The sequence below is a fragment of the Ramlibacter paludis genome (genome assembly GCF_022012305.1).
Taxonomy (GTDB): domain Bacteria; phylum Pseudomonadota; class Gammaproteobacteria; order Burkholderiales; family Burkholderiaceae_C; genus Ramlibacter; species Ramlibacter paludis.
On record NZ_JAKLTM010000008.1, the window covers coordinates 1 to 113,163 of the forward strand.

The 113,163-nt window shown below is 69.0% G+C and carries 105 protein-coding genes and 2 tRNA genes (1 of these 107 only partly in view); 67 read left to right on the top strand and 40 right to left on the bottom strand.

The features are described from left to right. Window positions 1-73: 73 nt before the first annotated feature. From LZ009_RS21760 to LZ009_RS21855, 20 genes are all read left to right on the top strand, one after another. A tRNA-Trp gene (locus LZ009_RS21760) sits at window positions 74-149 on the top strand. 59 nt (window positions 150-208) lie between these two features. Further along, on the top strand, window positions 209-592 hold the full coding sequence (gene secE, locus LZ009_RS21765; RefSeq protein ID WP_275700088.1) for a preprotein translocase subunit SecE: 384 nt from the start codon (window positions 209-211) through the stop codon (window positions 590-592). After that, the gene (gene nusG, locus LZ009_RS21770) at window positions 592-1,188 is read left to right on the top strand and encodes a transcription termination/antitermination protein NusG (protein WP_275700089.1); all 597 of its coding nucleotides are present in this window, start codon (window positions 592-594) and stop codon (window positions 1,186-1,188) included. Before secE ends, nusG begins: the two co-directional genes overlap by 1 nt. An 85-nt stretch (window positions 1,189-1,273) precedes the next feature. After that, entirely contained in the window at window positions 1,274-1,705 is a 432-nt protein-coding gene (gene rplK / locus LZ009_RS21775) for a 50S ribosomal protein L11 (protein ID WP_275700090.1), read from the top strand. Next, complete coding sequence (gene rplA / locus LZ009_RS21780) at window positions 1,706-2,419, top strand: 50S ribosomal protein L1 (RefSeq protein WP_275700091.1); 714 nt, start codon at window positions 1,706-1,708, stop codon at window positions 2,417-2,419. A gap of 218 nt (window positions 2,420-2,637) precedes the next feature. Then, window positions 2,638-3,138: a 50S ribosomal protein L10 gene (gene rplJ / locus LZ009_RS21785; protein ID WP_275700092.1), complete on the top strand. Its 501-nt coding sequence runs from the start codon at window positions 2,638-2,640 to the stop codon at window positions 3,136-3,138. A gap of 41 nt (window positions 3,139-3,179) precedes the next feature. Then, window positions 3,180-3,560 carry a 50S ribosomal protein L7/L12 gene (rplL, locus tag LZ009_RS21790; RefSeq protein WP_275700093.1) on the top strand — a complete coding sequence of 127 codons (381 nt, stop codon included), beginning with the start codon at window positions 3,180-3,182 and terminating at the stop codon, window positions 3,558-3,560. A 245-nt stretch (window positions 3,561-3,805) separates the two neighbouring features. After that, on the top strand, window positions 3,806-7,918 hold the full coding sequence (gene rpoB, locus LZ009_RS21795; protein ID WP_275700094.1) for a DNA-directed RNA polymerase subunit beta: 4,113 nt from the start codon (window positions 3,806-3,808) through the stop codon (window positions 7,916-7,918). A gap of 18 nt (window positions 7,919-7,936) precedes the next feature. After that, on the top strand, window positions 7,937-12,166 hold the full coding sequence (gene rpoC / locus LZ009_RS21800; protein ID WP_275700095.1) for a DNA-directed RNA polymerase subunit beta': 4,230 nt from the start codon (window positions 7,937-7,939) through the stop codon (window positions 12,164-12,166). Between the two features lie 203 nt (window positions 12,167-12,369). Continuing rightward, complete coding sequence (locus LZ009_RS21805) at window positions 12,370-13,974, top strand: DUF2135 domain-containing protein (protein WP_275700096.1); 1,605 nt, start codon at window positions 12,370-12,372, stop codon at window positions 13,972-13,974. 70 nt (window positions 13,975-14,044) lie between these two features. Further along, on the top strand, window positions 14,045-14,605 hold the full coding sequence (locus tag LZ009_RS21810) for a LemA family protein (protein WP_275700097.1): 561 nt from the start codon (window positions 14,045-14,047) through the stop codon (window positions 14,603-14,605). A gap of 17 nt (window positions 14,606-14,622) precedes the next feature. Continuing rightward, window positions 14,623-14,937 (top strand): c-type cytochrome, encoded by a 315-nt coding sequence (locus LZ009_RS21815; protein WP_275700098.1) that lies wholly within the window; start codon window positions 14,623-14,625, stop codon window positions 14,935-14,937. A 2-nt stretch (window positions 14,938-14,939) separates the two neighbouring features. Further along, a complete protein-coding gene (locus LZ009_RS21820) occupies window positions 14,940-16,214 on the top strand; it encodes an NAD(P)/FAD-dependent oxidoreductase (protein WP_275700099.1) in 1,275 nt (424 codons plus the stop codon). Window positions 16,215-16,271: 57 nt separating this feature from the next. Continuing rightward, on the top strand, window positions 16,272-17,618 hold the full coding sequence (gene rsmB / locus LZ009_RS21825; RefSeq protein ID WP_275700290.1) for a 16S rRNA (cytosine(967)-C(5))-methyltransferase RsmB: 1,347 nt from the start codon (window positions 16,272-16,274) through the stop codon (window positions 17,616-17,618). After that, the gene (locus tag LZ009_RS21830; RefSeq protein WP_275700100.1) at window positions 17,611-18,210 is read left to right on the top strand and encodes a DUF4390 domain-containing protein; all 600 of its coding nucleotides are present in this window, start codon (window positions 17,611-17,613) and stop codon (window positions 18,208-18,210) included. Before rsmB ends, LZ009_RS21830 begins: the two co-directional genes overlap by 8 nt. 2 nt (window positions 18,211-18,212) lie before the next feature. Beyond that, entirely contained in the window at window positions 18,213-20,489 is a 2,277-nt protein-coding gene (locus LZ009_RS21835) for a sensor histidine kinase (protein ID WP_283254429.1), read from the top strand. Between the two features lie 21 nt (window positions 20,490-20,510). Next, a complete protein-coding gene (locus LZ009_RS21840) occupies window positions 20,511-21,230 on the top strand; it encodes a response regulator (protein WP_275700102.1) in 720 nt (239 codons plus the stop codon). A gap of 46 nt (window positions 21,231-21,276) precedes the next feature. After that, window positions 21,277-21,352: transfer RNA gene (locus LZ009_RS21845), tRNA-Phe, on the top strand. Window positions 21,353-21,416: 64 nt separating this feature from the next. Then, window positions 21,417-21,641, top strand: coding sequence for a hypothetical protein (locus LZ009_RS21850; RefSeq protein ID WP_275700103.1), 225 nt, complete (start codon window positions 21,417-21,419; stop codon window positions 21,639-21,641). 10 nt (window positions 21,642-21,651) lie between these two features. Beyond that, the gene (locus LZ009_RS21855; protein ID WP_275700104.1) at window positions 21,652-21,969 is read left to right on the top strand and encodes a hypothetical protein; all 318 of its coding nucleotides are present in this window, start codon (window positions 21,652-21,654) and stop codon (window positions 21,967-21,969) included. On the opposite strand, the gene LZ009_RS21860 is transcribed toward LZ009_RS21855, so the two are convergent. The 9 genes from LZ009_RS21860 to LZ009_RS21900 all read right to left on the bottom strand — a co-directional run bounded on the left by LZ009_RS21860 (window position 21,966) and on the right by LZ009_RS21900 (window position 36,642). Then, window positions 21,966-23,180, bottom strand: a complete 1,215-nt coding sequence (locus LZ009_RS21860) for a hypothetical protein (RefSeq protein ID WP_275700105.1) — start codon at window positions 23,178-23,180, stop codon at window positions 21,966-21,968. The two genes, LZ009_RS21855 and LZ009_RS21860, sit on opposite strands and share 4 nt — an antisense overlap. A gap of 83 nt (window positions 23,181-23,263) precedes the next feature. Further along, a complete protein-coding gene (locus LZ009_RS21865; protein ID WP_275700106.1) occupies window positions 23,264-25,114 on the bottom strand; it encodes a patatin-like phospholipase domain-containing protein in 1,851 nt (616 codons plus the stop codon). Further along, window positions 25,111-26,526: a Dyp-type peroxidase gene (locus tag LZ009_RS21870; RefSeq protein ID WP_275700107.1), complete on the bottom strand. Its 1,416-nt coding sequence runs from the start codon at window positions 26,524-26,526 to the stop codon at window positions 25,111-25,113. Before LZ009_RS21870 ends, LZ009_RS21865 begins: the two co-directional genes overlap by 4 nt. Then, on the bottom strand, window positions 26,523-28,256 hold the full coding sequence (locus LZ009_RS21875) for a cytochrome P450 family protein (protein WP_275700108.1): 1,734 nt from the start codon (window positions 28,254-28,256) through the stop codon (window positions 26,523-26,525). The genes LZ009_RS21870 and LZ009_RS21875 overlap by 4 nt, the downstream gene beginning before the upstream one ends. Window positions 28,257-28,276: 20 nt before the next feature. Next, window positions 28,277-32,377, bottom strand: coding sequence for an AAA family ATPase (locus LZ009_RS21880; RefSeq protein WP_275700109.1), 4,101 nt, complete (start codon window positions 32,375-32,377; stop codon window positions 28,277-28,279). Between the two features lie 221 nt (window positions 32,378-32,598). Then, a complete protein-coding gene (locus LZ009_RS21885; protein ID WP_275700110.1) occupies window positions 32,599-33,129 on the bottom strand; it encodes a spore coat protein U domain-containing protein in 531 nt (176 codons plus the stop codon). Beyond that, window positions 33,120-35,438 carry a fimbria/pilus outer membrane usher protein gene (locus LZ009_RS21890; protein ID WP_275700111.1) on the bottom strand — a complete coding sequence of 773 codons (2,319 nt, stop codon included), beginning with the start codon at window positions 35,436-35,438 and terminating at the stop codon, window positions 33,120-33,122. The genes LZ009_RS21885 and LZ009_RS21890 overlap by 10 nt, the downstream gene beginning before the upstream one ends. A 6-nt stretch (window positions 35,439-35,444) precedes the next feature. Next, entirely contained in the window at window positions 35,445-36,137 is a 693-nt protein-coding gene (locus LZ009_RS21895; protein ID WP_275700112.1) for a fimbrial biogenesis chaperone, read from the bottom strand. Window positions 36,138-36,147: 10 nt separating this feature from the next. Beyond that, complete coding sequence (locus LZ009_RS21900) at window positions 36,148-36,642, bottom strand: Csu type fimbrial protein (RefSeq protein ID WP_275700113.1); 495 nt, start codon at window positions 36,640-36,642, stop codon at window positions 36,148-36,150. A 41-nt stretch (window positions 36,643-36,683) separates the two neighbouring features. Here LZ009_RS21900 and LZ009_RS21905 point away from each other — a divergent pair, with 41 nt between their 5' ends. Continuing rightward, window positions 36,684-37,205 (top strand): Csu type fimbrial protein, encoded by a 522-nt coding sequence (locus LZ009_RS21905; protein ID WP_275700114.1) that lies wholly within the window; start codon window positions 36,684-36,686, stop codon window positions 37,203-37,205. A gap of 18 nt (window positions 37,206-37,223) precedes the next feature. Here LZ009_RS21905 and LZ009_RS21910 read toward each other — a convergent pair whose 3' ends face one another. Beyond that, on the bottom strand, window positions 37,224-37,697 hold the full coding sequence (locus LZ009_RS21910; RefSeq protein ID WP_275700115.1) for a hypothetical protein: 474 nt from the start codon (window positions 37,695-37,697) through the stop codon (window positions 37,224-37,226). A 133-nt stretch (window positions 37,698-37,830) separates the two neighbouring features. Here LZ009_RS21910 and cyoA point away from each other — a divergent pair, with 133 nt between their 5' ends. From cyoA to LZ009_RS21940, 6 genes are all read left to right on the top strand, one after another. Next, on the top strand, window positions 37,831-38,817 hold the full coding sequence (cyoA, locus tag LZ009_RS21915; protein WP_275700116.1) for a ubiquinol oxidase subunit II: 987 nt from the start codon (window positions 37,831-37,833) through the stop codon (window positions 38,815-38,817). Window positions 38,818-38,822: 5 nt separating this feature from the next. Next, window positions 38,823-40,826, top strand: coding sequence for a cytochrome o ubiquinol oxidase subunit I (cyoB, locus tag LZ009_RS21920; RefSeq protein WP_275700117.1), 2,004 nt, complete (start codon window positions 38,823-38,825; stop codon window positions 40,824-40,826). Next, a complete protein-coding gene (gene cyoC, locus LZ009_RS21925; RefSeq protein WP_275700118.1) occupies window positions 40,819-41,430 on the top strand; it encodes a cytochrome o ubiquinol oxidase subunit III in 612 nt (203 codons plus the stop codon). The genes cyoB and cyoC overlap by 8 nt, the downstream gene beginning before the upstream one ends. Then, window positions 41,427-41,813, top strand: coding sequence for a cytochrome o ubiquinol oxidase subunit IV (gene cyoD, locus LZ009_RS21930; protein WP_275700119.1), 387 nt, complete (start codon window positions 41,427-41,429; stop codon window positions 41,811-41,813). Before cyoC ends, cyoD begins: the two co-directional genes overlap by 4 nt. A gap of 10 nt (window positions 41,814-41,823) precedes the next feature. Then, the gene (locus LZ009_RS21935; RefSeq protein WP_275700120.1) at window positions 41,824-43,140 is read left to right on the top strand and encodes an MFS transporter; all 1,317 of its coding nucleotides are present in this window, start codon (window positions 41,824-41,826) and stop codon (window positions 43,138-43,140) included. Between the two features lie 93 nt (window positions 43,141-43,233). Further along, complete coding sequence (locus LZ009_RS21940; protein WP_275700121.1) at window positions 43,234-44,781, top strand: phospholipase D family protein; 1,548 nt, start codon at window positions 43,234-43,236, stop codon at window positions 44,779-44,781. 12 nt (window positions 44,782-44,793) lie between these two features. Here LZ009_RS21940 and LZ009_RS21945 read toward each other — a convergent pair whose 3' ends face one another. Together LZ009_RS21945 and LZ009_RS21950 are read right to left on the bottom strand one after the other, a co-directional pair. After that, the gene (locus LZ009_RS21945) at window positions 44,794-45,183 is read right to left on the bottom strand and encodes a response regulator transcription factor (RefSeq protein WP_275700122.1); all 390 of its coding nucleotides are present in this window, start codon (window positions 45,181-45,183) and stop codon (window positions 44,794-44,796) included. A 69-nt stretch (window positions 45,184-45,252) separates the two neighbouring features. Then, window positions 45,253-45,921: a response regulator transcription factor gene (locus tag LZ009_RS21950; protein WP_275700123.1), complete on the bottom strand. Its 669-nt coding sequence runs from the start codon at window positions 45,919-45,921 to the stop codon at window positions 45,253-45,255. A gap of 137 nt (window positions 45,922-46,058) precedes the next feature. Between LZ009_RS21950 and LZ009_RS21955 the strand changes: the two genes are divergently transcribed. Beyond that, window positions 46,059-48,125: an MASE1 domain-containing protein gene (locus tag LZ009_RS21955; RefSeq protein WP_275700124.1), complete on the top strand. Its 2,067-nt coding sequence runs from the start codon at window positions 46,059-46,061 to the stop codon at window positions 48,123-48,125. On the opposite strand, the gene LZ009_RS21960 is transcribed toward LZ009_RS21955, so the two are convergent. From LZ009_RS21960 to LZ009_RS21975, 4 genes are all read right to left on the bottom strand, one after another. Then, window positions 48,083-48,616 (bottom strand): hypothetical protein, encoded by a 534-nt coding sequence (locus LZ009_RS21960; protein WP_275700125.1) that lies wholly within the window; start codon window positions 48,614-48,616, stop codon window positions 48,083-48,085. The two genes, LZ009_RS21955 and LZ009_RS21960, sit on opposite strands and share 43 nt — an antisense overlap. Window positions 48,617-48,683: 67 nt before the next feature. After that, complete coding sequence (locus LZ009_RS21965) at window positions 48,684-49,082, bottom strand: response regulator transcription factor (RefSeq protein ID WP_275700126.1); 399 nt, start codon at window positions 49,080-49,082, stop codon at window positions 48,684-48,686. Window positions 49,083-49,131: 49 nt separating this feature from the next. After that, entirely contained in the window at window positions 49,132-49,773 is a 642-nt protein-coding gene (locus LZ009_RS21970; protein ID WP_275700127.1) for a response regulator transcription factor, read from the bottom strand. Between the two features lie 8 nt (window positions 49,774-49,781). Further along, window positions 49,782-51,593, bottom strand: a complete 1,812-nt coding sequence (locus LZ009_RS21975) for a sensor histidine kinase (RefSeq protein WP_275700128.1) — start codon at window positions 51,591-51,593, stop codon at window positions 49,782-49,784. A gap of 228 nt (window positions 51,594-51,821) precedes the next feature. On the opposite strand from LZ009_RS21975, the gene LZ009_RS21980 reads away from it, so the two are divergent. From LZ009_RS21980 to LZ009_RS21990, 3 genes are read left to right on the top strand one after another with little or no spacing between them, the layout of a single operon-like run. Then, window positions 51,822-52,244 (top strand): hypothetical protein, encoded by a 423-nt coding sequence (locus LZ009_RS21980; protein ID WP_275700129.1) that lies wholly within the window; start codon window positions 51,822-51,824, stop codon window positions 52,242-52,244. Then, window positions 52,241-53,035, top strand: a complete 795-nt coding sequence (locus LZ009_RS21985) for a hypothetical protein (protein WP_275700130.1) — start codon at window positions 52,241-52,243, stop codon at window positions 53,033-53,035. The genes LZ009_RS21980 and LZ009_RS21985 overlap by 4 nt, the downstream gene beginning before the upstream one ends. A 9-nt stretch (window positions 53,036-53,044) precedes the next feature. Beyond that, complete coding sequence (locus LZ009_RS21990; RefSeq protein WP_275700131.1) at window positions 53,045-53,635, top strand: hypothetical protein; 591 nt, start codon at window positions 53,045-53,047, stop codon at window positions 53,633-53,635. Here the strand turns inward: LZ009_RS21990 and LZ009_RS21995 are convergent. From LZ009_RS21995 to LZ009_RS22005, 3 genes are read right to left on the bottom strand one after another with little or no spacing between them, the layout of a single operon-like run. After that, a complete protein-coding gene (locus tag LZ009_RS21995) occupies window positions 53,583-54,617 on the bottom strand; it encodes a DUF2955 domain-containing protein (protein WP_275700132.1) in 1,035 nt (344 codons plus the stop codon). The genes LZ009_RS21990 and LZ009_RS21995 overlap by 53 nt on opposite strands. Before the next feature lie 5 nt (window positions 54,618-54,622). After that, window positions 54,623-55,825 (bottom strand): HlyD family secretion protein, encoded by a 1,203-nt coding sequence (locus tag LZ009_RS22000; RefSeq protein WP_275700133.1) that lies wholly within the window; start codon window positions 55,823-55,825, stop codon window positions 54,623-54,625. Further along, window positions 55,822-57,354: an efflux transporter outer membrane subunit gene (locus LZ009_RS22005; RefSeq protein ID WP_275700134.1), complete on the bottom strand. Its 1,533-nt coding sequence runs from the start codon at window positions 57,352-57,354 to the stop codon at window positions 55,822-55,824. Before LZ009_RS22005 ends, LZ009_RS22000 begins: the two co-directional genes overlap by 4 nt. Window positions 57,355-57,489: 135 nt before the next feature. Between LZ009_RS22005 and LZ009_RS22010 the strand changes: the two genes are divergently transcribed. The 4 genes from LZ009_RS22010 to LZ009_RS22025 are packed head-to-tail and all read left to right on the top strand — an operon-like array spanning window position 57,490 to window position 62,029. Beyond that, the gene (locus tag LZ009_RS22010; RefSeq protein WP_275700135.1) at window positions 57,490-58,761 is read left to right on the top strand and encodes a DUF3300 domain-containing protein; all 1,272 of its coding nucleotides are present in this window, start codon (window positions 57,490-57,492) and stop codon (window positions 58,759-58,761) included. A 2-nt stretch (window positions 58,762-58,763) separates the two neighbouring features. Further along, window positions 58,764-59,669, top strand: a complete 906-nt coding sequence (locus tag LZ009_RS22015; protein WP_275700136.1) for a DUF2950 domain-containing protein — start codon at window positions 58,764-58,766, stop codon at window positions 59,667-59,669. Beyond that, a complete protein-coding gene (locus LZ009_RS22020; RefSeq protein WP_275700137.1) occupies window positions 59,648-60,676 on the top strand; it encodes an amino acid ABC transporter substrate-binding protein in 1,029 nt (342 codons plus the stop codon). The genes LZ009_RS22015 and LZ009_RS22020 overlap by 22 nt, the downstream gene beginning before the upstream one ends. 9 nt (window positions 60,677-60,685) lie before the next feature. Beyond that, a complete protein-coding gene (locus LZ009_RS22025; RefSeq protein WP_275700138.1) occupies window positions 60,686-62,029 on the top strand; it encodes an ArsB/NhaD family transporter in 1,344 nt (447 codons plus the stop codon). Here the strand turns inward: LZ009_RS22025 and ydiK are convergent. After that, window positions 61,955-63,160: an AI-2E family transporter YdiK gene (gene ydiK, locus LZ009_RS22030; RefSeq protein WP_275700139.1), complete on the bottom strand. Its 1,206-nt coding sequence runs from the start codon at window positions 63,158-63,160 to the stop codon at window positions 61,955-61,957. The two genes, LZ009_RS22025 and ydiK, sit on opposite strands and share 75 nt — an antisense overlap. Then, entirely contained in the window at window positions 63,157-63,903 is a 747-nt protein-coding gene (locus LZ009_RS22035; protein WP_275700140.1) for a carbonic anhydrase, read from the bottom strand. The genes ydiK and LZ009_RS22035 overlap by 4 nt, the downstream gene beginning before the upstream one ends. Before the next feature lie 198 nt (window positions 63,904-64,101). On the opposite strand from LZ009_RS22035, the gene LZ009_RS22040 reads away from it, so the two are divergent. From LZ009_RS22040 to LZ009_RS22050, 3 genes are all read left to right on the top strand, one after another. Further along, on the top strand, window positions 64,102-64,467 hold the full coding sequence (locus LZ009_RS22040; RefSeq protein ID WP_275700141.1) for a response regulator: 366 nt from the start codon (window positions 64,102-64,104) through the stop codon (window positions 64,465-64,467). Between the two features lie 509 nt (window positions 64,468-64,976). Then, window positions 64,977-65,144, top strand: coding sequence for a hypothetical protein (locus tag LZ009_RS22045; RefSeq protein WP_275700142.1), 168 nt, complete (start codon window positions 64,977-64,979; stop codon window positions 65,142-65,144). A gap of 12 nt (window positions 65,145-65,156) precedes the next feature. Next, window positions 65,157-65,354, top strand: coding sequence for a hypothetical protein (locus LZ009_RS22050; RefSeq protein ID WP_275700143.1), 198 nt, complete (start codon window positions 65,157-65,159; stop codon window positions 65,352-65,354). Here the strand turns inward: LZ009_RS22050 and gspE are convergent. The 10 genes from gspE to gspG are packed head-to-tail and all read right to left on the bottom strand — an operon-like array spanning window position 65,351 to window position 74,332. Next, window positions 65,351-66,754 (bottom strand): type II secretion system ATPase GspE, encoded by a 1,404-nt coding sequence (gspE, locus tag LZ009_RS22055; RefSeq protein ID WP_275700144.1) that lies wholly within the window; start codon window positions 66,752-66,754, stop codon window positions 65,351-65,353. The genes LZ009_RS22050 and gspE overlap by 4 nt on opposite strands. A 4-nt stretch (window positions 66,755-66,758) precedes the next feature. Then, window positions 66,759-68,915 (bottom strand): type II secretion system secretin GspD, encoded by a 2,157-nt coding sequence (gene gspD, locus LZ009_RS22060; RefSeq protein ID WP_430300410.1) that lies wholly within the window; start codon window positions 68,913-68,915, stop codon window positions 66,759-66,761. Between the two features lie 7 nt (window positions 68,916-68,922). Continuing rightward, window positions 68,923-69,684 carry a type II secretion system protein N gene (gene gspN, locus LZ009_RS22065; protein WP_275700145.1) on the bottom strand — a complete coding sequence of 254 codons (762 nt, stop codon included), beginning with the start codon at window positions 69,682-69,684 and terminating at the stop codon, window positions 68,923-68,925. A 35-nt stretch (window positions 69,685-69,719) separates the two neighbouring features. Next, complete coding sequence (locus LZ009_RS22070; RefSeq protein ID WP_275700146.1) at window positions 69,720-70,211, bottom strand: type II secretion system protein M; 492 nt, start codon at window positions 70,209-70,211, stop codon at window positions 69,720-69,722. After that, window positions 70,208-71,416 carry a type II secretion system protein GspL gene (gene gspL, locus LZ009_RS22075; RefSeq protein WP_275700147.1) on the bottom strand — a complete coding sequence of 403 codons (1,209 nt, stop codon included), beginning with the start codon at window positions 71,414-71,416 and terminating at the stop codon, window positions 70,208-70,210. Before gspL ends, LZ009_RS22070 begins: the two co-directional genes overlap by 4 nt. 32 nt (window positions 71,417-71,448) lie before the next feature. Next, window positions 71,449-72,420: a type II secretion system minor pseudopilin GspK gene (gene gspK / locus LZ009_RS22080; RefSeq protein WP_275700148.1), complete on the bottom strand. Its 972-nt coding sequence runs from the start codon at window positions 72,418-72,420 to the stop codon at window positions 71,449-71,451. Beyond that, entirely contained in the window at window positions 72,417-73,076 is a 660-nt protein-coding gene (locus tag LZ009_RS22085) for a PulJ/GspJ family protein (protein ID WP_275700149.1), read from the bottom strand. The genes gspK and LZ009_RS22085 overlap by 4 nt, the downstream gene beginning before the upstream one ends. Further along, window positions 73,076-73,432, bottom strand: coding sequence for a type II secretion system minor pseudopilin GspI (gene gspI / locus LZ009_RS22090; RefSeq protein ID WP_275700150.1), 357 nt, complete (start codon window positions 73,430-73,432; stop codon window positions 73,076-73,078). Before gspI ends, LZ009_RS22085 begins: the two co-directional genes overlap by 1 nt. Next, window positions 73,429-73,905, bottom strand: coding sequence for a prepilin-type N-terminal cleavage/methylation domain-containing protein (locus tag LZ009_RS22095; RefSeq protein ID WP_275700151.1), 477 nt, complete (start codon window positions 73,903-73,905; stop codon window positions 73,429-73,431). Before LZ009_RS22095 ends, gspI begins: the two co-directional genes overlap by 4 nt. Then, window positions 73,871-74,332: a type II secretion system major pseudopilin GspG gene (gspG, locus tag LZ009_RS22100; protein ID WP_275700152.1), complete on the bottom strand. Its 462-nt coding sequence runs from the start codon at window positions 74,330-74,332 to the stop codon at window positions 73,871-73,873. The genes LZ009_RS22095 and gspG overlap by 35 nt, the downstream gene beginning before the upstream one ends. Before the next feature lie 21 nt (window positions 74,333-74,353). Between gspG and LZ009_RS22105 the strand changes: the two genes are divergently transcribed. Beyond that, window positions 74,354-74,812 carry a type II secretion system protein N gene (locus tag LZ009_RS22105; RefSeq protein ID WP_275700153.1) on the top strand — a complete coding sequence of 153 codons (459 nt, stop codon included), beginning with the start codon at window positions 74,354-74,356 and terminating at the stop codon, window positions 74,810-74,812. Between the two features lie 13 nt (window positions 74,813-74,825). Here LZ009_RS22105 and LZ009_RS22110 read toward each other — a convergent pair whose 3' ends face one another. Together LZ009_RS22110 and ilvA are read right to left on the bottom strand one after the other, a co-directional pair. Then, the gene (locus tag LZ009_RS22110) at window positions 74,826-75,569 is read right to left on the bottom strand and encodes an adenosylcobinamide-GDP ribazoletransferase (RefSeq protein ID WP_275700154.1); all 744 of its coding nucleotides are present in this window, start codon (window positions 75,567-75,569) and stop codon (window positions 74,826-74,828) included. After that, on the bottom strand, window positions 75,566-77,113 hold the full coding sequence (gene ilvA / locus LZ009_RS22115) for a threonine ammonia-lyase, biosynthetic (protein ID WP_275700155.1): 1,548 nt from the start codon (window positions 77,111-77,113) through the stop codon (window positions 75,566-75,568). The genes LZ009_RS22110 and ilvA overlap by 4 nt, the downstream gene beginning before the upstream one ends. Window positions 77,114-77,330: 217 nt before the next feature. On the opposite strand from ilvA, the gene LZ009_RS22120 reads away from it, so the two are divergent. Continuing rightward, on the top strand, window positions 77,331-77,780 hold the full coding sequence (locus tag LZ009_RS22120; protein ID WP_275700156.1) for an OsmC family protein: 450 nt from the start codon (window positions 77,331-77,333) through the stop codon (window positions 77,778-77,780). Here LZ009_RS22120 and coq7 read toward each other — a convergent pair. Continuing rightward, on the bottom strand, window positions 77,777-78,394 hold the full coding sequence (gene coq7, locus LZ009_RS22125; RefSeq protein ID WP_275700157.1) for a 2-polyprenyl-3-methyl-6-methoxy-1,4-benzoquinone monooxygenase: 618 nt from the start codon (window positions 78,392-78,394) through the stop codon (window positions 77,777-77,779). The genes LZ009_RS22120 and coq7 overlap by 4 nt on opposite strands. A gap of 295 nt (window positions 78,395-78,689) precedes the next feature. Here coq7 and LZ009_RS22130 point away from each other — a divergent pair, with 295 nt between their 5' ends. The 8 genes from LZ009_RS22130 (at window position 78,690) to LZ009_RS22165 (ending at window position 87,472) form a co-directional block, all read left to right on the top strand. Beyond that, complete coding sequence (locus LZ009_RS22130) at window positions 78,690-79,853, top strand: porin (protein ID WP_275700158.1); 1,164 nt, start codon at window positions 78,690-78,692, stop codon at window positions 79,851-79,853. 80 nt (window positions 79,854-79,933) lie between these two features. Beyond that, window positions 79,934-80,641: a DUF3047 domain-containing protein gene (locus tag LZ009_RS22135; protein ID WP_275700159.1), complete on the top strand. Its 708-nt coding sequence runs from the start codon at window positions 79,934-79,936 to the stop codon at window positions 80,639-80,641. A gap of 94 nt (window positions 80,642-80,735) precedes the next feature. After that, window positions 80,736-81,716, top strand: a complete 981-nt coding sequence (locus LZ009_RS22140; protein WP_275700160.1) for an ABC transporter permease — start codon at window positions 80,736-80,738, stop codon at window positions 81,714-81,716. Next, the gene (locus tag LZ009_RS22145; protein WP_275700161.1) at window positions 81,716-82,945 is read left to right on the top strand and encodes a M20 aminoacylase family protein; all 1,230 of its coding nucleotides are present in this window, start codon (window positions 81,716-81,718) and stop codon (window positions 82,943-82,945) included. Before LZ009_RS22140 ends, LZ009_RS22145 begins: the two co-directional genes overlap by 1 nt. A gap of 55 nt (window positions 82,946-83,000) precedes the next feature. After that, complete coding sequence (locus LZ009_RS22150) at window positions 83,001-84,575, top strand: ABC transporter substrate-binding protein (protein ID WP_275700162.1); 1,575 nt, start codon at window positions 83,001-83,003, stop codon at window positions 84,573-84,575. A gap of 5 nt (window positions 84,576-84,580) precedes the next feature. After that, a complete protein-coding gene (locus LZ009_RS22155; protein WP_275700163.1) occupies window positions 84,581-85,492 on the top strand; it encodes an ABC transporter permease in 912 nt (303 codons plus the stop codon). 7 nt (window positions 85,493-85,499) lie between these two features. After that, window positions 85,500-86,477, top strand: a complete 978-nt coding sequence (locus LZ009_RS22160) for an ABC transporter ATP-binding protein (RefSeq protein WP_275700164.1) — start codon at window positions 85,500-85,502, stop codon at window positions 86,475-86,477. Next, window positions 86,474-87,472, top strand: coding sequence for an ABC transporter ATP-binding protein (locus LZ009_RS22165; RefSeq protein WP_275700165.1), 999 nt, complete (start codon window positions 86,474-86,476; stop codon window positions 87,470-87,472). The genes LZ009_RS22160 and LZ009_RS22165 overlap by 4 nt, the downstream gene beginning before the upstream one ends. On the opposite strand, the gene LZ009_RS22170 is transcribed toward LZ009_RS22165, so the two are convergent. From LZ009_RS22170 to zwf, 5 genes are all read right to left on the bottom strand, one after another. Continuing rightward, window positions 87,469-88,698, bottom strand: coding sequence for an alpha/beta hydrolase (locus LZ009_RS22170; protein WP_275700166.1), 1,230 nt, complete (start codon window positions 88,696-88,698; stop codon window positions 87,469-87,471). The two genes, LZ009_RS22165 and LZ009_RS22170, sit on opposite strands and share 4 nt — an antisense overlap. Window positions 88,699-88,759: 61 nt before the next feature. Continuing rightward, on the bottom strand, window positions 88,760-90,412 hold the full coding sequence (locus LZ009_RS22175; RefSeq protein WP_275700167.1) for a tetratricopeptide repeat-containing glycosyltransferase family protein: 1,653 nt from the start codon (window positions 90,410-90,412) through the stop codon (window positions 88,760-88,762). After that, window positions 90,409-90,804 (bottom strand): DUF6165 family protein, encoded by a 396-nt coding sequence (locus tag LZ009_RS22180; RefSeq protein ID WP_275700168.1) that lies wholly within the window; start codon window positions 90,802-90,804, stop codon window positions 90,409-90,411. The genes LZ009_RS22175 and LZ009_RS22180 overlap by 4 nt, the downstream gene beginning before the upstream one ends. 9 nt (window positions 90,805-90,813) lie before the next feature. Continuing rightward, window positions 90,814-91,662, bottom strand: a complete 849-nt coding sequence (locus LZ009_RS22185) for a MurR/RpiR family transcriptional regulator (protein ID WP_275700169.1) — start codon at window positions 91,660-91,662, stop codon at window positions 90,814-90,816. Window positions 91,663-91,741: 79 nt separating this feature from the next. Then, on the bottom strand, window positions 91,742-93,196 hold the full coding sequence (gene zwf / locus LZ009_RS22190; protein WP_275700170.1) for a glucose-6-phosphate dehydrogenase: 1,455 nt from the start codon (window positions 93,194-93,196) through the stop codon (window positions 91,742-91,744). A gap of 110 nt (window positions 93,197-93,306) precedes the next feature. On the opposite strand from zwf, the gene LZ009_RS22195 reads away from it, so the two are divergent. From LZ009_RS22195 to LZ009_RS22235, 9 genes are all read left to right on the top strand, one after another. Beyond that, entirely contained in the window at window positions 93,307-94,320 is a 1,014-nt protein-coding gene (locus LZ009_RS22195; RefSeq protein ID WP_275700171.1) for an ABC transporter substrate-binding protein, read from the top strand. Window positions 94,321-94,375: 55 nt separating this feature from the next. Further along, window positions 94,376-96,592, top strand: a complete 2,217-nt coding sequence (locus tag LZ009_RS22200) for an ABC transporter permease (protein WP_275700292.1) — start codon at window positions 94,376-94,378, stop codon at window positions 96,590-96,592. Between the two features lies 1 nt (window position 96,593). Next, window positions 96,594-97,634, top strand: coding sequence for an ABC transporter ATP-binding protein (locus LZ009_RS22205; RefSeq protein WP_275700172.1), 1,041 nt, complete (start codon window positions 96,594-96,596; stop codon window positions 97,632-97,634). 44 nt (window positions 97,635-97,678) lie between these two features. Further along, window positions 97,679-98,626 carry a transaldolase gene (gene tal / locus LZ009_RS22210; protein WP_275700173.1) on the top strand — a complete coding sequence of 316 codons (948 nt, stop codon included), beginning with the start codon at window positions 97,679-97,681 and terminating at the stop codon, window positions 98,624-98,626. After that, window positions 98,626-100,170: a glucose-6-phosphate isomerase gene (gene pgi / locus LZ009_RS22215; protein WP_275700174.1), complete on the top strand. Its 1,545-nt coding sequence runs from the start codon at window positions 98,626-98,628 to the stop codon at window positions 100,168-100,170. Before tal ends, pgi begins: the two co-directional genes overlap by 1 nt. Window positions 100,171-100,248: 78 nt before the next feature. Then, window positions 100,249-100,635 carry a DUF805 domain-containing protein gene (locus LZ009_RS22220; RefSeq protein WP_275700175.1) on the top strand — a complete coding sequence of 129 codons (387 nt, stop codon included), beginning with the start codon at window positions 100,249-100,251 and terminating at the stop codon, window positions 100,633-100,635. Window position 100,636: 1 nt separating this feature from the next. Further along, complete coding sequence (gene tcuA, locus LZ009_RS22225) at window positions 100,637-102,040, top strand: FAD-dependent tricarballylate dehydrogenase TcuA (RefSeq protein ID WP_275700176.1); 1,404 nt, start codon at window positions 100,637-100,639, stop codon at window positions 102,038-102,040. Further along, complete coding sequence (gene tcuB / locus LZ009_RS22230; RefSeq protein ID WP_275700177.1) at window positions 102,027-103,172, top strand: tricarballylate utilization 4Fe-4S protein TcuB; 1,146 nt, start codon at window positions 102,027-102,029, stop codon at window positions 103,170-103,172. Before tcuA ends, tcuB begins: the two co-directional genes overlap by 14 nt. Window positions 103,173-103,233: 61 nt before the next feature. Beyond that, the gene (locus tag LZ009_RS22235; protein ID WP_275700178.1) at window positions 103,234-104,811 is read left to right on the top strand and encodes a mechanosensitive ion channel family protein; all 1,578 of its coding nucleotides are present in this window, start codon (window positions 103,234-103,236) and stop codon (window positions 104,809-104,811) included. Here LZ009_RS22235 and LZ009_RS22240 read toward each other — a convergent pair. After that, a complete protein-coding gene (locus LZ009_RS22240) occupies window positions 104,808-105,251 on the bottom strand; it encodes a universal stress protein (RefSeq protein ID WP_275700179.1) in 444 nt (147 codons plus the stop codon). The genes LZ009_RS22235 and LZ009_RS22240 overlap by 4 nt on opposite strands. Window positions 105,252-105,353: 102 nt before the next feature. Between LZ009_RS22240 and LZ009_RS22245 the strand changes: the two genes are divergently transcribed. From LZ009_RS22245 to hemN, 10 genes are all read left to right on the top strand, one after another. Continuing rightward, on the top strand, window positions 105,354-107,531 hold the full coding sequence (locus tag LZ009_RS22245; RefSeq protein ID WP_275700180.1) for a heavy metal translocating P-type ATPase: 2,178 nt from the start codon (window positions 105,354-105,356) through the stop codon (window positions 107,529-107,531). Beyond that, window positions 107,531-107,668 (top strand): cbb3-type cytochrome oxidase assembly protein CcoS, encoded by a 138-nt coding sequence (ccoS, locus tag LZ009_RS22250; RefSeq protein WP_275700181.1) that lies wholly within the window; start codon window positions 107,531-107,533, stop codon window positions 107,666-107,668. The genes LZ009_RS22245 and ccoS overlap by 1 nt, the downstream gene beginning before the upstream one ends. Before the next feature lie 44 nt (window positions 107,669-107,712). Further along, window positions 107,713-109,140, top strand: coding sequence for a cytochrome-c oxidase, cbb3-type subunit I (ccoN, locus tag LZ009_RS22255; RefSeq protein WP_275700182.1), 1,428 nt, complete (start codon window positions 107,713-107,715; stop codon window positions 109,138-109,140). A gap of 16 nt (window positions 109,141-109,156) precedes the next feature. After that, window positions 109,157-109,786 (top strand): cytochrome-c oxidase, cbb3-type subunit II, encoded by a 630-nt coding sequence (gene ccoO, locus LZ009_RS22260; protein WP_275700183.1) that lies wholly within the window; start codon window positions 109,157-109,159, stop codon window positions 109,784-109,786. Between the two features lie 9 nt (window positions 109,787-109,795). After that, window positions 109,796-109,933 carry a cbb3-type cytochrome oxidase subunit 3 gene (locus LZ009_RS22265; protein WP_275700184.1) on the top strand — a complete coding sequence of 46 codons (138 nt, stop codon included), beginning with the start codon at window positions 109,796-109,798 and terminating at the stop codon, window positions 109,931-109,933. A 4-nt stretch (window positions 109,934-109,937) separates the two neighbouring features. Beyond that, entirely contained in the window at window positions 109,938-110,849 is a 912-nt protein-coding gene (gene ccoP, locus LZ009_RS22270) for a cytochrome-c oxidase, cbb3-type subunit III (protein ID WP_275700185.1), read from the top strand. A 62-nt stretch (window positions 110,850-110,911) separates the two neighbouring features. Continuing rightward, window positions 110,912-112,330, top strand: coding sequence for a cytochrome c oxidase accessory protein CcoG (gene ccoG, locus LZ009_RS22275; RefSeq protein WP_275700186.1), 1,419 nt, complete (start codon window positions 110,912-110,914; stop codon window positions 112,328-112,330). A 16-nt stretch (window positions 112,331-112,346) separates the two neighbouring features. Beyond that, window positions 112,347-112,607: a FixH family protein gene (locus tag LZ009_RS22280; protein WP_275700187.1), complete on the top strand. Its 261-nt coding sequence runs from the start codon at window positions 112,347-112,349 to the stop codon at window positions 112,605-112,607. A gap of 10 nt (window positions 112,608-112,617) precedes the next feature. Beyond that, window positions 112,618-112,866 carry a hypothetical protein gene (locus LZ009_RS22285; RefSeq protein ID WP_275700188.1) on the top strand — a complete coding sequence of 83 codons (249 nt, stop codon included), beginning with the start codon at window positions 112,618-112,620 and terminating at the stop codon, window positions 112,864-112,866. Beyond that, window positions 112,863-113,163: the 5' end (the start) of an oxygen-independent coproporphyrinogen III oxidase gene (gene hemN / locus LZ009_RS22290; protein WP_275700189.1), read on the top strand. 1,076 nt of this gene lie beyond the right edge of the window; the window shows 301 of its 1,377 coding nt (coding positions 1-301); its start codon is at window positions 112,863-112,865; its stop codon lies beyond the right edge, outside the window. Before LZ009_RS22285 ends, hemN begins: the two co-directional genes overlap by 4 nt.

Genomic DNA, 113,163 nt, shown 5'->3' on the forward strand with positions numbered 1-113,163 from the left:
GGTCGTTGCCAAGATCATGGAGTAAGGTTTTTCGGGATCCGGCATAATGCCGGGTTCCCCGAAAAGTCGCCGGAGGGGTATAGCTCAATTGGCAGAGCGTCGGTCTCCAAAACCGAAGGTTGTAGGTTCGATTCCTACTGCCCCTGCCACCTGAGTGGCGCCTGAAAACCAAGCCCGACCCGCGTGTCGGGCTTCACTGTCTTGAGAAATGGCAACCACGCAAGTTGAAACCGTCACCACCGGCGCCGACAAGGCCAAGGTGGCAGCAGCGATCGCGCTGGTGATCGCCGCGCTGGTCGGCTTCTACCTCCTGGGCAAGCAGGGCCAGGTCGCCCAGTGGGGCGCCCTGGTCGTCGGCCTCGTTGCCGCCGCCGGCGTGTTCTTCACGTCCGAGCCGGGCAAGGAACTGATCGCCTTCGGCCGCGACTCCGCCAAGGAAGTGAAGAAGGTCGTGTGGCCCACCCGCAAGGAGGCCATCCAGATGACCGCCTACGTGTTCGGCTTCGTGGTGATCATGGCCATCTTCCTCTGGCTGACCGACAAGACCCTCGAGTGGGTGTTCTACGACCTGATCCTGGGGTGGAAGAAGTAATGAGCGAAATCGAAAGCGCGGCCGCCGACGGCCAGCCCGAGACCCCCGCCAAGCCGGTCAACCCCGACCTGCGCTGGTACGTGGTGCATGCCTATTCCGGCATGGAAAAGGCGGTGGAGCGCAACATCCGCGAGCGCATCAACCGCGCCGGCATGCAGGACATGTTCGGCGAAGTGCTGGTGCCCACCGAGGAAGTGGTCGAGATCAAGAACGGCCAGAAGCGCACCTCCGAGCGCCGCTTCTACCCCGGCTACGTTCTGGTGCAGATGGTGATGAACGACGAGTCGTGGCACCTGGTGAAGCACACCAACAAGGTGACCGGCTTCGTGGGCGGCGCCAAGAACCGCCCGGCCCCGATCAGCGACGAGGAAGTGCGCAAGATCCTGGGCCAGATGGAAGAGGGCACCGAGAAGCCCCGCCACAAGGTCGAATTCGTGGTGGGCGAGTACGTGCGCGTCAAGGACGGCCCGTTCACCGACTTCAACGGCACGGTCGAAGAAGTCAACTACGAGAAGAGCAAGGTCCGCGTGTCGGTGACGATCTTCGGTCGCGCCACCCCGGTGGAGCTCGAGTTTTCCCAGGTTGAAAAGACCTGACGCGTTTTTCCAGCTCGACGCGTTTCAATAACGAGCTGAAACCCCGGGGAGCCGCAAGGCGTTAGCACCCGCAAGGAAGATAGACATGGCAAAGAAGATTGTCGGCTTCGTGAAGCTGCAAGTCCCGGCCGGAAAGGCGAACCCTTCGCCCCCGATCGGTCCCGCCCTGGGCCAGCGCGGCCTGAACATCATGGAGTTCTGCAAGGCGTTCAACGCCCAGACCCAAGGCGTCGAGCCGGGCCTGCCGCTGCCGGTGGTGATCACCGCGTTCGCGGACAAGAGCTTCACCTTCATCATCAAGACGCCGCCCGCGACCGTCCTGATCAAGAAGGCCGTCAAGATCGACAAGGGCTCGAAGGTCCCGAACAAGGACAAGGTCGGCAAGATCACCCGCGCCCAGCTGGAAGAGATCGCCAAGACCAAGCTGAAGGACATGAACGCAGCGAACATCGACGCCGCGATCAAGACCCTGGCTGGTTCCGCCCGTTCCATGGGCATCACGGTGGAGGGCGTCTAAATGGCCAAGCTCACGAAAAAGCAGAAAGCCCTCGAGGGCAAGGTCGACAGCACCAAGCTGTACCCGCTGGGCGACGCCCTGGGCATGGTGAAGGAAGCCGCCACCGCCAAGTTCGATGAGTCCATCGACGTGGCCGTGCAGCTGGGCATCGACCCGAAGAAGTCGGACCAGGTCGTTCGCGGCGCGGTCGTGATGCCCAACGGCACCGGCAAGACCAAGCGCGTCGCCGTGTTCGCCCAAGGCGCCAAGGCCGAAGAAGCCAAGGCCGCCGGCGCCGACGTGGTCGGCATGGACGACCTGGCTGCCCGCGTGAAGGCCGGCGACATGCCGTTCGACGTGGTGATCGCCGCTCCCGACGCGATGCGCGTCGTGGGTACGCTGGGCCAGATCCTGGGCCCGCGCGGCCTGATGCCGAACCCGAAGGTCGGCACCGTCACGCCCGACGTCGCCACCGCGGTGAAGAACGCCAAGGCCGGCCAGGTGCAGTTCCGTGCCGACAAGGCCGGCATCATCCACGCCACCCTGGGCCGCCGCTCGTTCGACCAGGACAAGCTGCAAGGCAACCTGGTGGCGCTGATCGAAGCGCTGAACAAGGCCAAGCCGGCTTCGAGCAAGGGCGTGTACCTGCGCAAGGTCGCCGTCTCGTCGACGATGGGCCTCGGTGTCCGCGTGGACCTGCAGACGCTGAACGCGCAAGGCCAGGCGCAAGCCTGATGAATTGGCCGGCGAAAGCCGGCCGGTGTGGTGGGCTGCCGGGCAACCGGCAGGCCATCCAAGACCGTTGGTGAGCCGCGAGGCTCTTAATCGTGAAAGCCAACGCAGATGGCGATCCCGCTGACAGAAGATTTCGAGAGATTTCCGAAGACAGTTGGTCGCTGCAAGAAGGGCGCGCGGAAGGCAAGCAGCCGGAAGCGCTTTTTAAGGAGTAGACCTTGAGTCTGAATCGCAGTGAGAAGCAAGCGGTCGTCGAAGAAGTGACCGCCCTCGCCGCTAAAGCTCAAACGCTGGTGATTGCGGAATACCGCGGCATCACGGTCGCCGACATGACGAAGCTGCGCGTTGCCGCGCGCGGCGCTGGCGTGGACCTGAGTGTTCTGAAGAACACCCTGGCCCGCCGCGCCGTGAAGGGCAGCCAGTTCGAGTCCGTCGCCGACCAGATGACCGGTCCGCTGATCTACGGCTTCTCCGTGGACGCTGTGGCCGCCGCCAAGGTGGTGGCCGACTTCGCGAAGACCAACGACAAGCTGGTCATTCGCGGCGGCGCGTTCGCGGGCAAGACCCTGGACGTCAACGGCGTGAAGCAGCTGGCGAACATTCCCTCCAAGGAAGTTCTGCTGGCGCAGCTTTGCGGCCTGCTGAAGTCGCCCATCTCGCGCACCGCCGTGGTGCTGGGCGCTCTGGCGAAGAAAAAGGAAGAGGCGGTGGCTGCCTGAGGTAGCCCCACTGTTCACCAACTTATTCAGGAAACATCAAAATGGCATTCGATAAAGACGCATTTCTGACGGCGCTGGACAGCATGTCCGTCATGGAACTCAATGACCTGGTCAAGGCCATTGAAGAGAAGTTCGGCGTGTCCGCCGCCGCGATGGCCGCTCCGGCCGCCGGTGGTGGTGGTGGCGCCGCCGCCGCCGCTGCGGAAGAGAAGACCGAGTTCACCGTGCAGCTGATGGAAGCCGGCGCCCAGAAGGTGTCCGTCATCAAGGCCGTGCGCGAAATCACCGGCCTGGGCCTCAAGGAAGCCAAGGACCTGGTCGACGGCGCTCCGAAGCCCGTCAAGGAAGGCATGAACAAGGCCGACGCCGAAGCCGCCAAGAAGAAGCTGGAAGAAGCCGGCGCCAAGGTCGAACTGAAGTAATTCGACCCCCGCGCCGAGGCTGGAGTGTCCGAAAGGGCCTCCAGCCTTTGCCGCTTGTAGAGAGCAGCACAAAGCAAGCCCTTCAGGGGGAATGTTTTGTAGTGTTCTTTGATCCGACTGCAAAGAACTGCTTGGTTCGGGCCGCGTGCAATGCGCGGCCGTCCGCCAAGGTTGGTAGTGGCCAACCCGCCAAGAGAGCGCCCCGCCCGGCGCGCGCCAGTTGCGAGACCTAGCCCGGAGATCTCATGGCCTATTCCTATACCGAACGCAAACGCATCCGCAAGAGCTTCGGCAAGCGCGACAGCGTGCTCGACGTGCCGTACCTGCTGCAGATGCAGAAGGACGCGTACACCGCCTTCCTCCAAGCCGATATGGCGCCCCAGAAGCGCACCATCGAGGGCCTGCAGGCCGCGTTCGATTCCGCGTTCCCGATCGTCTCCCACAACGGTTTCGTGGAGATGAAGTTCATCGAATACAACCTGGCGAAGCCGGCGTTCGATGTGCGCGAGTGCCAGACCCGCGGTCTCACCTTCGCCTCGGCCGTGCGCGCCAAGGTGCAGCTGATCATCTATGACCGCGAGTCCTCGACTCCGCAGTCCAAGGTCGTCAAGGAAGTGAAGGAGCAGGAGGTCTACATGGGCGAAGTGCCGCTCATGACCGACAAGGGCTCGTTCATCATCAACGGCACCGAGCGCGTGATCGTCTCGCAGCTGCACCGCAGCCCGGGCGTCTTCTTCGAACACGACAAGGGCAAGACGCACAGCTCGGGCAAGCTGCTGTTCTCCGCCCGGATCATCCCGTACCGCGGCTCCTGGCTCGACTTCGAGTTCGACCCGAAGGACGTGCTGTACTTCCGCGTCGACCGCCGCCGCAAGATGCCGGTCACCATCCTGCTGAAGGCCATCGGCCTGACGCCGGAAACGATCCTGGCGAACTTCTTCGTCAACGACAACTTCCGCCTGATGGACAGCGGCGCCCAGCTGGAGTTCGTCTCCGAGCGCCTGCGCGGTGAAGTCGCCCGCTTCGACATCACCGACAAGAGCGGCAAGGTCGTCGTCGCCAAGGACAAGCGCGTCACCGCCCGCCACACCCGCGAGCTGGAGACCACCGGCACCACGCACATCAGCGTGCCGGAAGACTTCCTGGTCGGCCGCGTGGTCGCCCGCAACATCATCGACCCGGACACGGGCGAGATCATCGCCAAGGCCAACGACGAACTGACCGAAGCGCTGCTGAAGAAGCTGCGCACGGCCGGCATCCAGGACATCCAGGCGATCTACACCAACGAACTCGACCAGGGTCCGTACATCAGCCAGACGCTGCGCATCGACGAGACGGTGGACGAGTTCGCCGCCCGCGTTGCCATCTACCGCATGATGCGCCCCGGCGAGCCGCCGACCGAGGACGCGGTGCAGGCCCTGTTCCAGCGCCTGTTCTACAACCCGGACACGTACGACCTGTCGCGCGTGGGCCGCATGAAGTTCAACGCCAAGGTCGGCCGCGACGAGAGCACCGGCCCGATGGTTCTGACCAACGACGACATCCTCGCCGTGGTCAAGATCCTGGTGGACCTGCGCAACGGCCGCGGTGAAGTCGACGACATCGACCACCTGGGCAACCGCCGCGTGCGCTGCGTCGGCGAACTGGCCGAGAACCAGTACCGCACCGGCCTGGCCCGCATCGAGAAGGCCGTGAAGGAACGCCTCGGCCAGGCCGAGCAAGAGCCGCTGATGCCGCACGACCTGATCAACTCCAAGCCGATTTCCGCGGCGCTCAAGGAGTTCTTCGGCGCCTCGCAGCTGTCGCAGTTCATGGACCAGACCAACCCGCTGTCCGAGATCACGCACAAGCGCCGCGTCTCGGCCCTGGGCCCGGGTGGCCTGACCCGCGAACGCGCCGGCTTCGAAGTGCGCGACGTGCACGTCACCCACTACGGCCGCGTGTGCCCGATCGAAACGCCGGAAGGCCCGAACATCGGCCTGATCAACTCGCTGGCCCTGTACGCGCGCCTGAACGAATACGGCTTCATCGAGACGCCGTACCGCCGCGTGCATGACGGCAAGGTCACGATGGAGATCGACTACCTGTCGGCCATCGAGGAAGGCAAGTACGTCATCGCCCAGGCCAACGCGCTGCTGGACGCCGAAGGCCGCCTGACCGGCGACCTGGTGTCGGCCCGCGAAAAGGGTGAATCGATCCTGGTCGGCGCCGACCGCATCCAGTACATGGACGTGTCGCCCGCGCAGATCGTGTCGGTCGCGGCATCCCTGGTGCCGTTCCTGGAGCACGACGACGCCAACCGCGCGCTGATGGGCGCCAACATGCAGCGCCAGGCCGTGCCGGTGCTGCGTCCCGAGAAGGCCTTCGTCGGCACCGGCATCGAGCGCGTCTCCGCGGTCGACTCCGGCACCGTCGTCACCGCCACCCGCGGCGGCGTGGTCGACTACGTCGACGCCACGCGCATCGTGGTGCGCGTGAACGATGCCGAAGCGCAGGCCGGTGAAGTCGGCGTGGACATCTACAACCTGATCAAGTACCAGCGTTCCAACCAGAACACCAACATCCACCAGCGTCCCATCGTCCAGCGCGGCGACAAGATCGCCAAGGGTGACGTGGTGGCGGACGGCGCATCGACCGACCTCGGCGAACTGGCCCTCGGCCAGAACATGCTGGTGGCGTTCATGCCCTGGAACGGCTACAACTTCGAGGACTCGATCCTGATCAGCGAGCGCGTCGTCGCCGACGACCGCTACACCTCGATCCACATCGAGGAACTGGTGGTGATGGCCCGCGACACCAAGCTGGGCCCGGAAGAAATCACCCGCGACATCCCGAACCTGTCCGAACAGCAGCTGAACCGCCTGGACGAGTCCGGCATCATCTACGTCGGCGCCGAAGTCCAGCCGGGCGACGTGCTGGTCGGCAAGGTCACGCCCAAGGGCGAGACCACGCTGACGCCGGAAGAGAAGCTGCTGCGCGCGATCTTCGGCGAGAAGGCCAGCGACGTGAAGGACACCTCGCTGCGGGTCGACCAGGGCTCGCAAGGCACCGTGATCGACGTGCAGGTCTTCACCCGGGAAGGCATCCAGCGCGACAAGCGCGCCCAGCAGATCATCGACGACGAGCTGAAGCGCTTCCGCCTCGACCTGAACGACCAGCTGCGCATCGTGGAAGCCGACGCCTTCGACCGCATCGGCAAGCTGCTGAACGGCCGCACGGCCAACGGCGGCCCGCAAAAGCTGGCCAAGGGCGCCAAGATCGACAAGGAATACCTCGACTCCGTCGAGAAGTTCCACTGGTTCGACATCCGTCCCGCGGAAGACGAGATCGCCTCGCAGCTCGAGTCGATCAAGAACTCGCTGGAGCAGACGCGCCACAGCTTCGACCTCGCGTTCGAAGAGAAGCGCAAGAAGCTCACGCAGGGCGACGAGCTGCCGGCGGGCGTGCTGAAGATGGTCAAGGTCTACCTGGCCGTCAAGCGCCGCCTGCAACCCGGCGACAAGATGGCCGGCCGCCACGGCAACAAGGGTGTCGTGTCCAAGATCGTCCCGGTCGAAGACATGCCCTACATGGCCGACGGCACGCCGTGCGACATCGTGCTGAACCCGCTGGGCGTGCCTTCGCGCATGAACGTGGGCCAGGTGCTGGAAGTGCACCTGGGCTGGGCCGGCAAGGGCATCGGCCAGCGCATCGGCAACATGCTGCAGCAGGAATCGGCGATCGCCGAGCTGCGCCAGTTCCTCGACCAGCTGTACAACAAGTCCGGCAAGAAGGAAGCGCTGAACGAGCTGTCCGACACGGAAGTGAAGGAAATGGCCGGCCAGCTGGCCAAGGGCGTGCCGTTCGCGACGCCGGTGTTCGACGGCGCGTCCGAGCAGGAAATCCGCAACATGCTGCAGATGGCCTTCCCGGAAGACATCGCCAAGGTCAAGGGCCTGACGGCGACGCGCACGCAGGCGTGGCTGTGCGACGGCCGCACCGGCGACCAGTTCGAGCGTCCGGTCACCGTCGGCTACATGCACGTGCTGAAGCTGCACCACCTGGTGGACGACAAGATGCACGCCCGCTCGACCGGCCCGTACTCGCTGGTCACGCAGCAGCCGCTGGGCGGCAAGGCGCAGTTCGGCGGCCAGCGTTTCGGCGAGATGGAAGTGTGGGCGCTGGAAGCCTACGGCGCTTCCTACACGCTGCAGGAAATGCTGACCGTGAAGTCCGACGACGTGCAGGGCCGCACCAAGGTGTACGAGTCCATCGTCAAGGGCGAGCACGCGATCGATGCCGGCATGCCGGAGTCGTTCAACGTGCTGGTGAAGGAAATCCGCTCGCTCGGTATCGATATCGAACTCGAGCGCAGCTAAAAGGAAGGACAGAGTTACATGAAATCTCTACTCGACCTGTTCAAGCAGTTCACGCCGGACGAGCATTTCGATGCCATCCGCATCGGCATCGCTTCGCCCGAGAAGATCCGCTCGTGGTCTTTCGGCGAAGTGAAGAAGCCGGAGACCATCAACTACCGGACCTTCAAGCCGGAACGCGACGGCCTGTTCTGCGCCAAGATCTTCGGCCCGATCAAGGACTACGAGTGCCTGTGCGGCAAGTACAAGCGCCTGAAGCACCGCGGCGTGATCTGCGAGAAGTGCGGCGTTGAAGTCACCCAGACCAAGGTGCGCCGCGAGCGCATGGGCCACATCGACCTGGCCGCGCCCTGCGCGCACATCTGGTTCCTGAAGTCGCTGCCTTCGCGTCTCGGCCTGGTGCTGGACATGACGCTGCGCGACATCGAACGCGTGCTGTACTTCGAAGCCTACGTCATCACCGACCCCGGCATGACCCCGCTGAAGAAGTTCGGCATCATGTCCGAGGACGACTACGACGCGAAGCGCAAGGAATACGGTGACGAGTTCGTCGCCAAGATGGGCGCCGAGGGCATCAAGGACCTGCTGGAAGGCATCGACCTCGACATCGAGATCGAGAAGCTGCGCGGCGACCTGACCGGCTCCGAAGTCAAGGTCAAGAAGAACGCCAAGCGCCTGAAGGTCCTCGAGGCTTTCAAGAAGTCCGGCATGAAGCCGAACTGGATGGTGATGGAAGTGCTGCCCGTGCTGCCGCCGGACCTGCGTCCGCTGGTGCCGCTGGACGGCGGCCGCTTCGCGACCTCCGACCTGAACGACCTGTACCGCCGCGTCATCAACCGCAACAGCCGCCTCAAGCGCCTGCTGGAGCTGAAGGCGCCGGAAATCATCGCCCGCAACGAAAAGCGGATGCTGCAGGAAGCCGTCGACTCGCTGCTGGACAACGGCCGCCGTGGCAAGGCCATGACGGGCGCCAACAAGCGCGCGCTGAAGTCGCTGGCCGACATGATCAAGGGCAAGAGCGGCCGCTTCCGCCAGAACCTGCTGGGCAAACGCGTCGACTACTCGGGCCGTTCGGTCATCACCGTGGGCCCGACGCTCAAGCTGCACCAGTGCGGCCTGCCGAAGCTGATGGCGCTGGAACTGTTCAAGCCCTTCATCTTCTCGCGCCTGGAAGCCATGGGCATCGCCACCACGATCAAGGCGGCGAAGAAGGAAGTCGAAGCCGGCACTCCGGTGGTGTGGGACATCCTGGAAGAGGTCATCAAGGAGCACCCGGTCATGCTGAACCGGGCGCCCACGCTGCACCGCCTGGGCATCCAGGCCTTCGAGCCGATCCTGATCGAAGGCAAGGCGATCCAGCTGCACCCGCTCGTCTGCGCGGCGTTCAACGCCGACTTCGACGGCGACCAGATGGCCGTCCACGTGCCGCTGTCGGTGGAAGCGCAGATGGAAGCCCGCACGCTGATGCTGGCCTCCAACAACGTGCTGTTCCCCGCCAACGGCGAGCCGTCCATCGTCCCGTCGCAGGACGTGGTGCTGGGCCTGTACTACACGACGCGTGAGCGCACCAACGGCAAGGGCGAGGGCATGGTCTTCGCCGACGTGTCGGAGATGCTGCGCGCGCTGGAAGCCGGCGTCGTGGAAATCACGGCCAAGGTCGCCGTGCGCCTGACCGAGTGGAACAAGGACAAGGACACCGGCGAGTTCGTGCCGTCGACCAAGCTGTTCGACACCACGGTCGGCCGTGCGCTGCTGTCCGAGATCCTGCCCAAGGGCCTGCCGTTCAGCGTGCTGAACCGCCCGCTGAAGAAGAAGGAAATCAGCAAGCTGATCAACACCTCCTTCCGCAAGTGCGGCCTGAAGGAAACGGTCGTCTTCGCCGACAAGCTGCTGCAGAACGGCTTCCGCCTGGCCACCAAGGCCGGCATTTCCATCGCGGTGGACGACATGCTGGTGCCGCCGCAGAAGGCGGAGATCATCGAGCGCTCCGAGAAGGAAGTGAAGGAGATCGAACAGCAGTACGTCTCCGGCCTCGTGACCGCCGGCGAGCGCTACAACAAGGTCGTGGACATCTGGGGCAAGGCCGGCGACGAAGTGTCGAAGGTCATGATGGCCCAGCTGGCCAAGGAAAAGGTGACCGACCGCCACGGCAAGCAGGTGGACCAGGAGTCGTTCAACTCCATCTACATGATGGCCGACTCCGGCGCCCGCGGTTCCGCCGCGCAGATCCGCCAGCTGGCGGGCATGCGGGGCCTGATGGCCAAGCCGGACGGCTCGATCATCGAGACGCCCATCACGGCCAACTTCCGCGAAGGCCTGAACGTGCTGCAGTACTTCATCTCCACCCACGGCGCCCGGAAGGGCCTCGCGGACACGGCGCTGAAGACGGCCAACTCGGGTTACCTGACGCGTCGCCTGGTCGACGTGACGCAGGACCTGGTGGTGACCGAGGACGATTGCGGCACCGCCGACGGCTCGCTGATGCGCGCCATCGTCGAGGGCGGCGAAGTCATCGAGTCGCTGCGTGACCGCATCCTCGGCCGCGTGGCTGCCGAAGACGTGCTGCACCCCGAGACCCGCGCGGTGGTCGTCAAGGCCGGCGTCATGCTGGACGAAGACACCATCGACGCGCTCGAGGCCGACGGCGTCGACGAGGTCAAGGTCCGCACCGCGCTGAACTGCGCGACGCGCTTCGGCCTGTGCGCCAAGTGCTACGGCCGCGACCTGGGCCGCGGCGGCATGGTCAACGTCGGCGAAGCGGTCGGCGTGATCGCCGCGCAGTCGATCGGCGAGCCGGGCACGCAGCTGACGATGCGTACCTTCCACATCGGCGGCGCCGCTTCGCGCGCTGCCGTGGCCTCCAGCGTGGAAGCCAAGTCCGCGGGCATCGTGGGCTTCAACACCACGATGCGCTACGTGACCAACAGCAAGGGCGAACTGGTCGTCATCTCGCGTTCGGGCGAAATCGTGATCCACGACGAGCACGGCCGCGAGCGCGAGCGCCACAAGGTGCCGTACGGCGCGGTGCTGGCGGTCAAGGCCGACCAGTCGATCAAGGCCGGAACGATCCTGGCCAACTGGGACCCGCTGACGCGACCCATCATCACGGAATTCGCCGGCAAGATCAAATTCGAGAACGTCGAGGAAGGCCTCACGGTCGCCAAGCAGGTCGACGAAGTCACCGGCCTGTCGACGCTGGTCGTGATCGACCCGAAGCGCCGCGGCTCCGCCAAGGTGGTGCGTCCGCAGGTGAAGCTGGTCGACCCGGCGGGCAACGAGGTGAAGATCCCCGGCACCGACCACTCGGTGACGATCGCCTTCCAGGTCGGCTCGCTGGTGCAGGTGCGCGACGGCCAGGACGTGGGTCCCGGCGAAGTGCTGGCCCGCATCCCGGTCGAAGGCCAGAAGACGCGCGACATCACCGGCGGCCTGCCGCGTGTGGCCGAGCTCTTCGAAGCCCGTTCGCCCAAGGACAAGGGCGTGCTGGCCGAGATGACCGGCACGGTGTCGTTCGGCAAGGAGACCAAGGGCAAGATCCGCCTGCAGATCACCGATCCGGACGGCGGCGTGCACGAGGAACTGGTGCCCAAGGAAAAGAACATCCTGGTGCACGAAGGCCAGGTGGTCAACAAGGGCGAATCCGTGGTCGACGGCCCGGCCGACCCGCAGGACATCCTGCGCCTGCTGGGTGCCGAGGAACTCGCGCGCTACATCGTCGATGAAGTGCAGGACGTCTACCGCCTCCAGGGCGTGAAGATCAACGACAAGCACATCGAGGTGATCGTGCGCCAGATGCTGCGCCGCGTGATCGTCGAGAACGTGGGCGAGTCGGACTACATCGCCGGCGAGCAGGTCGAGCGCTCGGAGATCCTGGACACCAACGACAGGCTGCGCGGCGAGGGCAAGATCCCCCCGACCTACAGCAACCTGCTGCTCGGTATCACCAAGGCCTCGCTGTCGACCGACTCGTTCATCTCCGCCGCTTCCTTCCAGGAAACGACGCGGGTGCTGACCGAAGCGGCGATCATGGGCAAGCGCGACGAGCTGCGCGGCCTGAAGGAAAACGTGATCGTCGGCCGCCTGATCCCGGCCGGCACCGGCATGGCCTACCACGTGGCCCGCAAGGCGAAGGACCAGATGGACGAGGCCGAGCGCCGCGCCATCGCCGACGCCGAAGCGGCCGACCTGGCTGCCGTGACGGAAGGCGCCAACGGCGCCGACACGAACGAAGGCACGGGCACCGCCGAGTAATCAGCGGCCGGTCCTGCAACGGAGCGCCACCCGCGAGGGTGGCGCTCTTTTTTTTTTCCTCCATTCTGGCGATGACCGTTCCAGGAACCGGAACAAATGCACGCCCTCTCCGTCTCCCGGAGGAGGCGCCCCACGCGCCGCTGGACGATATTCCGCCGCACTCGCGCAATCAGCGCGAGGCAAAGCAACGAGGAGTAGTCCAGATGAAGAAACAGTTCCTGAGCGCGTTGTTCGCGACGACGTTCGCATTGGCAGTGAGCGGTTGCGGCGGTGGCAGCGGTGGAGACATCGCAGCAGCGCCGGCGCCCGCACCCGCACCCGCGCCGGCCCCGGCGCCCGCCCCGGCCCCTGCGCCAGCGCCTGCCCCGGCTCCCGCACCTGCGCAGCAAAGCAACGTCGATGGCCAGGTGATCAACGCCTCCACCGGCGCCGGCGTCGCCGGCGCGATCGTCAGCAGCGGCGCCCTCAGCACCACGACCGATGCCAACGGCCGCTATTCCATCTACGTCGATCCCGCCACGCGCCTGCCCCTGACGGTCAACGTCAACGGTTACGCCGAGGGCCTCGCCATCGCCAACGGCCCGGCCAGCGGCACGGACAGCCCGGTTACCCGCCTGCTGCCGGTGGGCACCACGGCCACGATCAGCAATGCCGCCGGCGGCACGGTGAGCCTGCCGAACAGCACGGCCCAGGTCGTCCTGCCGCCGAACGCCTTTGCGGGCGCGAGCGGCAACGTGAACGTGGAACTCACCGCCATCAACCCGGCCTTGAATGCCAGCCAGATGCCCGGTGACTTCACCACCTCCGACGGCCAGCTCATCGAAAGCGCAGGCGCCATCGTTGTGACGCCGCGCGACGCGGCCACCGGCAGCGTTCTGCAACTGGCGGCAGGCAAGACGGCCACCATCCGCATCCCGCTGTCCACGCGCGGCACCGTCAATGCAACGGCGCCGCTGTGGTACCTGAACAGCCAGACGGGCCGCTGGGTGCAGGAGGGCAGCGCTACGCTGGCCGGCACCGCGCCGAACCAGTTTTACGAAGGCACGGTGTCGCACTTCACGACCTGGAACGCCGACTTCCTCTACCAGTCGATCACCGTCAACGGCTGCGTGCAGAACGCGGCCGGCCAGCGCGTCTCCGGCGTCACGGTGACCAGCGACGGCATCGACTACTCGGGTACCGCCACCGGGCGCACCAATACCGACGGCAATTTCAGCGTCAAGATGAAGAAGGATGCGCGCGCCACCATCAGCGGCCGGGAAGGTCGCGGCCTGCAGACCAACACGGTCTCGGTCGGCCCGAGCGCCACCGACGTCACGCTGTCGCAATGCCTCGTGCTGGCCGACGTGTCCAACGCCGTGACGGTCCGCCTGACCTGGGGCCAGACCCCGCAGGACGTGGACTCCTGGCTGTTCGCCCCCAACGGGGAAAGCGTCAGCTACATCACGCAGGGCAGCCTGGGATCCCAGCCTTATGCCAACCTCGACGTCGACGACACCACCAGCTTCGGTCCCGAAGTGGTGACCATCCAGCGCCTGATGGTGGGCACCTATCGCTACGGCGTGCACAACTTCTCCGGCGAGAGCAGCCCCAACATGACCGCTTCGCCGGTTCGCGTGGAACTCGAGTTGGGCGGGCGCCTGCAAGTGTTCACCCTGCCGCCCGGCGAAGGGACCAACACCTTCGTGCGACTGTTCGACATCACGGTGGATGCGCGCTGCAACACGACGGTGACGACGGTCAACACCTGGCTGCCGGATGTCCCGCAAGCGCCGGCCATGAGCACGCCGACTTACTGCACGCCGTAAACGCGAGCGGCGGTTTGTCCTAAACTGGGGCGCCACCCGCAAGGGTTGGCGCCCCTTTTCTTGCTTGCCAATGGATACATCCGTCGTTCCCTGGATCGCCGCAGCCGTCACCCTGTTCTGGGGCGTGGGGGCGTACAACCGCCTGGTGCGCCTGCGCTCGGAGGCGAACGCCGCGTTTGCGGCGCTGGAGACCGAGCTGGCCAAGCAGGTGCAGCTGGTGCATGCCTGCCTGCCGCCCGAAGAGGAGCAGCAGGCCTCGCAGTTCTCCGGTGGCAGCGCCTTCTGGGGCGGCCTGCAGGGCGCGTCGGCGCAGTTGTCGGCGGCGCTGGCCACGGCGCGCGCCCGCCCGCTCGACCCGGATCGCATCGCCACGCTGGGCGCCGCGCAGGAAGTGCTTGCCATGGCGTGGGACCGCGCCGAGCGCGACGACGCGCACGACCTCGCCGGCCCGCGGCTGCCGCACACCTTGAGCAGCGAGCTCTCGCACATGGTGCACACGGCGCAGGCCGCCACCGAAAACTTCAACCAGGCCGTGAATCGCTACAACGAAGGCATCCAGCAATTCCCCGCGGTGCTGCTGGCGTGGCTGTTCGGCTTCCAGCCGGGGCGCGGGCTGCGCGCGCGGTCTTGATACCCAGAGAGGCTCGCATGAGAAAAAGCGTCGTGTGGTTCCTGTTGTTCTTCGCGCTCGCGGCTACCGCGCGCGCGCAATCGCCCGAGGCGCTGCAACTGCGCACGCTGGCGGCCAGCTGCGCGCAATGCCACGGCACCGACGGGCGCAGTGCCGCCGGCTCCGCGGTGCCTTCGATTGCCGGCATGCCGCGCGACCACATCGCCACGCAGCTGAAGGCCTTCAAGGCCGGAACGCGGCCCGCGACCGTGATGACGCAGCTGGCGAAGGGCTTCACCGACGCGCAGCTGGAGCAGCTGGCCGATTACTTCTCGCGGCAGAGGGGGCAATGACCATGCAGAGACGTTCCTTCCTCCAGTCCGCCGGCGCTCTGGCCTTGCTCGGCACCGCGGGCTGCGCAACGACCTCCATTCCCTCGAAGGCGCGCGTAGTCGTCATCGGCGGCGGCTACGGCGGCGCCACGGCGGCCAAGTACGTGCGGCTGCTGTCCGACCACAAGATCGACGTCGTGCTGATCGAGCCCAACGACGCCTTCGTGTCCTGCCCGCTGTCCAACCTAGTGCTGGGTGGCAGCAAGCAGCTGGCCGACCTCACCACCCCGTACACCGGCCTGGCGCGCAACCACGGCGTGACGCTGGTGAAGGACTGGGCCCGTTCCATCGACCCATCACGCAAGACGGTGACGCTCGCGGGCGGCGCGTCCATCGGCTACGACAAGCTGGTGGTCTCGCCGGGCGTCGAGCTGCAGATGGACAGCATCGAGGGCCTGCGCGCGGCGCATGCCAGCGGCCGCGTGCTGCAGGCCTGGCACGCCGGCGCCGAGACGGTGGCGCTGCGGCGCCAGCTGGAACAGATGCCCGACGGCGGCGTCTACGCGATCACCATTCCCGAGCAACCCTTCCGCTGCCCGCCGGGCCCGTACGAACGCGCCTGCCAGGTGGCGTGGTACTTCAAGAACGCCAAGCCGCGCAGCAAGGTGCTGGTGCTCGACGCGAACCCCGACGTCGTGTCGAAGGCAGCCTTGTTCAAGCGCGTGTGGGCCGAGCAGTACCGCGGCATCGTCGAATACCGGCCGCAGCACAAGACGCTGGCTGTGAACCCGGCCACCGGCATCATCGGCTTCGAGGTGCAGGAGGACGTGAAGGCGAACGTGATCAACGCGCTGCCGGCCATGCGCGCGGGAACGATCGCGGTGCAGGCCGGCCTGAACAACCTGGCCAACAACCGGTGGTGCGGCGTCGACTTCCTCACCTTCGAGTCCACCGCCGCCCGCGACGTGCACGTGCTGGGCGACTCCATCCAGATCGCGCCGGGCATGCCCAAGAGCGGCCACATGGCCAACAACCACGGCAAGGTGGCTGCGGCCGCCATCGTCGCGCAGCTCTCCGGCTGGCCGGTGAACCCGCAGCCTTTCCTCACCAACACCTGCTACAGCTACGTCGACGACCGCAACGTCGTGCACGTCGCCAGCGTGCACGAATACGTGGCTGCGGAACGCACGTACAAGACCGTGGCCGGCTCGGGCGGACTGAGTCCCGGACCGAACGAGCAGGAAGGCCTCTACGCCATGAGCTGGGCGCGTAACATCTGGGCCGATGCGCTGCAATGACGGAATGACGAAATGACGCGATGACCCGGTCATCCCGTCATTGAGCGAAGCGAGGTCATTCTGTCATTACCCACTCCCCTCTGGCGGCAGCTTCAGGCTGCCGCTTCCGTTTTGGCCGCGGTCCGCCGCGGCGAATCGGCGACGCCGGCGCTCGCCCGCGTGCCGTCCGAGCTGCGCCCGGCCGCGCAGGCCTTGTCTTTCCACGTCCTGCGCAACCTGGGTCGCGCCGAAGCCTTGCGCAAGCAACTGGCGAAACGGCCGCCGCCACCTGCGGCCGACGCGCTGCTGTGCACCGCGCTGGCGCTTGCCTGGCAGGAGGAGGGCGCACCGTATCCGCCGTTCACGCTGGTGGACCAGGCCGTGGAAGCCGCCAAGCGCGCGCCCGAGACCAAGGCGCAGCAGGCTTTCATCAACGCCTGCCTGCGCCGCTTCCTGCGCGAGCGCGAGGCGCTGGTCGCGGCGACCGACAAGGATCCGGTGGCGCGCTGGAACCATCCCAAGTGGTGGATCGAGCGGCTGAAGAAGGACCATCCGCGCGCCTGGGAGCAGATCCTGGAGGCGAACAATGCGGCGGCGCCGATGACCTTGCGGGTGAACACGCGGCGAGTCGCGGTGGCGGACATGCAGGCCAGGCTCGAAGCCGCGGGCATCGCGACCACGCCGGTGGGGCAGTTCGGGCTGATCCTGGAGCGGCCGCTGCCGGTGGGGGAGATTCCGGGGTTCGGCGAGGGATGGGTGTCGGTGCAGGATGCCGGTGCGCAGTTGGCAGCGGCCTTGGTGGTGGGGTCGGCTGCGCCGAACCCACCCTACGAAATACTGGATGCCTGCGCCGCGCCGGGCGGAAAGACCGCGCACATCGCGGAACTGGCGGATACCAGGCTGCTGGCCCTGGATGTCGATCCGGCCCGCTGCGAGCGCATCCACCAGAACCTGGAGCGGCTGGGACTGAAAGCGCAAGTGCAGGCTGCCGACGCCGGCGAGCCCGCAACGTGGTGGAACGGCCAGTCATTCGACGCCATCCTGCTCGATGCGCCGTGCACCGCATCCGGCATCGTCCGCCGCCACCCGGACGTCCGCTGGCTGCGCCGGGAAAGCGACGTCGCGCAGCTGGCGGCGCAGCAGGCGCGCCTGCTGGACGCCCTGTGGCCGCTGCTCAAGGCCGGGGGGCGGCTGGTGTACTGCACCTGTTCGGTCTTCAAGGCGGAAGGCGACGAGCGTATTGCGGCGTTTCTTGCACACAACATTGGGGCTGTTTTGCGCCCCGGGCCCGGCCATTTATTGCCCCGGAACGGCGCCAAGCCAGGGGGTGTCCCGGACAATGAGGCAGGTGACCACGACGGCTTCTATTACGCGGTGCTGGAAAAAGGTGCACTCGAAGCACCTGCGCGCCCGGCGGATGCTTGAGCGTGCGGCTTTCGCCTGCGCCTTCGTTTTCTTCCTGCTGGCCACGGCGCTGGCCCCGGCCCGGGCCGACGTGGGCGCCACCGAGATCACCCACATGCAGGTGGAACGGGGCGACGAGGGCATCCTGCTGTCGGCGACCGTCAAGTTCGACCTGCCCCCGGTGATCGAGGACGCGCTGGCCAAGGGCATCCCGATGTACTTCGTGGCCGAGGCCGCCATCTACCGCGACCGCTGGTACTGGTACGACAAGCGCGTGAGCTATGCGGCGCGCCACATGCGCCTGGCCTTCCAGCCGCTCACGCGGCGCTGGCGCCTGCAGGTGTCCCCCAACCCCATCGGCAATTCCGGCATGGTGCTGGGCCAGATGTTCGACACCCACCAGGAAGCCCTTGCCGCCATCCAGCGCACCTCGCGCTGGCGCATCGCCGACAACTCCACCATCGACCCGGACTCCACCCAGACCGTGGAATTCCGCTTCCGGCTCGACGTCTCGCAGCTGCCGCGGCCCTTCCAGATCGGGGCCGTCGGCCAGAGCGAATGGAACATCAACGCCGCCCGGGCGCAGCGCCTGGAGCTGGACGCGGCCCGGTGAACCTGCCGCGCCCACCCGAAGGCCCGCCGCGCAAGCTGGTGCAGGGAACGCGCGCCTGGCGCTGGGCGCTGGCGGTGGCGGTCACCGTGGTGGTGGCCATCGGCATCGTGCTGATGTTCCTGCTGACGCAGGCCACCAACAACCGCGAGCTGTACGAGCAGAACTACGGCCGCCTGTTCGCGCTGAACATGGTGGTGGCCGGCGCGCTGCTGGCGGTGATCCTGTGGGTGTTCGTCCGCCTGGCCAGCCGCCTGCGGCGCGGCAAGTTCGGCAGCCGCCTGCTGGTGAAGCTGGCCGCCATCTTCGCGCTGGTGGGGCTGGTGCCCGGCGTCCTGATCTACGTCGTGTCCTACCAGTTCGTCTCGCGCTCCATCGAGACCTGGTTCGACGTGAAGGTGGAAGGCGCGCTCGATTCGGGCCTGAACCTCGGGCGCGCCACGCTCGACACGCTGGCCAACGACTTCGGCAACAAGACGCGCGGCGCCGCCAACCAGCTTGCGGAGACGCCCGACGCGTCGGCCGGCCTGGTGCTGGAGAAGCTGCGCGACCAGCTGGGCGCCATCGACGTGGTGCTGTGGGGCGGCACCGGCCAGATGATCGCCAGCGCCGGTCAGTCGCGCTTCCAGCTGCGGCCGGAGCGGCCGAGCGCGCAGCAACTGCGCACGACCCGCGGCCAGCGCGGGCTGACCATCATCGAAGGCTTCGACGATCCGCAGTCTGCCATCAACAACGCGCGCATCAAAGCGCTGGCGATCGTGCCGCAGCCCAGCCTGGGCCTGCTGGCGGAGCCGCGCTACCTGCAGGCCACCATCGTCATCCCGCCGACGCTGGTGGCCAACCTGATCGCGGTACAGGAGGCAAACCGCGAGTACCAGGAGCGGGCCCTGGGCCGCGACGGCTTGCGCCGCATGTACATCGGCACGCTGACCTTGAGCCTGTTCCTCGCGGTGTTCGGCGCGGTGCTGCTGGCGATCCTCCTGGGCAACCAGCTGGCCCGGCCGCTGCTGCTGCTGGCCGCCGGCGTGAGCGAAGTGGCGGCGGGCGACCTGTCGCCGAAGCCGGCCTTGCAGGGCAAGGACGAACTCGGCGGCCTGACCCGCGCCTTCGCCGACATGACGCAGCAGCTGGCCGACGCCCGCGGCGCCGTCGAGAAGAGCATGGGCCAGGTCAATGCGGCGCGGCGCAACCTGCAGACCATCCTGGACAACCTGACCGCCGGCGTGGTGGTGCTCGATGCCAAGGGCCGCATCCAGACCTCCAACCCGGGCGCGGCGCGCATCCTGCGGGTGGCGCTGGAGGATTACCAGGCCAAGCCGCTGGCCAGCATCGTCGGCCTCGAAGCCTTCGGCACGGCGGTGCAGCAGCGCTTCGACGACTTCTTCAACGAGCGCGCGAAGGAAGGGGCGGAGCAGGGCGCCGACCACTGGCAGCAGTCCTTCGAGCTCAACACCGCCCACATCGGCGAGGCCCAGGCCAACATCGTGACGCTGGTGGCGCGCGGCGCCGAGATGCCCGGCGGCTCGCGCCTGTTGGTATTCGACGACATTTCCGAAATCGTTTCGGCGCAGCGGGCGCAGGCCTGGGGCGAGGTCGCGCGGCGGCTGGCGCACGAGATCAAGAACCCCCTGACGCCGATCCAGCTGTCGGCCGAGCGCATGGAAATGAAGCTGGCCGGCAAGCTGCAGGCCACCGAACAGGCGATCGTCACCAAGTCGGTCCACACCATCGTCGACCAGGTCGAATCGATGAAGCGGCTGGTCAACGAATTCCGCGACTACGCCCGTCTGCCGGCCGCCGAACTGAAGCCGGTCGACCTGAATGCCCTGGTGAGCGACGTGCTGGCGCTCTACGCGCGCGAGGGCGACGCCACCCGGGGCGCGGCCCAGGTGCCCGTGCGCATGGAGCTGGATCCGGCCGCGCCGCGCGTGCTGGGCGACGGCCAGCAGCTGCGCCAGGTGATCCACAACCTGCTCCAGAACGCCCAGGACGCCACCGAAGGGCGGGGCGGCGGCGAGGTGGTGGTGCGCACCCAGTGGAACGAGCCGGCCAAGCGGGTGCGGCTGATCGTCCAGGACAGCGGCCACGGTTTTCCGGAGCACATCCTCAAGCGCGCCTTCGAGCCCTACGTGACCACCAAGCCGAAAGGCACCGGGCTGGGGCTGGCGGTCGTGAAAAAAATCGCGGATGAGCATGGCGCCCGCATCGATCTAAAGAATCGGCTGGCTGAGGGTGTGATCCAAGGGGCCCAAGTGTCGTTATCATTTGGAGTTGCGAGTTAACAACGCCTTGATCGAGGACTGATGGCAAACATTCTTGTGGTGGACGACGAACTGGGAATCCGGGACCTGTTGTCCGAAATCCTCAACGACGAGGGCCACACCGTAGAACTCGCCGAGAACGCGGCGCAAGCCCGTGCCGCGCGCCAGCGCATGCGGCCCGACCTCGTGCTGCTGGACATCTGGATGCCCGACACCGACGGCGTCACGCTGCTGAAGGAGTGGGCGACCACCAGCCTGCTCACGATGCCGGTGGTCATGATGAGCGGCCACGCCACCATCGAGACCGCGGTGGAGGCCACCAAGATCGGCGCGCACTCCTTCCTGGAAAAGCCGATCACCATGCAGAAGCTGCTGAAGGCGGTGGAAGCCGGCCTCTCGCGCAACGCCCCCGGCAGCGCCGCGGCCGCGCCCCCGCGCAAGCCGGGCATGGCCGGCGTGGTGCCGATGATGCCGGTGGTGGAACTCACCGTCGAAGCCGCCATGACCGGCGGCCAGGCCATTCCCGCTGCCGTGGAAATGGGCCCGCAGGCGCGCCAGATGTTCGAGCTGGACAAGCCGCTGCGCGACGCCCGCGACGAATTCGAGAAGTGCTACTTCGAGTTCCATCTGGCCAAGGAAGGCGGCTCGATGACACGCGTGGCCGAGAAGACCGGCCTGGAGCGCACCCATCTTTACCGCAAGCTGAAGCAGCTGGGCGTGGACCTGTCGCGCGGCAAGCGCAGCAGCGCGTCGACGGCCTGAGGCCGCGGAGGGTGCTCCCGCGCCCTGCTATAATCTTCCCTCTCACGGCCCGGTAGCTCAGTTGGTAGAGCAGCGGATTGAAAATCCGCGTGTCGGTGGTTCGATTCCGCCCCAGGCCACCAAATTCAACGCCCCAGGACCCTTCCGGCCTGGGGCGTTTTTCATTCCGCCGACTGGCGTTGCACCATGAAGATCACTTATGCCGGCAAGGCCGGCGCCGGCCCGTCCTACGAAGTCGAGTCCGACCGGCACGGCAACTACACCATCCGCACCGGCGGCAAGGTGGTGAAGCGCGTGAGCGCCATCACCAGCTATGTCGGCAAGCCGCGCTGGGGCAGCAAGAAGCTGGAAGAGGACGCGCTCGAGGACGCGAAGGCGGCCATCGACGCGTTCAAGGATTCGGGCGTCTGAAGGCACCGGAATGCGCGCAGCATTCGCTCTCGTAGTTGCCTGCGTGGCGACGATGGCCCACGCCGAAGCGCCCAGCTTCGAAGTCGCCTATCGCGCCTGGGACCTCGTGACCGAGCTCGCGCGCACGCAGCGCAACCCCGCCATCAGCGGCGAATGCGGCAAGAGTTTTCGTCCCTTCGTGATTCCGGGCCTCAAGCGGCAATCGAAGGAGGATGAAGCCGTCGCAGCAAAGGCTTGCTACGACGCTGCCCGCGCAGCCTGTGCGAACCCCGCGTTCCAGCGCACTCCCGAGTTCGCCAGGAAGTGCGAAGAGTTCCGCCAGCCCTAGAACAGGATCCCCGCCAGCAGCTTGAGCAACTCCTCCAACGGCATGATCGTCAGCAGCAGCGGGGTCAGCGGCACCAGCAGCGCCGCCGCCAGTTGCAGCACCGCGGCACGGGTGATGGGCACCAGGCGCATCTCCTTCACCACCGTATAGCTCCCGTCGAGGTCGGCCAGTGACTGGATGTCGGCGGTACCCACCAGGGGTTCGTCGGCAGGTGCCGCACCGCGCAGCCACTTCGCGTCGAACGCGCGCACGTAGCGTTGCGCGAGCGAGCCGTACTCGCGCAGGCCGGTGCGCCGCGCCTCGGCCAATTGCGGAGCGACGGCCAGCAGCGGACCGAAGACCAGCAAGGCCATGAAAGCCGCCATCACCGCGAGCTCCGCCTTGAAATCCGTCAGCTTCGCCCCCGTGTACAGGATGCGGCTGGCCAGCTGGCCGGCGAGCACCGTCCCGTGGGCGACGACCACCAGGGAGAAGGCGTACACGGTCTGCGACAGGAAACCCAGGCCGCCCAGGCGGTCCGGATGGGTGGGCACCACGGCCAGCGGAATGCGCGTCACCTGCCACAGGAAGCGGGCCCAGATGAAGATGCGGAAGTACCAGCGCAGCAGCAGGAACTGGAACAAGGGCAGGCTGACGTAGCCGTACCAGGTGCCCGCCAGCGTGAGGTGCGAGCCCTCCGGCGAGACCAGCGCATACCAGCTGTCGGTCGGCAGGGCCACGAACTGCCGCCACACGAGCAGGACCCCGACGCCGTACACCAGGGCCACGAGCAGCAGTTCCGCAGGAATCGAATTGCGCAGCCGCGCCGCGGACTCGATGCTGGCCAGGAACTGCTTGCTGTGGCTCGCGGGAATCAGGTCGCGCTCCAGGAAGCTGCGCGCGATGCGCCCCATGCGGGTGTGCACCAGCAGCTCCGCCGCCACCAGCATCGGCAGTGCCAGCAGGAAGCGCACGTGCACCTCCACGTCCTGCAGGAAGGACACGTTCACCGTGCCCGGCAGCAGCCGGCCTTCGAGTCCGGCGAGCACCGCCAGCGGCAACCAGGCGAGCAGCGCGATCACGAGGATGCGCTTGCGCACATGGTGCAGCGTGTCGTCGCAGAGGTGGGCCCGCCGCAGCAGCTGGTAGAGCGGCCCGCCGAGCACCAGCGAGAAGTTGCCCGCGGGCAGGCCCGCGGCGTCGTGGGGATCGAGGGCGTGCACTTGCTCCATGACGGCCTTTCCTCGTCAAGGGCCCCCACTGTGCGCCAGGATGCATGTGCGCCCGATGGGACCAAGGTCCCATCCGGGCTCGCTCAGGTCGGATGTCGCATGCGCAGGCTCGCGCGGGGAATGGCCCGATAGGCTTCCTCCGCGCCCGTCGGCTCGAAGCCGTATTCCAGGATGCAGAGCGCAATCACGAGCTGTTGCAGCTCGTCCACCTGGGCTTGCGTGAGCTTCTGCTCCGACGGCCAGGTTCGATCCTGGCGCCTGCCGGGCCGGCGCAAGGGCGGCGCAAGGAGCGCATCCGAGATCTGGGTGCGCAGCGGCGTCGCATGGCGGTCCAGCGCAACGGCGCGGCGGAAGTTGCGCAGGCGATCCCGCATCGAGATCGCGAGGCAGTTGAAGCGGACCCAGCGGTGCTCCTCCCACCCCGCGCTGCCGGCGGCCGCGAACTTGCGGACGAAGGCCTGGCCGGCAGGCGCTCCGTAGGTCGTGCCCAGCAAGCGGATCTTGTCCGCGCGCATGCGGATGTTGACGCCGCCTTCCCCGTTGGCGAGGTAGATGCGCACCACCCGGTCGCGCACCCCCGGCATCCGCATCATCGTGCTGTCGTTCCAGCGCCAGGTGGTCTTCCACAGGCTCACGAGGAAGGCGCCCAGCTTCCAGAACGATTCGTCGGGCCCGAAGTCCCAGCTTTCGCCGCGGCCGCTGGTGTGGAACTGGGGCAGCACCACCCGCCGCGGATCGTCCGCGGAGCGTGTATTGAGCGAGATGCCGAACGTCGGCCACATCGGCAGGAAGCTGTCGAAGAGGTGGATGGGGAAGTTGGAGCACAGCCCGCCATCGGAGATCCAGCAGCGCTCCATGGTTTGCCGTTCGTGGTTGACCGCATACAGGGGAACCGCGGAGATCAGCAGGGGAAAGCTCATGGCGAAGCGCGCGGCAACGACGATCGGCAGATCCTCGACCGGCAGTTCCCGGTACACGCTCGGTATCCGCCACGCCGGCGGGTCGGCTTCGCTGCGCGCCTCGTACGGTTTGGAGAACGCTGCGACGTAATCGACGATGCCCTTGGGAAAGTAGTTCTCCAGTTCGTCGACGCGGAAGAACAGCCGGCCCATGTCTTCCGAGCCCTCGAGCGGAAAGCGGTAGGGGCGGCCGTGGGTCAGGTTGCTCGCATACACCTCGAGGTCGATCGAGCGTTCGCCACGCCGCTGCGGCAGGCCGAGCACCTGGCTGGGCGCGCCCGGCGCCTCCCAGAGATCGCGGAAGGTGAGCGGAGGATCGTCCTTGGGATCGCGGCCGGCGACCAGCTGGATCGAGCCATGCAGGTAGGCCGCGAGGTCCGTCGAATCGTTCTTTGCCTCCCGGTCCCAGCCGCGGCAAAGGCCGAAGCCGTTCGGCACCACGCCATGCCCGAAATCCCACGCGATGCCGACGGCCATGCCCAGGAAGACCGCGACCCCCAGCGCGAACACCGGCGCGACGATGAACAAGCCCGCGTTGATCCCCGCGAGCACCAGCACCGCGGCCAGGATGAACACCACGTACTGCCGCAGCGCTTCCAGCAGTCCGAACAGGAAGCAGGTCACCGGACCGCTGCGGTCCAGAGTCGCGAGGAAGACCTTGAACGGCCGCCGCGTCGCGGGCTGCGGCACGAAGCAACGTTCCAGCCGCGTGCGGCCGCCTTCTTCCTTGGCCAGCTCTTCGGGCAAGTTCTCCAGCTTCGTGAAGCCGTCGCCGTAGCCTTGGCGGCGCCGGTATTCGGCGGCGGCCGTCAGCGCCGCGGCGAAGGCGCCGATGGAGCTTCCGCCGATGCTCTTGAACCGGTAATGCCCCGCCATCTCGGCCACCGCCGACGCGTAGATGATGCCGCTGGTGATGCCGCCTTCCATCACGATGTCGCAGAAGCGGTCGCCCGGGGTGTCCATCGGGTCGTTCATGCGCGGCCCCAGTAATCGTCGGAAGCGATCGCCGCCAGGCCGCGCCGGCTCGGAAAGAGCGCGTAGAGCATGCCGCGCGTGCGAACGAAGGGCCGGAACCCCTTGAGCACGATGGGGTCGGCGTTCAGTTGAGGGATGTGGAACTCCGCTTTCGGGTCGTCGTGCTGGCTCGAGATCGGATCCTTCGACCAGCCGCGATTGGGCGGCCCCAGGGGGTTCTTCTCCAGCCATTCGGTGATGAGCTGCTCGAACTGGTCTTCGATGCGGCCGCAGAAGAACACCCCGAGCAGTCCCCGGTCGATGCTCTTTGCCTCCGCGGGATAGGCGGGGTAGGGCGGGCCGTAAGGGATGCCGCGCCGGAAGAGCGCCCGTTTGCGGTCGGGCAGCAGCTTGTCGGTTCGCGGATTGGCGCGCCGGATGTGCGCGCCGAAAGGGCACCCCAACCCGCGCAGGTCCGCGGCGAAATCGATTTTCTCGAGGGGGGCCGTGGCGGCCGGCTGCTTGGTCGCGAACGGCCGCACCGGCATGCCGTTCGGCCAGCGGCCGGACAGCTTGGCCTTCAGGTATTGCGGGCTGGCGAAGACGTGCCCGAGGTCGTTCAGGGCATCCGACTGTTTCTGCAGGTAGGTCTCGAAGCCCGCCACGTCCTGCCACATCTGCCTCAGAACGCCGAAGCTGCCGTTGCGAAGGAAAGCCGCGATGTGCGTTGGCGTGGGCTCCGCGGTCCAGAGATCGGCCTGCGCGTCGTTCGGGTAGCCGAGCAGCAGTTCACCGGGCTGGTGGCGAGGGTCCTCCGGAAGGCGAGGCGGGAGGATGCCCGGCTTGGTGATGTTGTCGCGGAGGCCGAAGTGCACGCGCCGCACTTCCGGAGGGTCTCCCTGGTCCCGCATGTGCACGCCCTCCGGAACCGCGCCTTCGCCAGCGGCCCAGCCGGCAAGGCCCGTGGCGCCGGGGAGGCTTTGCAAGCAGCCCACCGCCGCGTCGATGCTCTTTGGGTCGTCGGCGTGGATGGAGATCCATGCATGCGCGTTGCTGCGCTGGAACACCGCACCCCAGCGTTCAGGCGCACTGGGGCCGGCGTCGCCGAGGCGTGCCGCCCGCAGGATGGCGCCTTCGCCGAATGCGGGGGATTTGTCCTTCAGCACCTGGAGGAGGTCCGCCGGCGCGCCCAGCGCCTGCAGGCCCTCATAGGTGAAGCCGATGTTGATCTTGCAGGCCAGGCCCTTGGCCACGCGCTCGGTCGTGCCGAAGCCGACGAGCTCCTGTTGCAGCAGGCTGCGGACGAATTTCCGGGCGGCGTCCCGCTCCTGCACCCGCAGCACCAGGCTGCGCATCATCGGGTTGCTGTAGCCCGTGAGCGCCAGCCCCTGGACTTCCTCTTCGAGGTCCTCGGCTGTCGGTTCCTTGCTCATGGCCTCTCCAGCCCGGCGTTGAGGATGTCGGCCACGCCGACACGCGGATACGCGCTGTAGAAGAAATCGGCGAGAGGCGCATGGTTGTGCCTGCGGATCATGTCGACGAACTCCTTCGGGTGATCCTTGACCGGCGACGGCGGCGGATCCTTGAGGTACTTGAACTGCTCGTCGAACAGCGGCACCTTCAGCGCGAAGTGCTCCACATAGGCTTCGAAATCGCCGTCGTAGACCGTGTACATCGTCAGGTTCCGCTTGTCCTTGTCCAGCCCGAACCAGGCGAAGTGCACGTTGCGCGCATCGTCCAGCGCGCGCTGGACCAGCGGGGCGCCGGCGCGAGTCAGCGCTTCCAGCTTGAAGGCGTTCTCCGCCACCGGCTCCTTGATCGGCAGCACCAGGAACAGCGGCTGCTGGTTGGAGCGGCGATCCCGCTGGTAACGCAGCGGGAACTCCTCGCAGATGGCGCCCCAGCGCTTGACCAGCGGCTTGGGCTCGGCGGTTGCGGGATCGATGACGCGGCCCAGGCCCGGCAGCAGCAGGACCTGCCGCACGGTCTCGTCGATCAAGGGCCAGGCCAGGTGCTGGCCGATGCAACTGTGGCGATAGGCCGGGTCGTCCACCGCGCCGCCGAACATCAGGTTCATGTCCACCGGTGTGTCCGCACCCAGCGCCAGCACCAGGTTGGCGCCTTCAGGCACGGGACAAGGTTCGCCGCCCCAACCGGTGAGCACCGTGCCCTTCGCCGCCGCACGCGCCAGGAAGGGCGCAGGGGGACGGCACTGCATCGCCTGGCGAATCATGGCCTGCAGCTGCGGGACGTCGTAGCGCGCGGCGTCCTGCGCGGTGTCGATGAGCAATCCGTCCTGGTCGCTCGTCGCGAAGAAATGGGCGAAGACGTTGGCGACCGCCGAAGTGACGTTGCCGACCGTGCCGGCGATCAGCCCGAGCGACACGATCTTCGTGAGCTCGTTGCCGGCTCCGTACGCGTCGGCAAGGCAAGGGAGTGCACGCGGGTGCTGGAGGGCTTCGTCCCACCACTCGTCCTTGTCCGCTTTCGACGCGGCGCGGTACACCTGTTCTTCCAGCCGCGCCTTGAGGTCCACCGCCTTCTCGGCGTCCGGCGGCATCTGGCCATCGTCGGACACGAAATGCCGCCCGATGATCTGGAACGTCAGGCGGGTGTAGGTTGCGCGCATCGCCTTCTGCAGCAGCACCTGCGACTTGGCAGGCAGGCCGAAGACCAGCGTCATCAGGCGCAGCGCCGCCTGCTCGGCGACGTCCTTGACCAGGTCGAACTCGAAGGTCTTCTGCGGCAACACCATGGTGCGGATCAGGGCCTGTTCCACGCATTCCGCGACCTGGGAATCCTTGAGCCCCAGCGCCGATCGCGCGGTAGCCCGCTGCGCGGCATGCGGGCGCTTCTCGTCCATGCCGAGCATGAAGCGCCCACCGCTGTCCAGCCCGGCATAGGGCTTCACGCTGCCTTGCTGCAAGGCCGCCGCGATGTCCTTCCCGGACGTCACGAGATACGCGTCCTCGTGCCACCAGCGCAGCGGATTGCTTCCGTGGCGCAGCAGGCTCTTGAACCGCAGCGCCGGGAACGACCGGGCGCGGAGCTCCCCGTAGAGCGCCGCACGTTCTGCATCGTCCCGCAGCGCCGTGAACAGCAGGTGGTTCTGCCGCAGGGGATTGAGTTCGGTGCGGATGCTGCCGAGACGCGTCGTTGTCATGGTTCCTCCAGGTCGCGGTGCTAGCCGGCCGCCCGCAGGAACGCGAGCCTTTCCCGCGCGGCCACGAGGTCGCCCGTGCCCGCGCCGCCTTCGATCGCGGCACAGGCGGGTTCCAGCATCGCCAGCGCCTTGCTGCTGCGACCGTCCGCGTGCCAGAGGTCGGACAAGTCGGTCGCCGCGCGCAGGGCCAGCGACGCCAGCTTGCGCGCGCGGGCGTTCTCCAGCGCCTGCAGCATCCAGTCCTCGGCTTCGGCGCGGCGCTCGAGTCCGGCGCGTGCCGCGCTCTGCCACGTCAGGCGGCCGATCAGGCGGCGGATCTCGGCTTCGTAATAGCGCTCCCCGGTCCGCTCGACGATCGCCAGCGCCTGCTCCAGCAGGGCGAGACCGTCTTCGGGCCGGTGATCGAGCGCGAGGCCCTCGGCGCGCATCGTCAGGTAGAAAGGCGTGGTCACGACGGCGCCGGATGCGGCCCACATCTCGTAGCCTTGCCGCATCTCCTCCACGCCCGCCTTGACGTCTCCGAGGGCCGCCGCCGCCCGGCCGCGCATCACGCGGGCGTGCGCCAGCCACACGGCGAACCCGTTTTCCTCGCAAACCTTGATCGCCTGCTCCGCCGACTCCAGCGCCTCGCGGTCCTCGCCGCGGAAGTGCAGGACCGCCGCGCGGAAACCGTACGCCTCACCGATGCTGAAGGTGTGGCGGATCTGTTCGGCGTGCGCCACCACGGCCTGCACCCGCTGGCGCGCCTCGTCCGGAAACCCGAGCTCCCAGAGCGACCAGGCCGAATAGCAAAGGCACATCACTCCCGGGTCCTGCACGGCCTGCGGCTTGTGTTCCAGGAGCATGTACTCGGCACGGCAGGCGTCCATCTCCTGCACCGCCTGCATCATCTCGCCCTGGTGCATCTTGATGTTGGCAAGGGCCCACAGGGTCTGGACACGCTGGATCGCGCCCGCCGTGCTGCCTGCCCGGGCCGCTGCATCGAGCACGTACGAGCGCGCCTTCTCGAAGTCCGCCCGCATGAAGTGGTAGCCCTCCAGGCCGAGCAGTACCCGCATGACGGCGCTTTCATCCCCCAGCAACTGCGCCAGTTCCATGGCGCGTGCATAAGCCCGTTCGACCCGCTCCGCGCCGTAGCCGCGGGTGGCGATCAGCCGCGCCGCCAGCAGCAGTTGCAGGCGCAGCTCGAGCCGGCACTGGTCCTCCCCGCTCGGCATCCGCGCGAGGACGGCGAGCGCGCTGTTGACGTGCCCGATGGCTTCCGCGTGGGCCGAGCGCGAGGCGGCCTTGCGCACGGCCGCCTCCCAGCAGCGCAAGGCGTCCGCGTCCATGCCGGCTTCGGTGTAGTGGAAGGCCAGCAGTTCGGGCTGCCGGTTGACGAGGTCGCCGAAGCTCTCGCTGATGACGTTCGCGATCACCTGGTGCAGGCGCAGCCGGTCGCGTTCCAGCAGCGAGCCGTACGCCGCGTCGCGCATCAGCGCATGCCGGAAGGTGAAGCTCGCGCCGCCGCTGTCGCCGTCATCCTTGGCCAGCAGCATGCCCGCGCGCGCCAGCTCGGCCAGCGGCACGGCAAGCTCCTGCGCCCCGATGGGGGATCCCGGGTGCCGCAGAACGGACTGCAGCAGGGAAAGCGGGAACTCGCGGCCTATCGTCGCGCCGACCTGCGCGACCTGCTTGGCCGGTCCCAGCCGGTCGAGCCTCGCCGTGAGCAGGTCCAGCACGGTGGTGGGGACTCGCATCGCGCCTGAATCGGCGTGCTCGCCGTCCGCGCCCAGGTCGACCACCATGCGGGTGGACTCCTCGATGAAGAGCGGCACCCCGTCGGCGCGCGCCGCGATCATCTGCACCATTTCAACCGGCAGCCGCCTGTCCCCGCAAGCGCTCAGCACCATGGCTCTCGACAATTCGGGCGACAGGCCAAGCAGTTCCGCCTCGTACACCGCGAGGCGCGGGCGCCACCGGATTTCGTCGTCCGAGCGCACCGTGACCAGGATGAGGAGCGGCATCGCCCGCGCCGCGCCGGCCAGCCGGTCGAGGATTTCCGCGGTCGACGGATCCAGCCAGTGGATGTCTTCGACGATCCAGCATCCCGCCGCGGTGCGCAGGCGTTGCTGCGCCAGGGCCACCAGCAGGTCGACCGTGAGCTGGCGGCGCCGCTCCGCGCTCTGGTCCAGAACGGGGTGGCGCTGGGGCATGGGCAGCGAGAGCAGGTCGGCGAGCAGGGCGGCAGCGCCTTCGTCGAGCTTGCCGGCGGCCGACACCACCTTTTGCAGGCGGGCGAGGACGGCGTCGGCGCTTTCGCCCGCGCCCAGCCGCAACTCGTTGCGCAACGATTCGATCAGGGGGTGAAACGCGCTGTTGGCGTGCTCGGGCGCGCAGCGGCTCTCGAAGACCTCGTGGCCGCCGTCGACCAGGATCTGCTTGAACTCGCGGACCAGGCGCGACTTGCCGATGCCCGCCTCGCCGAGGAGCCGGACGATGCGCAGCGACCCCGCCTTCACTTCCGCCCAGTGCGCCAGCAGCGTCTGCAATTCTTCGCGGCGCCCGATGAAAGGCGTGACGGCCGGCACTTCGGGCGCGGCGGCGGAGTCCGGCGAACCGGGCAGGGCCGGCCCGAGCAGGCGGTGGCACGTCTGCTGTTCGTCGAAACCCTTCAGCAGCGTCCGCTGTTCCAGCTGCTGGAAGCGGAACCGGTCCCGGACGATGCGCCGCGTGCTTTCGCCGACCACCACGGTGCCCGGCGCGGCGATGGACTGCAACCGCGCAGCCAGGTGGATGGCCGATCCCACCGGCTGCCCGCCGCGCACCACGACCTGCCCGGTGCAAACGCCCATGCGCACGCCCAGCCCCAAGGCCTGCACGGCATCCAGCAGATCCAGGCTGGCGCGCAAGGCCTGGGCAGCGGCATCCTCCCGCGCCACCGGCGTGCCGAAGTAGCACATGGCACCGTCGTCGCCCTGGAAGTCGTCGGGCGCGCCGCCGTGCGCCTGGAGGATGTCGCGGCACAGCCGGTGGTACTGCGCCAGCAGGTCGCTGTAGGCTTCCGCGCCCAGCACGCCCATCAGCCGGGTCGAGCCCGCCAGGTCGATCGACAGGATCGTCACCTGGCGCAGGTTGTCTTCCACGGCGGCGCGGCGTTCGTTCAGCACCACCGCGCCGTCGCCATAGAGTTCGGGACGCAGCGCCGCCAGTGCGGCCATGCCCGCATTGCGCCGGAACGCGCTGCGCGCCGAGCGCACTGCTTCGGCGGTGGAGGCGCCCCGCACCAGCGCGGCATACAAGTCCAGCGCGAAGTCAGGGCCCGGCGCATCGGCCACGGGCCCGCAGGTGAGCACGTTCAAGCCGAACCTGCAGGCGCCCAGCGCGATGGCGCGATTCGCATTGCCGTTCGCGCCCGCGGCAAGCGAGAGGTCCTGCGAGACCAACAGTTGCGGCGCGGACGCCAGCAGGCCGATGGAGCTGATGTCCAGCGGCTCCCCTGCCCACCACCACAGCACCGAGCCGGTGGGCGCCGGCCGGCCGTCCACCGGCCCGACGAAGTGCAGCACGTCGTTGGCGCCGATCAGCCGCAGCAGTTCCTCCCGAGGCAGGGCGCCGGCCTGCACGACACTCACCGCGATGCCCGCCATGCTGCGCAGGCCGGCGTTGAGGCGCGCCAACGCCGGCGCTGCCGCCTCGCTGCCGGAGACGACCAGCACCTTCAGCGTCCCGCGGTTGGGCCCATGGCGCGCCGCCTGCACCGGCGCGGCATCGGCCACGATGCGCCGCACCAGCTGGAACTTCTCCCCGAGGGAGTCCTCGCCGACCGGCAGCAGTTCCCAGGGCGCCCACGCGAGGGTTGCATCGAGCTGGAGGGTGAACATGCCCGGCGGCGCATCGCGCAGGAAGGCAGCGATTCCTCCGGGCAGCAGGTGGGCCAGCAACTGCCGGGAGAATTCGCGAAGTCCGGCCGGCTCGCCGCTGGACAGGAGGCGCTCCGACTGCTGCCTCAGGTCGACCAGGGCTGCTTCCTCGGTGGCTACGGTTTCAAGCCGCGCCAGCAGGCGGAGGTCCGTCAGCGACGCAGCCAGCCCGCCTCGCTGCGGAAGCAAGGTGAGGTAGAGCGGTGAACCCTCGGTCATCACGGCCGGACTGCAAAGGATCGCAGGACCATGGGTTGCCCCCCTGTGATTTCGCTCGCCGAAAGCTCGTTGCGGCGGCCCTGGCCGGAACGCTGCATGCATTCCGAGACCGTCGTGGGCATTAGAGCGAAATCGTTTTGCCGCGTCAAACCCGCAAGCGTTGGTATCCGGGGCCTCCTACTCAGGATGAACGAAGCGGGGCGGCCGGGAGCTTCGGCCGGTCACTTGCACTGCCGGATGGTGTACTCCAGCCGGGCCGCGACGTACCCCAGCCAGTGCCCCGGCTCCGCCACTTGTTGCCCGTGCACGGTCCCATAGAGCTGGTGGGTGACCGTCACGGCGCGGTTGGCGTCGTTCAGCTCGATGCGGCCCTCGAACGCCTTCGTTCCCTTCTTGCCGTCGCCCCAATGCTGGCGCCGCCCGGCGTCGACGTACAGGTCATATTGCAGTTGCGACAACTCGCGGTCCCGCATCGAGCGGCCCGGGTCCGGCGGCTCCGCCTTCAACTCGTAGCGGATGTCGACGGTGAAGCCCTGGCCGTTCGCGCGCGTGCAGGTAACGGCCACGGTGCTCTCGGCCAGGACGGGTGGAGTCGCGCCCGTCATCTCATGGCGGCCGAAGTTGTAGACCGGCGTGGTCGCATGGCACTCGGCCGGCTTCGCCGGGCAAGGCGTGGGCGGCTTCGCAGCCAGTTGAGCGCCGGCCGCCAGTGGCAGCAGGGCGCCCCAGGCGATGAATCGGCCTAGCGGCACGGATAGCTCCCCAGCGTCGCGCCCGACGCGAAGTCGGCGGGCAGTTCGATCACCGCGGTGCAGCCACGCTCGCCGATGCGCACGCGCAGCGCATTCGGCTTGCCGCGCGCCAGACCGCTCACGTACACCTTGCCGCGCCTTGCCACGGGGAATGACTCGCTCGCCTCGCCCACATGCACCGACGCGCCGGCGGGCACCGGTTTTCCATCGCCTTCCACCAGGGTCAGCGTGGCGGAAATCCTGCGCACCACGCCCATGTCTACCAAGGCGCCCATCCGGCTCGCGATCTTGATGCGCTTCGTGTTGTCCGCGAAGGAGCCGTCCAGCGGAATGTCCTCCGGCTCGAAGGACACGGTGCTGGGCAGGAAGCCGGACAAGCGCGGAATCACGGCCACGCCGCTGCTGTCGGTCGCGCCCACCTGCTGGCCGTTGCCGTAGACGCGCACCCCCGGGAAATCCGCCACCTTCACGATCGCGAAGCTCTGGTCCAGGTAGCGCGAGATGCGCCATTCGCCGGCCGCCACCGCGAGGCCGCCGCGCGCGAATGCGCGGGCCGCCCGGCTTCCCGAGGCTTCGGCCACCTCGGCGCCGAACTGGCCGACGCCGGTCTGCACGTAGGCGCCCAGTTCCAGGCGGCGCGCGGCAGACTGCTGGCCGGCGAGCACGCGGTAGCCGAAGCTGTCCGTCTCCAGCAGGTTGCGCGTCACGTCCAGCAGCACGTCCATCTTCGGCGCGTCGCTGCGCCGCTCGACCGAGGCGGTCACGAAATCCCGTTCGCCGAGCGGCATCGCCAGCGTGAGCGAGAACACATGCGTCTTCGGCTGCGTACCCCAGAAGCGCGAGTAGCTGGCCGACAGGGTGGCCGAGCGCGTCAGCGAGAAGGTCCAGCCGGCCGTTGCGCTGTTGAATTCGCCCGAGGTGTCCTTGGTCCGCAGGCCCAGCAGGTTCAGCCAGTGCCGCTCGCCGACGTGCGCCGAAGCCGAGAACTGGCGCACGGCCAGCGTGCGCACCTGCCCCGGTTCGAAGCCGATGTCCACGTAGTCGGGGCTGCGCTGCTCGGCACCCCCTGCGACGCTCCATTCGCGCTCGTTGCGCTGGAAGAAGACCTTGCCGAGCGCGCCGGCGTGGCCGAACCCCCGGCTCGCCGCCGCGCCCGCGCCCACCAGCCCCAGGAGCGGCACCGTCGCCTGCACCAGGCCGCCCAGGTTGGCGCGATCCGCCATGGCTTCCGCGCGCCCCTCCAGCGTCAGGCGGTCGGTGACACCGTAGCGGTGCGTGGCCACCGCGGCCCAATCCCCATAGGCATTGCTGCGCACGCCGTAGTCGCGCCGCAGCAGGCCTGCTTCGTACGAGAAGTCATGCAGCCCCTGCCGCAGCATCGCGTCGTAGCGCACGTAGGGTACGACGGCGCTCGATTCCTGGCCGAACACGTCGCGCACGACCACCCGCACATTGCCCGCCCCCACGGGCACCGGCAGGCTGTTGACGGAGAAGGGCCCCGGGCGCACCGTCGTCGAATAAGCCTTCGCGTTGCCGACGTAGATGTCGACCGTCGACGGCACCACTGCCGTCCCCGCCACGTCCGCCGTCGGATAGGTGATCAGCAGCGGCGCGTTGGCGAAATTGCGCTGGTACTGGAGGCCGCCCATGCGCAGCGCCGCACCGTAGCTGCCGGGACGGGTGATGGTGTCGCCGAGCACCAGGCTCGTGATGCGCTCCGGGTCGTCACGGCGCAGCGCCGTGTCGAGCCGGGTGGTGCCGCGGCCGTTGTTGCCCGTGAAGAAGCTGGAAGTGGCCAGGCCCCAGCGCGAGAAGGCGCCGACTTCCCAGCTGGCGCCCAGGGCGCTCGTGCCGCCCCCATGGTCGAAGCGCAGGTCGTAGTTCAGGAAGCCGCCCGATGTGTAGCTCACGGGCAGGCGGTCCTCGGCGACGAACGATGCGTGCGTGCCCAGGTGCATGGCGGGCGGGAAGTCGAGCTTCAGCGTCAGCGTGGCCGGATCGAGTGCGTAGCGCAGACGGAGGCTTTCGACGCACAGCCAGCGCGTGGCGGCGATCGGGTGCCATTCGATCGAAGAAGTTGCGATGCCCCAGCGCTGGAGTTCCGCCTCGGCGATGTAGAGCGGTCCCGCCGGCGGCACGTAGCGCGCCGCGATCCCTTCGCGCTCCTCGCCATTGACCGTGGGTTGGAGGAGCAGCGGCGCCAGCGTGGATGCGCGCGCGACGCCGGCCTGGCACGGCGGCGCCTGCGCATGCGCCGCAAGCAGGGGGGCGGCGAGGACGGCCACCGCCAGCGCACGTGCCGGATACACACGGCTTCAGCGCTTGACGTCCGCCATGAAGGTGCCGTGGTCCGTGCGCACGCGTACCTTCAGCGGCCCGTCGGCCTGGATCTTCAGCGGGTAGTCGCCGCTGAGGGTGTTGCCCACCAGCAGGTAGGCCGCGGAGGGCACCTTGAGGAGGTCGCCGGCCTGGGCGGAACTCAGCACCCATTCCTTCAGCTTGATGTTGGCCTTGCCGGTGTTGCGCAGTTCGACCTTCAGCACGTCCTGCACCAGCGCCACCGAAAGCGCGGCCTCGCCCTTGGCCACGCGCCCCGCGGCCGGCGCCACGAAGACCGGCACCGCCATCGACACCACGGTCTTCAGCGTGTTGGCCTGGATCTCGCGGGCCGGCGGCACCTCGTCGATGAAGATGCGGTAAGGATGTTCGGTGGCGTCGAGCGGGCGATTGAGCTGCACGCGCACGACCTGCGCCGCGCCCTTTTCCAGGCGGAAGGTGGCGGGCGCCACCAGCAGGTCGTTGGTCGGCTCGTAGCTGTCCACGCGGTTTTGCTGCTTCCAGCTCACCACGCGCACCTCGAAGGTCTTGGCTTCGTCGGTATTGGTGACCGTGAGCGAGGACGCCCGGTTCGCACCCAGCTCCACGCGCAGCGGCACGATCGCGAAACCACCCGCGTGCGCGGCGCCGGCGGCGGCAAGCAGGGCCCACAGGCAAATGGCGCGCAGCATGGCTGGCCTCCTAGTAGTAGATGCGCACGGTGATGGTGTCGGCGTACTCCTCGGCCGGCACGACCTGCGCCGTGGGGATTGCGCCGAACACGGTGTGGTCCTGCGGCAGGCCGGTGCCGACGCCGGTCACCGTGTCGGTGCCGGGCGTGTTGCCCCAGATGCTGCTGCGCGCCGAGTCGGAATAGAGCTGGTAGTTGAGGACGCTCGTCGAGGCCGACACCATGCGGCGCTGGTTCACCGTCGCGCCCGGCGATGTGCCCTCGTTCAGCCCGATCTGGTAGCTGGAGTTCGGCGTGCAGGTCGCGCGCAGCAGCGTGGTCCCGAGCAGCGGGCTGCCGGCCTGCGCGTTGTAGACGCCGAAGCCGAGGTTGCTGGCCGTGATCTCGCAGACCGCATTGACGCGGGCCGAGACCCGGAACGTGGTGCTCGTGCTTTGCTGCGCCGGTGCCTGCGTCCAGGGCAGCACCGCCAGCATGACGAAGACTGCAAGTCGCCGCTCGTTCATCCGGGTCTCCAGGGCTCCCGCAGGAGCAGTAGCATCGCGAAATGGCAAGGGGCACCTCCACCTGGAACACGCGCTGGCTGCTGGCGGCAGCCAGCGCCCTGGCCTGCGGGCCGGCCCTGCCCATCGTCCAGACCTTCATCGCCACCACCGGCATGCAGGTGCGCCTGGAGCTCGCGGGCTCGTGCGAGATCAGTGCCTCCGACCTGAGTTTCGGCGCCTACAACGCGGCCTCGGCCGCACCGGCATTCGCGCAGTCGACCATCCAGTTGCTGTGCGCGCCTGGCATGGTGGCGGAGCTGGCGCTCGACGCCGGCACCGCGCCGGGCGCGAGCACCACGCTGCGCCAGATGCTCTCGGCCAGCGGCGCCGATCGCCTCGATTACGGCCTGTACCAAGACGCCGGGCGCAGCATCACCTGGGGCGACACGCCCGGGGTCGACACGCTCGAGGTGCCCACCAACGGCGCGCTGCAGACCGTGCCGGTCTTCGGCCGCATCCCGGCCGGCCAGCGCCCGCCGGCGGGAATCTATGGCGACGAAATCACGGTACGCGTGCTCTACTGACGGCATAGGCGCCCCGCTTCAGCTCCTGCGGCCCAGCGCGCGGTAGAGGCGGACCACGGCTTCCTCCGCCGCCAGCATGACCACGATGACGACGATCAGCGTGATCAGCCCGTGCCAGATGCCGTGGAACTGCAGGTCCTTCTCGAACAGGAAGGCCAGCGCTTCGAGGATCACGAACTTGGATCCGAACAGAACGAGCCAGGCGCAGAAGTACTTCAGGAATTTCGCGGCCGTCCCAACCCGGTCGCTGAAGTACTCCATCACCCGGTGCTCGACGGCGATCGTGCCCTGCAGCAGGAGCTGCAGCACCACGGCGGCGAACAGCGAGGTGGTGAAGGTGTCGACGAACACCTTGTCCGAATATTCGGCAAAGAGGTTCAGCACCACGAGGTCGATCAGGATCCCCGTGAAGTAGCGGACGAACAGGCGCTGCCGGTCCAGGGGCGCCTCGGCCACGGCCGGGACGAAGGCTTCTGCTGCGTGGGTGGTCATGGGATTTCCCTCTGGACGCCACTTTGCGGCATGATGTGCCCGGCCCGGATGGGACCAAGGTCCAATGGTCCCGCTGCGGGCGGTCCGCGCAGCCTCAGCGCGTTCGTTCAGGGGCCGACACGAGCTCATCCGGATGAAGAAACTGCTTGCGATTCCCTGCGCGGCGCTGCTGTCGGGCTGCAGCATGGTGGTGCTCGACCCGGCCGGCCATATCGCCGCCCAGGAGGCGCGGCTGCTGGTCATCTCCACGCTGCTGATGCTGCTGATCATCGTGCCGGTGATCGCCCTCACGCTGCTGTTCGCCTGGCGCTACCGCGCCTCCAACACCGACGCGCCCTACGAGCCCGACTGGGACCACTCGATCCAGCTGGAACTGGTCATCTGGTCGGCGCCGCTGCTCATCATCATCGCCCTGGGCGCCATCACCTGGATCGGCACGCACACGCTCAATCCTTACCGCCCGCTGGACGCCAAGGCCGCGGCCGCCCAGGTCGAGCCGATCGACGTGCAGGTGGTGGCCCTGGACTGGAAGTGGCTGTTCATCTACCCGAAGCTGGGCATTGCCACCGTCAACGAGCTGGCCGCGCCGGTCGACGTGCCGGTGCGCTTCAGCATCACGTCGGCCTCGGTGATGAACTCCTTCTACATCCCGGCGCTGGCCGGCCAGATCTACGCGATGCCGACCATGGAGACCAAGCTGCACGCCGTCATCAACCAGCCCGGCGTGTACCAGGGCATCTCCGCCAACTACAGCGGCGCCGGCTTCTCCGACATGCACTTCATGTTCCACGGCCTCGCCGCCGCCGATTTCGAGGCCTGGGTGCAGAAGGCGAGGGCGAGCGGACAGGCTCTCGCACGCGACACCTACCTGCAGCTCGAGCGCCCCAGCCAGCGCGAGCCGGCGCGCTTCTACGCATCCGTTGCACCGGGATTGTTCGACGCGGTCGTCAACCGCTGCGTGGCGCCGGGCACCCAGTGCCTGCACACGCAGATGGCGGCCGACGAGCGGCGCGCCGCGGTGGCGGCGAACTGGCGGCCGGGGACGCCGCCCGAGGGGCTGATCTGCACCGCGGCCGACGCCGCGACCGTCGCCTCCCTGCCCTGGCCCGAGCGGAAATGACGCCCATGTCCGAGAACACCGGCCTCGCCAAGCTTCTTTTCGGCCGCCTCAGCTGGGAGGCGCTGCCGCTGCACGAGCCGATCCTGATCGCGACCTTCATCGCCGTCGTGATCGGCGGCATCGCCGTCCTGGGCGCCATCACGAAGTTCAGGCTCTGGGGGCCGCTGTGGCGCGACTGGATCACCAGCATCGACCACAAGAAGATCGGGATCATGTACGTGATCCTGGGGCTGGTGATGCTGCTGCGCGGCTTCTCCGACGCCATCATGATGCGCGCGCAGCAGGCGATCGCGTTCGGCGAGCAGGCCGGCTACCTGCCGCCGCACCACTACGACCAGGTCTTCACGGCGCACGGCGTGATCATGATCTTCTTCGTCGCGATGCCGCTCGTGACGGGACTCATGAACTTCGCGATGCCGCTGCAGATCGGCGCGCGCGACGTCGCCTTCCCCTTCCTCAACAACTTCAGCTTCTGGATGACGGCCTCCGGCGCCGGCCTGGTCATGGCCTCGCTGTTCGTCGGCGAGTTCGCGCGCACCGGGTGGCTTGCCTATCCACCGCTCTCGGGGATCATCCACAGCCCCGACGTGGGGGTGGATTACTACATCTGGTCGCTGCAGGTGGCGGGCGTGGGCACCACGCTCTCGGGCATCAACCTGATCGCGACCATCGTCAAGATGCGCGCGCCCGGCATGGGCATGATGAAGATGCCGATCTTCACCTGGACCACGCTGTGCGCGAACATCCTCATCGTCGCCGCCTTCCCGGTGCTGACCGCCGCGCTCGCCCTGCTGTCCCTGGACCGCTACGTGGGAACGCACTTCTTCACCAGCGAGCTGGGCGGCAACGCGATGATGTACGTCAACCTGATCTGGATCTGGGGCCATCCGGAGGTGTACATCCTGATCCTGCCGGCCTTCGGCATCTTCTCCGAGGTGGTGTCCACCTTCAGCGGCAAGCGCCTGTTCGGCTATGCCTCCATGGTCTACGCCACGATGGTGATCACCATCCTGTCGTACCTCGTGTGGCTGCACCACTTCTTCACCATGGGCTCGGGCGCCAGCGTGAACTCGTTCTTCGGCATCACCACGATGATCATCTCGATCCCGACCGGCGCCAAGATCTTCAACTGGCTGTTCACCATGTACCGCGGCCGCATCCACTTCGAGGTGCCGATGATGTGGACGGTGAGCTTCATGGTCACCTTCGTGGTCGGCGGCATGACGGGCGTGCTGCTGGCGGTGCCGCCGGCGGACTTCGTGCTGCACAACAGCCTGTTCCTCGTCGCGCATTTCCACAACGTGATCATCGGCGGCGTGCTGTTCGGGCTGTTTGCCGGCATCACCTACTGGTTCCCCAAGGCCTTCGGCTACAAGCTCGATCCGTACTGGGGCAAGTGGTCGTTCTGGCTGTGGACGGTGGGCTTCTACGTGGCCTTCATGCCGCTGTACGTGCTGGGGCTCAAGGGCGTGACGCGCCGGCTGCAGCACATCGACGACGTGTCGCTGCGCCCCTGGTTCCTGCTGGCGGCGCTGGGTGCCGGCTTGATCGCGCTGGGCATAGGCGCCTTCCTGCTGCAGCTGTGGGTGAGCTTCCGCCGGCGCGAGCAGTTGCGCGACACCACGGGCGATCCCTGGAACGGCCGCACGCTGGAATGGTCCACGTCCTCGCCGCCGCCGCCGTACAACTTCGCCTTCACGCCGATCGTGCATGAGGGCGATGCCTGGTACGACATGAAGAAGCGCGGCTACGCGCGGCCGGTGGAAGGGTTCATCCCGATCCACATGCCGAAGAACACGAGCGCCGGCTTCATCCTGGCCATGCTGAGCGCGGCGCTCGGCTTCGCCCTGATCTGGCACATGTGGCTGCTGGCCGCGGCGGCGCTGGCCGCCCTGGTCGTCACCGCCATCGTCCACACCTTCAACTACGAACGCGATTTCCACCTGAGCGCCGACGACGTCGTGCGCGTGGAGAACGCGCGCACCGAGCTGCTGGCCCGCCATGGCTGACACCGCCACCGACACCCTGCGCTTCTACGACACCGGGACGCACCACCCGGAGCAGCCGACGCTGCTCGGCTTCTGGCTCTACCTGATGAGCGACTGCCTGCTGTTCGCCTGCCTGTTCGCCTGCTACGGCGTGCTGGGGCGCAACTATGCGGGCGGGCCCACCGGCGCCGAGATCTTCGAGCTGCCGCTGGTGGCGCTCAATACCTCGCTGCTGCTGCTGTCGTCGATCACCTACGGTTTCGCGGTCATCGCCATGCAGCGCAAGCAGCGCAACGCCACGCTGGCCTGGCTGGCGCTGACCGGCCTGCTCGGGGCGGGCTTCGTCGGCATCGAGCTGTACGAATTCAGCCACCTGCTGCACGAAGGCTACGGCCCGCAGCGCAGCGGCTTCCTCTCCGCCTTCTTCGCGCTGGTCGGCACGCACGGCCTGCACGTGAGCGTGGGCATCCTCTGGCTGGCCACGCTGATGGTGCAGGTGCGCAAGCACGGCCTGGTGGTGGCGAACCGGCGGCGCCTGATGTGCCTGTCGATGTTCTGGCACTTCCTGGACGTGGTCTGGATCGGCGTCTTCACCTTCGTCTACCTCATGGGGGTGCTGCGATGAGCGACCAGGCACTCGACCGGCAACACGAGCACGACGAGGAAGACCACGACACGCTGCACGTCACGGTGCGCGGCTACGTCACCGGCTTCGTGCTGTCGGTGATCCTGACGGCCATCCCCTTCTGGCTGGTGATGGGCAAGGTGCTGCCCAACCCCACCATGACCACCTTCGTGATCCTGGGCCTGGCCATGGTGCAGATCTACGTGCACATGGTGTTCTTCCTGCACATGACGTCCAAGGCCGAGGGCGGCTGGGCCTGGATGTCGCTGATCTTCACGCTGGTGCTGCTGGTCATCACCTTGAGCGGCTCGCTGTGGATCATGTACCACCTGAAGACCAACACCATGCCGGTCACGCCCGAGCAGGCGCGCCGGCTTCCCTGAGGCCAAGTCCATGTCCACCGCCGACTCCGGGGCCCTCGAAAGCGACGCACGCCAGGTGTCTTCGCATCCGGCCGAAGTGTCGCCCGGCGACATCGCCGTGGGCGTGGTGATCGGCCGCACCTCCGAGTATTTCGACTACTTCGTCTACGGCATCGCCTCGGTGCTGGTGTTCCCGGCGATCTTCTTCCCCTTCGAGACGCCCCTGCGCGGCACGCTCGCCTCCTTCGCCCTGTTCGCGCTGGCCTTCATCGCCCGACCCTTCGGCACGGTGCTGTTCATGGACATCCAGCGCCGCTGGGGCCGCTACACCAAGCTGACGCTGGCCCTGTTCCTGCTCGGGTCCTCCACGGCCGGCATTTCCTTCCTGCCCGGGCATGCCGTGCTTGGGCCGACCGCGATCTTCCTGCTGGCGGGTCTGCGCATCGGCCAGGGCATCGCGCTGGGCGGCGCCTGGGACGGCCTGCCCTCGCTGCTGGCGCTGAGCGCGCCGAAGCGCAAGCGGGGCTGGTACGCGATGCTCGGCCAGCTGGGGGCGCCGGTCGGCTTCATCATCGCCAGTGGCCTGTACCTGCTGCTGTACGGCACCCTGTCGCGCGAGGACTTCCTCGACTGGGGCTGGCGCTATCCCTTCTTCTGCGCCTTCGCCATCAACGTCGTGGCCTTGTTCGCGCGGCTGCGCCTCGTGGTCACCAACGAATACGCGGACCTGCTGGAGGAAAGGGAGCTCGATCCCTCGCCCGCCGGCGAGCTGCTGCGCTCGCAGGGCATCAACGTGGTACTCGGCGGCTTCGGGGCGCTGGCGAGCTACGCGCTGTTCCACGTGGTCACGGTGTACCCGCTGGCGATGATCGCGTTGTTCACGCAGGAGTCCATCGCCCAGTTCCTGGCCTTCCAGACCGTCGCCGCCTTCTTCGGCATCGGCGGCATCATTGCCTCGGGTTTGATCGCCGACCGGCTGGGACGCCGCAACACGGTGGCGGTGTTCGCCGCCGCCATCGCGGCTTTCAGCGGCTTCGTGCCGACGCTCTTGAACGGCGGCGACGTCGGCCACGCGGTCTTCATCGTGCTGGGGTTCACGCTGCTGGGCCTCTCCTATGGCCAGGTCGCCGGCGCGCTCGCGGCCAACTTCGAGCCGCGCTACCGCTACACCGGCGCCGCGCTCACATCGGACGTCGCCTGGCTCATTGGCGCGGGCTTCGCGCCCTTCGTGGCGCTCAGCCTCTCGGCCTACCTCGGCCTCGGCTACGTGAGCCTGTACCTGCTGTCCGGGGCGGTCGGCACGCTGGTCGCCCTCTGGATCAACCGCCGGCTGGAAGACAAGGACTGAGCGGCGCCGCCATGTGGGCCGTTGGTCCCATGTGCATGGCGGGCGGGCCGCCCTAGAGTGGCAGCTCCCTTCGACCGCACGGAAGGAGCTTCCTTGTCCGCCGCCCTCCGCATCGCCGCAGGAGGTCTGGTGCTGGCCCTCCTCACGGGCTGTGCCTCCTTGCCCGCTCCCGTCGAACGCATGCCCAGCCACGCCTTGCCCGACACCGCCGCCACCACCAGCCTGGGCCGTTCGCTCGCGCCGCTGGTGGCCGCGCATCCCGGCCTCACCGGCGCGCATCCGCTGCGCGATGGCCGCGACGCGTTTGCCGCGCGGGCGCTGCTCGCCGAGGCCGCGGAGCGCACGCTCGACGTGCAGTACTACATCTGGCGCAAGGACGTCAGCGGGCGCCTGATGGCGCACGCGGTGTGGCAGGCGGCGGAGCGCGGCGTGCGCGTGCGCATGCTGCTGGACGACGCCAACACCGGCGGCCTCGACACTTTCCTCGCCGAACTGGATGCGCACCCCAACATCGAGGTGCGCCTGTTCAATCCCTTCGCCAACCGCAGCTTCCGCGTCGGCGATTTCGCCGGCGACTTCGCGCGCGTCAACCGGCGCATGCACAACAAGATGTTCATCGCCGACAACCAGGCCGCGGTGCTGGGGGGCCGCAACATCGGCGACGAGTACCTGGGCGCCCAGGTCGACGTCGAGTTCGCGGACCTCGACGTCGTCGCCACCGGCGCCGTCGTGGCCGACGTCTCGGCCAGCTTCGACAGCTACTGGAACAGCACGGTCACTTATCCGCTGGCGTCGCTGGTCCCGGCCGTGCCCGCCGGTTCGGGGCGCGACGCCGCGACTGCGTGGGCCGCCTTGCAGGACAGTCCCGAAGCCAAGGCCTACGTCGAAGCGGTGCGCGGCAGCGTCTCGATTCCGCGCATGCTCGCCGGCGGGCAGCTGGAATGGGTCGCCGCCCGGCTGATCGCCGACGACCCGGCCAAGGTGCTGCATCCGCCGGGCGAACTGCAGATGCTGCCGCACCTGCAGGAAAGCCTGGGCACGCCAAGGCAGGAACTGCTGCTGGTCTCGCCCTACTTCGTGCCGACGCGCCAGGGCACCGACGCGCTCGTCGCCATCGCCGCGCGCGGCGTGCAGGTGAGCGTGCTGACCAACTCGCTGGCCTCGACCGACGTCACGCCCACCTACTCGGGCTATGCGCGCTACCGGCGCGATCTGCTGCGCGGCGGCGTGCGCCTGTTCGAGCTCAAGCCTTCGGCCGTGGAGCACGTCCGAGAGCCAGGGGAGCGCCGCAGGCTGGGGGGCAGTTCGGGAGCGAGCCTGCATGCGAAGACCTTCGCGGTGGATCGCCGCCGCATCTTCGTCGGCTCCTTCAACCTCGATCCGCGTTCGGCCCGGCTCAATACCGAATGCGGCCTGCTGCTCGAAAGTCCCGTGTTCGCGGCCCGCCTGAGCGAGGGGTTCAGGAACGAGATTCCATTGCGCGCGTACGAGGTGCGGCTCGATCCCGACACCCAGGAGATGGTCTGGATCGAGCGCACCCAAGCCGGCGAGGTGCGCCACGCCGGCGCGCCGCAGACCAGCGCCGTGCGCCGCGCGTGGGCCAGCTTCCTGGGCTGGCTGCCGATCGAGTGGCTGCTCTAGGCGGCGGGAGGGCTAGAAGCCCGGGGACGGCTGCGGACCGATGGCGTTCTGGATCGCGTCGAGCAGCATCGCCTCGTCCACCGGCTTGCGCAGGTAGGCCCGGGCGCCGCGGCCCAGGGTGAGTTCGCGGCTCTCCAGCGAGTCGTCGCCGGTGATGATGACCACCGGGACGTTGGCCTTCGCTTCCAGCAATGCGCCTTGCACGTCGAAGCCGGTCATGTGGGGCATGCGCAGGTCCAGCACCAGGCACTGCGGCGAGGAACGCGCCAGCGAGTGGATGAACTCCACGCCCGATGCGAAGGTCTGCACGTCGAAGCCGGCCGAGCGCAGCAAGCGTCCGAGTGCGCGGCGAACGGACTCTTCGTCATCCACGATGGCCACGAGGGAAGAAGCGGCTGGCATTCATGAGAAAGTAGGCGTTCGGCCTGCCTGAGCCAATGGGACCTTGGTCGTATCCCTTTGTACAGGCGACTAGACCAGCGGCACTTGCGCGCGTTCGATGAGGCGCACGAGCTCCGCGACCGAGCGCACGTGCATCTTTTCCATGCCGCGCGCGCGATGCACTTTCACCGTCTTTTCGGCGGTGCCGATGTCGGCGGCGATCTGCTTGTTCAGGCGGCCCGCCATCACGTGCGTGATCACCTCGCGCTCGCGCGGCGTGAGCGACGCGATGCGCTCCGCGGCGACGGCTTGCTGCGCTTGCAGGGCGCGGGTGCTGGCATCCTGCGCGAGCGCGCGAGCCACCGCTTCGAACAGCAGCGTCTCGTCGACGGGCTTGGTGAGGAAGTCGACGGCGCCGCGGCGCAGCGCGTCCGCGCACATCGGCACGTCGGCCTTCCCGGACAGGAAGACGATGGAGACGGGATGCGCGCCGCCGCGCAGCGCGTCCCGCAGGCCCATGCCATCGAGGCGGGGCAGGGCGACGTCCAGCACCAGGCAGGCATGCAGCTCGGGGTCGTAGGCGGCGAGGAAGTCCTCGGCGCAGTCGTGCGTCAGCACCCGGTAGCAGCCCAGCGAGCCGAGCAGGCGCGACAGGGCGGTGCGGACCATCGGGTCATCGTCGACGACGTGGACGGTGGGCAAGGCGGGCGGGGCGCGCCCCGCAGGAGGTGCGCGGTCGAACTGCATCATGGTGTGCATTTGAATTCCCCTCTGAGTTCGGAACGGAGTCGCCAGTGCCCGGATGAGTCTAGGGAGAGTGCGCGGTCGCGGCACTAGCCCTTTGGGGCAGTTGCCGCGGCCAGGGCGGGGCTTCAGTCTTGTTCCCCATGCATGTAATGGCCGGAAACCAAGCCGAGAGCCTGCGCTGGCAGTTCCCCGCCGCGGCAGCCGGGATCGCTGCGGCCTACTTCGCCGGCGCCAAGCTGGGCATGGCGCTGACGTTCAGTCCGCTGCCCATCTCCGTCCTGTGGCCGCCCAACGCGCTGCTGATGGCGGCGCTGATCCTGTTTCCGCGCCGCTGGTGGTGGGGCCTCGTCGCCGCGGCCTTCCCGGCCCACCTGCTGGTCCAGATCGAAGGGGGCGTGCCGACCGCCATGGTGCTGTGCTGGTTCGTCAGCAACGTGACCGAGGCCGTGATCGGCGCCACCCTCATGGCGCGCCTGGCCGGGCCGGTCCCCATGCTGCGCAGCGCGCAGTCGGTGATCGGCTTTCTCTGCACCGCCATCGCCGCGCCCTTCTTCAGCTCCTTCCTCGATGCCGCCTTCGTGCGCACCATCGGTTGGGGCGACGCGAGCTACGCCACCCTGTTCGAAGTGCGCTTCTTCTCCAACATGCTGGCCACCCTGATCTTCGTGCCGCCGCTGGTCGCCTGCCTGCAGGCGCCGCCCGGCGATTTTCCGCGGCTCGCGCGGGCACGCATGCCCGAGGCCGTGCTGCTGGCCGCCGGCCTGCTGGTGAGCAGCATCCTCGCCTTCAACATCAATGCCACCCAGCCGCTGGCCCTGAGCTTCCTCTACCTGCCCATGGTGTTCCTGGCCTGGGCCGCCTGGCGCTTCGGGCCGTCCTTCGCCAGCACCGCCTTTGCCGGCGTCGCCGTGCTGGTGATCGTCGGCGCCTCGCATGGCAAGGGCCCGTTCCTGTCGGCGGCGCTCGCGCATTCGGTGCTGCCCATCCAGCTGTTCCTGATCACGGTGGCGGTCGCCGTGCTGGTGCTGGCGGGGCTGGTGCAGGACCAGCACGACGTGCAGCAGCGGCTGCGCAATTCGCAGGAGCTGTTTTCCACCGCGTTTCGCTCGGGCCCCGACGCGCTGGCCATCAGCCGCCGGGAGGACGGGCAGGTGCTGGAAGCCAACGCGGGCTGGCTGCGCCTCATGGGCCACGAGGAGCCCGGCCGCGTGGCGCCGCTGGCGAGCCACCTCGATGCGCCCAGCCGGCGCAAGCTCCAGGCCCTGGCCTACGCGGGCAAGCCGGTGCGCAACACCGAGGTCTCGCTGCGCGACCGGCACGGGCAACCGCGGGTCGTGCTGCTCACGTCCGCGCCGGTCGACGTGGCCGGCGAAGCCTGCGAGATCAGCATGGCGCGCGACATCACCGCGCAGCGGCAGGCCGAGATCGAGGCGCAGGACCAGCGGCAGCAACTCACGCACCTCACGCGCGTCGCGTCCCTGACGGACTTTTCCGGGACGCTCGCGCACGAACTGAACCAGCCCCTGACGGCGATCCTGAGCAACGCGCAGGCGGCGCTGCGCATGCTGTCGAACGATCCGCCCAACATCGCCGAGGTGCGCAGCATCCTGCGCGACATCGCCGAGGCCGACAAGCGCGCCGGCGTGCTGATCCACCACCTGCGCCTGCTGATGAAGAACAGCGACGAGGAGTTCACCCAGATCGAGGCCAACCACGTCGTCCAGGAAGTGCTGGACCTGGCACAGGGCGAATTCCTGCTGCGCAAGGTCGAACTCAAGACCAGCTTCTGCCGCGACCTGCCCCTGCTGCAAGGCGACCAGGTGCAGCTGCAGCAACTGGTGCTGAACCTCGTGCTCAATGCCTGCGAGGCGATGCAGAACAGCGGCCGGCCCGAACGCGTGCTGAGCGTGGACACGCAGCATGGCGCCGACGGCACGGTGCAGATCCTGGTGAGCGACACCGGCCCCGGCATCAAGCCGGAGCTCCTCGGGCGCGTGTTCGAACCCTTCTACAGCACCAAGGCGAACGGGCTCGGGCTGGGCCTGTCGATCTGCCGCAAGATCGCCGCGCACCACGGCGGCACGCTGTCGGTACAGAACAACCACGGCGGCGGCGCCACCTTCCGCTGCGCCTTGCCGCCGGTGCGGCAGGCCGCGCGCGCGCCGGGCGCCGCTCAGCGCCTGGCCGGCGCGAGGTCCACGACCGCGAGTTCGTAGACGACGATCACGACCTCGTCGCCGTTGCGCACGCCGACCAGGTCCGCCTTGTCGGCCACGGGATATTCCTCGACGTGGCCCTGCGGCCCCTTCAGCTTGATGGTGGACCGCGCCTTGTCCACGCCGAGCACGCGCGTGACGATCGTGGTGTTGGGCCCGACCGGCTGGCCGCGCTTGGGCGCGACGGCGCCCTCGACCGGCGCATCCTTCGCCCGCCGCAAGGTGAGTCCCACCCGGGAGACGTAATCCACCCGCACGGCGTCGCCGGGCTTGAACGACTCCAGGTTCTTCACCTTGGGGTCGATGCGGTAGGTGGCCTGGCCGCGGGGCGTATCGACCGTGAGCGAGCGCGCGCCCGCGTCGATCGCGGAGATGGTGCCGCTGGTGGAGGCGCGGTTGCCGGTGATGCGTTGCTCGCCGAGGGTGATGGCGCCGGCGGCGAGGACACTCGAGGCGAGCAGGAAAGCTGCGATCGCGCGCTTGCTGGACATCGGCACTCCTTGGACTGGCCGGGCCAGTCTGCGCGGGCGCGGTGCGGCGCGAAATGGGACGTTGGTCCTATGGCAGCGCGGGCGCCGGTGCGGCGCCCTTGCCGGCCAGCCGGCGGATCTCGTCCAGCACGCGCTCGCCGGCGTCGGACTTGCGGAAGTAGGCCGCGCAGCCCGCGCGTTCGGCGCGCTGGCGCGTCTGGGCGTCGTCGTAGGCCGTGACATAGATGATGGGCGGGGCGCCGCCTTCCGCCGCCAGCCAGTGCCCGAGCTCGAGCCCGGACATGCCGCCCAGCTGCACGTCGAGCACGAGGCAGTCGAAGGGCGGCTGCGCGGTGTCGGCGAGGAAGGCCTCGGCCGATCCGTAGGTGACGGGCTCCATGCCGGCCGCGCGCAGCAGGCGGCCGAGGGAGCGGCACAGGCTGGGGTCGTCGTCGACGACAGCCACTTGGACGGGCGCGGGAATCATGGTGACGCGCGGCCAGTCTCGCCGGGGGCCGGGGGACTGTCCACTGCCCTTAAGTGCGGTCGGCGGCCAGCGGCGCCAGCAGGCCGGCTTCATACGCCAGCCGCGTGAGTTCGGCGACCGAGCGCACGCCCAGCTTGGACATCATCGCCATGCGATGCAGCTTCACGGTGCGCTCGTGGATGCCCAGGTCGCCGGCGATCTGCTTGTTCAGGCGGCCGCGCACCACGTGCTCCAGCACCTCGCGTTCGCGCGTGGTCAGCGACGAGAAGGGCGCCCGCAATGAGGCCTGCTTCGCGCGCGCCTGGCGCTGTTGCGCGTCGCGTGCCAGCGCGCGCTCCACGGCGGCAAGCAGCACTTCGGCGGGCGCGCGCTTCTCGACGAAATCTTCGGCGCCGCCGCGCATGGCCTGCACCGTCGAAGCGATGTCGCCGTGGCCGGTGAGGAAGAGGATGGGCAGGGGATGCGGCGCGCGCGCCAGGGCGTCCTGCAGCGCCAGGCCGCCGACTTCCGGCATCTCGAGGTCGGCGATGACGCAGCCGGGCGCGTCCTCGTCCCGGCATTGCGCGAGGAAGGTGTTGGCCGACGAATGCGTCCGCACGGCATAGCCGCTCGCGGAGAGCAGGCGCGCCGTGGCCCGCAGGCAGTATTCGTCGTCGTCGACGACGTGGACGGTTGGGTGGGGTTCGGTCATGGGTCCGGTCAGGCCGCGGGGACGGTGAACAGGAAGCGGGCGCCGCCGGATTCGGCGTTCTCCGCCCGCAAGGTGCCGCCGTGCGCTTCGACGATCGTGCGCGAGATGGCCAGCCCCATGCCCATTCCCTTGGCCTTGGTCGTGTAGAACGGTTCGAAGAGATGGCAGGCGCGGGCGGGCGGGATGCCCGCACCGCTGTCGCTCACCGCGATCTCCACCGCGCGCGGGCCTTCGCGGCGCGCGCTGACGACCACGCTGCGGCTGGGCGCCGCGGCTTCGTCGATGGCGTCCATGGCGTTGGCCACGAGATTGAGCAGCACCTGCTGCAGGTGCACGCGGTCGCCCGCCACTTGCGGCAGGTCCTGGCACAGGGCGATGTCGAGCTTCACGTGCCGGGCTTCCGCTTCGGGCCGCAGCAGCGTCCCGATGTCGGCGAACAGTTCGGCCACGGCCATCGGGCGCATCTCCACGGTCTGGCGGCGCAGCAGCGAGCGCATGCGGTCGATCACGGCGCCCGCGCGCTGGTCGTCCTTGCGGATGTCCTCGAGGATGGCGCCGATCTCGGCGAGGTCGGGCTTTTCGCGGCGCAGGAACAGCGTCGCCGCTTCGGCGTTGCGCAGGATCGCACCGAGCGGCTGGTTGATCTCGTGGGCCAGTGCCGCTGCCAGCTGTCCCACCACCGAGATGCGGCCCACGTGGGCGATCTCCTGCCGCAGCAGCCGCGTTTCTTCCTCGTTCTTCCTGCGCTCGGTGCAGTCCATCGAGGCGCCGCGCATGCGCAGCGGCCTGCCGCGCGCATCGAAGTCCGCCTGGCCCTGGGTTGCGATCCAGCGCACGCTGCCGTCCGGCAGCACGATGCGGAACTCCATCGTGTACACCCGGCGCGGCGGCCGCGGCGCGCCCAGCGCCTGCTGCACGCGCTGTCGGTCGTCGGGGTGGACCTTCTGCACCAGCCGGTCGAGGGTGACGGGTTCGGTGGACGTGAAGCCGAAGAGCTCGCGCCACTGGGTGCTGGCCCAGACGTCGCCGCGCACCAGGTCGCGGCTCCAGGTGCCCAGGCGGGCGGCGCCTGCCGCCAGCATCATCCTTTGCTCGCTCTCGCTCAATTGGGCCGCGAGCTGCCGGACGTCCAGCACGTGCCGGCTGGATGCATAGGCCATGACGGCGATGATGCCCAGGCAGAATACGCTGTTGGTGCTGGGGATGGCCACGCCGCCCCAGACAATCAGCAGGGCCTGCAGCGCGCTTGCACCCAGGAAGAAGGCGCTGGCCAGGCCCACGCCGAGCGCCTTGCCGCGCTCGCCGCGGCGCCAGGCACCATGGGCCGCGTCGACGATGAATGCCACGCACAGCCACACGCTCAGCTGGCCGATGGCCATCCAAGGGTTCGGGGCGCCGCGGCCCACGCTGACCTTGTCGCCGAGGAATTCGACCTGCCGCAGTTCCTGCACCGCGAGGAAGCTTATGTTGTCCCCGGCCAGGAAGTTGAGCATCAGGGAAAGCGCGCGCAGGCCGACGACGGTCCAGGCGAGCCAGAGCCGCCGGGACTGCAGGTACACGTAGACGAAGCCCACCAGGGCCGCGAGGATCAACAGCAGCGGCACGTGCAGCCAGCGCACCACCCGCGCGAATTCCTGCGGCGTGCGGGACTGCATCATGAGCACTTCGCACAGCGCCAGGAAGGCGGTGCCCACGCACATGAGGGCGAAGTACAGGCTGGTGAGGCTGGAGCGGTCGCGCAGCCAGACGAGCAGGTGGATGAGCGCGAACGTGAGGCAGGCCGAAGCGAGCATGGACCAGATGACGAGCGTCCAGCTCATGGTGATCCCATCCCTGGGGTCGGCATCCCGGATCTCCTGGTTGCGTTCCGATTGCTGGACCAAGTGTGCAACGGCACACACCGCCCTTTACATTCTGGAATATTCACCATGGCAGGACAAGGGCCTTAGGGGAATGTGTCCATTTGTTGCGAGTTGGCCCTAGGGCCAATAGACGCTGCGGCCGCGCCCATCGACAGTGGCCTTCCATTGCCACGAGATGACAAGCCCATGACACACAAGCTCCTGGCCCTCGCGCTCGCCGCCACGCTGGCGTCTTCCGCGTCCGCGCAATACGTCTACCCCGCCAAGGGCCAGTCGCCGCAGCAGCAGAAAAGCGACGAGGCGGCCTGCCATACGTGGGCCGTGCAGCAGACCGGGGTTGACCCCGCCAAGCCACCGCCGGCGCCGGCCACCACGGCCGCCGGCACCACGCCGGGCGCCGGCGCCCGGGGCGCCGCCAAGGGGGCGGTGATCGCGGGCGTGGCGGATGGCGACGCCGCCAAGGGCGCCGCGGTCGGCGCCGTGGCCGAACGGTCCCGCAGCCGCCGTGCCAATGCGGCGGCGGGCCAGCAGGCTGCGGCCTCGGGCCAGGGCGCCTATGCCAATGCCCGCGCCGCCTGCCTGCAAGGCCGCGGGTACACCGTCAAGTGAACAAGCTCCTCGCCGCGGGACTGCTGGCACTGGCGCCGGCGCTTGCATCGGCGCAGGCCGAGGGCGGCTGGCGCTACCGGGCGTCCATCTACGGCTACTTCCCCAGCTTCAGCGGCCACAGCAACGTGCCGGCGGACGGCGGCGGCACCAGCATCGACATCGATTCCGGCAAGGTCGTCGACAGCATCGACGGCTTCTTCATGGGCGCCTTCGAGGCCCACAACGGGCGCTGGGGCCTGTTCACCGACTACATGTACCTGAGCCTGGGCGGCAACCGGCAGAACTCGCGCGACTTCAGCATCAACGGCGGGCTCGACGCCAGCACCTCGGCGGACCTGGGCTTCGACCTCACGGGCACCATCTGGACGCTGGCCGGCGAATACCGGCTGCCGGCGGCGGCTCCGTTGACCGCGGACGTCCTGGCCGGCGCGCGCATGTTCCGCCTGAAACGTTCGGTGCGCTGGAACATCGCCGGCAGCATAGGCACGCTGGACCCGCTGCGCCGCTCCGGGTCCTTCGAAAGCAGCGACACGCTCTGGGATGCCGTGGTCGGCGTCAAGGGGCGCTACGCGTTCGGCTCCGCCCGGCAATGGGTCGTTCCCTTCTACCTCGACGCCGGCACCGGCGATTCGCGCCTCACCTGGCAGGCATCCACCGGCATCGGCTACGCCTTCTCCTGGGGCGAGGTCAGCCTGCTGTGGCGTTACCTCTCCTATGAGATGAAGTCCGGCAACGCGCTGCAGGAACTGAAACTCAATGGCCCCATGGTGGGCGCCACCTTCACCTTCTGAAAGCAAGCCATGAAGAAACTTCCCGCCCTCCTTGCCTGCTCGGCCCTGCTGGCGCCGCTGGCCACGCCCACCTTCGCCGAGGGCGACAAGCCGCAGGTGACCAAGTCGCCGGGCAAGGTCACCGCCGCGCGCGAACGCACCCTGGTGGCGACCGTCACCGAGATCGACGCGGCGAAGGGCACCGTCACCCTGAAGGGCCCGAAAGGCAACACGCTGCCGCTGCAGGCGGGGCCCGAGGTCCGCAACCTGGGGCAGGTGGCGGTGGGCGACCAGGTCACGGTCAAGTACGTCGAGGCCTTGTCGCTGGAGTTGAAGAAGAACGGCAAGGAGCTGCCCGGCGCGACGTCGACGGCGGCCGCGGGCCGCTCGCCCGCCGGCGCACGCCCTGCGGGCCTGGTGGCCGAGAAGGTCGAAGTCACCGCCGACGTGGTGGCCGTCGATGCCAAGAACAGCATCGTCACGCTCAAGGGGCCGCAGCAGGTGGTGGAGATGCGCGTGCCGGACCCGGAGCAGCTCAAGCTGATCAAGGTCGGCGACCAGATCCAGGCTACCTATGCGCAGGCCGTTGCCCTGAAGGTGGAACCGGCGAAGAAGAAGTAGCCGGCGCGAGCAGCCAGACCACGGCCCACGCATAGAGCGTGACGGCCATGAACAGGGCCACGCGCGCCAGCGACGCCGCATAGACGTCCTTCCCCGCAGAGGCGTCCTCGATGCCCGGGCCCAGCACGATGAACATCGTGACCAGCGCGTTGAGCCAGAACGAGGGCGCCTGCCCGCTCGCCTTGACGCGGAACAGTCGGCGTCCCATCCAGAAGGCGGCGGCCACGACCCACAGCATCAGCATCCACAGGTTGGGACGCAGCGTGAGGCCGCCCCACACCAGCGCCCCTGCCACGGCCCCGAGCAAGGTGGAGCCCACCAGTTCGCGGCCCGCACTGCGCGCCTTCAGGACGCTGGCCTGCTGGCCCAGCATCACCGTCTTCATGATCGCCGCCATGTAGAAGGCCGGGTTGCTCAGCGCGAGCAGGAAGACCGGCACGATCACCACGGTGGCCTGCAGCGCGATGCGCCGCGCACCGGCCGCGTCCGCGCCGGCGGGCGCCGGCAGCGCCCCGGCGCGCGGCGGGTCCGGGAACAAGGCATGCGACAGGCCGCTCACCAGCCCGCCGGTGGCCACTCCCGCGCCCAGCGACATGGCCAGTTCGGTGGCCAGCGCCTGCTCCAGGACGCCCGCCACCGGGATCACCGTGAACGCGATCACCAGGATCATCGTCAACGGACCGGCCTTGCGGGCGCCGGCGAAGAACAGGCCGTAGAGCACCACGGCCGTCAACGCGACGCCGGTGACGGGAAAGTGCTCCAGCAGGGGCACCATCACGATGCCGGCCACGAGCATGCCCGCCACCAGGAAACCGGCGACCAGTCCCTTAGCCAGACCCAGGGGTGGGCCCGGCTTGCAGAGGATCACCACCGCGAGCGCGCAGGACACGAAGGGCAGGCGCAGCGCCATGCCGTAGGCGACGAGCACGGCGACCCCGAGGCCGACCGCCAGCCGCAGCACCGCCTTGTCGCCGGGGTGCATGGCGTTCAGTACAGGTAGCTGAACCAGCTCATGACCGTGATGTAGATCCCGGCCAGCCAGTTCAGGAAAGGATGGTCGCCGGTGTAGACCAGCACGTCGGCCTGCCCGCCCACGCGCACGCCCTCCAGGCGCGCCCGCTCGCCGGGCTCGAATTCGATCGCCACCGGGAAGCGCTGCGCCTGCCGCAGCCAGTCGCGGCTGTTCTCCACCGTCGGCAGCGTGCCCGGCGATGCCTGCTTGCCCGAGAGGATGCCGGTGCCCACGCTGCGCACGCGGCCCTTGAGCACTTCGCCCGGCATGGCATCGAGCACGATGGCGGCCCGCGCGCCGGGCTTGACGTGGCCCAGGTTGTTCTCCGTCATGTCGGCATTGATCCACAGGTCGTGGACGGCGATCAGCGTCATGGCCGGCGCGCCGGTGGCCGCGAACTGGCCGACGTCGGTCCGCAAGTCGGTCACCGAGCCGCCGGAGGGCGCGAACACCCGCGTGCGCTTCAAATCCAGTTCGGCCTTCTCGACGGCCGCGCGCGCGCTCTGGATCTGCGCATTGCGCTCGCCCTCGGCGCCGGCGACCTCCAGGGCGCGGCGCAGGTCCGCTTCGGCGGCGCGCACCTGGCTTTGCGCCTTCAGGCGATTCGATTGCGCGCTCTGCACGCGGCGCAGCGACACCGCGCCGGGGTCCTGCGCGTAGATCTGCTCCATGCGCGCCGCATCCTGCTCCGCGTAGGTGTTGCCCGCCACGGCTGCCGCCAGGGCCGCGCGCGCGGCCGACACCGCGGCGCCCGAAGCGTTGACCGAGAGCCGCACCGATTCGTAATCGGAGCGGCTGCGCTGCAGCGCGATGCGGTACTGCGAAGGATCGATGTCGAACAGCGGCTGGCCCGGCTGCACCTCGTCGTTGTTCTTCACGTAGACCTTGAGCACCGTGCCGGCCACTTCCGCCGGGACCGGCACCACGAAGGCCTGCACACGTGCCTGCGAGGTGTAAGGCGTGAGGCGATCGGCGAACAGGTACCAGGTGAGGCTGGCCAGGATCAGCACCACCACCACGATGGCACCGCGCCGGCTGGCCTTGCCGGGCGCGGGCGGCGCGGGTTCGGGCGCGGGAGCGCTGGCCACCGGCATGGCGGGCGTCTCCTTGCGCGGCGCCTGCGCACTGGTGGCGGGCCGGGTCGTGATCGGCTTGGGGGTGTCCTGCACTTCCATCATGGCCTCGCTTCCGCCGGCGGCAGCGGGGCTGCCAGCAGGCCTTTCCAGTCGCTGCGCTTCTGCATCGCCTCGCGCGTGGCGTCATCCAGCACGGGGCGCGCGCGCGCGGGTTCCCATCCGCCACCCATGGCCTTGTAGAGGGCCACCAGGTTCTGCGTGAGGTTGCCCTGCGTGGTCACCAGCTGGTCCTGCTGCACGAACAGCGTGCGCTGGGTGTCGATGACGCGCTCGAAGTCGGCCAGTCCCTCCTTGTACTGGAGGGTGGCGATCTCGACCGAGCGCTGCGCCGCGCGCGTCGCGCCCGTGAGGAAGGTGATCTGTTCCCCGGTCTTGACGAAGCCGACGGCGGCGTCGTCGACTTCGCGCGCGGCGCGCAGCACCGCGTCCTGGTACTGCTCGTACAGCTGCTGGAAGCGCGCGTCCTGCACCAGCACCGCGTTGGCCAGCCGGCCGTGGTCGAACACGTTCCACACCAGGCTCGGGCCCAGGCCCCAGGTGAAGCTGTTCGCCGCACCGGAGAGCGAAGTCGCCGACACGCCCAGCACGCCCAGCAGCGAGATCGAGGGGTAGAGGTCCGCCGTGCTGACGCCGATCTGCGCGGACTGCGCCGCGAGCAGCGATTCCGCGGCGCGCACGTCGGGGCGCCGCCGCAGCATGTCGGCCGGCAGGTCGACCACGGCTTCCAGCGTGGCCTGCGGGATGCGCTCGCGGCCGGCGGCCATCTCCGGTAGCGGTCCGGGCGGCCGGGCCAGCAGGGTGCTCAATGCGTTCTGCGCCTGGCGCAGGCCGGTCTCCAGCACCGGGATGGTCGACAAGGTGGCGAGGTACTGCGCGCTGGCCTGCGCCACGTCCAGCTCCGAATCCGCACCGCCCTGGAACAGGCGCTGCGCGATGTCGAGGCTGCGCTTTTGCAGCGCCGCGTTCTGGTGGGCGATGGCCAGCCGCGCTTCCAGCGTGCGGATCGCGCAATAGAGGCTGGCCACCTGCGCCGCCATCAGCACCTGCAGGTCGTCGTACTGCGCGATGCTGGCGAAGTAGGCGGCGTCGGCGGACTCGATGCCGCGCCGGAACCTGCCCCAGAAGTCCAGCTCCCACCCGATCTTGAAGCTGGCGCTGGCGGTCGCCGCGCTGATGTCCTTGCCGCCGGCGCGGCGTTCGCCCGCCCACAGCACGTCGCCGCCGGCCTGCTGCACCTGCGGATAGAGCGTGCTGCCGGCGATCCCGAGTTGCGCCCGGGCTTCCATGATGCGCAGGCCCGCGGTGCGCACGTTCGGGTTGGCGCGCTGCGCTTCGGCGACGAGGGCATCGAGCACGGGGTCGCCGAAATTGCGCCACCACTCCGGCGCGTTGCCGCGCGCGCGCTGCGCCGCCGCTGGCACGGTCTGCAGCGAGCCGCCGGTCCAGGCATCGAGCCACGGCACGCGCGGCCGCTGGAAATCCGGGCCGACCGTGGTGCAGCCGGCCAGCAGGAGCGCGGCGGCGAACCCCGCTGCCCGCGGAGCCCGGCGAAGCAAGGGGGTGGAGCGCACCCGCCCTTTCTAGCCACGCGCCGGGGGAGCGCCTATCGGACCAAGGTCCCACGCGCTGGATGGGACCTTGGTCCACTGTGCATCGCGTCCGGCGCGTTCCAGTATCGGCGCCACAGTATCTTCAGGATGCGCGACATGAGCCGACCGAGTCATATCCTGCTTGCCGCCGTCGCCCTGGCCTGCATTTCGCTGGCGCTGCCGCCGCGGCCGGTCTTTGCCCAGGTGCCGGCGGCACCGACCGAGGCCGTAGCGGGCAAGGTCTATTCCGCCGCCGAACTGGAAAAGCTGGTCGGCCCCTTCGCCCTGTATCCCGACGACCTGGTGGCCATCATCATCCCGGCCTCCACCTTCCCGCTGCAGATCGTGCAGGCCGACCGCTTCCTCGAGAAGCGCAAAACGGACACCAAGCTGCAGATCGATGCCGCCTGGGACGATTCGGTGAAGTCGCTGGTCAACTATCCCGAGGTCGTGAAGAAGATGAGCAACGACCTGGATTGGACGGAGGACCTGGGCGAGGCGGTGGTGGCCGATACCGCTTCTGTGATGGAGGCGGTGCAGGCCTTCCGCCGCCGCGCGCAGACCGCGGGCAACCTCAAGACCGACAAGCAGCAGACCGTGGTCGTGGAGCAGGAGGTCATCAAGATCGAGCCCACCGATCCGCAGGTCGTCTACGTGCCGCAGTACGAGCCGAGCCAGGTGGTCGTGTACGGCGCCTCGCCGTATTACTACCCTTACTCGCCGCCTTATCCGGCGTACTGGTATCCCTACGCGCCCGGCGCGGCGCTGGCCGCGGGCGTGATCTGGGGCGCGGCCCTCGGCGCCGTTTGGGGCGGCGGCCACTACGTCTCGCATTACGGCGGCAATAACAACATCACCATCAACCGCGGCAACAACAACGTCAACACCGGCAACATCGGCAGCGGCAACCGCGGTGGCGGCAATCGCACCAACGCCGGCAACAGCACCTGGAAGTCGAACAAGCAGCCGGGCCAGGTGGCCGGCGGCGGCGGCAACCGGCAAGGCAACCGGGCCGGCGACGGCCGTGGCGGCACCGGAACCATGGGTGCGGGTCCGCGTGGTGGGGCCGGTGGTGGAGATCGTGCCGGTGCCGGGGCCGGGGCCGGCGGACGCGGCGGCGCGGGCGGTCCTTCCGCTTCGACGCGGCCTTCGGGCGGCGGCGGCGATGCCTTCGGCGGCATCAACTCGGGCTCCAGCGCCAATCGGGCAAGTTCGCGCGGCAACGAGAGCCGCGCATCGCACAGCGGCGCTTCGCGGTCTTCGGCCGGAGGCGGCGGGGCGAGGGCCAGCGGTGGCTTCAGCGGCGGCGGCGGCGCCCGCGCAGGTGGGGGCGGCGGCGGCGGACGGGGCGGCGGTGGTGGTGGCCGGGGCGGCGGAGGCAGGAGGTGATCATGAAGAACGCGAACCTTTCCATCCTCAAGCGCATCCTGATTGGCTGCGCACTGTGCGCGGCAGCCTGGCAGGCCCAGGCGCAGGCGCAACGCACTTTCCCATCGCCCGAGGACGCGGCCAAGGCGCTGGTCGCCGCGGCCGCGGCTGACGACGAAGCGGCCATGGCGCAGATCTTCGGGCCCCAGTACCGCACGGTCGTCGCCACCGACGACAAGGCGCAGGGCCGGGAAAACCGTGCCAAGTTCGCCAGCGCGGCCAAGGAATACCAGTTGCTGCGCAAGGAAAAAGACGGGCGCGTGACGCTGGTGGTCGGCACGCAGGCCTGGCCCTTGCCGGTGCCGCTGGTGCAAAGCGGCGGCGCATGGCGTTTCGACACCGCTGCGGGCGTCGAGGAATTGCAGGCGCGCCGCATCGGCGAGAACGAGCTCGGCGCCATCGAGGTGCTGCAGTTTTACGTCGGCGCGCAGCGCCAGTACGCCACGGTGCCGCGCGACGGTTCCAACGTGCGCGCCTTCGCGCAGCGCCTGACCAGCACGGCCGGCAAGAAGGACGGGCTGTACTGGGAGTCGGCGGCCGGCGAAGAGCAGAGCCCGATCGGACCGCTGGTGGGTGACGGCGACCACGTGGCCGGCGAGCCCTATCACGGCTACCACTACCGCATCCTCAAGGCGCAGGGCCCGGCCGCACCGGGCGGCCGCTACAGCTACGTGATCAACGGCCGCATGGTCGCCGGCTACGCGTTGATGGCCTGGCCGGCGCGGTATGGCAACACGGGGGTCAAGACCTTCATCGTCAACCACTATGGCCAGGTGTACGAGAAGGACCTCGGGCCGAACACCGCGCAACTGGCGGCCGGCATCAAGGAGTACAACCCGGACAAGACGTGGTCGCCCGTGGGCGACTGAGCGGCCGCCTCGCCTGCGCGCTGCTGCTCTGCCTGCTGGCCGCGGGGTCCGCATTCGCGGGCGAACGGCTGCAGGCCATCCAGGCCCGCGGCGTCCTGCGCTGCGGCGTGAGCGAAGGCATCGCCGGATTTTCCGCGCGTGACGCCGCCGGCCGCTGGAGCGGACTCGATGCCGACTTCTGCCGCGCCGTCGCGGCCGCCGCTCTGGGCAGCGCCGACAAGGTGCAGTTCCTGCCGCTGTCGGCCGCCAGCCGCTTCCCCGCCCTCCAGAGTGGCGCCATCGACCTGCTGGTGCGCCAGGCCACCTGGACGCTGGGCCGCGAGATCGGCCTGGGCGCGCGCTTCGCGGGCATCCTGCTGTACGACGGCCAGGGCTTCATGGTGCCCGCCGCGGGCGGCGCGAAGACGCTCGCTGCGCTTGCGGGCGCCACGATCTGCGTCGAGAAAGGCACCACGCACGCCGACAACCTCGCCGACCACTTCGCAACGCGCGGCTGGAAGGTGCAGCCGCTGGTGCTGGACTCACCCGCGGCGCTGGCCGCCGCCTTCTTCGCCGGCCGCTGCCAGGCCTGCAGTTCCGACGCGTCCCAGCTTGCCGCCCTGCGCGTCGCGGCGCCCGGAGGCGCAGCGGGCTATGTCATCCTCGACGAGCGCATTTCGAAGGAGCCGCTCGGGCCGGTCGTGGCGACGGGCGACGAGGCCTGGGTGACGCTGGTGCGCTGGGTGCTGTTCGTGCTGGTCGCGGCAGAGGAGCAGGGCGTGACGCAGGCGAATGCCGCAACGCGCTGGGGCGAACCGGCGCTGAAGCGCTCGCTGGGCGGCGCCGACGAATTCAGCAAGGCGCTGGGCGTCGCGCCGGGCTGGGCCTTGCGCGCGCTGCAGGCTGTCGGCAACTACGGCGAACTGTTCGAGCGCAACGTGGGCGCGGCCGGTCCCCTGAAGCTGGAGCGCGGGCTGAACCGGCCGTGGAACCAGGGCGGCCTGCTCTATGCGCCGCCACTGCGCTGAGGACGCGCCGTGAGCCAGCTGCAGATCACCATCACCCTGGTCGTGTTTGTGGTGGTGATCCTGGCCATCGCGTTCGACGTGGTCGACATGGCGCTGGCGTCCCTGCTCGGGGTGAGCGTCCTGGTCGCGTGCGGCATCCTCGGGGAGACCGAGATCATCGCGGCGACGCGCACCGCCGGCGGGCCGTTATTGCTGCTGTTCGGTGGCATGGTGGTCGCCCGCATCCTGTCGACCACCGGCGTCTTCGAGCGCGTCGGCAACCTCTACCTGCGGGCGACGCGCGGCAGCGGCCGGCGCTTCCTCCTGCTGCTGTTCCTGCTGGTCGCGCCGCTGTGCGCGCTGCTGCCCAATGCCACCACCGTGGTGCTGCTGGCGCCGATCGTGATCCGCGTGGCGCAGGCGCTGGAGATCGACATCGCGCCCGCGATGATCCTCACCGCCATCATCAGCAACTCCGCCGGCCTGCTCACGCTGGTCGGCGATCCGGCGACCTTCCTGGTCGGCAGCGCCATCGGCATGAGCTTCGGCGAGTACCTGCGCAAGGTGAGCCTGGGCGGCGTGGCGGCGGTGCTGGTGCCGTTGCTGCTGGCGCCGCTGCTGATGCGCGGAATCTGGCGCCTGCGCCGGCCGCTGCCGCAACCGCAGCCGGAGCCGCCGATCGAGCATCCGTGGTTTGCCGCCGGGGCGCTGCTGACGCTGGCCGCGATGGTGGTGCTGTTCGTGGTGGGCGAGGAGCTGCCCACCAAGATCGTGCCGCCGGCCGTGGCCGTCATCGGCGCTTCGCTGGCGCTGCTGACCGCCTACGCGGCGAAGATCGAACCGGTCGACCGCATCCTGCACGACATCGACTGGAAGACCCTGCTGTTCCTGGCCGGCATCTTCTGCCTGGTCGAGGCCTTCACCAAGACCGGCCTGCTGCAGCTCATGGCGCTGAAGCTGCACGGCTGGTTCGGCACCGAGCTGATGCTGGTGGCGATGGCCTTGATCGCCGGCGTGGGCGTGCTGTCCTCGCTGCTGGCCAACGTGCCGGTGGTGGCGGGCTCGCTGGTGATGATCAAGGGCTACCTGGTGGCCGCCAGCGTGGTGCCCGAGATGGCGCTGGCGCCCGGCTACTCGGACTGGCCGGCGCAGACCCTGCCCGTGTTCATCGCGATGATGTTCGGGGCCACGCTGGGCGGCAATGCCACGCTGATCGGCGCCTCGGCCAACGTGGTGGCCGCCGGCGCCTGCGCGAACCACGGCCGGCGCATCAGCTTTGCCGGCTTCCTGCGCTACGGCCTACCGATCATGGTGTGCCAGCTCGCCGTGGGCGCGCTGTACGTCCAGGGCCTGGCTCGCTTCACCGCGCGCTAGCGCGGCCTCGCCGCCCAGCGGCAGCATCTGCGGCGGTGGCGGACCGTCGGCGATCCAGGCGGACAGCTCGGTATAGGCGATGGCCAGCACGACCGGGCCCACGAACAGGCCGACCACGCCGAAGGCGATCAGCCCGCCGATCACGCCGGCAAAGATCAGGATCAGCGGGAGGTCGGCGCCACGCTTGATCAGCAGGGGACGCAGGATGTTGTCCAGGACGGAGACGAGGATCGCCCAGGGCAGGAAGATGGTGGCCGTGAGCGTGTTGCCGCTCCAGTACAGCCAGCCCACCGCGAGCACCATCACCGGCGTGGCGCCCACTTGCGCGACGCCCAGCATGAACATCAAGGCGGTGAGGAAACCGGCAAACGGGACGCCCGCGACGACCAGCCCGATGCCGCCGAGCAGTGACTGCACGACGGCCGTGACGATCACGCCCAGCGCCACCGCGCGGATCGCCTGCCCGCCCAGCGTCACCGATTGCTCCCCGCGCGCGCCTGCCAATCGGTAGGCGAACGCGCGCAAGCCGCCAGCGGCCGCTTCGCCGCTGGAATAGAGCAGCGTCGCGATGATGGCGGTGAGCAGCAGGTGGATGAGGAAGGCGGCCAGTCCGCCCGCGGTGTCCAGCAGCCAGGAGGCCGCGCGCTTGGCGTAGGGCGCGGCTTGCTCGACGAGCTGGTCGGCGGGCAGGTCCGCGACCGCCTGCCACTTGCCGGCGACGCGGGCGCCGACCACCGGCAGCTGCCCGACCCACGCCGGCGGCGGCGGCAGTCCAGCCTGCGCCACCGACTTGGCGCGCGCGGCGACGTCGTCGCTGTGGCTGGTCAGCGTCACCACGGCAAAGCCCAGCGGCAGGATCACCACCAGCAGCATCACGGTGGTCATCACCGTGACGGCCAGGCTGCGCTTGCCGCCCAGGCGTTGCTGGAGCCGCAACATCAACGGCCAGGTCGACACCACGATCAGCGTCGCCCAGATCAGTGCCGACAGGAAGGGCCGCAGGATCCAGAGGCTGGTGGCCAGCAACAGGACGATGAAGAGGATGGCCAGCAGGAAGCGGGGCAACTCGCGGAATGCGGGGGCGGTCGCGGCGGCCGTGGCGGCGGGTGGGGTGGTCGTGGTGGGAGTCATCGCGTTGCCTCGATCGAGCGGCCGTTGAGGGGCTGCGTGGGCCGGGCGTTCATCGGATAGCGTTTGCCGAAGGCTGCGAGCTGCGCGGGCGCGATCTTCACCGGTGTCTTCAGCACGAACCAGCGCACCTCCTCGCTGCACGGTGGCGTGGTGAGCGACCCCTGGAAGGTGTAGTAGCCCTTGTCGGCCGGCAGCAGGCTGCTGGCGTCGATGCTGGTGTCGACGGAGTTTTCCTGCTCCTTCTTCTTCGGCAGGTTTTTCCAGATGGTTGCGATCGCGGGATTGGTTGCCCCCTGGTCGAGCAGCACGGCCACCACCGCCAGCTTGCCGTCGGCGCCCTTGTGCACCAGGTGCGCCACCATGTCGTGGGCCTTGCCGGCGATCTTCTCTTCGCTCGGCTTGTGGAAGTGGAACTGCTGCAGCTCATAGCGCGTGTCGCCCACTTCGATGCTGCTGCCGGGGGCGTAGTTGACCTGGATCGTGTGGCCGTTGTCGACGACCTTCAGCGGCGCAGGCTTGTAGTCGAACCGGATGCCCGGCAGGTCGGCCGCCTGGGCGCCGGTGATGTCGATGGGCGCCTGCACCTTGCCGAGCTTGCAGGTGGCGTACTCCCGCGCCAGGTCCGCCCAGTGGCCGGGCGCGCCGTGGCCGACGTACGACCAGTGGCCGCCGGCCTGTGCGGCCGCAAGCCAGCAGGCGCCGGCTGGGATCAGCAGCGCACGAACCGTCGGGATGAATGGCATGGAGGCCTCCTGTCCGCATTCGACAGCCCCTGCCAGGGGGCGCCAATGGGACCTTGGTCCATGCGAACCGGGCCACCGAACTGTAGGACGTGGCCTACGCGCATCGCAGACGTATCTGACAGGTAAATCAGGCCGATTAACATTCAATGTGTGCTGGTGGCCGTTTCGCGGCCCTCGTGCCATGGAGACAGGTTGCCAGTGAGCGTTTTCGTCGTCGAGGATTCCAAGAACATGCAGTCGGCCCTGGTCGACCTGCTCGATGTGCTCGGAGGCTTTGAAGTGCTGGCGGCCGTCGGCACGGAAACCGAAGCCACCGACTGGCTCTATCGCAATCGCGGCAAGTGGCAACTCGCCACGCTGGACCTCCTGATCGACGAGGGCACCGGCTTCAACCTCATCCGGCGCTGCAAGGAGTCTCCCGACGCGGGCCGCGTGGTGGTGTTGAGCGACTACGTCACGCCGGTCGTGCGCAACAAGTGCCTCGAGATGGGTGCGGACGCCGTCTTCACGAAATCGGAGATCAAGGAGTTCTCCGAGTACGTGCTGACGCTGAAGATGCAGTGAAGCCGCATTGCGGCGCTGCAGCAAGCTCCGCGCCTTAAGCGGCTTCCCTAGGGGCCGCGCCGCTCATCTGGAGGGCGGCCCCGGCCATCCCTTCGCCTCACAGCGCATTGGCAAGTTCACCTACAACCGCGTCAACGGCGGTTGCCTAACTTATTGGTGAACACGTCGTTGGGAGAAAAAAAGTGAATCGGTGGTGGACCCATGAGGACGCCTTCATCGGATGCAACGAAGGGCGCACTTCGGAGTTGTCGCGCCGCGTGACGAGCATGCTGCTCTTCTCGCGCGAAGGCCGGCCCGGCATGTGGTTGATGCTGGTCGGCGCCTTGTGGGCCGTGGTTGCCGCCACGGCCTTCGGCACACCGGGCTGACGGGACAGAGAATAAATCGGGGTTGAATGCAGGCTGCCGCACCGACTGGTGCGGCTTTTTTTTGCCTACGCGCGCTGCCGCCGCGCACCGACACCCGCTCCCCGGCCACCGGTGGACCATGGTCGCAAAGGAGCCCAAACCATGCCCGACGATCCCACCCCGCACGGCCGCGAAGTCATGCACCAGCCGCCCGAGCGCGCGAAGATTCCCGAGCGCGAGCCCGAGCAGCCGCGCGCGGACGACAAGAAGCAGGAAGACCAGTCGCGCCAGGGCGGCGGCCACACCGATTTCGTGCAGACGCCGGACTGAAGGACGCAAGCCATGGTGATGTTCAAGGCGAAATTCGAGCCGCAGGCCGGCGACAAGCCGAGGGCCAGCGACAAGCCGCGTGAAGGCGAAAAGCGGCGCGCGCAACAGCAACAGCAGCCCCAGCCCAAGGTGCCGCCCATCGAGGAAGAGCGCGGCCCGCAGAACCCGGTGAAGCTGCCGGGGCAGCCGCACGAGCCCGAACGGGCCTAGTCGCGCGTCACGCGCAACACCTCTTCGCGCGAAGTCACCCCTTCGCGCACCAGCCGCTCGCCGTCATCCCGCATCAGGCGCATGCCGCTCGCCAGGGCGGTGGAGCGGAGTTCAGCCTCCGAGGCGCGGTTGTGCACCAGCGCGCGCATCTTCTCGTCGACTTCCATCAGCTCGAAGATCCCGGTGCGCCCGTGGTAGCCGGTGTAGCCGCAGTGCGCGCAGCCGCGCGCCACGCCTTCGACTTCCACGTTGCAGTACTCGCACAGCTTGCGCACCAGGCGCTGCGCCAGCACGCCGAGCAGCGAGGAACTGAGCAGGAAGGGCTCCACGCCCATGTCGATCAGCCGGTTGACCGCGCTCGCCGCGTCGTTGGTGTGCAGGGTCGCCAGCACCAGGTGGCCGGTGAGGGATGCCTGGATCGCGATCTGCGCCGTCTCGTAGTCGCGGATCTCGCCGATCATGATCACGTCGGGGTCCTGGCGCAGGATGGCGCGCAAGGCCTTGGCGAAATCGAGGTCGATCTTGGGGTTGACCTGCGTCTGCCCGATGCCGGGCAGCTCGTACTCGATCGGGTCCTCCACCGTCATGATGTTGCTGGTGCTCGCGTCCAGGCGCGAGAGCGCCGCATACAGCGTCGTCGTCTTGCCCGAACCGGTGGGGCCGGTGACCAGGATGATGCCGTGCGGCTGGCCGATCAACCCCGCCAGGCGCTCCAGCGTGTCGCCGGTCATGCCGACCGACTCCAGGCTGATGCGGCTTTCGCTCTTGTCCAGCAGGCGCAGCACGGCGCGCTCGCCGTGCGCGCTCGGCAGCGTGGAGACGCGGACGTCCACCGCGCGGGTGCCGATGCGCAGCGAAATGCGGCCGTCCTGCGGCAGGCGCTTCTCGGAGATGTCCAGCTCCGCCATGATCTTCAGGCGCGAGATCAGCGCGGCGTGCAGCGCGCGATTGGGCTGCACCACTTCGCGCAGCGTGCCGTCGACGCGGAAGCGCACGCTCGAATGCCGCTCGTAGGGTTCGATGTGGATGTCGCTGGCGCCATCGCGCGCGGCCTGCGTCAGCAGCGCGTTGAGCATGCGGATGATGGGCGCGTCGTCGCTGGCCTCCAGCAGGTCTTCCACCGCCGGCAGCTCCTGCATGATGCGCGAGAGGTCGGCGTCGTTCTGCACTTCGCTCACCACCGTGGCGGCGCTCGATTCGCCTTGCGCATAGGCCGCGCTGATGCGCTGCGCCAGCGCCGCCGCATCGAGCTGCTGCAGGTTGCGCACCGAATACTTGCGCAGCACCTCGCTCCAGGCCGGCGCCGGCGAGCCGGCGTGCCACAGCACGAGTTGCTCGCCGTCGTCCTCCAGCAGCAGCTGCTGGCTGCGCGCGAAGCCGTAGGGCAGCGGGTAGCGCATGGCGTCAGCGCACGCTCGGTGCGGTGGTGGCGGGCGCGGGCGGGTTGAACGGCGAGTTGACGTCCTTCACCGGCGGCCGCGGCGGGATCCCGGGCGCGACCGGGGCGCCATCCACGCCGTTCAGCACCGCGCTGGGCGCCGGCTGCAGGTTCTGCTGCTTGGTGCGCATCAGGTCGTACCGGTCCAGCGACAGCGTGTCGCCCTGCGCGGCATCGCGCAGCACCACCGGCCGCAGGAAGACCATCAGGTTGCTCTTGCTGCGCTGGCGGCTGTCGGAGCGGAACAGCGCTCCCACGCCGGGGACGTCGCCCAGGCCCGGCACCTTGTCCTGCTGCCCGGAGTAGGCGTCCTTCAGCAGGCCGCCGATCACGACGATCTGGCCGTCGTCCACCTGCACGTTGGTCTCGATGGTCTGCTTGGTCGTGGTCGGGCCGTTGGCCGCGTTCTGGGTGCTCGCCTTCACCGCCGAGTTTTCCTGGTAGATCGTCAGCCGCACCGTGCCGTTCTCGTTGATCTGCGGCTTGACGCGCAGCGTGAGGCCCACGTCCTTGCGTTCGATGGTCTGGAACGGGTTGACGGAGCCGCTCGAAGCGCCGGTGTTGGTGAACTGGCCGGTGAGGAAGGGCACGTTCTCGCCGATGACGATCTTCGCTTCCTCGTTGTCCAGCGTGAGCAGGTTGGGCGTCGACAGCACGTTGCCGTCGCCGGTGCTTTCGAAGAAGTTGGCGATGGCGCTCAGGATGTAGCGGCCGCCGAAGTTGCGGACGGCGCCCACGTTGAAGCCGGTGTTCGGCGGGGAGATGTTGCCGCTGCCGATGCCGGTCTGGGTGGCGAGGCTGATGATGTTGGTGGCGGCGCCCAGCGTGCTGAAGTTGCTGCCCACGAAGCCGATCACGCTGCTGGTGGCGCTGCCGATCACGTTCTGCCACTGGATGCCGAATTCGGCAACCTTGTCGGAGTTGACCTCGACGATCAGGCCTTCGACCAGCACCTGGGCGCGGCGCCCATCGAGCTGGTCGATGACTGCGCGCAGCTGGCGGTATTGCGGCTCGGGCGCCGTGATGATCAGCGAGTTGGTGGCCGGATCGGCCTGGATCTGGCCGCCGGTCGAAGGCTGGGCCGACGGCGTGATCGGCGCATTGGCGGCGCTGGTGCCGGTGCCGCTGCCGGCGCCGCTCAGGCCACTGGTCACGACGGGCGCCGCGGACACGCCGCCGCCGCCGGCCGCGCCGGTGCCGGTGGGGCTCATGCTGGCGAGCGCCGCCCGCAGCACGACAGCGAGCTTGGTGGCGTCGGCGTTCTTCAGGTAGACGACGTAGATGTTGCCGGAGGCCGTGCCCGAGGCCGGCACGTCGAGGCGCGCGATGACGGAGCGCACCAGGTTCATCCGCGCCGGGTTGGCGGCGCGGATCACCAGCGAGTTGCTGCGTGTCTCGGCAATCACGGTGGTACGGAAGGCGGTGTCGGTCTGGCCTTGCCCCGCGGTAGGGGCGGCGCCGCCGACGCCGCCGCCGGTGGAGTCCACCAGCCGCTGCACCACCGGCGCGAGGTCCGAAGCCAGCGCATGCCGCAGCGGCACGATCTCGACGTCGGTCGCGTTCGAGACGTCGAGCGCCGCGATGATGCGCGCCAGCCGCTGCAGGTTGTCGGCGTAGTCGGTGATCACCAGCGAGTTGTTGCCGGGGTTCACGTTGATCGTGTTGTTCGGGCTGATCAGCGGCCGCAGGATGGGCACCAGGTTGCCGGCGGTTTCGTAGTTGAGCCGGAAGATCTGGGTGACGATCTGGCTGCCGCCCGGGCCGCCGCCGTCCACCGTGACCGCGCCGCCCTGCAGCTTGGCCTCGGCCTCGGGCACCACCTTGAGCAGGCCGCCCGACTCCACCACGGTGTAGCCCGAGAGGCGCAGCGTGGCGACGAACTGGTTGAAGGCCGCGGCCGGCGGCACGGGCCGGTCGGTGGCCAGCGTGATGGTGCCCTTCACGCGCGGGTCGACGACGATGTTGCGGCCCGTGATCGCGGCCAGCGCGCGCGCCACCGCCTCGATCTCGGCGTTGACGAAGTTGAGGGTGATGCCTTCGCTGGCGCGCTGCGCATGCAGCACGGGGGCCGCGCCCAGCAGGAAGACGGCGGCAAGCATGGCGGCGCAAAGACGGTACTTCATGGAATCCTTAGCCGATCGAGATGATCGACCGCGCGCCACTGCGCCGGCCGATGATGTTCAGGAGGTTGGCCAGCGCGGCTTCGCGCTCCGGCGCGGCCGTCGCTTCGCCGCGGAAGCGCAGGCGGGAGCCGACCCACTGGCCGCTGCCGGTGAGTTGCAGGCTGCCGTCCAGGGTTTCCAGCCGCAGCGTGGCTTGCGGCCCCCCTTGCAAGGTGATGCGGTAGCTGCCCATGGGCCTCAGGGTGGACAGGCGCGACGCGATGCGCAGCGCCAACAACTCGGCCCGCCCGCTGACGACCGGGCGGCCTTCGACCCATTCTACTGAAAGGCCCTGCGTGGAAAGGCGCAGTTCGCCGTCGAATTGCAGGGTGTTCCAGGGGGTGCCGAGGCCGGCGGCCACGCTGGCGGGCCATTGCGAAACGCTGTCCGCGACGTCGACGTCCACGCCGCCCCAGCGCGCGCGGGCCCGCACGCCCAGCGGGCTGGCCATGCAGCAGTCGGCGCGCAGGCGCGCCAGCACGCCGTCCCAGCGCGGCGCCAGCGTCCAGTGCACGCGCCCGGGCAGGGCCGCCGAATCCGTGCTGCCGGCGCCGCCGGTGAGCACCAGCTGCGCGGAGCCGTCCCAGACGGTGCCGCGCGCGTCATCGAGCAGCACCTGGCCGGCGCTGGCGCGGGCCACGGCCCCGGCCAGCCAGCGGGCCGGCGCGAACAGGACGAAGGCCAGGACCAGGCCGCAGATGCCGCCGGCCAGCGCCCAGGTCCAGGGCACTTCGCGGGGAAGCCGGGGGGCGCGCGCCAAGGCGACTAGCGCGGGGGCAGCGTCAGCACCAGGCTGCCGTCCCAGCCGCCGGACGCGTTGCGCGTGAGCCGCGCTTCGCCGGGCAGGGCGCGCGCATTGCTGCGCACCTGGGTGAGCCACTGGGCCAGCGCGGGCGCCGGGGTGTTGCTGAGGGTGACGGTGACGCGGTCGCCGGCGATGCTGTAGCGCGCGCTCGTGCCCAGCTGCTGCCGGATCGCGCCTTCCAGCTGGCGCATCGCCTCGTCGTAGCCCTGGCGCGGCTGGGCCTGCATGGCCTTGGCCTGCTGCTGCAGGCGCTGCATGTTCTGCAACTGCGTGTCGAGCGCGCGGTGCTGTTCGCCGGCCTGGCGCAGCGTGGCCAGCGCCGGCGCGAGCGCGATCCACCAGAGCAGCGCGACCAGCACCAGAGCCCCGGCGCCGGCCACCATGGCCTGCTCGCGCGGCGCCAGGGTGGCCCAGCGCGCCTTGAGTTGCTGCAACGCGGGCGCCTGGCTCATCGCACGTCCTCCGTGACCACGGTCAGCTTCTGGCTGTCGCCAGTGGCCACGTAGCCCAGGGGCTTGAGCCGCGTGGCGACGTCGCGCACTTCATCGCTGCCGAGGGCGAGGCCGGTGGCGCGCAGTTCGCCGGCGCTGTATTCCAGGCCGGACGGCGTGCGGCCGGCGGGCAGCGCCGCGGCCAGCGCGGCCAGCAGCGCATCGAGGTCGCGCGGCGAGGCGGTGCCGGTCTGCTGGCGCAAGGCCTGTACCTCGCGTTCCATCTGCAGGGGCGCGTCGACGACCACCTTCACCTGCGGAAAGGTGTCGGTCAGCGTGCGCTTCACGGCCGCGCGCTTGCCTTCCAGGCTGGCCCGCTCCTTCCACGCATAGGCATTGAGGCCGACCAGGTTGGCGGCCAGCAGCACCACGGCGGCCCAGCGGGCCGGCCGCCAGGAGGCGCCGCGCAGTACTTCGCCCCAGCCCGTGGCCAGCTTCTTGAGGGCGCGGGCCTGGGCGGAACTGGCGAAGTCGAACTGCGCCAGGTCCCAGCGGGTGCGCGCCGATTGCAGCCAGCGTTGCGGCGCCTGCTGCAGCGCCAGCTTGCGCGCCAGCATCTGTTCGGCCAGCGCCGCCACGGCCGGCTCGGCCAGGCGCGGTGCTTCTTCGGGCAAGGCGGGCAGCAAGGCCAGCGTGCCGTGGTCCAGGGGCAGGGCCAGCACGCCGGCTTCGCTGGTCGCCACCGCCAGCGGTTCCTCGGGCTCGCCGATCACGACCAGCGCCGCTTCGCCTTCCGGCGCGAATTCCGGAACGATGCGGGTCACCGGACGGTTCGCCGCCTCGAGCAGCTGCAGCGTGCTGCGCAGCCAGTTGCGGTCGCAGGTCGCCACCCATGCCGGCTCGCCCGCGCGCGCGCCCGGCTGCAGCGCCAGGTGCAAGGCATCCGGCTCGTCCAGCAGTTGTTCTTCCAGCAGGCCCTCGAGCGCGGCGCGCAGGCGCGGCGAGCCCGGTGCGATGCCCTTGGGCAGGTCGACGCGGTGCCAGGCCAGCGCCTGCACCGGCACCACGGCCACCACTTCGGCGCCGGCACCGCGCGGCAGCGGCAGCAGCGCCGCCGGCGACTTGCCGTGGTCGCCCAGCGTGCGGCCGTCCGGCGTCAGCGCATACGACCATTCCGAGGCGCTGGACGCGGGCGTGAGGGGCAGGAAGACGATCAGCGAGCTCATGGGGTGCGGCGGATTGTAGGTGCGGCGTGTGTCTAGCGGCGCTGGGAGAGCTGCGCGAGCGCCGCCGGATCGAGCACGCCGCGTTCGCGCTGGATCGCCTTGACCTCGCCGCCCGGCGAGCGCTGCACGATGGAACGCTCTTCCACCAGCACCTCGTTCAGCCGGATCCGGCCGCGCACCTCGAAGAAGTTGGTGGCGTAGCCGACGTTCTCCTTACCCGTGGTGGAGGCGGGTAGCTGCTCCAGTGCGTCCTCCACCTTCCGGAAAGGCTGGCTGGCGCGCACGGCCACCAGCCGCTGGGCATCGGCCAGGCTGATGCCGCGCAGCGCCGCGTAGATGACTTCGGGCGGCGCAGTGTTCAGGTTCACCGTGGTCGATGCGGGCAGCAGCGTCACGTAAGGCTTGAGCGCCGCGACGGTGGCCGGCGACAGGCCCAGCCACACCAGCTGCTCGACCCGCCCGGGCACCAGCGGCGCCTTGCTCGCATTGCGGTTGTCGACGCTGATGTCGGAGGCGAAGCGGAAGTTCTCGGCCAGCCGGCCCAGCTCGCTTTGCGGCAGGCCCAGCACCTCGAACAGGCGCTGGAAGCTTTGCAGGCCCTGCGGATCGATGCTGCTCGCCTTGAACAGGTTCTGCACGTTCAGCAGCGACTGCAGGTCGGTGATGTCGCCGGAGAGGAAGACCGCGTCGGCGCCTTCGGTGTCGGCGTTGTTGCTGGTGTCGGCCGCGAGGAAGGTGCTCAGGCGCGCCTCCTGCAAGGGCACTGCCCAGGGCTCGCCCAGGTGGTCGACGCCGCTGGAGCGCCGGTCCTCGCGCAGGATCAGCCGCGACCAGTCCAGCGCGCCGGTAAGGATCCAGGCCGATTGCACGCGGGTGCGCTCGGCGGCCTCGATCTCCACCGCGCGCCACTGCTGCCACAGTGCGGCGGCGGCGAAGGTGGCGACCAGCGACACGGTCAGCATCGCCGCCAGCAGCGCGGCGCCCCGGTGTGCGCGCCGCTTCACGACTTGCCCCCACCCAGCGTCGGCCGCACCCAGTCGCGCACCAGCTGGCCGCCGATGGCGCGGCCCGCCGGCAGCTGCAGCACGAGGCGCACGCCGTCGGGCAACGCATTGACGACCGCGGCGCCCGAGGCCGGCGTGGCGGACTGCGTGGCGGCGCTCGATTGCGGATTGGTCCAGGCGTCGCTGCGGTAGTAGAAGATCTGCCACTCCTCCAGCGGCACCACGGCCACTTCCTGGCGCCGCGAGGACTCGCTGGCGTTCTGCGACCACTGGTCGGCCAGCACCCAGGCGGTGTCGAGGTCGCCGCGGCTGGCCACCGGTGGGGATTGCCAGCGGCGCCATTCGCCGTCGCGGCGCGTCCAGGCGACCACCAGCGCGCCGTCGGTGCCGTTGCCGCTGGCCTGGCGCGTGAGGCGCAGCACGCGGCCGTTCCAGTCCAGCGCGGACGTGCCGGGGAATTCCTCGATCGCATCGAGGTCGGCCGCCCATTGCGCGAGCCCGGTCTGCAGGGACAGCACTTCGTCGGCACGGGCCTCGGTGATCGCACGTGCGCGCATCATCCCGTCAAGCCCGCGCCAGCTCAGCGCCGCCAGCAGTGCCAGCGCGAACAGCGCCACCAGCAGTTCGACCAGGGTGAAGCCGCGCGCTTGCCGCATCAGTAGCGTCCCAGCACGGTGGAGATCTTCAGCACCGGCGACGCGCCTTCGAACACCTGGGCATCGATGCGGCGGAAGCTCGGATTCGGCGTGGGCGACACCTTCACGTGCACGTTGAAGGGCTGGCCGGCCTGGGTGCAGGCGTTGTCGCTCTCGCCCACGCCCGGGAACTGCTTGCCCAGGCGCAGCTTCACCAGTTCGTTTTCCGCGCACATCTGCGCCAGCAGCACGCTGGACTGGCGCTGCGCGTTGTTGGTCAGGGCGGCCGTCGCCTGCAGGCCGGCCACCAGGGCGATCGAGACGATGCCCAGCGCCACCAGCACCTCGATCAGCGTGAAGCCGCGCATGCGCTTCATGGCGTGTCGGGCGTCACGGCAAACGGGCGCAGGCCGTCGGTCGCGACGCGCAGGCTGCGCTCCGGATGCTCGGCGCTGGTCAGCACCACGCCCTGCGGGCCGATGATGGGTTCCGGGCCCAGCAGCAGCGGACCGCCGGCGCGCACGCGGGTGTCGGCGGCCAGCCATTTTTCCGGGAGGCTGTCGGGCGGCAGGCCGTCGAAGCGATAGGCGTCGGGCGTCGGGACCCAGCGCACGGCCTGCCCCGTGAGGCGGGACTTGGCGCGGGCCGATTCCAGCAAGGCGGCCAGGCGCTGGGCGTCGCGCTCCAGCGGCGCGCCGGTGGCGTCGCGCAGGGCGAAGCTCACCCCCGCGGAGGCGACCGCCACGATGGCGATCACGACCAGCAGCTCGATCAGCGTGAAACCCGCGGCCTGCAGCAGCGCGCGGGCGCCGCGCCTACTGCCAGGAGCCGACGTCGGCGTTCTTGCCATCGCCGCCGGCCTGGCCGTCGGCGCCGAAGGACATCACGTCGATCTCGCCTTTGACGCCGGGGTTGAGGTACTGGTAGGGCCGGCCCCAGGGGTCGTTGGGCAGCTTCTCCAGGTAGGGCTTCCAGTTGGGCGGCACCGGTGAAGCGGTGGGCTTGGCGATCAGCGCCTGCAGGCCCTGCTCGCCGGTGGGGTAGCGCTGGTTGTCCAGCTTGTACAGCTTGAGCGCCTGCATCAGGTTGTTGACGTCGGTGCGCGCGGCCGTGACGCGCGCATCGTCGGCGCGGTCCAGGACGTTGGGCACGATCAGGGCGGCCAGCACCCCGATGATGACCAGCACCACCATCAGCTCGATCAGGGTGAAGCCGGACTGGGCCAGCTTGCGCGCGCGCTGGGCCAGGCGGCCCGGGGAGGTGGGTGTCGAATGCATCGCTTCAATGATAATCCCCGCATGTTGACCCGGAGCCCCGCCACTTGGACCGTGCGTGGCGCGACTTTCGCGCTATGGCTGCTGGCTGCCGCCAGTGCCGCCTTCTGGGCCTTGCAGCTCGGGTCGTCGCCGCGCCATGGCGCGCCGGTGGCTCAGCAGGCACGCGGGCCGGCGGCCGTCGATCCGGTCGCCATCACGCGCCTGCTCGGCGGCGGGGTTCCCGCGCCGGGCATGGCCGCCATGCCGCAGCCGACGCTGGCCAGCCGCTTCACCCTGGTGGGCGTCGCGGCGGAAGCCCGCTCGGGGGGCGGCGCCGCGCTGATTGCAGTGGACGGCAAGCCCGCGCGGCCCTTCCGCGTCGGCAACTACGTCGACCAGGGCATCCTGCTGCAGTCGGTGCAAGGGCGGCGGGCCGTGCTGGCCGCCTTGCCCGACGGCCCTCCGCTGCTGGTCCTGGAGTTGCCCGCGCCGCCGAAGTGAGGCTGCTCCGAAATTACCGCGGCAGCCCGAACGCGGCGCCGAGGTAGATCGCCACCTCGCAAACCTGCTGGGCGAAGCCGACGTCGTCGAGCTCGACGCCGCCGCGGCGCTGGAAGCGATGGCGCAACACGGCGAACGCGATGGTGCCCAGCACCAGCGGCAGCAGGAGGAACTTCGCCCCGCCGGCCAGCAGCATCAGCACCAGCGGCGGCACGCACCAGAGGCAGGCCGCCAGCAGCGCACCGCGGTCGGCGCGCCGCAGCAAAGGGTGATCGGCCTGCGGGCGGCGCGGCGGCAGGCTCCAGGCGACCAGCAAGGCAAAGAGGCGCGACAGGGCGGCGGCGCCCAATAGAGCGGTCAGCAGCCCGACGCCCGAATGCAGTCCCAGCAGCGCCAGCAAGGCGAGCTTGGCCGCCAGCACCAGCATCAGTCCCGCGGGTCCCGTGCAATGGGCCAGGCTTTCTTCCGCCCGCACGCCGGCGACGAGCGCCATCGCCATGCTGGCGGCGACGGCCGCCACCAGCGGGCTCAGCGGCCCCGGCGGCAAGGGGAGGGACACCAGTGCGAAGACGACGCAGCCGGCCATGCCGGCGAGCAGGCCCACGCCGGGCCAGTGCCGCGCGCTGTCGGCCGTGTCGGCCGGCAACAGCTGAGCCCAGGCCGCGAGGCTGCCGGGAATGCGGATGCGCGAGAACGCCTGCGTCGCCGCCAGGCAGCGGCGCAGGAACAGCAGCGAGGAACGGCGCAGCGCGGTCACTGGCTGCGCAGGAAGAGGCGGTACACCGGGTTGGCGGTCTCTTCGACGTAGGGGTAGCCCAGTTCGTCCAGGAAGGCCTGGAAGGCGGCGCCATCTTCCGCCGGCACCTGCAGGCCCACCAGGATGCGGCCGTAGTCGGCGCCCTGGTTGCGGTAGTGGAACAGCGAGATGTTCCAGGTCGGGCGCATGTGCGACAGGAACTTCATCAGCGCCCCGGGCCGCTCGGGAAACACGAAGCGCAGCAGGCGCTCGTCGTGCGCCAGGGGCGAGTGGCCGCCGACCATGTGGCGCACGTGCTCCTTGGCCAGCTCGTCGTGCGTGAGGTCCAGCGTCTCGAAGTCGTGGCGCGCGAAGTTGGCCGCGATGCGCGTCGACTCGCCCTTGCCGTGCGTGGCGAGGCCGACGAAGACGTGAGCCTGGCTCGAATCGCTGATGCGGTAGTTGAACTCGGTGACGTTGCGCGGCCCGCCCGGCAGCGCGCCGATCACCTCGCAGAAGCGGCGGAAGCTGCCGCGTTCCTCGGGGATGGTGACGGCGAACAGCGCCTCGCGTTCCTCGCCGACTTCGGCGCGCTCGGCGACGAAGCGCAGGCGGTCGAAGTTCATGTTGGCGCCGCAGAGGATGGCGACGTAGGTCTCGCCGCGGGTCTTCTTCTCGGCGACGTACTGCTTGATCGCGGCCACCGCCAGCGCGCCGGCGGGCTCGACGATGCTGCGGGTGTCGACGAAAACGTCCTTGATGCCGGCGCACACCGAGTCGGTGTCGACCAGCATGTACTCGTCGACCAGCTCCCGGGTCAGGCGGAAGGTCTCCTCGCCCACCAGCTTGACCGCGGTGCCGTCGGAGAACAGGCCGACGTCGGCGAGCGTTACGCGCTCCTTCGCCGCCACCGAGCGCGCCATGGCGTCGGAGTCGTTCATCTGCACGCCGATCACCTTGATGCCCGGGCGCACCGCCTTGATGTAGCTCGCCACGCCCGAGATCAGGCCGCCGCCGCCGATGGCGACGAAGACGGCGTCGATCGGGCCCTGGTGCTGGCGCAGGATCTCCATCGCGATGGTGCCCTGGCCGGCGATGACTTCCGGGTCGTCGAAGGGATGCACGAAGGTCAGGCCCTGCTGCTCGCGCAGCTGCACGGCGTGGCCGTAGGCGTCGGAATAGCTGTCGCCGTGCAGCACCACCTCGCCGCCGAGTGCCTTCACCGCGTCGATCTTCACCTGCGGCGTGGTGACCGGCATCACGATCAGGGCGCGGGCGCCGAGCTTGTGCGCCGCCATCGCCACGCCCTGGGCGTGGTTGCCGGCGGAGGCGCAGATCACGCCGCGCTGCAGTTCCTCCGGCGTGAGGTGCGCCATCTTGTTGTAGGCGCCGCGCAGCTTGAAGCTGAAGACGGCCTGCTGGTCCTCGCGCTTGAGCAGCACCTTGTTGTGCAGCCGGCGGCTGAGGTTGCGGGCGGGCTCCAGGGCGCTTTCGACGGCAACGTCGTAGACGCGGGCGGTGAGGATCTTCTTGAGGTAGTCCTCTGGCTGCAGCGGTTGGGTCATGTGGTGCAGGATGATAGAAAAAAGCCCCTGGATCTTGCGATCCAGGGGCTAAATCCACCAAAGGAGGAGGTGGAGGAGACAACCGGTGCGTAGCGAATCGCTATGCTTGCGCCCAGTATAAACCCGTATTTGTTGCATTGCACAAGCCCCTGTGGCGGCGCGGCATCGCAATTCGCGGAAATTATTGGCGGAAAGCCTCAGCAACGAAGGAACGACGATGGAATGCACAGTGACATGGACCGGCGCCACGGGCGCGCGCTCGGGCATGGGCTTCCTGGCGGAGACCGGCACCGGCCACACCTTGATGATGGATGGCGCGCCCGACGAGGCGCGGCCGGAGAACGGCGGCCGCAACCTGGCGCCGCGGCCGATGGAGACGGTGCTGGCCGGCACCGGCGGCTGCACCGCCTACGACGTGGTGCTGATCCTCAAGCGCGGCCGCCACGACGTGCGCGGCTGCTCGGTCAAGCTCAGCGCGGAGCGCGCGCCGACCGACCCGAAAGTGTTCACGAAGATCCACATGCACTTCACGGTGCAGGGCCGCGGCCTGCAGGCGCAGGCCGTGGAACGCGCCATCGCCATGAGCCACGAGAAGTACTGCTCCGCGAGCGCGATGCTGGCGAAGACGGCGGAGATGACGACCAGCTTCGAGCTGGTTGAAGACTAGATGTAGTGCGCGGTGGTGGTCATCACCTTGGCCGCCGCGCGCATCGCAGCCCGCACCGGCGGCGGCAGTTCGATGCCGCCCGCGCGCTGCGCCGCCTCGGCGTGGGCGCGCTCGTCGTCCTTCATCTGCGCCACGATGGCGCGTGATGCATGGTCGCCGGCGGGCAGCCGTTCCAGGTGGCTTTCCAGGTGCGCTTCCACTTGGCGCTCGGTCTCGACCACGAAACCCTGGCTGACCGGATCGCCGAAGCGGCCGGCGACCAGGCCGAGGCCGAAGGCGCCGGCGTACCAGAGGGGATTGAGCAGCGAAGGGCGCGCCCCCAGTTCTTCGAGCCGCGACCGGGTCCAGGCGAGGTGGTCGGTCTCCTCGCGGGCCGCCTGCTCCAGGCGGGCACGGGTGACGGGGTCGGAAGCGGTCATCGCCTGCGCCGTGTAAAGCGCCTGGGCGCAGACCTCGCCGACGTGGTTCACGCGCATGAGGGCGCCCGCATGGGCCCTTTCCTGGGCGCCGAGGTGGGTGTCATCGGCCGGAACCACCGGGCAGGGGCGGGTGGCGCGGGGGGTGGCGAACAGCGTCCGCAGGGCGCCGTCGAGCGCGCCTATCAAGCGATCCATGGACAAAGTGTAATTCGCGCCATCCTGGGGCGATTTGTAGGACGGATGCCCGTCGTTTTGCGATACGAAATGGGTGTTGCGTGAGGTCCACTCAGCGGTTATGCGCTTGTTGTCGGTGTGCAACGAATGGACTCGGTTCCGGCTAAATCCTTTGCGAACGCGGGGGCCGTCTGGTGCAATAGCAACAACTTCCCAAAAGGAGGTTGGCCCGGGGATCCGGTGGGAGCACGAACGTGCCTGCATTCCGATCTCCCAATCGCACCGGAGCCCTATGTTTAACCTTGGAGAAACTTGCATGAAAAAGTCCCTCATTGCGCTGGCCGTGCTGGCTGCCGCTGGTGCGGCTTCCGCTCAGTCGTCGGTGACCCTGTTCGGTATCGTCGACGCCACGCTGGCCTGGGGTCGTGGTAACGGCGCCGGCTCTGTCGATCGCTTCCAACTGACCAACTCGGGCTACAACAGCTCGCGTCTGGGCTTCCGTGGTACGGAAGACCTGGGCGGCGGCATGTCCGCCTCCTTCTGGCTGGAAGCCGGTCTGAACAACGACGACGGCCGCGGCGCTGCCACCAACACCAACAACACGATCGCCGGCGGCGCTGCTGCTGGCCAAGCCGGCAGCCAAGGTCTGACGTTCAACCGTCGTTCCACGGTCAGCCTGGCTGGCAACTGGGGCGAACTGCGCCTGGGCCGTGACTACACCCCGTCCTTCTGGAACCTGACGGTCTTCGATCCGTTCGGCACCAACGGCGTGGGCACGAACCAGATGCTGAACGGCGTCGCCAGCGGCGTGAACCCCTTCACCGGCACCGCCGCCGCGTCGGCCAACCCGGGCGGCTTCTACCCGACCCAAGTTCGTGCTTCGAACTCCATCGGCTACTTCCTGCCCCGTAACCTGGGCGGCTTCTACGGCCAGGCCATGTACTACAGCGGCGAGAACCAGGCCACTGGCGCTCGTGACGGCAAGGGCTACAGCGGCCGCGTCGGCTACGCTGCTGGTCCGTTCAACGTCGCGCTGGGCTACAACCGCCAGCGCATGGTTGGCACCGCGACCACGGTCGCCGGCGTCCAGGGCGACATCCGCACCTGGAACATCGGTGGTCAGTGGGACTTCGGCGTCGCCAAGCTGATGGGCCAGTACGGCCGTGACGACGTCCAGCTGGGCGCTCCGGAAATCAACGGCCGCGGCTGGCTGATCGGTACCCTGGTGCCGGTCGGCGCTGGCGAAATTCGCGCTTCCTACAGCGAATACCGCGTCAGCTCCAACATCATCGCCAACGACCCGAAGAGCCAGAAGTTCGCGCTGGGCTACGTGCACAACCTGTCCAAGCGGACCGCCCTGTACACGACCTACGCCTACCTGAAGAACCGCGACGGCGCCAACAGCGCTGTCAACGGTGCCTCCACCGCCGTGAACGAGAACTCGTCCGGCCTGGACCTGGGCATCCGCCACAGCTTCTGATTTTCGAAGCGGCCGCAAGGCCGCTGCAGAAAACAAGAAACTTGAAAGCCGCCTTCGGGCGGCTTTTTTTATTGAACGCCATGAAGTCCCTCGCCCGCGCCGCCTCGGCCATCCTCCTGCTGCTGCTTGCCGCCTGCAGCTCCGTGCCGCCCGCGCCGCTGGCCGACCTGGCCGGGTCTTCCTGGCAGCCCTGGTCGCACCAATCGCTTCCGGGCAAGACGCCCACCCTGTTCAAGAACGTGCGCATGGACGGCCGCGACGCGATCGCCGTCGACGCCAAGTCCTCCGCGAGCATGCTGCGGCACAACCTGCGCGTCGAGCCTTCGGAGCTCGGGCGCCTGCGCTTCTCGTGGAAGGTGCCGGCGCTGATGGAAGACGCCGACCTCGCGACGCGCGAAAAGGACGATGCGCCGGTGCGGCTGGTGCTCGTGTTCGAAGGCGACCGCAGCCGTTTCTCCGCGCGCGACGCCGCGCTGTCGGAGCTGGCGCGCCTGCTGACCGGCGAGGAGCTGCCGTATGCGACGCTCATGTACGTGTGGTGCAACCGGCGCGAGGCCGGCACCGTGATCACCAGCCCGCGCACCGACCGCATCCGCAAGTTCGTGGTGGAGTCGGGTGCTGCGCACCTGAACGAATGGCGCGACTACGAGCGCGACATCCGCGCCGACTACCAGCGCGTGTTCGGCGAGGCGCCCGGCGCCCTGGTCGGCATGGCCATCATGACCGACAGCGACAACACCCATTCGCGCGCCCGCGCCTGGTACGGCCCGGTGAGCGTCGCCCATTGATAAGCCGGCGGAAATTCGTTTAGGCCTCAAGGAAAGCCCGGTGTCGGCACGCGGATTGCTCTGCTAGCATCGAAGTCCCCTCGCGCCCCATCGAATGCTCGCCTTCATCCTGCGCCGCGTGTTCCAGGCCCTCATCGTGATGGTGGTCGTGGCCTACATCGCTTTCCTGCTGTTCCAATATGTCGGCGATCCGGTGGTGTTCCTCCTGGGGCAGGACGCATCGCCGCAGCAGATCCGCCAGCTGCGCTCCGACCTCGGGCTCGACCAGCCCTTCTTCGTGCAGTTCTGGCACTTCCTGGTGAATGCGGCGCAGGGCGAATTCGGCCTGAGCCTCCGCCAGGGCGCCAAGGTCTCGCGCCTCATCGCCGAGCGCTTTCCCGCCACGCTGGAACTGGCGCTGGTGGCTGCCGGACTCGCCCTGATCCTCGGCATCCCGATGGGCGTCTATGCGGCCCTGCGCCGCGGCACCTTCCTGAGCCAGGCCTTCATGATGGTCTCGCTGCTGGGTGTGTCGCTGCCGACGTTCCTGATCGGCATCCTGCTGATCCTCGTCTTCGCTGTCATGCTCGGCTGGTTCCCCAGCTTCGGCCGCGGCGAGACGGTGCAGGTCGGCTGGTGGTCCAGCGGCCTGCTCACCCGCGACGGCTGGCACCACGTGGTGCTGCCCGCGATCACGCTGGCCGTGTTCCAGCTCACGCTGATCATGCGGCTCGTGCGCGCGGAAATGCTGGAAGTGCTGCGCACCGACTACATCAAGTTCGCGCGTGCCCGCGGCCTGTCGAACCGCACCATCCACTTCGGCCATGCGCTGAAGAACACCCTGGTGCCGGTGCTCACCATCACCGGCCTGCAGCTGGGTGGCCTGATCGCCTTCGCCATCATCACCGAGACCGTTTTCCAGTGGCCCGGCATGGGCCTGCTGTTCATCCAGGCCGTGACCTTCGCCGACATCCCGGTGATGGCGGCCTACCTGTGCCTGATCGCGCTGATCTTCGTCCTCATCAACCTGGTGGTGGACCTGCTGTACTTCGCCGTCGACCCGCGCCTGCGCGTCGGCAGCGCCGGAGGCCATTGATGCTCGCTCCCGTCGCCGCGCACGCGCGCGCCCTGGCCCATGGCCGGCCCTTCGCCCACATCTCGCAGTTCCATCCGGAGCTCACGGCATTCCGGCGCGACCTGCACGCCCATCCCGAGCTCGGCTTCGAGGAGGTCTACACCTCGGCGCGGGTGCAGGAGTCGCTGCGCCTTTGCCAGGTCGACGAGGTGCATGCCGGCATCGGCAAGACCGGCGTGGTCGGCATCATCCGCGGCAAGACCAACACCAGCGGCCGCATGATCGGCCTGCGCGCCGACATGGACGCGCTCACCATGACCGAGGCCAACGACTTCCCCTGGAAGTCGGGCAAGAGCGGGATGATGCACGGCTGCGGGCACGACGGCCACGTCGCCATGCTGGTCGGCGCCGCGCGCTACCTGGCCGAGACGCGCAACTTCGACGGCACCGCGGTGCTGGTCTTCCAGCCCGGCGAAGAAGGCTTCGCGGGCGCCAAGGCCATGATCGAGGACGGCCTGTTCCAGCGCTGGCCGGTGGAAGCGATCTACGCCATGCACAACTGGCCCGGCCTCAAGCCCGGCTGCTTCGGCATCCGCAACGAAGCGATGATGGCCGCCGCCGACCGCGTGACGATCGAGATCACCGGCAAGGGCGGCCACGGCGCGCATCCTTACCTCGCGGTCGACCCGGTGCTGGTCGCGGCGCACATCATCACCGCGGTGCAGAGCATCGTCTCGCGCAACGTGAAGGCGGTCGACGGCGCGGTGATCAGCCTGTGCGCGATGAACGCCGGCGACCTGCACGCGATGAGCGTGATTCCCGGCAAGGCCACGCTGGTCGGCACCGTGCGCACCTTCCGTCCCGAGGTACAGGCGATGGTGGAGCGGCGCCTGAACGAACTTTGCAGCGCCGTGGCGCTCGGCTTCGGCGCAACCGCCACGGTGCACTACGAGCGCATCTATCCGGCCACCATCAACACCGCGCGCGAAACCGAATTCGCCGGCAACGTCGCCGAGTCGCTGGTCGGCCCGGAGAACGTGGTGCGCGACATGGAGCCCAGCATGGGCGCGGAAGACTTCTCCTTCATGCTGCAGGTGAAGCCCGGCGCCTACCTGCGCATCGGCCAGGGCGGCGAGGGCAGCTGCATGCTGCACATGACGCGCTACGACTTCAACGACGAGATCCTGCCCCTGGGCGCGGCGCTGCATGCCGCCCTGGTGGAACAGGCCATGCCGGCGGCCGCGCCCTGAGCGCGGCGGCCCGACGATTTTCCCAGGCATCACTTCCAACAAAGGAGCCACGAGCATGCAACTGAAAAAACGAACCATCGCCGCCGCAGCCATCCTGGCGCTGGCCGCCGCCGCGCAGGCGCAGACGGTGCGCGTCGCCAACCAGGGCGACTCGCTGTCGATGGACCCGCACTCGCTCAACGAGTCGCTGCAGCTGTCCGTGACCGGCAACGTGTACGAGCCGCTGGTCGGCCGTGCCAAGGACCTGAGCCTGGCGCCCGCGCTGGCCACCTCGTGGAAGCAGACCTCGCCCACCGTGTGGCGCTTCGAGCTGCGCAAGGGCGTCCTGTTCCATGACGGCACGCCGTTCACCGCCGACGACGTGGTGTTCTCGTTCCAGCGCGCCGCCGGCGAAGGCTCGGACCTCAAGAGCAACATCAACGACGTGAAGGAAGTGCGCAAGGTCAACGACCACACGGTCGACATCGAGACCAAGACGCCGTTCCCGATCCTGCCGAACCAGCTGACCACGCTCTACATGCTGAGCAAGAAGTGGTGCGAGCAGAACCAAGCCACGCGCCCGGTGGACCGCCGCAAGGGCATCGAGAACGCGGCTTCCTTCCGCGCCAACGGCACGGGCCCGTACCGCCTGCGCGAGCGCCAGCCGAACGTGCGCACCACCTTCATCCGCAACGGCAACTACTGGGGCACCATCGACGGCAACGCCCAGGAAGTCATCTTCACCCCGATCGGCAACGACGCCACCCGCGTCGCCGCGCTGCTGTCGGGCGAGATCGACGTGATGGAGCCGGTGCCGGTGCAGGACATCGACCGCATCAACGCCTCCGCCGGCGCCAAGGTGCTGGCCGGCCCCGAGCTGCGCACCATCTTCCTGGGCATGGACCAGAAGCGCGACGAACTGCTGTACTCCAGCGTGAAGGGCAAGAACCCCTTCAAGGACAAGCGCGTGCGCCAGGCCTTCTACCAGGCCATCGACATCGACGGCATCCAGAAGACCGTGATGCGCGGCGCCTCCAAGCCCACCGGCCTGATGATCGGCCCCGGCGTGCACGGCTTCAGCGAGGCGGCCAACAAGCGCCTGCCCTACGACCCGGAAGCTTCCAAGAAGCTGCTGGCCGAAGCCGGCTATCCGAGCGGCTTCGAGGTGACCATGAACTGCCCGAACGACCGCTACGTCAACGACGCGCGCATCTGCCAGGCCGTGGCCGCCAACCTGTCGCGCGTGGGCGTGAAGATCAACCTGGCCGCCGAGACCAAGGGCACCTACTTCCCGAAGATCCTGCGCCGCGACACCAGCTTCTATCTCCTGGGCTGGACGCCGTCGACCTACGACGCGCACGACGCGCTGAATGCGCTGATGGCCTGCCCCGACGACGCCGGCGCCGGCCAGTTCAACCTGGGCGCCTACTGCAACCCGGCGCAGACCAAGCTGATCAAGCAGATCCAGGCCGAGACCGACAAGGGCAAGCGCGACGCCATGATCGCCGAGGCGATGAAGCTGCACTCCGACGACATCGGCCACCTGCCGCTGCACCAGCAGGCGCTGGCCTGGGGCACGAGCAAGAAGGTCGACATCGTGCAGCGGGCCGACAACTACATGCCCTTCAAGTGGATCAGCATCAAGAAGTGAAGTAGTTGAAAGCAGCCCTTGCGCGTTGGTTCGACAGCGACGTCGGCCACAGTTTCCGCACGTCGCCCGTGGCCATGGCCGCGGCGGCGGTCGCGTTCCTGTGCGTGTTCTGTGCGGTGTTCGCCCCCTGGGTGGCGCCGCACAATCCGTTCGACATCTCCACGCTGGTGCTCGGTGACGCGCAGCTGCCGCCGGCCTGGATAGAGCGGGGCAGCGCCAAGTACCTGCTGGGCACCGACGACCAGGGCCGGGACATCCTCTCGGTGCTGATGTTCGGCGCCCGCATCTCGCTGGTGGTGGGCATCGTCTCGGTGCTGCTGTCGATGCTGATCGGGGTCGCGCTCGGCCTGCTGGCGGGCTTCATGGGCGGCTGGGTCGACACTTTCCTGATGCGCCTGTGCGACGTGATGCTCAGCTTCCCCGCCATCCTGGTGGCGCTGATGATCGCCGGCGTCGGGCGGGCGCTCTTTCCCAATGCGGCCAACACCGTGGCCTTCGGCGTGCTGATCCTCGCCATCACGCTCACCGGCTGGGTGCAGTACGCGCGCACGGTGCGCGGCTCCACGCTGGTGGAGCGCAACAAGGAATACGTGCAGGCCGCGCGCGTCACCGGCGTCTCCAAGCGCCGCATCATGAGCGGCCACGTGCTGCCCAACGTGATGGGCCCGGTGCTGGTGCTGGCCACCATCCAGGTCGCCACCGCCATCATCACGGAAGCCACGCTGTCCTACCTGGGCGTCGGCGTGCCGATCACGCAGCCCTCGCTGGGCACGCTGATCCGCAACGGCAACGACTTCCTGATGTCGGGCGAATGGTGGATCGCGCTGTTCCCCGGCCTGATGCTGGTGCTGATCGCTCTGTCGGTGAACCTGCTGGGCGACTGGCTGCGCGACGCCATCAACCCGCGCTTGCGCTGAACCACGAATGTCGCTGCTGCAAGTCCAGAACCTGGTCGTCGAATTCCCCACGCGGCGCGGCACGCTGCGCGCGCTCGACGACATCTCCTTCGAGATCGCGCCGGGGGAAATCCTCGGCGTGGTCGGCGAGTCCGGCGCCGGCAAGTCGCTGACCGGCGCCGCCATCATCGGGCTGCTCGAGCCGCCGGGGCGCGTCGCCTCCGGGCAGATCCTGCTGGAAGGCGAGCGCATCGACAACCTGCCTTTCGAGCGCATGCGCCACATCCGCGGCCGCAAGATCGGCGCGATCTTCCAGGATCCGCTCACCTCGCTGAACCCGCTCTACACGATAGGGCGGCAGCTGGTGGAGACGATCCAGGCGCACCTGCCGGTGACGGCGCAGGAAGCGCGCCGGCGCGCCATCGGCCTGCTGGAAGACACCGGCATCCCCGCCGCGGCCGAACGCATCGACCACTTCCCGCACCAGTTCTCCGGCGGCATGCGCCAGCGCGTGGTGATCGCGCTGGCCCTGGCCGCCGAACCCAAGCTGATCGTCGCCGACGAGCCGACCACCGCGCTCGACGTCTCGATCCAGGCGCAGATCATCCAGTTGCTGAAGAAGGTCTGCCAGGAACGTGGCGCCGCCGTCATGCTGATCACGCACGACATGGGCGTGATTGCCGAGACCTGCGACCGCGTGGCGGTGATGTACGCCGGCCGCGTCGCCGAGATCGGCCCGGTGCACGAAGTGATCAATACGCCCGCCCACCCTTACACGCTGGGCCTGATGGCCGCCATACCGGACATCACCGTGGACCGCGAACGCCTGAACCAGATCGACGGCGCCATGCCGCGCCTGAACGCCATCCCCACCGGCTGCGCCTACAACCCGCGCTGCCCGCGTGCTTTCGACCGCTGCATGCGCGAGCGCCCGGACCTGCTGAATGCGGGCGCGACCCGCGCGGCCTGCTGGCTGCACGACGCCAACGCGGAGGCCGTGGGATGAGCGACGCTCCGCTGGTCCAGGCGCGCGACCTGGCCAAGACCTTCGACGTCTCCGCGCCTTGGCTGAACCGCGTGCTGGAAGGCAAGCCGCGCCAGCTGCTGCATGCGGTGGACGGCGTCAGCTTCGACATCCGCAAGGGCGAGACGCTGGCGCTGGTCGGCGAGTCCGGCTGCGGCAAGAGCACGGTGGCGCGTTTGCTGGTCGGCCTGTACCAGCCCACGCGCGGCGGCTTCACGTTCGACGACCAGGATGCCCACGCGGCCTTCAAGACCGCCGCCGGACGCAAGCTGCGCCGGCGCATCCAGATGATCTTCCAGGACCCGTACGCGAGCCTGAACCCGCGCTGGAAGGTCGAGCGCATCGTCGGCGAGCCGCTGAAGGAACACGGCCTCATCACCGACGCGGCGCAACTGAAAGCACGCGTCGCCGAGCTGCTGCAGTCGGTGGGCCTGAGCCCGCTGGACATGGTGAAGTTCCCGCACCAGTTCTCCGGCGGCCAGCGCCAGCGCATCTCGATCGCGCGCGCGCTCGCGACGCAGCCCGAGTTCCTGGTCTGCGACGAGCCGACCTCCGCGCTGGACGTCAGCGTGCAGGCGCAGGTGCTGAACATCATGAAGGACCTGCAGCGCCAGCAGGGCCTCACCTACCTCTTCATCTCGCACAACCTGGCCGTGGTGCGGCACGTGAGCGACCAGGTCGGCGTGATGTACCTCGGGCGCCTGGTGGAACTGGCCGGCAAGCACCAGCTGTTCGGCCAGCCGCGCCACCCGTACACGCGCATGCTGCTGGACGCGATCCCGAAGATGCACGACACCGGCCGCGCACGCACGCCGGTGCAAGGCGAAGTCCCGAATCCGCTGAATCCCCCCACCGGCTGCGCCTTCAATCCGCGTTGTCCGTTCGCCAACGAGCGTTGCCGCGTCGAGCGGCCGGCGCTGCTGGAGATCGAGGGCATCCGCGTGGCCTGCCACGCGGTGGAGGAAGGCCGCATCTAGCGCGCGAGCGCCGGATACAGCCGCAGCAGTTTCTCGCTCACGCAGTCCACGTAGTTTTCGGGGATGCGCCACACCAGCGTGCCGGGCTGGTTCTCCAGGCAGCGCTGCGCCGGCGGGATCGGGTAGCGCAGCGAGAGCAGCACGTCGGTGGAGATCACCTCGTTGGCGTACCAGTAGCCGTGGCCCTTCATGCCGCCCATCTCGTGGGCGCCGCGCACGCTGGTGACGTCGATCGCCTGCAGCCGCGGGTCGGACGCCAGCCGGCGGATTTCTTCCACGCTCAGGTCCGTGATGTCGGGCCGGCCCAGGCGCGAGGCGCCGGCGATCAGCGACGAGAAACCCAGCGCGCGGTCGATGCGCGAGTAGTACACGAGCACCTGGCGCGCCAGGTCCAGCGAAGGCTGCACGTGCTCGCTGGCGAAGGTCTTGAGGTCCACATCGGAGGCCACGTACATGACGTTGCCGATGCGCCAGGACTTCTGCAGTTCGTCCCGGCTCGCGGCCGGCGTGCGCGCGCGCAGCCGGTCCAGCGCCGCGGCCAGCAGGGGCGAGCCGCAGCTATAGGCCATCACGCTGATCTGCTCCGCCTTCGTGCGCGCGAGCAGCGCCAGCATGCGCTCGATGGCCGGGATGTACTGCTCGGCACGCGGGCAGTCGGTGAGGTAGTTCCAGAACATGCTGCCCGTCGGCCACTGGAAGGTGACCACCGCGCCCTGGCCGAGATAGTGCGAGAACGATCCCATCTGCACCGCGACCTCGTTGAAGGCCACGCGGTAGCCATGCACGTAGAACACGAGCGTGGGATTCTTCGTGCGCGCCAGCTGCGCGTCGATGGCCTGCACGAAAGCGTCGTCGGCCTGAGGAACGGTGCCGAACGCCTGCACGGATTCCACCGCGCCGTTGCGCGGCTTGGCCACGGTGCTTGCCTGGTCGGAGGCCATCAGCGCCGCCCAGTCCCAGCCGGGCTCGCCCAGCCGCACCTGCGCGACGCCGAGCTCGACGCCATCGGCACTGGAGTTGCTGTAGTTCTCGGGGCTTTCGGTGCGCGCGCGCGTGGTCGCGTAGAACACCGGCAGGCGGGTGGTGCGCAGCGCCTCCGGCATGGCACGCTCGAAGTCCAGCCGTGGTTCCTTCAAGACCGCCGGCGTGGGTGCGAGGTGCCAGTTGGTGGTGGAGCAGCCGGTCAGCCACAGCAGCGCGAGCAGCGCGAGGAGCAGTCGTTTCATCCGGGCTATCGGACCGCAGCGGCGGGCCGCTGTCCATTGACCCTTGGTCTTACCCGCGCGTTCAGCCCACGGTGGCCAGTTCGCCCGCCAGGCGGCCCAGCGCCGACGCCCAGTCGCTCGGCGCCGGCTGCCGCAGCAGCGTGTGCCGCGGATACCAGGGCGTGTCGGTCCTGCCGGAGAGCCAGCGCCAGTCGGCCGAATGGGCCAGCAGCACGAAGGTGCGCGCGCCCAGTGCGCCCGCGAGGTGGCCGATCGAGGTGTCCACGCACACGACGGCATCCAGCGACGCGATCTGCGCGGCCGTGTGTTCGAACGTGTTCTCGCTGAAGCGCTGGATGCGGCGATCCGCTTCGATCAGGCGCAGGTCCTCCGGCGCGACCTCCTTCTGCAGGCTCCAGTAGCTGGCGTCGCGCGGCAAGCCGGCCAGCAGGTTCGCGAGCGGGATCGAGCGCCGGTGGTCGTTCGGGTTCGCGGCGTTGCCGCTCCAGGCGAGGCCGATGCGCGGCCGGCGCGCCGGCCCCAGCTCCTGGCTCCAGCGCTGTGCCAGCGCGGGATCGGGGCGGACGTAAGGCACCGGCGCCGGCACGTTGTCCAGGGTGGTGCCGCAGGCGAAGGGCAAGGACATGAGCGGGCAGTGGAAATCGCAGGCGCCGGGGTCCGTGCCCTTGGCGATGACGTCGCCCAGTCCCGGCTGGCCGCGCAGCAGCGCCACCAGCGGCCGCTGCACTTCGAGCTTCACGTTCGCACCCTGCGCCTGCAGCACGGCGGCATAGCGGCAGAACTGCAGCGTGTCGCCCAGCCCCTGCTCCGCGTGCAGCAGGATCGTGCGGCCGGACAGCGGAACCTCGCCCCGCCAGGGCGGCGCGGCGAACGTGCGTTGCACGTCGGCCATCGCCGGCATGCGCAGGCGCCACTCGTATTCGCGCCAGCCACGCGCGAGGTCGCCCATCGTCAGCAGCGCGATCGCCTGGTTCCAGTGCACGTCGGCGTTCTGCGGATCGAGCGCGAGCGCGCGTGCGTAGCTCGCCAGGGCTTCTTCCTGGCAGTGCATGTCGCGCAGCACGTTGCCCAGGTTCATCTGCAGGTCCGCGTCGCGCGGGCGCGCTTGCGCGACCTTGCGGTACAGCTCCAGGGCCTCCTGGTGCAAGCCCAGTTCCAGCAGTGCGTTGGCGAGGTTCGCCTGGACGTCGGGGCTGCCCGGCCGCAGGGCGAGTGCCCGCTCGTGCCGCGCGCGCGCTTCCTCGAAGCGGTTCAGCTCGTAGAGCGCCACGCCCAGGTTCATCTCGGTCTCGGCGGCGTTCGCCTCGAGCGCCAGCGAACGTTCGTAATGCGCGATCGCCTCGTCGTGGCGCCCCAGCTTGTGCAGCGCCATGCCGGCGTTGTTCAGGACATCGGCGGCCTCGGGGCGCAGGGCCAGCGCACGACCGTAGGCGGCCAGCGCGTCTTCGAACCGGCCCAGCTGGTGCAACGCGACGCCGCGCCGCAGGTGCAGTTGCGGGTTGTCGGCCACCTGGGCCAGGGCCTGGTCGAAGCTGGCCAGCGCCTCGTCCAGGCGTCCCGATTGCTGCTGCAGGATGCCGAGGTGGAAGAGGGTCTGCGCGTGCGTGGGAGCGAGCCGCAGCACGTCGCGATAGAGGATCTCGGCCAGCGGCAGCTGGCCCTGGCGATGCAGCGCCAGCGCCTCGTCGAAGCGCTGCTGGGCGCGGGCGCTCACGTGTGGCTCTTCTCTTCGATCAGGGCGGAGCCGAGGAGCAGGTTGATCTGGCGCTTGACGGCGGCGCGGCGGTCGTTGCCGGCGTAGATGCTGCGCGCGCTCGCCACGAAGGACTCGTCGAAGCGGCCATTGCGTTCGCAGGCGCGGACCACGTTCTCCAGGTCCCACAGCTGCTCGTTGATGCCGCGCAGCTGCGCTTCCAGGTCCTGCAGTTCGGCCCGGCGCTCCGTGCCCGCGGCAATGCGGTCGGCGATCTCCGCCAGCAGCGCCAGCTCGCGCTCCACGTTGGCGCGCTGTTCCGGCGACGCGATGCGCTCCCGCTTGATCTGCAGGATGGTCTTCTTGTCGAAGAGTTCGCCGGCTGCGACGGGAACCAGGATGGCGGCGCTCATGCGGAAATTCTACGCATAGCGCTTGGTGCGCAGGTTGTTCTTCATCTCGCGCAGCAGCGGCTGCAGCCGTCCTCCGCCGATGCGCAGCGCCACCGTCGTCGCGAGCACGTCGATGATCATCAGGTGCAGCAAGCGCGACACCATGGGGCTGTAGCGGTCGTAGCCTTCGGGATGGTCGGCCGCCAGGTGGATGTGGCCCGAGCTCGCGAGCGGCGAACCGGTGGCGGTGATGCAGATGGTCGTCGCGCCGTTGCGGCGGGCGATGTCGCAGGCATCCATCAGGTCGCGCGTGCGGCCCGAATTGGACACCACCACCAGGCAGTCGCCGGGCCCGAGCAGCGTCGCGCTCATCACCTGCATGTGGCCGTCGCTGTAGGCGATGGTGTTCACGCCCAGGCGGAAGAACTTGTGCTGCGCGTCCTGCGCCACGATGCCCGAGTTGCCGGCGCCGTAGAACTCGATGCGGCGGCCGGTCTTGTAGGTGGCCGCCAGCGCCTCCGCCGCCTTCTCGATGGCGAAGGTCGAGGCGTCGTTGCGGTACTTGAGGAAGGCCGCCACCGCGTTGTCGATCACCTTGACCAGGACGTCGTTGGTCTTGTCGTCCGGGTCGACGCTGCGGTGGATGAAGGGCACGCCCTCGCTCACGCTGCCGGCCAGCTTCAGCTTGAAGTCCGACAGGCCGTCGTAGCCCATGCTGCGGCAGAAGCGCACCACGGTCGGCTTGCTCACGTGCGCGCGGTCGGCCAGTTCGCTCACCGGCAGGTTGGCGAAGGCGCGCGGATCGCCCAGCACCAGGCGCGCCACCCGCTGCTCCGCCGGGGCCAGCGAAGGCATGGAGGCCTTGATGCGGTCTAGCATGTGAGCCTCGCCGGGCCGCCCCAAGAGGCGAAGGCCCCCTCGGGGGGCAGCGCAGTGCACGAAGTGCCAAGCGTGGGGGCTAACATTCTTCAGGCCAGCAGAAGCCGTCGCGCGCGATCATCGCGCTGGCGGCGGGTGGCCCCCACGTCCCGGCCGCATAGGAGCGCGGGTCGCGCGCGTCGTTGCGCCAGTGCTCGAGGATCGGCTCCACCCAGCGCCACGCTTCCTCCTGTTCGTCGCTGCGCACGAAGAGGTTCAGCCGCCCGGCAATCACGTCCAGCAGCAGGCGCTCGTAGGCGCCCACGCGCTCGGAGCCGAAGCGCTTGTCGAAGTCCAGGTCCAGGTGCACGGGCGCCAGCGTGTGGCCGTTGCGCCGGTTCTCCTGGCCCAGCGCCAGCATGTGCAGCTCGACGCCGTCGCGCGGCTGCAGGTTGATCACCAGGCGGTTGGTGGCGCCCGCGGGTGCATTGAAGATGGCATGGGGCGCCTCGCGGAAATTCACCTCGATGTGCGCTTCGCGCTCGGCCAGCCGCTTGCCGGTGCGAATGTAGAAGGGCACGCCGGCCCAGCGCCAGTTGGCGATCTCGGTGCGCAGCGCCACGAAGGTCTCGGTGCTGCTTTGCGGATCGACGCCCGGCTCCTCGCGGTAGCCCGGCACCGCCTTGCCGTCGACCGTGCCGGCCGTGTACTGGCCGCGCACCACGTGCTGGTCCAGCGCTTCCGGGGTCCAGCGCTTGAGCGAGCGCAGCACCTTGAGCTTCTCGTCGCGGATGGCGTCGGCATGGGCGTTGATCGGCGGCTCCATGGCCAGCGCGCACAGCAGCTGCAAGGCGTGGTTCTGCACCATGTCGCGCAGGGCGCCGGTCTGGTCGTAGAAGGCGCCGCGCTTCTCCACCCCGAGTTCTTCGGCAATGGTGATCTGTATGTTGGAGATGTGCTCGCGCCGCCAGACCGGCTCGAACAGGGCGTTGCCGAAGCGCATGGCAAACAGGTTCTGCACCGCCGGCTTGCCCAGGTAGTGGTCGATGCGGAAGATCTGCTTTTCGCTCAGCACCTTGCGCACGGCCTCGTTGATCTCGCGGTTCGACGCCAGGTCGTGGCCCAGGGGCTTTTCCAGGACCAGCCGGACGTTCGCTCCGTTCAGCCCGGCGGCCGCCAGCTGCTCGCACACCGTGGTGAACAAGGTGGGCGCCGTCGCCAGGTACATCACCACCGTGTCGGCCTGGCGCTCTTCCAGCAGCTTCTTCAGCCGCTCGTAGTCCGCGGGCTTCGACAGGTCCAGGCGCAGGAAGTGCAGCAGCTGCGCGAAGCGCTCGAACTCCTCGGGCGTGGGCCGCTTGTTCAGGTCGACCTCGTCGAAGCGGGAGCGGATCAGGTCGCGGTACTGCGCGTCGCTGAGGTCGTCGCGGGCCACGCCGATGATGCGGCCGCCGGCGGGCAAGGTGCCGTGGCGGAAGGCCTGGAACAGGGCCGGCATGAGCTTGCGCCAGGCGAGATCGCCCGTGCCGCCGAAGAGAACGAGATCGAAACTCATGCCGTCACTGTAACTTAGTTTCATAACGGCGAATGGTAGTTTCCCGGTGCCGCCAGAGCGGTCCCGCAGCTAAGCTCCACCGGTGTAATTCCGTTACTTTGGAGCATCAAATGCAAAAGGCAGTCGCAGGACTTGCATTCGTTCTCGCCTGCGGTTCGGCGGCGGCGCAGGGCCAGGTCAACGTCATCTGCTCGGTGCAGGCCGAGTGGTGCAACATGCTGTCCACGGTCTACGCCCGCACCACCGGCACGAAGATCAACGTCGTGATGAAGGGCTCCGGCGAAGCGCTGGCGCAACTGATCGCCGAGAAGGACAACCCCAAGACCGACGTCTGGTTCGGCGGCACCGGCGACCCGCACCTGCAGGCCGCGGAGCAGGGCCTCACGGTCGAATACAAGTCGCCCTCGCTGCCGCAGCTGCACGAGTGGGCGCAGCAGCAGGCCAAGCAATCGGGTTACAAGACCGTGGGCATCTATTCGGGCCCGCTCGGCTTCGGCTACAACCCCGAGCTGCTGGCCAAGAAGAAGCTGGCCGTGCCCAAGACCTGGGCCGACCTGACCAAGGCCGACTACAAGGGCGAGATCCAGGTCGCGAACCCCGCGTCCAGCGGCACCGCGTACACGATGATCGCCACGCTGGTGCAGCTGATGGGCGAGGACAAGGCCTTCGACTATCTCAAGAGCCTGCACAAGAACGTGGGCAACTATCCGCGCTCGGGCACCGGCCCGATCAAGGCGGTGGCGCGCGGCGAGACCGCGGTGTCCATCAGCTTCGTGCACGATGGCCCGGGCGAAAAGATGCAGGGCTTCCCGGTCGAGACGATCACGCCCGCCGACGGCACCGGCGCCGAGATCGGCTCCATGAGCATCGTCAAGGGCGCGCGCAACATGGACGCGGCCAAGAAGTTCTACGAGTGGGCGCTGACGCCCGCGGCGCAGGAGATGGCGGCGGCGGCCAAGCAGTTCCAGCTTCCGAGCAACAAGGCCGCGAAGGTCGACGCGCGGGTGCCGGACTTCAAGAAGATCAAGTTCATCAACTACGACTACGCCAAGTACGGCGCCAGCGCCGAGCGCCGGCGCCTGATCGCGCGCTGGGAAAAGGAAGTGAACGCGCTGCCTCGCTGATCGAAGCCGCGTGACTTCTCCCGCCCTGCTTCCCGAGGAGGCCGCCGCCCTGCGCGTGCCCGGGCTGCCCACGAGCCTGCGCGACGCCAATGCGCCGTTGTGGGCCTGGGTGGCGCTCGGGCTGGTCGCCTACCTGCTGTTCCCCTGGTACGCCCTGCAGGACGGCAACGGCCTGCTCGCCATCGGCCAGGCCTGGAGCGGCGCGGAGACCGGCAACGGCTTGCTGCAGGCCCTGTCCTTCGGCCGGCCCTGGCTCTGGATCGGTTTCGCCGGGCTGCTCGCCTGCGCCGCCGCGGCAGCGATGAAGCCGGGCCGCGCGCAAGGCAGCCTGCTGCTGCTCGGTGGCGGCGCGGGCGCACTGGGCCTGCTGGCCGGGGGCTTCCTCATCGGCGCCAAGGGCTGGAGCTTCGCCTTCTTCAACACCACCTTCGGCGAACTGTCGCTGCAGCAGTTCGGCATGGGCTGGGGCGCATTCCTCGCGTTGGCCGCTCTCGTCGTGCTTGGTGCGTTCGGCCTCGCGCGGCGGGGCCTGTTCCGCGGCGACCTGTTCGTGGCGGCCGCCGTGGTCGGCAGCGCGAGCCTGCTGGCGCTCTTCATCGTGTTCCCGGTGCTGAAGTCGCTGGCCGGCGCCTTCTTCGGCGAAGACGGCCGCTTCGGCCTGGCATCCTTCGCCGAGCGCATCTTCAACGAACGCAACTTCGGCCTGGGCTGCCTCGCCGGGGGCGTGCGCTGCGGCGTGGCGTGGAACACGCTGCTGCTCGGCACCGCGGTGGCGGCCAGCACCACGCTGCTGGGCACGCTGATGGCGCTGATGGCCGAACGCGGGCCGCGCCGCTATGCGAAGCCGCTGAACATCCTGGCGATGCTGCCCATCATCACGCCGCCCTTCGTTGTGGGGCTCGGCTTGATCCTGCTATTCGGCCGCGCCGGCATCGCCAACCAGCTGCTCGAGTGGGCCTTCGGCATCCCGCCTTCGCGCTGGTTCTACGGCGCCTTCGGCGTCTGGCTCGCGCAGACCTTCGCGTTCACGCCCATCGCCTTCATGATCATGCGCGGCGTGGTGCAAGGCATCGCGCCCAGCCTGGAGGAAGCGGCGCAGACGCTGCGCGCCGACAGCGAACGCACCTTCGCGACTATCACGCTGCCGCTGCTGCGGCCCGGCCTCGCCAACGCCTTCCTGGTCGGCTTCATCGAGAGCATGGCCGACTTCGGCAACCCGGTGGTGGTGGGCGGGCAGTTCTCGGTGCTGTCCACCGAGATCTTCTTCGCCATCGTCGGCGCGCAGTACGACCAGGGCCGCGCGGCTTCGCTGGCGTGGCTGCTCACCCTGTTCGCGTTGGCGGTGTTCGCCCTGCAGCGCTGGGTGGTCGGACGCCGCAGCTACACCACGGTGACGGGCAAGGGCGACGCCGGCGTTCCGATGGCGCTGCCGCGGCGCGCGCGCCTGGCCGTGCAGTCGATCGCGCTGCCCTGGATCGCCTTCACGCTGGTGGTCTACCTGTTCGCCTTTGCCGGCGGCTTCGTGCAGACCTGGGGCCGCGACTACACCTTGACCCTCGCGCACTTCAAGACCGCCTTCGCCTTCGAGTGGGGCCAGTTCGGCGCGGTCTGGGCCGGCACCGCGTGGAACTCCTTCTTCACCACCATCAAGCTGGCGGCGATCTCGGCGCCGCTCACCGCGGGACTCGGCCTGCTGATCGCTTGGCTGCTGGCGCGCACGCAGTTCCGCGGCCAGGGCTTCTTCGAGTTCGCCGCGCTGCTCGCCTTTGCCATCCCCGGAACGGTGCTTGGAGTGAGCTACATCCTGGCCTTCAACGTGCCGCCCTTCGAGCTGACGGGCACCGGCCTGATCATCGTGCTGTGCTTCCTGTTCCGCAACCTGCCGGTCGGCGTGCGCGCGGGAACGGCGGCCTTCCAGCAACTGGACAAGTCGCTCGACGAGGCTTCGCTGATGCTGCGCGCGTCCACTGCGCGCACGCTGCGCCACGTGGTGCTGCCGCTGTTGAAGCCGGCGCTGGTGGCGGCGCTGGTCTACAGCTTCGTGCGCGCCATCACCACGGTGTCGGCGGTGATCTTCCTGGTGACGGCGGAAAACGAACTGGCCACCACCTACATCATCGGCCGCGTGGGCAACGGCGACTACGGCGTCGCGCTGGCCTACTGCACGGTGCTGATCGTCATGATGAGCGCCGCGACCGCGGCCATCCAGTGGATCGTCGGCGAGCGGCGGCTGGGTCGGCGCGCCGCGGCCATTACAACTCCGGGGACCTGAAGTGAGCATCGAGTTCCACAACGTCACGAAACGCTATGGCACCGATCCGGCCGCGCCGCTGGCCGTCCAGGGCATCAGCTTCACGGTGCCGCGCGGCAGCCTGACGACCATCCTCGGCCCCTCGGGCTGCGGCAAGACGACGACCTTGCGCATGATCGCGGGCCTGGAAGCGCCCACCAGCGGCCGCATCGTGATCGCGGGCCAGGACGTCACCACGCTCGGCCCGGCGCAGCGCAACGTCAGCATGATGTTCCAGAGCTATGCCTTGTTCCCGCACATGGACGTGCTGGAGAACGTGAGCTACGGCCTGCGCATGTCGGGGCTGGCGCGCGCGGTGGCGCGCGAAAAGGCGGCCGAGGCGCTGCGCAGCGTGGGCCTGGTCGGCTTCGACGCCCGCCTGCCCAGCGAGCTGTCCGGCGGACAGCAGCAACGCGTGGCGCTGGCGCGCGCGCTGGTGCTGGAGCCGGCGGTGCTGCTGTTCGACGAGCCGCTGTCCAACCTGGACGCGCGGCTGCGGCGCGAAATGCGCGACGAGATCCGCTCGCTGCAGCAGCGCCTGCAGCTCACGGTGGCCTACGTCACGCACGACCAGAGCGAGGCGCTCGCCGTCAGCGACCAGATCATCGTCATGGACCACGGCGTCATCGCGCAAAGCGGAACGCCGCAGCAGCTGTACGAAACGCCGGCCAGCGAGTTCGTCGCCGGCTTCATGGGCGAGGCGATGCTGTTCCCCGCGCGCGCCGACGCCTCGGGAACGGTGGCGCTGGGGCCGCTGCGCATCACCCCGCGCACGACCGTGGCGCCGGGCGCGGTGAAGGTCGCCGTGCGTCCGGAGGCCTGGCACGTCGGCCCGCCGGGCCACGGCCTGAACGGCCGCCTGGCCAAGCTGGCTTACCTGGGCAGCAACTACGAATACACCTTCGAGACGGAGCTCGGACCGATCTTCGTGGTCTCGCCCGAACTCGATCGCGTGCTCAGCCTTGGGAGCGACGTGGGCCTGCGGCTCGCGGACCATGGCGTGTCGGTGGTGCAGGTTTCGTAACCGGGCCGTACCGCGCGCGGGGTGCGCCGCACCATAATTGCCGCATGAATCAACTGGATGCATTGAAGCAGTTCACCACGGTGGTGGCCGACACCGGCGACTTCCGCCAGCTGGCGCAGTACCAGCCGCAGGACGCCACGACCAACCCCTCGCTGATCCTCAAGGCCGTGCAGAAGGCCGAGTACGCGCCGCTGCTGCAGGACACCCTGCAGCGCCACCGCAAGGAGCCGCTGGACGAGCAGATGGACCGGCTGGTGGTCCGCTTCGGCTGCGAGATCCTACAGATCATCCCCGGCCGCGTTTCCACGGAGGTCGATGCGCGCCTGAGCTTCGACACCGCCGCCACCGTCGCGCGCGGCGAACGCCTGGTGGCGCTGTACAAGGCCGAAGGCGTGGGCACCGAGCGGCTACTGATCAAGGTGGCCTCGACTTGGGAAGGCATCCAGGCCGCCGCCCAGTTGCAGCAGCGCGGCATCAAGACCAACCTCACGCTGCTGTTCTCCTTCTGCCAGGCCGTCGCCTGCGGCCAAGCCAAGGTGCAATTGATCTCGCCTTTCGTGGGCCGCATCTACGACTGGTACAAGAAGAGCGCCGGCGCGAAGTGGGACGAGGCGGCGAGCGCGGGCGCCAACGACCCCGGCGTGAAGTCGGTGCGCGAGATCTACCAGTACTACAAGCACTTCGGCATCGCGACCGAGGTGATGGGCGCCAGCTTCCGCAACACCGGGCAGATCCTGGCGCTGGCGGGCTGCGACCTGCTCACGATCAGCCCCGAGCTGCTGGCTCAACTGGCGGAAAGCGATGCGCCCGTGCAGCGCGCGCTCGACCCGGCGCAGGCGAAATCGCTGGACCTGCGGCAGGTTCGCTACGACGAAGCCGGCTTCCGCTGGGCGCTCAACGAGGACGCCATGGCCACCGAGAAGCTGGCCGAAGGCATCCGCGCCTTCGCGGTCGACGCGGTGAAGCTCGAACAGCTGCTGAAGGCGAACTGATGGCGACGCCGCGCGTCCGCTGCGACCAGGCGGCCGCCTGGTCCTTGCTGCGGCAGCACTTCGACAAGGGCGGCCGCGGCTTCGACCTCCGGCAGGCGTTCGCGCAGGACGCGGGCCGCTTCGCCGCATTCAGCCAGGAAGCGCCGCACGTCTTTGCCGATCTCTCCAAGAACCGGGTCGACGCCGAAGCGCAGGCGCTGCTGGTCCGGCTGGCGCGGGAGTGCGGCCTGGAAGCGCACCGCGACGCGATGTTCGCCGGCGAGCGCATCAACACCACGGAAAACCGCGCGGTCAAGCACTGGCTGCTGCGCGCGCCGCGCATCGCCGGCGACGGCGACTCGCAGGCGGTGCACGAAACGCTGGACGCGATGCTGGCCTACGCCGAGCGCATCCGCGCCGACGCCGGCATCACCGACGTGGTCAACATCGGCATCGGCGGCTCCGACCTGGGACCGCAGATGGCGGTGGCCGCCCTCGACAGCTTCGTGACGCCGGGCAAACGCTTCCACTTCGTCTCCAACGTCGACGGCCACGAACTGGCCGCGGTGCTGAAGCAGTTGGATGCGCAGTCCACGCTGTTCCTCATCGCCTCGAAGACCTTCACCACGCTGGAGACGATGACCAACGCGCGCTCGGCCAAGGCCTGGTTCGAGGCGCAGGGCGGCACCGACACGGCACGCCACTTCGCCGCGCTCACGACCAACGTCGGGGCCGCGCGCGCCTTCGGCATCACCACCACCTTCGGCTTCTGGGACTGGGTGGGCGGCCGCTATTCGCTGTGGTCGGCCATCGGCCTGCCGATCGCCATCGCGGTCGGCGCCGACGGCTTCCGCCAGCTGCTGGCGGGCGCGCATGCGATGGACCAGCACTTCCGCACCGCGCCGCTGGAATCGAACCTGCCGGTTCGGCTGGGCCTGCTGGACGTCTGGTACCGCAACTTCCACGGCTTCACCAGCCGCAGCATCGCGCCCTACCACTCCGCGCTGCGGCGCCTGCCGGCCTACCTGCAGCAGCTCGAGATGGAAAGCAACGGCAAGAGCGTGGACACCGAGGGGCGCGCGCTGGCCTACGGCACCTCGCCCGTGCTCTGGGGCGAGCCCGGCACCAACGGCCAGCACGCCTACTTCCAGATGCTGCACCAGGGCACGGACACGGTGCCGGTCGAATTCTTCGCGGTGCGCAGGCCCGCCCACGGCCTGCCGGTCCACCACGACCTGCTGCTGGCCAACGCGCTGGCCCAGGCCCAGGCCCTGATGCAGGGGAAGGCGGATGCCGGCGGGCACAAGAACTTCAGCGGCAACCGCCCGAGCAGCTTCTTCCTGCTGGACGCGCTGACGCCGGCCAGCCTGGGCGCGCTGCTGGCGATGTACGAGCACCGCGTCTTCACCAGCGGCAGCCTCTGGGGCATCGACAGCTTCGACCAGTGGGGCGTGGAGCTGGGCAAGGTGCTGGCGCAGGACATCGCGCCCCGGCTGGCAACAGGCGACGCCGGTGGGCTCGATCCTTCGACGGCCGGATTGCTGCAACGCATTCGCGGCGCCTGATCGCCGCCGGGGCTGGCCCAACAAGCGCGCCAGCCCCTATCATCTCCCCCGGGGACGGACCCCGGAGGAGTGCCAGCCGTGAATTTCAGCGAGGCCATCAAGGCCTGCTTCAGGAAATATGCCGACTTTTCGGGCCGCGCCGGCCGGCCGGAGTTCTGGTGGTTCGCGCTGTTCCAGGTGCTGGTGCTGCTGGTGGCCGGCATGCTGGGCAAGTTCGTCCATGTGATCGTGGTGGCGGCGCTGTTCGTGCCGGCCATCGCCGTCGGCGCCCGCCGGCTGCACGACATCGGCAAGAGCGGCTGGTTCCAGCTGCTCTACCTGATTCCGCTGGTCGGCATCCTGCTGCTGATCTACTGGTTCGTGCAACCGGGCGAGGAAGGCGGCAACCAGTTCGGCAGCCCGGAAGTCACGCCTTACTCGCCGACGGTGATGCCTGGCCCGGGCCCCGGCCCCGGCCAGCAGTAACTTGATCGACGTCCTGGTGATCGGCGGCGGCAATGCCGCCCTGTGCGCCGCGCTGATGGCGCGCGAAGCCGGCGCCAGCGTGCTGCTGCTGGAGGCGTCCCCGCGCGACTGGCGCGGCGGCAATTCGCAGCACACGCGCAACCTGCGCTGCATGCACGATGAACCCCAGGACGTGCTGCTCGAGAGCTATCCCGAAGAGGAGTTCTGGCAGGACCTGCTGAAGGTCACCGGCGGCAAGACCGACGAGAAGCTGGCGCGGCTCGTGATCCGCGCCTCCTCCACCTGCCGGCCCTGGATGCAGAAACACGGCGTGCGCTTCCAGCCCTCGCTGGCGGGCACGCTGCACCTGTCGCGCACCAACGCCTTCTTCATGGGCGGGGGCAAGGCGCTGGTCAACGCCTATTACCGCAGCGCCGAAAAGCTCGGCGTGCAGGTGCGCTACGACGCGCCGGTGGACCGCCTCGACCTGGAAGGCGGGCGCTTCGTGGCGGCGCGCGTGCGCGGCCAACGCATCGCCGCCAAGGCCTGCGTGCTGGCCGCGGGCGGTTTCGAATCCAACCGCGCCTGGCTGCGCGAGGCCTGGGGCCAGAACGAGCGCGGCGAGTGGCCGGCCGACAACTTCCTGATCCGCGGCACCCGCTTCAACCAGGGCGTGCTGCTCAAGCACATGATGGAGCAGGGCGCTGACACCATCGGCGACCCGTCGCAGTCGCACTGCGTGGCCATCGACGCGCGCGCGCCGCTGTACGACGGCGGCATCGTCACGCGCGTGGACTGCGTGTCGCTCGGCGTCATGCTCAATCGCGACGGCCTGCGCTTCTACGACGAGGGCGAGGACTTCTGGCCCAAGCGCTATGCGATCTGGGGCCGGCTGGTCGCGTTGCAGGCCGGCCAGATCGGCTTCTGCATCATCGACAGCCAGGCGGTGGGGCGCTTCATGCCGCCGGTGTTCCCGGGCGTGCAGGCCGACAGCCTGCCGCAGCTCGCGCAGCGGCTGGGCCTGGACGTGGGCCGCTTCATGCACACCCTGAGCGACTACAACGCCGCCTGCCGCCCCGGCACCTTCGACCACACGGTGCTGGACGACTGCGCAACCGTCGGCCTGGTGCCGCCCAAGAGCCACTGGGCCCGCCCGATCGAGAAGCCGCCCTTCTTCGGCTATGCGCTGCGTCCCGGCATCACCTTCACCTACCTGGGGCTCAAGACCGACGAGACCGCGGCGGTGCGCTTCGGCGGCGTGGCGAGCGACAACCTGTTCGTGGCCGGCGAGATGATGGCCGGCAACGTGCTGGGGCAGGGCTACACCGCCGGCGTCGGCATGAGCATAGGCACGGCCTTCGGCCGCATCGCCGGCGAGCAGGCGGCCCGCGCCGCGCTGAAGGAGGCTACGCTTGCACAAGCTTGAGGCCTTGGCCCGCGAGGCCGTGGCGCTGGCGCAGGGCTCGCCCGAGGCCGAGGTCGCGCGCCAGATGCAGATCTGCAATGCCTGCCGCTACTGCGAGGGCTTCTGCGCCGTGTTCCCCGCAATGACGCGGCGGCTCGCCTTCAACCACCAGGACGTGCACTACCTGGCCAACCTGTGCCACAACTGCGGGGCCTGCCTGCATGCCTGCCAGTACGCGCCGCCGCACGACTTCATGGTGAACGTGCCGCGCGCAATGGCGCAGGTGCGCATGCGCACCTACCAGGACTACGCCTGGCCGCCCGCGCTGGGCGCCCTCTACGCTCGCAACGGCCTGGTGCTGGCGCTCGCCACGGCGGGCGGACTGGCGCTTTTCCTGGTGTTGATGCTTGTGGTGCGCGGCAGCCTCTGGCACGACCCGCTGGAAGGCAACTTCTATGCGGTGTTCCCGCACCGGCTGCTGGTCGCCGTGTTCGGCGCGGCCTTCCTGTACGCGGTGCTGGCGCTGGCGATGGGCGCGGCGCGCTTCTGGCGCGCGCAAGCGCCGGGCGCCATCGGCGGTGGCGCCGCCGCCGAAGCAACGGGGGACGCACTGTCCCTGAAGTACCTGGACGGCGGCCACGGGGACGGCTGCAACGACGCCAGCGACCGCTTTACGCACTGGCGGCGGCTGTTCCACCACCTCACCTTCTACGGCTTCCTGCTTTGCTTCGCCGCGACCTGCGTGGGGACGCTCTACCACTACGCCTTCCATTGGCATGCGCCGTATCACCTGCTCAGCGTGCCGGTGCTGCTCGGCACCGTCGGCGGCATCGGCCTGTTGCTGGGACCGGCCGGACTGCTCTGGCTGAACACGCACCGGCCGCGCTTGCACGGCGACCCGGCACAGCGGCCCATGGACAGAGGTTTCATCGCGCTGCTGTTCGCGTCCAGCCTGACCGGGCTGGCGCTGCTGGCGGGGCGCGGCACCGGCGCGATGGCGCTGCTGCTGGCGGTCCACCTCGGCGTCGTGCTGGCGCTCTTCCTCACGCTGCCCTACGGCAAGTTCGCGCATGCGGTGTATCGCGTGGCGGCGCTGCTGAAATACGCCATCGAACGGCGGCAGCCGAACCAGCTGAAGCTGGGCGCCGACTAGGACCGACAGCGACCGGTATGGGACATTGGTCCCATGCGGGGCGGGAGACGCCGGTGCCATCATGGCCGCGATGGTGATGCGCGCTGCCTGCGTCCGGGCCTGGCTGGCCGGCTTGCTGCTGGCCGCCGGACTGCAGTCCGTGCCGGCCCAGTCCATCCTGCCCGCCGCGGTTTCCGGCTCGCCGGCCGCTTCGGCTCCGCGCGCCTCCGATCCCTTGCGGCGCGACACGCCGCGCAAGGCCATCGTCGGGTTCTCCCGCGCGATGCAAGGCGGCGACCTTGCGCTGGCCGAACGCTACGCCCAGCTCACGCGCCGCCAGCGGCCCGAGGCCGAGGAGCTCCTGGTCGGCCTGAACGAGCTGATGGACCGCTACCTGCTGCAGCCGGTGGCCGAGATCAGCGACCTGCCCGAGGGCGCGCTGGGCGACGGCCTGCCGCCCGATCGCGAGCGGGTCGGCCCGCTGCGCGTGGGCGAGCTGTCCTTCCCGATCGAGCTGGTGCGCGTCGACGACGGCGGGCTGCGGGTCTGGCTGGTGACTTCCGGCACGCTGGCGGCGGTGCCCGAGGTGCTGGCGCAGGCCAGCCCGCAATGGCTGGAGCGCACGCTGCCGACGATGCTCTCGCGCGAGCGGCTGTTCGGCTTCTCGATGGCGCACGTGGTGATCTGGTTCGCCTCGCTCCTGCTGCCGCTGCTGGCGCTGCACGCCTTGCTGCGCCTGGCGCGCCGGACGCTGGGAAGGCACGGCGCCGCGACCTGGCTGGACAAGGTGCACTGGCCCTTGGTGATCGTGGCGGCGCTGTCCGTGCACCTGCTGGCCGTGGCCTTCTTCGGCAGCACGCTGTCGTTTCGCATCGCCTACCGGCGGGTGGTGGTCCTGCTGCTGGTCGCGGCGCTGGCCTGGGCGCTGAACCGCCTGCTCGGATTGCTGTTCGCCCAGGCCCGCGCGCGGCTGCAGGGCGACCAGCGCACCGGCGCGCGCTCCTTGCTCTTGCTGGGCGAGCGGCTGCTCAAGCTGCTGCTCGGCCTGGCCGCGGGCCTGGGCATGCTGGCGCTGGTGGGGCTGGACATCCGGACCACGCTCGCGGGACTGGGCCTGGTCGGTTTCGCGGTGGCGCTGGGCGCGCGCAAGACCATCGAGAACATCCTGGGCGGCGTCATGCTGCTGGGCGACCGGGTGCTGGCTGTCGGCGACGAGTGCAAGGTGTCCGGGCGGCAGGGCAAGGTGGAAGACATCACGCTTCGTTCGGTTCGCATCCGCACGCGCGAGCAGAGCCTGCTGTCCATCCCGGCCGGCGAACTGGCCAGCGCGGACATCGAGAACTACCGCACGCGGGGCAAGTTCCTCGCCAGCAGCATCCTGCGCCTGTCGCACCGCACGCGCGCGGAGCAGATCCGCCAGGTGCGCGACGGCATCGAAGCCTTGTTGCGCAACAACGCGATGGTGGAGCAGGGCTCGGCCAGCATCCGCCTGGTGGGGCTGGGCGGGCCGGCGGTGGAGCTGGAACTGTTCGCCTATTTCCTGACGGCGGATGCGGGCCGCTTCGGCGCGGAGCGCGAGCAGCTATTGCTGCAGGTCGCCGCCGTGGTGGAGCAGGCCGGCGCGAGCTTCGCCGGCCCGGACCTTCCGGTGCGGGCCTAGCGCAGCACCAGCACCGGGATGTTGCCGTGCGTCAGCACGTGCTGGGTCTCGCTTCCGAGCAGCAGGCGCTTGATGCCCTTGCGGCCATGCGAGGCCATCACGACCAGGTCGCACTTGTGCTTGCGCGCCGCGGCCAGGATCGCCTCGGCCACGAGGTCGGAGCGCACCGTGACGCCCTTGGCCTTGACGCCTGCGCGTTCCGCCGACTGCGCAACGGCATCCGCCACCGCCTGGCCGTTCTCGGCCCACTGCTTCTCGATGCGGCCCACTTCGCGCGGCGGCAGCGAGACGCCGCCTTCGAAATAGGACACCGGGTAGCGCGACACCACGTTCAGCGCCACGACTTCGGCGCCCATGGCCGAAGCCAGTTCGACGGCGCTCTTGACGGCTTTCTTCGACAGCGGGGAGCCGTCGGTGGGGACCAGGATGCGTTGGTACATGGAGGGCTCCTTCTTTGTCTGCGGCAAGCATGCGCGGCGCGGCGCCGGCCGGGCTTGATCCACGTCAAGCATCCGGCCATCGCGCGCCCTTAGCCTTGCGGCATGCAAGCCGCGCTGGACGCAAGAACGGAATGGGAGAGCTTCAGCCGGCCCCTGGCGGACGGCCGGCGCGAGGCATTCCTCGCGATCCAGGGCATGTACTGCGCGGCCTGCACGCTGGCGATCGAGCAGGCGCTGAAGCCGCTGCCCGGCGTTCACGAAGTCGCGGTCAACGGCGCCACGGAAATCGCGCGCGTCGTCTGGTCTCCGCAGCAAGGCCAGCCTTCGCAATGGCTGGCGGCCTTGCACGAGGCCGGCTACGGCGGGCTGCCCGCGGGCGACCAGCTGGCGGCGCTGCCTCGCCTGCAGGCACAGCGGCGCCTGCTGTGGCGCTGGCTGGTGGCGGGCTTCTGCATGATGCAGGTGATGATGTACGCGGTGCCCGCGTACGTGGCGCAGCCCGGCGAGATGACGCCCGACGCCGCCGCCCTGCTGCGCTGGGCTTCCTGGCTGCTGACGCTGCCGGTGCTGCTGTTCTCCTGCAGCCCCTTCTTCTCCTGCGCCTGGCGCGACCTAACCGCGCGCCGCATCGGCATGGACGTGCCGGTGGCGCTGGGCATCCTGATCGCCTTCGGCGCCAGCACGGCCGCCACCTTCGATCCGCAAGGGCCGCTCGCCGGCGAGGTCTGGTACGACTCGCTGACGATGTTCGTGTTCTTCCTGCTGTCGGGACGGCTGCTGGAGCAGCGGCTGCGCGATCGCACCGCGGGCTCGCTGGAGGCGCTGCTGCGGCGCCTGCCGGAATCGGTGGAGCGCCTGCGCGAGGACGGCAGCGGCGAACGCGTTCCCGCGCGCAGCCTGGTGGTGGGCGATCGCATCCGCGTGCGCGCCGGCGAAGCCTTTCCCGCCGACGGCTGTGTGCTGGAGGGCGCGAGCCAGGTCGACGAAGCGCTGCTCACGGGCGAGGCCCGGCCGCTGCGGCGCACCGTCGGCGACGCCGTGGTCGCAGGCAGCCACAACCTGTCCGGGACCCTGGTGCTGCGGGTCGAACGCACCGGCGCCGACACGCGCTTTGCCCAGATCGTCGCGCTGATGGAGCGCGCTTCCACCGCCAAGCCGCGGCTGGCGCAGCTGGCGGACCGCATCGCTTCGCCCTTCCTCTGCGCGGTGCTGCTGGCGGCCGGCGCGGCGGCCTGGTGGTGGTGGCCGCAAGGTCCCGGCCACGCGCTGGGCATCGCGGTGGCCGTGCTGATCGTCACCTGTCCCTGCGCGCTGGCGCTGGCCACGCCCGCCGCCACGCTGGCCGCCGCGGGCGCCCTGGCGCGGCGGGGCATCCTGGTGCGCCGGCTGGAGGCGCTGGAAGCCGCGGCAGCGCTCGACACGGTGCTGTTCGACAAGACCGGCACGCTGACGGCGGATCGCCTGAGCGTCGTGGCGGTGCGGACGCGGCCGGGGGTGAGCGAGGCCCAGGCCCTGGAATGGGCAGGCGCGCTGGCGAAGCATTCGCTGCACCCGGTGTCGCGGGCCGTCGCGGGCGGCGAGCTCGCAGCGAGCGAGGTCGTCGAACACCCGGGCCGGGGCGTCGAAGGCGTGGTGCAGGGGATCGGCAGGATGTGGTGGGGTCGCTTCGCGAACCCGCCCTGCGAAGGGAGTGCGTCGCTCGCGGACGACCAGGGCTGGATCGCCAGCTTCTTTCTCGACGAGACGCTGCGGCCGGGTGCGGCGGAGGCGGTGGCCGGCTTGCAGGGACAAGGCCTGCGCACCGAAATCCTTTCCGGCGACTCCGCCGCGGCGGTGCAGCTTCTGGCCGACCGCGTCGGCATCCGCCTGGCGCACGGCGGGCAATCGCCGCAGGACAAGCTCGATCGGCTGGCCGCGCTGCAGGATGCCGGCCGGCGCGTCGCCATGGTCGGCGACGGCCTCAACGACGGCCCGGTGCTGGCCCGGGCCGACGTCGCCATCGCAGTCGGCGATGCCGTGCCGCTGGCGCAGGCGCGCTGCGATTTCATCGTGCCGGGCGGGCAGCCCGCGGCACTTCCGCTGCTGCTGCGGCAGGCGCGCCGCACGCGCAGCGTGGTGCGGCAGAACCTGGCCTGGGCCGCCGCCTACAACGCGGTCTGCGTGCCGCTGGCCCTGGCCGGCCAGATGCCGCCGTGGCTGGCGGGCCTGGGCATGGCCGCCAGCTCGCTCTTCGTGGTGCTCAATGCGGCGCGCCTCGCGCGCCTGCCGAAAGAAGGCTGATGGACATCCTGTTCCTCCTGGTCCCCCTGTCCGTGACCCTGGCGCTGGCGATCCTGTGCGCGCTGGGCTGGGCCGTCTGGCGCGGCCAGTTCGAAGGCGTCGACGCCGAGGCCGAACGGATTCTCCAGTCGGATTGACGTGCGTCAAACGGCGCGTCCGCCGCCGACGGGAGACTCGCTGCATGGACAATCCTCACAACTACGAAGACGGCGTCATCCGGCAGTTCTCGCTGATGGCCGTGGCCTGGGGCGTGGTCGGCATGCTGGTCGGCCTGTTCATCGCCGCGCAGCTCGCCTGGCCCGAACTCAATTTCGGCATCCCCTGGCTTTCCTACGGCCGCCTGCGGCCGCTGCACACCAACGCGGTGATCTTCGCCTTCGGCGGCTGCGGCCTGTTCGCCACCAGCTACTACGTGGTGCAGCGCACCTGCCAGGTCAAGCTGTTCATGCCGAAGCTCGCGGCCTTCACCTTCTGGGGCTGGCAGGCCGTGATCGTCGCGGCCGCCATCAGCCTGCCCCTGGGCTACACCTCGGGCAAGGAATACGCGGAGCTCGAATGGCCGATCGACATCCTGATCGCCGCGGTCTGGGTCTCGTATGCAATCGTGTTCTTCGGCACCGTCGGCACGCGCAAGATCAAGCACATCTACGTGGCCAACTGGTTCTTCGGCGCCTTCATCCTCGCCGTCGCCCTGCTGCACCTGGTGAACAGCGCCGCAATCCCGGCCGGCTTCATGAAGTCGTACTCGGTCTATGCCGGCGTCCAGGATGCGATGGTGCAGTGGTGGTACGGCCACAACGCCGTCGGCTTCTACCTCACCACCGGCTTCCTCGGGATGATGTACTACTTCATCCCCAAGCAGGCCGGCCGCCCGGTGTACAGCTATCGCCTGTCCATCGTGCACTTCTGGGCACTGATCTTCACCTACATGTGGGCGGGTCCGCACCACCTGCACTACACCGCGCTGCCGGACTGGACGCAGTCCATCGGCATGCTGTTCTCGCTGATCCTGCTGGCGCCCAGCTGGGGCGGCATGATCAACGGCGTGATGACCCTGTCGGGCGCCTGGCACAAGCTGCGCGACGACCCGGTGCTGCGCTTCATGATCGTGGCGCTGTCCTTCTACGGCATGGCGACGCTGGAAGGCCCGCTGATGTCGATCAAGACCGTCAACGCGCTCTCGCACTACACCGACTGGACGGTCGGCCACGTGCACGCCGGCGCGCTGGGCTGGGTGGGCCTGATCACCATGGGTTCGCTCTACTACCTGATCCCGCGCCTGTTCGGCCGCACGCAGATGCATTCGGTGCCGGCGATCGAGCTGCACTTCTGGATCGCCACCGTCGGCATCGTGCTGTACATCGCCGCCATGTGGATCGCCGGCGTGATGCAGGGCCTGATGTGGCGCGCGCTGAACGCCGACGGCACGCTCACCTACACCTTCGTCGAAAGCGTGAAGGCCACCTATCCCTTCTACGTGGTGCGCGCCCTCGGCGGCCTGCTGTACCTGGCCGGCATGTGCGTGATGGCCTGGAACACCTGGATGACCGTCGCCGGCGGCCACTCGGTCCGCGTGCCGGTCGCCGCCGCGGCCGCCCAGCCCGCCTGAGACGAAAGCCTTTCCCATGAGTACCAACGACACCCCCGTTGCCACCTTCTCGCACGAGAAGGTCGAGACCAGCAACTTCCTGATGATCGTGCTGATCCTGCTGGTGGTCGCCATCGGCGGCCTGGTGGAGATCGTGCCGCTGTTCTTCCAGAAGTCGACCACCGAGCCGGTGCTGGGCCTGAAGCCCTACACCGCGCTGCAGGTCGCCGGCCGCGACATCTACCTGCGCGAAGGTTGCTACAACTGCCACTCGCAGATGATCCGGCCCTTCCGCGCCGAGACGCTGCGCTACGGCCACTACTCGGTGGCCGGCGAATTCGTCTACGACCACCCCTTCCAGTGGGGCAGCAAGCGCACCGGCCCCGACCTGCAGCGCGTGGGCGGCCGCTACAGCGACGAGTGGCACAAGATCCACCTGAACAACCCGCGCGACCTGGTGCCCGAGTCGAACATGCCGGCCTATCCCTGGCTGGAGAAGACGCCGGCCGACGCCGACAGCATCGCGAACCACATGAAGGCGCTGCGCGTCGCCGGCGTTCCTTACACCGACGCCGAAATCGCCAAGGCGCCGGCCGACCTCAAGGGCCGGACCGAAGCCGATGCGCTGGTGGCCTACCTGCAATCCCTGGGCCGTTCCCTCAAATAAGGAAAAGCGATGGACGTCACCACCCTGCGCATCGCCGCCACGCTAGGCGCGTTCGCCATGTTCCTGGCCATCGCCGGCTGGGCCTACTGGCGCGGCAACCGCGCCCGCTTCGACGAGGCGGCGCACATCCCTTTCCAACAGGACTGAAACCATGAGCGATTTCGTCGACGGCTTCTGGTCGGTCTACGTCGCGGGCGCCACGCTGGTGGGCATCGCCGCCTGCCTGCTGCTGCTGTGGCTGACCGCCCGCAAGAAGGTGGCCGCGCGCGCCGACAACACCACCGGCCACGTCTGGGACGGCGACCTCACCGAGATGAACAACCCGCTGCCGCTGTGGTGGGTGGGCCTGTTCATCGGCACGGTGGTGTTCTCGCTGCTGTACCTGGTCGCCTACCCCGGCCTCGGCACCTACGAGGGCGAGCTGAAGTGGACCACGCGCGGCGAATACGAAGCCGAGATGCAGGACGCCCGCAAGCAGCTCGAGCCACTGTATGCCCGCTTCACCGCGCGCAAGCCCGAGGAACTGGCCGGCGACTCCGCGGCGATGGCCGTCGGCGAGCGCCTGTTCATGAACAACTGCGCGCAGTGCCACGGCTCGGACGCGCGCGGCAGCAAGGGCTTTCCCAACCTGGCCGACGCCGACTGGCTGCATGGCGGCGCGCCGGAGAAGATCGTCGAGACCATCACCAAGGGCCGCGTCGGCAGCATGCCTCCCATGGCCGCGGCGGTGGGCACGCCCGAGGACGTGAAGAACGTCGCGCACTACGTGCTGAGCCTGTCGAACAGCCCGCACGACTCGCTGCGCGCGCAGCTGGGGCGCAGCAAGTTCACCGCCTGCGCGGCCTGCCACGGCCCCGGCGGCAAGGGCAACCCCATGCTCGGCGCGCCCAACCTCACGGACGACATCTGGCTGCATGGCTGGGGCGAGCAGGCCATCGTCAACATGATCAACAACGGCAAGACCAACGAGATGCCGGCGCAGGAAGGCAAGCTTACCGACGCCCAGATCCATGTGCTCGCCTCGTATGTCTGGGGACTGTCGAACAAGCCGCCGCGGCCTTGAGTTGCGCCAGGGCCTGACCCAGGTCAACTGCGGGCCGGCCCACCCCGCGCATCATCGATGCCATGAAAGTCATCCCCATCCTCCCCGCAGTCCAGGAAGAAGGGCAGGGCCTCTATGTCTCGGAGCGCAAGGTCTATCCGCGCTCGGTGCAAGGTGTCTTCGCGCGCTGGCGCTGGATCTTCGTCGGGCTCACGCAGCTCGTCTTCTACGGGCTGCCCTGGCTGCAGTGGAACGACCGCCAGGCGGTGCTGTTCGACCTGGGCGCGCGCCGCTTCTACCTGTTCGGCGCCGTCCTCTACCCGCAGGACTTCATCTACCTCACCGCGCTGCTGGTGATCAGCGCGCTCTCGCTGTTCCTGTTCACCGCGGTGGCCGGCCGCCTGTGGTGCGGCTTCGCCTGCCCGCAGACGGTCTACACCGAGATGTTCCTGTGGATAGAACACAAGGTGGAAGGCGACCGCCAGGCCCGCATGAAGCTCGATGCCGGCGGCTTCTCGCTGGAGAAGCTGGTCAAGAAGTGGTTCAAGCACATCCTCTGGCTGGGCCTGGCGATCTGGACCGGCTTCACCTTCGTCGGCTACTTCACCCCCATCACCGAGCTGGGCCTGGAATTCCTGCAGACCCGCATGGGCTCCTGGGAAGTGTTCTGGGTGTTCTTCTACGGCTTCGCCACTTACGGCAACGCCGGCTTCATGCGCGAGCAGGTCTGCAAGTACATGTGCCCGTACGCGCGCTTCCAGAGCGCGATGTTCGACAAGGACACGCTGATCGTCAGCTACGACACCGCCCGCGGCGAGCCGCGCGGCTCCCGCAGCCGCAAGGTGGACCACGAGGCGGAGGGCCTGGGCTCCTGCGTCGACTGCAGCCTGTGCGTGCAGGTCTGCCCCACCGGCATCGACATCCGCAAGGGCCTGCAGTACGAGTGCATAGGCTGCGCCGCCTGCGTGGACGTGTGCGACGGCGTAATGGACAAGATGAACTACCCGCGCGGGCTGATCCGCTTCACCACGCAGAACGCGCTGGCGAACGCGCCGGCGGCCTCCGCGCGCGAGTACATCGTCCGCCGCGTGCTGCGCCCGCGCGTGCTGGTCTACGCCACGGTGCTGCTGGTGCTGGTGGCGGGCTTGATGACCAGCCTGGCGCTGCGCACGCCGCTGAAGGTGGATGTGGTCCGCGACCGCGCCGCCCTGGCCCGCATCGTCGCCGGCGGCCGGCTGGAGAACGTGTACCGCCTGCAGGTGATGAACGCCACCGAGCAGCCGCAGCGCTATCGCATCAGCGCCGAGGGCCTGGAAGGACTGGCGCTCGCCTCGGATGCCGAGATCGAAGTCGGTCCCGCCGAGTCCCGCTGGGTCGCGGTGCGCCTGCAGATTCCCTACGGGTCCGCCGCGGCCGGCCCGCATCCCATCCATTTCGGCATCCAGGCCGTGGGCGGCGACGCCCACGTGCGGGAAAAGTCGATGTTCCTGGTCCCTCGTTAACTGCGGGAATGACGAAATGAAGCATGACGAAATGACGGTCGAACCCGCGCCCTGGTGGAAACATGGGCTGGTGTGGCTCGTGATCGCGGGGCCGGCCTGCGTCGCCGTCGCGGGCGCCTACACGACCTGGCTGGCCGTGAGCCATCCGGACCCGGTGCTCGCGGCCGACTACTACCGGCGCGGCATCGAGATCAACAAGACCTTGCGCGAACGCGACAAGGCCAACGTGCCGGCCCTGCAGGGCCGCAACCACGCGCTCACGCCCGTCGAACCCTGAGGACGACGCCATGGCCCAACGCCTGATGTGGATCGTGTGGCCGGCTTTCCTGGCCGCCTGCATGCTGGAACTGGTGGTGTTCGCGCTGGTGGACCCGCTGGAACTGCACTGGTCCGGCCAGGTGCTCGGCTGGTCCCGCCAGGGCGTCTACACCGCCGCCTTCTTCACCTTCTGGCTCGCCACCATGGGCGCCTGCGCGCTCACCACGCTGCTGCGCATCGCCCCCGTCGACGCGCCCCGCCTCCCGGATCCATCATGACCCCTTCCATCACCCCCGAGCTGCTGCGCAGGTTCGACGTTCCCGGACCGCGCTACACGTCCTATCCCACGGCCGACCGCTTCGTCGAGGCCTTCGGCGCGGGCGACTACGAGCGCGCCCTGGCGCAGCGCGCGGGCGAAGCCGCGCGGCCGCTGTCGCTGTACGTGCACATCCCGTTCTGCGAGTCGCTGTGCTACTACTGCGCCTGCAACAAGATCATCACGAAGCACCACGAGCGCGCCGCGCCCTATCTCGCCTACCTGGCGAAGGAGGTCGCGCTGCATGCGGCCATCCTGG

Bases quoted from the DNA above. Each gene is read 5' to 3' on its own strand.
- rpoC (WP_275700095.1), top strand. From the start codon at position 7,937: ATGAAATCTCTACTCGACCTGTTCAAGCAGTTCACGCCGGACGAGCAT.
- ydiK (WP_275700139.1), bottom strand. From the start codon at position 63,160: ATGACTCCCACCACGACCACCCCACCCGCCGCCACGGCCGCCGCGACC.
- ccoS (WP_275700181.1), top strand. From the start codon at position 107,531: ATGGACATCCTGTTCCTCCTGGTCCCCCTGTCCGTGACCCTGGCGCTG.
- ilvA (WP_275700155.1), bottom strand. From the start codon at position 77,113: ATGACCCAACCGCTGCAGCCAGAGGACTACCTCAAGAAGATCCTCACC.
- LZ009_RS21865 (WP_275700106.1), bottom strand. From the start codon at position 25,114: ATGAACGACCCGATGGACACCCCGGGCGACCGCTTCTGCGACATCGTG.
- LZ009_RS22035 (WP_275700140.1), bottom strand. From the start codon at position 63,903: ATGCCATTCATCCCGACGGTTCGTGCGCTGCTGATCCCAGCCGGCGCC.
- LZ009_RS21975 (WP_275700128.1), bottom strand. From the start codon at position 51,593: ATGAGCTGGACGCTCGTCATCTGGTCCATGCTCGCTTCGGCCTGCCTC.
- LZ009_RS22135 (WP_275700159.1), top strand. From the start codon at position 79,934: ATGAAGTCCCTCGCCCGCGCCGCCTCGGCCATCCTCCTGCTGCTGCTT.
- LZ009_RS21905 (WP_275700114.1), top strand. From the start codon at position 36,684: ATGGCAAGGGGCACCTCCACCTGGAACACGCGCTGGCTGCTGGCGGCA.
- LZ009_RS21810 (WP_275700097.1), top strand. From the start codon at position 14,045: ATGGATACATCCGTCGTTCCCTGGATCGCCGCAGCCGTCACCCTGTTC.
- LZ009_RS22280 (WP_275700187.1), top strand. From the start codon at position 112,347: ATGAAGCATGACGAAATGACGGTCGAACCCGCGCCCTGGTGGAAACAT.
- rplL (WP_275700093.1), top strand. From the start codon at position 3,180: ATGGCATTCGATAAAGACGCATTTCTGACGGCGCTGGACAGCATGTCC.
- LZ009_RS21955 (WP_275700124.1), top strand. From the start codon at position 46,059: ATGGCCGGAAACCAAGCCGAGAGCCTGCGCTGGCAGTTCCCCGCCGCG.
- rplA (WP_275700091.1), top strand. From the start codon at position 1,706: ATGGCCAAGCTCACGAAAAAGCAGAAAGCCCTCGAGGGCAAGGTCGAC.
- gspD (WP_430300410.1), bottom strand. From the start codon at position 68,915: ATGAAGTACCGTCTTTGCGCCGCCATGCTTGCCGCCGTCTTCCTGCTG.
- LZ009_RS21980 (WP_275700129.1), top strand. From the start codon at position 51,822: ATGACACACAAGCTCCTGGCCCTCGCGCTCGCCGCCACGCTGGCGTCT.
- secE (WP_275700088.1), top strand. From the start codon at position 209: ATGGCAACCACGCAAGTTGAAACCGTCACCACCGGCGCCGACAAGGCC.
- ccoP (WP_275700185.1), top strand. From the start codon at position 109,938: ATGAGCGATTTCGTCGACGGCTTCTGGTCGGTCTACGTCGCGGGCGCC.
- ccoG (WP_275700186.1), top strand. From the start codon at position 110,912: ATGAAAGTCATCCCCATCCTCCCCGCAGTCCAGGAAGAAGGGCAGGGC.
- LZ009_RS22150 (WP_275700162.1), top strand. From the start codon at position 83,001: ATGCAACTGAAAAAACGAACCATCGCCGCCGCAGCCATCCTGGCGCTG.
- LZ009_RS22240 (WP_275700179.1), bottom strand. From the start codon at position 105,251: ATGTACCAACGCATCCTGGTCCCCACCGACGGCTCCCCGCTGTCGAAG.
- LZ009_RS21990 (WP_275700131.1), top strand. From the start codon at position 53,045: ATGAAGAAACTTCCCGCCCTCCTTGCCTGCTCGGCCCTGCTGGCGCCG.
- LZ009_RS21815 (WP_275700098.1), top strand. From the start codon at position 14,623: ATGAGAAAAAGCGTCGTGTGGTTCCTGTTGTTCTTCGCGCTCGCGGCT.
- LZ009_RS21875 (WP_275700108.1), bottom strand. From the start codon at position 28,256: ATGACAACGACGCGTCTCGGCAGCATCCGCACCGAACTCAATCCCCTG.
- gspG (WP_275700152.1), bottom strand. From the start codon at position 74,332: ATGCATTCGACACCCACCTCCCCGGGCCGCCTGGCCCAGCGCGCGCGC.
- LZ009_RS21935 (WP_275700120.1), top strand. From the start codon at position 41,824: ATGTCCACCGCCGACTCCGGGGCCCTCGAAAGCGACGCACGCCAGGTG.
- zwf (WP_275700170.1), bottom strand. From the start codon at position 93,196: ATGAGTTTCGATCTCGTTCTCTTCGGCGGCACGGGCGATCTCGCCTGG.
- LZ009_RS21855 (WP_275700104.1), top strand. From the start codon at position 21,652: ATGCGCGCAGCATTCGCTCTCGTAGTTGCCTGCGTGGCGACGATGGCC.
- LZ009_RS21995 (WP_275700132.1), bottom strand. From the start codon at position 54,617: ATGCACCCCGGCGACAAGGCGGTGCTGCGGCTGGCGGTCGGCCTCGGG.
- LZ009_RS21895 (WP_275700112.1), bottom strand. From the start codon at position 36,137: ATGCTGCGCGCCATTTGCCTGTGGGCCCTGCTTGCCGCCGCCGGCGCC.
- LZ009_RS21870 (WP_275700107.1), bottom strand. From the start codon at position 26,526: ATGAGCAAGGAACCGACAGCCGAGGACCTCGAAGAGGAAGTCCAGGGG.
- LZ009_RS22085 (WP_275700149.1), bottom strand. From the start codon at position 73,076: ATGCGGCAAGCGCGCGGCTTCACCCTGGTCGAACTGCTGGTGGCGCTG.
- LZ009_RS21965 (WP_275700126.1), bottom strand. From the start codon at position 49,082: ATGATTCCCGCGCCCGTCCAAGTGGCTGTCGTCGACGACGACCCCAGC.
- LZ009_RS21945 (WP_275700122.1), bottom strand. From the start codon at position 45,183: ATGCCAGCCGCTTCTTCCCTCGTGGCCATCGTGGATGACGAAGAGTCC.
- LZ009_RS21830 (WP_275700100.1), top strand. From the start codon at position 17,611: ATGCTTGAGCGTGCGGCTTTCGCCTGCGCCTTCGTTTTCTTCCTGCTG.
- LZ009_RS21910 (WP_275700115.1), bottom strand. From the start codon at position 37,697: ATGACCACCCACGCAGCAGAAGCCTTCGTCCCGGCCGTGGCCGAGGCG.
- rpoB (WP_275700094.1), top strand. From the start codon at position 3,806: ATGGCCTATTCCTATACCGAACGCAAACGCATCCGCAAGAGCTTCGGC.
- cyoD (WP_275700119.1), top strand. From the start codon at position 41,427: ATGAGCGACCAGGCACTCGACCGGCAACACGAGCACGACGAGGAAGAC.
- LZ009_RS22120 (WP_275700156.1), top strand. From the start codon at position 77,331: ATGGAATGCACAGTGACATGGACCGGCGCCACGGGCGCGCGCTCGGGC.
- LZ009_RS21820 (WP_275700099.1), top strand. From the start codon at position 14,940: ATGCAGAGACGTTCCTTCCTCCAGTCCGCCGGCGCTCTGGCCTTGCTC.
- LZ009_RS22165 (WP_275700165.1), top strand. From the start codon at position 86,474: ATGAGCGACGCTCCGCTGGTCCAGGCGCGCGACCTGGCCAAGACCTTC.
- LZ009_RS22265 (WP_275700184.1), top strand. From the start codon at position 109,796: ATGGACGTCACCACCCTGCGCATCGCCGCCACGCTAGGCGCGTTCGCC.
- LZ009_RS22160 (WP_275700164.1), top strand. From the start codon at position 85,500: ATGTCGCTGCTGCAAGTCCAGAACCTGGTCGTCGAATTCCCCACGCGG.
- LZ009_RS22130 (WP_275700158.1), top strand. From the start codon at position 78,690: ATGAAAAAGTCCCTCATTGCGCTGGCCGTGCTGGCTGCCGCTGGTGCG.
- cyoB (WP_275700117.1), top strand. From the start codon at position 38,823: ATGTCCGAGAACACCGGCCTCGCCAAGCTTCTTTTCGGCCGCCTCAGC.
- LZ009_RS22245 (WP_275700180.1), top strand. From the start codon at position 105,354: ATGCAAGCCGCGCTGGACGCAAGAACGGAATGGGAGAGCTTCAGCCGG.
- LZ009_RS21950 (WP_275700123.1), bottom strand. From the start codon at position 45,921: ATGCACACCATGATGCAGTTCGACCGCGCACCTCCTGCGGGGCGCGCC.
- gspL (WP_275700147.1), bottom strand. From the start codon at position 71,416: ATGAGCTCGCTGATCGTCTTCCTGCCCCTCACGCCCGCGTCCAGCGCC.
- ccoN (WP_275700182.1), top strand. From the start codon at position 107,713: ATGGACAATCCTCACAACTACGAAGACGGCGTCATCCGGCAGTTCTCG.
- LZ009_RS21805 (WP_275700096.1), top strand. From the start codon at position 12,370: ATGAAGAAACAGTTCCTGAGCGCGTTGTTCGCGACGACGTTCGCATTG.
- LZ009_RS22235 (WP_275700178.1), top strand. From the start codon at position 103,234: ATGGCCGCGATGGTGATGCGCGCTGCCTGCGTCCGGGCCTGGCTGGCC.
- LZ009_RS21880 (WP_275700109.1), bottom strand. From the start codon at position 32,377: ATGACCGAGGGTTCACCGCTCTACCTCACCTTGCTTCCGCAGCGAGGC.
- LZ009_RS22140 (WP_275700160.1), top strand. From the start codon at position 80,736: ATGCTCGCCTTCATCCTGCGCCGCGTGTTCCAGGCCCTCATCGTGATG.
- LZ009_RS22045 (WP_275700142.1), top strand. From the start codon at position 64,977: ATGCCCGACGATCCCACCCCGCACGGCCGCGAAGTCATGCACCAGCCG.
- LZ009_RS22145 (WP_275700161.1), top strand. From the start codon at position 81,716: ATGCTCGCTCCCGTCGCCGCGCACGCGCGCGCCCTGGCCCATGGCCGG.
- LZ009_RS21900 (WP_275700113.1), bottom strand. From the start codon at position 36,642: ATGAACGAGCGGCGACTTGCAGTCTTCGTCATGCTGGCGGTGCTGCCC.
- LZ009_RS21970 (WP_275700127.1), bottom strand. From the start codon at position 49,773: ATGACCGAACCCCACCCAACCGTCCACGTCGTCGACGACGACGAATAC.
- gspE (WP_275700144.1), bottom strand. From the start codon at position 66,754: ATGCGCTACCCGCTGCCCTACGGCTTCGCGCGCAGCCAGCAGCTGCTG.
- rplK (WP_275700090.1), top strand. From the start codon at position 1,274: ATGGCAAAGAAGATTGTCGGCTTCGTGAAGCTGCAAGTCCCGGCCGGA.
- nusG (WP_275700089.1), top strand. From the start codon at position 592: ATGAGCGAAATCGAAAGCGCGGCCGCCGACGGCCAGCCCGAGACCCCC.
- ccoO (WP_275700183.1), top strand. From the start codon at position 109,157: ATGAGTACCAACGACACCCCCGTTGCCACCTTCTCGCACGAGAAGGTC.
- LZ009_RS22105 (WP_275700153.1), top strand. From the start codon at position 74,354: ATGTTGACCCGGAGCCCCGCCACTTGGACCGTGCGTGGCGCGACTTTC.
- LZ009_RS22170 (WP_275700166.1), bottom strand. From the start codon at position 88,698: ATGAAACGACTGCTCCTCGCGCTGCTCGCGCTGCTGTGGCTGACCGGC.
- LZ009_RS22000 (WP_275700133.1), bottom strand. From the start codon at position 55,825: ATGATGGAAGTGCAGGACACCCCCAAGCCGATCACGACCCGGCCCGCC.
- LZ009_RS22185 (WP_275700169.1), bottom strand. From the start codon at position 91,662: ATGCTAGACCGCATCAAGGCCTCCATGCCTTCGCTGGCCCCGGCGGAG.
- LZ009_RS22050 (WP_275700143.1), top strand. From the start codon at position 65,157: ATGGTGATGTTCAAGGCGAAATTCGAGCCGCAGGCCGGCGACAAGCCG.
- tal (WP_275700173.1), top strand. From the start codon at position 97,679: ATGAATCAACTGGATGCATTGAAGCAGTTCACCACGGTGGTGGCCGAC.
- pgi (WP_275700174.1), top strand. From the start codon at position 98,626: ATGGCGACGCCGCGCGTCCGCTGCGACCAGGCGGCCGCCTGGTCCTTG.
- LZ009_RS22095 (WP_275700151.1), bottom strand. From the start codon at position 73,905: ATGGCAAGAACGCCGACGTCGGCTCCTGGCAGTAGGCGCGGCGCCCGC.
- cyoA (WP_275700116.1), top strand. From the start codon at position 37,831: ATGAAGAAACTGCTTGCGATTCCCTGCGCGGCGCTGCTGTCGGGCTGC.
- LZ009_RS21850 (WP_275700103.1), top strand. From the start codon at position 21,417: ATGAAGATCACTTATGCCGGCAAGGCCGGCGCCGGCCCGTCCTACGAA.
- LZ009_RS22070 (WP_275700146.1), bottom strand. From the start codon at position 70,211: ATGAGCCAGGCGCCCGCGTTGCAGCAACTCAAGGCGCGCTGGGCCACC.
- LZ009_RS22015 (WP_275700136.1), top strand. From the start codon at position 58,764: ATGAAGAACGCGAACCTTTCCATCCTCAAGCGCATCCTGATTGGCTGC.
- coq7 (WP_275700157.1), bottom strand. From the start codon at position 78,394: ATGGATCGCTTGATAGGCGCGCTCGACGGCGCCCTGCGGACGCTGTTC.
- LZ009_RS22285 (WP_275700188.1), top strand. From the start codon at position 112,618: ATGGCCCAACGCCTGATGTGGATCGTGTGGCCGGCTTTCCTGGCCGCC.
- LZ009_RS22180 (WP_275700168.1), bottom strand. From the start codon at position 90,804: ATGAGCGCCGCCATCCTGGTTCCCGTCGCAGCCGGCGAACTCTTCGAC.
- LZ009_RS22010 (WP_275700135.1), top strand. From the start codon at position 57,490: ATGAGCCGACCGAGTCATATCCTGCTTGCCGCCGTCGCCCTGGCCTGC.
- LZ009_RS21840 (WP_275700102.1), top strand. From the start codon at position 20,511: ATGGCAAACATTCTTGTGGTGGACGACGAACTGGGAATCCGGGACCTG.
- cyoC (WP_275700118.1), top strand. From the start codon at position 40,819: ATGGCTGACACCGCCACCGACACCCTGCGCTTCTACGACACCGGGACG.
- gspI (WP_275700150.1), bottom strand. From the start codon at position 73,432: ATGAAGCGCATGCGCGGCTTCACGCTGATCGAGGTGCTGGTGGCGCTG.
- LZ009_RS21860 (WP_275700105.1), bottom strand. From the start codon at position 23,180: ATGGAGCAAGTGCACGCCCTCGATCCCCACGACGCCGCGGGCCTGCCC.
- LZ009_RS21960 (WP_275700125.1), bottom strand. From the start codon at position 48,616: ATGTCCAGCAAGCGCGCGATCGCAGCTTTCCTGCTCGCCTCGAGTGTC.
- LZ009_RS22195 (WP_275700171.1), top strand. From the start codon at position 93,307: ATGCAAAAGGCAGTCGCAGGACTTGCATTCGTTCTCGCCTGCGGTTCG.